Source organism: Marinococcus halotolerans DSM 16375 (assembly GCF_000420725.1).
GTDB classification, from domain to species: Bacteria; Bacillota; Bacilli; order Bacillales; family Marinococcaceae; genus Marinococcus; species Marinococcus halotolerans.
In genome coordinates, this window is record NZ_ATVM01000004.1 from 1 (window position 1) to 115,343 (window position 115,343).

The 115,343-nt window shown below is 47.8% G+C and carries 108 protein-coding genes, 2 tRNA genes, 1 rRNA gene, 1 other RNA gene and 1 other annotated feature (1 of these 113 running past the window's edge); of the genes, 16 read left to right on the forward strand and 96 right to left on the reverse strand.

All coding sequences use genetic code 11. The features are described from left to right. From G548_RS0103915 to metG, 36 genes are all read right to left on the reverse strand, one after another. Positions 1 to 306 (reverse strand): 16S ribosomal RNA (locus G548_RS0103915); the annotation flags it as partial. A 301-nt stretch (positions 307 to 607) separates the two neighbouring features. After that, a complete protein-coding gene (lysS, locus tag G548_RS0103920; protein ID WP_022792843.1) occupies positions 608 to 2,110 on the reverse strand; it encodes a lysine--tRNA ligase in 1,503 nt (500 codons plus the stop codon). A 124-nt stretch (positions 2,111 to 2,234) separates the two neighbouring features. Next, positions 2,235 to 3,224, reverse strand: coding sequence for a tRNA dihydrouridine synthase DusB (gene dusB, locus G548_RS0103925; protein WP_022792844.1), 990 nt, complete (start codon positions 3,222 to 3,224; stop codon positions 2,235 to 2,237). 33 nt (positions 3,225 to 3,257) lie between these two features. Continuing rightward, entirely contained in the window at positions 3,258 to 3,773 is a 516-nt protein-coding gene (gene folK / locus G548_RS0103930) for a 2-amino-4-hydroxy-6-hydroxymethyldihydropteridine diphosphokinase (RefSeq protein WP_022792845.1), read from the reverse strand. Further along, a complete protein-coding gene (gene folB / locus G548_RS0103935; protein ID WP_022792846.1) occupies positions 3,773 to 4,135 on the reverse strand; it encodes a dihydroneopterin aldolase in 363 nt (120 codons plus the stop codon). The genes folK and folB overlap by 1 nt, the downstream gene beginning before the upstream one ends. Then, entirely contained in the window at positions 4,128 to 4,970 is an 843-nt protein-coding gene (gene folP, locus G548_RS0103940) for a dihydropteroate synthase (RefSeq protein ID WP_022792847.1), read from the reverse strand. Before folP ends, folB begins: the two co-directional genes overlap by 8 nt. 27 nt (positions 4,971 to 4,997) lie before the next feature. Next, positions 4,998 to 5,828, reverse strand: coding sequence for an aminodeoxychorismate lyase (pabC, locus tag G548_RS17310; RefSeq protein ID WP_245558587.1), 831 nt, complete (start codon positions 5,826 to 5,828; stop codon positions 4,998 to 5,000). A gap of 8 nt (positions 5,829 to 5,836) precedes the next feature. Continuing rightward, positions 5,837 to 6,424 (reverse strand): aminodeoxychorismate/anthranilate synthase component II, encoded by a 588-nt coding sequence (gene pabA / locus G548_RS0103950; protein WP_022792849.1) that lies wholly within the window; start codon positions 6,422 to 6,424, stop codon positions 5,837 to 5,839. A gap of 27 nt (positions 6,425 to 6,451) precedes the next feature. Beyond that, positions 6,452 to 7,915, reverse strand: coding sequence for an anthranilate synthase component I family protein (locus G548_RS17315; RefSeq protein ID WP_022792850.1), 1,464 nt, complete (start codon positions 7,913 to 7,915; stop codon positions 6,452 to 6,454). A gap of 233 nt (positions 7,916 to 8,148) precedes the next feature. Further along, on the reverse strand, positions 8,149 to 9,081 hold the full coding sequence (gene cysK / locus G548_RS0103960; RefSeq protein WP_022792851.1) for a cysteine synthase A: 933 nt from the start codon (positions 9,079 to 9,081) through the stop codon (positions 8,149 to 8,151). A gap of 109 nt (positions 9,082 to 9,190) precedes the next feature. Beyond that, a complete protein-coding gene (gene hslO, locus G548_RS0103965) occupies positions 9,191 to 10,084 on the reverse strand; it encodes an Hsp33 family molecular chaperone HslO (RefSeq protein ID WP_022792852.1) in 894 nt (297 codons plus the stop codon). A gap of 214 nt (positions 10,085 to 10,298) precedes the next feature. Beyond that, positions 10,299 to 12,335, reverse strand: a complete 2,037-nt coding sequence (ftsH, locus tag G548_RS0103970; RefSeq protein WP_022792853.1) for an ATP-dependent zinc metalloprotease FtsH — start codon at positions 12,333 to 12,335, stop codon at positions 10,299 to 10,301. Between the two features lie 67 nt (positions 12,336 to 12,402). Next, complete coding sequence (gene hpt / locus G548_RS0103975) at positions 12,403 to 12,945, reverse strand: hypoxanthine phosphoribosyltransferase (RefSeq protein WP_027847186.1); 543 nt, start codon at positions 12,943 to 12,945, stop codon at positions 12,403 to 12,405. Positions 12,946 to 13,175: 230 nt separating this feature from the next. Continuing rightward, positions 13,176 to 14,534, reverse strand: coding sequence for a tRNA lysidine(34) synthetase TilS (gene tilS, locus G548_RS0103980; protein WP_022792855.1), 1,359 nt, complete (start codon positions 14,532 to 14,534; stop codon positions 13,176 to 13,178). Then, positions 14,518 to 14,970, reverse strand: coding sequence for a threonine/serine exporter family protein (locus G548_RS0103985; protein WP_022792856.1), 453 nt, complete (start codon positions 14,968 to 14,970; stop codon positions 14,518 to 14,520). The genes tilS and G548_RS0103985 overlap by 17 nt, the downstream gene beginning before the upstream one ends. A 24-nt stretch (positions 14,971 to 14,994) precedes the next feature. Continuing rightward, a complete protein-coding gene (locus tag G548_RS0103990; protein ID WP_022792857.1) occupies positions 14,995 to 15,756 on the reverse strand; it encodes a threonine/serine exporter family protein in 762 nt (253 codons plus the stop codon). Positions 15,757 to 15,922: 166 nt separating this feature from the next. After that, positions 15,923 to 15,999: transfer RNA gene (locus G548_RS0103995), tRNA-Met, on the reverse strand. A gap of 147 nt (positions 16,000 to 16,146) precedes the next feature. Further along, positions 16,147 to 16,584, reverse strand: coding sequence for a S1 domain-containing RNA-binding protein (locus tag G548_RS0104000; RefSeq protein ID WP_022792858.1), 438 nt, complete (start codon positions 16,582 to 16,584; stop codon positions 16,147 to 16,149). 129 nt (positions 16,585 to 16,713) lie between these two features. After that, the gene (locus tag G548_RS17320; RefSeq protein ID WP_022792859.1) at positions 16,714 to 17,106 is read right to left on the reverse strand and encodes an FtsB family cell division protein; all 393 of its coding nucleotides are present in this window, start codon (positions 17,104 to 17,106) and stop codon (positions 16,714 to 16,716) included. A 221-nt stretch (positions 17,107 to 17,327) separates the two neighbouring features. Further along, complete coding sequence (locus G548_RS0104010; protein WP_022792860.1) at positions 17,328 to 17,582, reverse strand: RNA-binding S4 domain-containing protein; 255 nt, start codon at positions 17,580 to 17,582, stop codon at positions 17,328 to 17,330. Between the two features lie 2 nt (positions 17,583 to 17,584). Further along, positions 17,585 to 19,066: a bifunctional methyltransferase/pyrophosphohydrolase YabN gene (gene yabN, locus G548_RS0104015; protein ID WP_022792861.1), complete on the reverse strand. Its 1,482-nt coding sequence runs from the start codon at positions 19,064 to 19,066 to the stop codon at positions 17,585 to 17,587. Next, positions 19,066 to 20,628: a polysaccharide biosynthesis protein gene (locus G548_RS17325; protein WP_022792862.1), complete on the reverse strand. Its 1,563-nt coding sequence runs from the start codon at positions 20,626 to 20,628 to the stop codon at positions 19,066 to 19,068. The genes yabN and G548_RS17325 overlap by 1 nt, the downstream gene beginning before the upstream one ends. Before the next feature lie 25 nt (positions 20,629 to 20,653). Beyond that, the gene (mfd, locus tag G548_RS0104025) at positions 20,654 to 24,193 is read right to left on the reverse strand and encodes a transcription-repair coupling factor (RefSeq protein ID WP_022792863.1); all 3,540 of its coding nucleotides are present in this window, start codon (positions 24,191 to 24,193) and stop codon (positions 20,654 to 20,656) included. Between the two features lie 84 nt (positions 24,194 to 24,277). Beyond that, complete coding sequence (gene pth, locus G548_RS0104030) at positions 24,278 to 24,832, reverse strand: aminoacyl-tRNA hydrolase (protein ID WP_022792864.1); 555 nt, start codon at positions 24,830 to 24,832, stop codon at positions 24,278 to 24,280. 233 nt (positions 24,833 to 25,065) lie between these two features. Next, entirely contained in the window at positions 25,066 to 25,731 is a 666-nt protein-coding gene (locus tag G548_RS0104035; protein WP_022792865.1) for a 50S ribosomal protein L25/general stress protein Ctc, read from the reverse strand. Positions 25,732 to 25,857: 126 nt separating this feature from the next. Further along, a complete protein-coding gene (locus tag G548_RS0104040; protein WP_022792866.1) occupies positions 25,858 to 26,808 on the reverse strand; it encodes a ribose-phosphate diphosphokinase in 951 nt (316 codons plus the stop codon). A gap of 16 nt (positions 26,809 to 26,824) precedes the next feature. After that, positions 26,825 to 28,213 carry a bifunctional UDP-N-acetylglucosamine diphosphorylase/glucosamine-1-phosphate N-acetyltransferase GlmU gene (gene glmU / locus G548_RS0104045; RefSeq protein WP_022792867.1) on the reverse strand — a complete coding sequence of 463 codons (1,389 nt, stop codon included), beginning with the start codon at positions 28,211 to 28,213 and terminating at the stop codon, positions 26,825 to 26,827. Positions 28,214 to 28,398: 185 nt separating this feature from the next. Continuing rightward, positions 28,399 to 28,695 carry a septation regulator SpoVG gene (spoVG, locus tag G548_RS0104050; RefSeq protein WP_022792868.1) on the reverse strand — a complete coding sequence of 99 codons (297 nt, stop codon included), beginning with the start codon at positions 28,693 to 28,695 and terminating at the stop codon, positions 28,399 to 28,401. A 342-nt stretch (positions 28,696 to 29,037) separates the two neighbouring features. Then, entirely contained in the window at positions 29,038 to 29,415 is a 378-nt protein-coding gene (locus G548_RS0104055) for a RidA family protein (RefSeq protein WP_022792869.1), read from the reverse strand. Beyond that, entirely contained in the window at positions 29,412 to 30,254 is an 843-nt protein-coding gene (gene purR, locus G548_RS0104060) for a pur operon repressor (protein ID WP_022792870.1), read from the reverse strand. The genes G548_RS0104055 and purR overlap by 4 nt, the downstream gene beginning before the upstream one ends. Positions 30,255 to 30,313: 59 nt before the next feature. Next, positions 30,314 to 31,177, reverse strand: a complete 864-nt coding sequence (ispE, locus tag G548_RS0104065; RefSeq protein WP_027847189.1) for a 4-(cytidine 5'-diphospho)-2-C-methyl-D-erythritol kinase — start codon at positions 31,175 to 31,177, stop codon at positions 30,314 to 30,316. Positions 31,178 to 31,428: 251 nt separating this feature from the next. Continuing rightward, positions 31,429 to 31,683, reverse strand: a complete 255-nt coding sequence (locus G548_RS0104070) for a Veg family protein (protein WP_022792872.1) — start codon at positions 31,681 to 31,683, stop codon at positions 31,429 to 31,431. Between the two features lie 120 nt (positions 31,684 to 31,803). Continuing rightward, positions 31,804 to 32,682 (reverse strand): 16S rRNA (adenine(1518)-N(6)/adenine(1519)-N(6))-dimethyltransferase RsmA, encoded by an 879-nt coding sequence (gene rsmA, locus G548_RS0104075; protein ID WP_022792873.1) that lies wholly within the window; start codon positions 32,680 to 32,682, stop codon positions 31,804 to 31,806. After that, the gene (gene rnmV, locus G548_RS0104080) at positions 32,679 to 33,245 is read right to left on the reverse strand and encodes a ribonuclease M5 (RefSeq protein ID WP_022792874.1); all 567 of its coding nucleotides are present in this window, start codon (positions 33,243 to 33,245) and stop codon (positions 32,679 to 32,681) included. Before rnmV ends, rsmA begins: the two co-directional genes overlap by 4 nt. An 88-nt stretch (positions 33,246 to 33,333) precedes the next feature. Beyond that, positions 33,334 to 34,098, reverse strand: a complete 765-nt coding sequence (locus G548_RS0104085; protein WP_022792875.1) for a TatD family hydrolase — start codon at positions 34,096 to 34,098, stop codon at positions 33,334 to 33,336. An 18-nt stretch (positions 34,099 to 34,116) separates the two neighbouring features. After that, positions 34,117 to 36,102 carry a methionine--tRNA ligase gene (metG, locus tag G548_RS0104090; RefSeq protein ID WP_027847190.1) on the reverse strand — a complete coding sequence of 662 codons (1,986 nt, stop codon included), beginning with the start codon at positions 36,100 to 36,102 and terminating at the stop codon, positions 34,117 to 34,119. 658 nt (positions 36,103 to 36,760) lie between these two features. On the opposite strand from metG, the gene G548_RS0104095 reads away from it, so the two are divergent. Further along, a complete protein-coding gene (locus tag G548_RS0104095; RefSeq protein WP_022792877.1) occupies positions 36,761 to 37,054 on the forward strand; it encodes a transition state genes transcriptional regulator AbrB in 294 nt (97 codons plus the stop codon). A gap of 40 nt (positions 37,055 to 37,094) precedes the next feature. Here the strand turns inward: G548_RS0104095 and rsmI are convergent, their stop codons facing one another. The 11 genes from rsmI to G548_RS0104150 all read right to left on the reverse strand — a co-directional run bounded on the left by rsmI (position 37,095) and on the right by G548_RS0104150 (position 46,743). Beyond that, positions 37,095 to 37,961: a 16S rRNA (cytidine(1402)-2'-O)-methyltransferase gene (gene rsmI / locus G548_RS0104100; protein WP_022792878.1), complete on the reverse strand. Its 867-nt coding sequence runs from the start codon at positions 37,959 to 37,961 to the stop codon at positions 37,095 to 37,097. Beyond that, positions 37,930 to 38,217 (reverse strand): GIY-YIG nuclease family protein, encoded by a 288-nt coding sequence (locus G548_RS0104105; protein WP_022792879.1) that lies wholly within the window; start codon positions 38,215 to 38,217, stop codon positions 37,930 to 37,932. Before G548_RS0104105 ends, rsmI begins: the two co-directional genes overlap by 32 nt. After that, positions 38,204 to 38,944, reverse strand: a complete 741-nt coding sequence (locus G548_RS0104110) for a tRNA1(Val) (adenine(37)-N6)-methyltransferase (protein ID WP_022792880.1) — start codon at positions 38,942 to 38,944, stop codon at positions 38,204 to 38,206. The genes G548_RS0104105 and G548_RS0104110 overlap by 14 nt, the downstream gene beginning before the upstream one ends. 37 nt (positions 38,945 to 38,981) lie before the next feature. Next, positions 38,982 to 40,814, reverse strand: a complete 1,833-nt coding sequence (locus tag G548_RS17330; protein WP_022792881.1) for an ABC transporter ATP-binding protein — start codon at positions 40,812 to 40,814, stop codon at positions 38,982 to 38,984. Next, complete coding sequence (locus tag G548_RS0104120; RefSeq protein ID WP_022792882.1) at positions 40,811 to 42,529, reverse strand: ABC transporter ATP-binding protein; 1,719 nt, start codon at positions 42,527 to 42,529, stop codon at positions 40,811 to 40,813. Before G548_RS0104120 ends, G548_RS17330 begins: the two co-directional genes overlap by 4 nt. Positions 42,530 to 42,655: 126 nt before the next feature. Next, entirely contained in the window at positions 42,656 to 43,537 is an 882-nt protein-coding gene (locus tag G548_RS0104125; protein ID WP_027847192.1) for an aldo/keto reductase, read from the reverse strand. A gap of 74 nt (positions 43,538 to 43,611) precedes the next feature. Further along, positions 43,612 to 44,088 (reverse strand): GNAT family N-acetyltransferase, encoded by a 477-nt coding sequence (locus tag G548_RS0104130; protein ID WP_022792884.1) that lies wholly within the window; start codon positions 44,086 to 44,088, stop codon positions 43,612 to 43,614. A gap of 103 nt (positions 44,089 to 44,191) precedes the next feature. Then, positions 44,192 to 44,560 (reverse strand): DNA replication initiation control protein YabA, encoded by a 369-nt coding sequence (gene yabA / locus G548_RS0104135; RefSeq protein ID WP_022792885.1) that lies wholly within the window; start codon positions 44,558 to 44,560, stop codon positions 44,192 to 44,194. 32 nt (positions 44,561 to 44,592) lie between these two features. Then, positions 44,593 to 45,408, reverse strand: a complete 816-nt coding sequence (locus tag G548_RS0104140) for a PSP1 domain-containing protein (protein WP_027847194.1) — start codon at positions 45,406 to 45,408, stop codon at positions 44,593 to 44,595. Positions 45,409 to 45,410: 2 nt separating this feature from the next. Beyond that, positions 45,411 to 46,397 (reverse strand): DNA polymerase III subunit delta', encoded by a 987-nt coding sequence (holB, locus tag G548_RS0104145; protein WP_022792887.1) that lies wholly within the window; start codon positions 46,395 to 46,397, stop codon positions 45,411 to 45,413. 16 nt (positions 46,398 to 46,413) lie between these two features. Beyond that, positions 46,414 to 46,743: a cyclic-di-AMP receptor gene (locus G548_RS0104150; protein ID WP_022792888.1), complete on the reverse strand. Its 330-nt coding sequence runs from the start codon at positions 46,741 to 46,743 to the stop codon at positions 46,414 to 46,416. 265 nt (positions 46,744 to 47,008) lie between these two features. Here G548_RS0104150 and G548_RS0104155 point away from each other — a divergent pair, with 265 nt between their 5' ends. Continuing rightward, on the forward strand, positions 47,009 to 48,343 hold the full coding sequence (locus tag G548_RS0104155; protein ID WP_022792889.1) for a TolB family protein: 1,335 nt from the start codon (positions 47,009 to 47,011) through the stop codon (positions 48,341 to 48,343). A gap of 38 nt (positions 48,344 to 48,381) precedes the next feature. On the opposite strand, the gene G548_RS0104160 is transcribed toward G548_RS0104155, so the two are convergent. The 3 genes from G548_RS0104160 to G548_RS0104170 form a co-directional block, all read right to left on the reverse strand. Next, a complete protein-coding gene (locus G548_RS0104160) occupies positions 48,382 to 48,807 on the reverse strand; it encodes a DUF948 domain-containing protein (protein ID WP_022792890.1) in 426 nt (141 codons plus the stop codon). An 87-nt stretch (positions 48,808 to 48,894) separates the two neighbouring features. Continuing rightward, a complete protein-coding gene (tmk, locus tag G548_RS0104165; RefSeq protein ID WP_022792891.1) occupies positions 48,895 to 49,542 on the reverse strand; it encodes a dTMP kinase in 648 nt (215 codons plus the stop codon). A gap of 6 nt (positions 49,543 to 49,548) precedes the next feature. Continuing rightward, on the reverse strand, positions 49,549 to 50,982 hold the full coding sequence (locus G548_RS0104170) for an aminotransferase class I/II-fold pyridoxal phosphate-dependent enzyme (protein ID WP_022792892.1): 1,434 nt from the start codon (positions 50,980 to 50,982) through the stop codon (positions 49,549 to 49,551). Between the two features lie 121 nt (positions 50,983 to 51,103). Between G548_RS0104170 and G548_RS0104175 the strand changes: the two genes are divergently transcribed. Both G548_RS0104175 and G548_RS0104180 read left to right on the forward strand, forming a co-directional pair. Beyond that, on the forward strand, positions 51,104 to 51,670 hold the full coding sequence (locus tag G548_RS0104175) for an LOG family protein (protein ID WP_022792893.1): 567 nt from the start codon (positions 51,104 to 51,106) through the stop codon (positions 51,668 to 51,670). Positions 51,671 to 51,794: 124 nt separating this feature from the next. Then, the gene (locus G548_RS0104180; RefSeq protein WP_022792894.1) at positions 51,795 to 52,703 is read left to right on the forward strand and encodes a sulfotransferase; all 909 of its coding nucleotides are present in this window, start codon (positions 51,795 to 51,797) and stop codon (positions 52,701 to 52,703) included. A gap of 22 nt (positions 52,704 to 52,725) precedes the next feature. On the opposite strand, the gene G548_RS0104185 is transcribed toward G548_RS0104180, so the two are convergent. After that, positions 52,726 to 52,998, reverse strand: coding sequence for a DUF3219 family protein (locus G548_RS0104185; protein ID WP_022792895.1), 273 nt, complete (start codon positions 52,996 to 52,998; stop codon positions 52,726 to 52,728). 170 nt (positions 52,999 to 53,168) lie between these two features. On the opposite strand from G548_RS0104185, the gene G548_RS0104195 reads away from it, so the two are divergent. Continuing rightward, positions 53,169 to 54,014, forward strand: coding sequence for a YihY/virulence factor BrkB family protein (locus tag G548_RS0104195; protein ID WP_022792896.1), 846 nt, complete (start codon positions 53,169 to 53,171; stop codon positions 54,012 to 54,014). Between the two features lie 117 nt (positions 54,015 to 54,131). Here the strand turns inward: G548_RS0104195 and G548_RS17335 are convergent, their stop codons facing one another. Together G548_RS17335 and G548_RS17340 are read right to left on the reverse strand one after the other, a co-directional pair. Further along, positions 54,132 to 56,399, reverse strand: a complete 2,268-nt coding sequence (locus G548_RS17335) for a glycosyltransferase (protein ID WP_022792897.1) — start codon at positions 56,397 to 56,399, stop codon at positions 54,132 to 54,134. A gap of 14 nt (positions 56,400 to 56,413) precedes the next feature. Continuing rightward, positions 56,414 to 57,472, reverse strand: a complete 1,059-nt coding sequence (locus G548_RS17340; protein WP_022792898.1) for a glycoside hydrolase family 10 protein — start codon at positions 57,470 to 57,472, stop codon at positions 56,414 to 56,416. A 333-nt stretch (positions 57,473 to 57,805) separates the two neighbouring features. Here G548_RS17340 and G548_RS0104210 point away from each other — a divergent pair, with 333 nt between their 5' ends. Next, positions 57,806 to 58,570, forward strand: a complete 765-nt coding sequence (locus G548_RS0104210) for a DeoR/GlpR family DNA-binding transcription regulator (protein ID WP_022792899.1) — start codon at positions 57,806 to 57,808, stop codon at positions 58,568 to 58,570. A 45-nt stretch (positions 58,571 to 58,615) separates the two neighbouring features. Here the strand turns inward: G548_RS0104210 and G548_RS0104215 are convergent, their stop codons facing one another. From G548_RS0104215 to G548_RS0104225, 3 genes are all read right to left on the reverse strand, one after another. Continuing rightward, positions 58,616 to 59,521, reverse strand: coding sequence for a Gfo/Idh/MocA family protein (locus tag G548_RS0104215; RefSeq protein ID WP_022792900.1), 906 nt, complete (start codon positions 59,519 to 59,521; stop codon positions 58,616 to 58,618). Positions 59,522 to 59,640: 119 nt separating this feature from the next. Continuing rightward, positions 59,641 to 59,823: a hypothetical protein gene (locus G548_RS0104220; protein WP_022792901.1), complete on the reverse strand. Its 183-nt coding sequence runs from the start codon at positions 59,821 to 59,823 to the stop codon at positions 59,641 to 59,643. Beyond that, positions 59,820 to 60,104, reverse strand: coding sequence for a YolD-like family protein (locus G548_RS0104225; protein ID WP_169435227.1), 285 nt, complete (start codon positions 60,102 to 60,104; stop codon positions 59,820 to 59,822). The genes G548_RS0104220 and G548_RS0104225 overlap by 4 nt, the downstream gene beginning before the upstream one ends. A gap of 185 nt (positions 60,105 to 60,289) precedes the next feature. Here G548_RS0104225 and G548_RS17345 point away from each other — a divergent pair, with 185 nt between their 5' ends. Continuing rightward, the gene (locus tag G548_RS17345) at positions 60,290 to 60,934 is read left to right on the forward strand and encodes a DsbA family oxidoreductase (RefSeq protein WP_040880646.1); all 645 of its coding nucleotides are present in this window, start codon (positions 60,290 to 60,292) and stop codon (positions 60,932 to 60,934) included. 120 nt (positions 60,935 to 61,054) lie between these two features. Continuing rightward, positions 61,055 to 61,324, forward strand: a complete 270-nt coding sequence (locus G548_RS0104235; protein ID WP_022792903.1) for a hypothetical protein — start codon at positions 61,055 to 61,057, stop codon at positions 61,322 to 61,324. Between the two features lie 133 nt (positions 61,325 to 61,457). On the opposite strand, the gene G548_RS17350 is transcribed toward G548_RS0104235, so the two are convergent. The 5 genes from G548_RS17350 to cudC all read right to left on the reverse strand — a co-directional run bounded on the left by G548_RS17350 (position 61,458) and on the right by cudC (position 68,893). Continuing rightward, complete coding sequence (locus tag G548_RS17350) at positions 61,458 to 62,258, reverse strand: carotenoid biosynthesis protein (RefSeq protein WP_022792904.1); 801 nt, start codon at positions 62,256 to 62,258, stop codon at positions 61,458 to 61,460. A 130-nt stretch (positions 62,259 to 62,388) separates the two neighbouring features. Continuing rightward, positions 62,389 to 64,359, reverse strand: coding sequence for a methyl-accepting chemotaxis protein (locus tag G548_RS0104245; protein ID WP_022792905.1), 1,971 nt, complete (start codon positions 64,357 to 64,359; stop codon positions 62,389 to 62,391). A 151-nt stretch (positions 64,360 to 64,510) separates the two neighbouring features. Continuing rightward, positions 64,511 to 66,229: an ABC transporter ATP-binding protein gene (locus tag G548_RS0104250; RefSeq protein ID WP_022792906.1), complete on the reverse strand. Its 1,719-nt coding sequence runs from the start codon at positions 66,227 to 66,229 to the stop codon at positions 64,511 to 64,513. A 384-nt stretch (positions 66,230 to 66,613) separates the two neighbouring features. Further along, the gene (locus tag G548_RS0104255; RefSeq protein ID WP_022792907.1) at positions 66,614 to 68,251 is read right to left on the reverse strand and encodes a high affinity choline transporter 1; all 1,638 of its coding nucleotides are present in this window, start codon (positions 68,249 to 68,251) and stop codon (positions 66,614 to 66,616) included. Positions 68,252 to 68,323: 72 nt separating this feature from the next. Beyond that, a complete protein-coding gene (cudC, locus tag G548_RS0104260; RefSeq protein ID WP_022792908.1) occupies positions 68,324 to 68,893 on the reverse strand; it encodes a choline uptake/conversion transcriptional regulator CudC in 570 nt (189 codons plus the stop codon). A 346-nt stretch (positions 68,894 to 69,239) separates the two neighbouring features. Here cudC and betB point away from each other — a divergent pair, with 346 nt between their 5' ends. The 3 genes from betB (at position 69,240) to gbsB (ending at position 73,865) form a co-directional block, all read left to right on the forward strand. Beyond that, a complete protein-coding gene (betB, locus tag G548_RS0104265) occupies positions 69,240 to 70,706 on the forward strand; it encodes a betaine-aldehyde dehydrogenase (RefSeq protein ID WP_022792909.1) in 1,467 nt (488 codons plus the stop codon). Between the two features lie 162 nt (positions 70,707 to 70,868). Further along, a complete protein-coding gene (betA, locus tag G548_RS0104270) occupies positions 70,869 to 72,554 on the forward strand; it encodes a choline dehydrogenase (RefSeq protein WP_022792910.1) in 1,686 nt (561 codons plus the stop codon). Between the two features lie 102 nt (positions 72,555 to 72,656). Continuing rightward, on the forward strand, positions 72,657 to 73,865 hold the full coding sequence (gene gbsB, locus G548_RS0104280) for a choline dehydrogenase (protein ID WP_022792912.1): 1,209 nt from the start codon (positions 72,657 to 72,659) through the stop codon (positions 73,863 to 73,865). A gap of 71 nt (positions 73,866 to 73,936) precedes the next feature. Here gbsB and G548_RS0104285 read toward each other — a convergent pair whose 3' ends face one another. The 21 genes from G548_RS0104285 to G548_RS0104380 form a co-directional block, all read right to left on the reverse strand. After that, positions 73,937 to 74,779 carry an aldo/keto reductase gene (locus tag G548_RS0104285; protein ID WP_022792913.1) on the reverse strand — a complete coding sequence of 281 codons (843 nt, stop codon included), beginning with the start codon at positions 74,777 to 74,779 and terminating at the stop codon, positions 73,937 to 73,939. A gap of 191 nt (positions 74,780 to 74,970) precedes the next feature. Beyond that, a complete protein-coding gene (locus G548_RS0104290; protein WP_022792914.1) occupies positions 74,971 to 75,861 on the reverse strand; it encodes an ROK family protein in 891 nt (296 codons plus the stop codon). Positions 75,862 to 75,877: 16 nt separating this feature from the next. Beyond that, entirely contained in the window at positions 75,878 to 77,314 is a 1,437-nt protein-coding gene (locus tag G548_RS0104295; RefSeq protein ID WP_022792915.1) for a glycoside hydrolase family 1 protein, read from the reverse strand. 26 nt (positions 77,315 to 77,340) lie between these two features. After that, positions 77,341 to 78,228 carry a carbohydrate ABC transporter permease gene (locus G548_RS0104300; protein WP_022792916.1) on the reverse strand — a complete coding sequence of 296 codons (888 nt, stop codon included), beginning with the start codon at positions 78,226 to 78,228 and terminating at the stop codon, positions 77,341 to 77,343. Between the two features lie 18 nt (positions 78,229 to 78,246). Further along, the gene (locus G548_RS0104305) at positions 78,247 to 79,119 is read right to left on the reverse strand and encodes a carbohydrate ABC transporter permease (RefSeq protein ID WP_022792917.1); all 873 of its coding nucleotides are present in this window, start codon (positions 79,117 to 79,119) and stop codon (positions 78,247 to 78,249) included. Positions 79,120 to 79,212: 93 nt separating this feature from the next. Further along, entirely contained in the window at positions 79,213 to 80,760 is a 1,548-nt protein-coding gene (locus G548_RS0104310; RefSeq protein WP_022792918.1) for a response regulator transcription factor, read from the reverse strand. Further along, on the reverse strand, positions 80,729 to 82,552 hold the full coding sequence (locus tag G548_RS17355; RefSeq protein ID WP_022792919.1) for a sensor histidine kinase: 1,824 nt from the start codon (positions 82,550 to 82,552) through the stop codon (positions 80,729 to 80,731). The genes G548_RS0104310 and G548_RS17355 overlap by 32 nt, the downstream gene beginning before the upstream one ends. 108 nt (positions 82,553 to 82,660) lie before the next feature. Further along, a complete protein-coding gene (locus G548_RS0104320) occupies positions 82,661 to 83,944 on the reverse strand; it encodes an extracellular solute-binding protein (RefSeq protein ID WP_022792920.1) in 1,284 nt (427 codons plus the stop codon). Positions 83,945 to 84,122: 178 nt separating this feature from the next. Further along, positions 84,123 to 84,353 (reverse strand): YaaL family protein, encoded by a 231-nt coding sequence (locus G548_RS0104325; protein WP_022792921.1) that lies wholly within the window; start codon positions 84,351 to 84,353, stop codon positions 84,123 to 84,125. A 10-nt stretch (positions 84,354 to 84,363) separates the two neighbouring features. Continuing rightward, positions 84,364 to 84,960 (reverse strand): recombination mediator RecR, encoded by a 597-nt coding sequence (gene recR, locus G548_RS0104330; RefSeq protein WP_022792922.1) that lies wholly within the window; start codon positions 84,958 to 84,960, stop codon positions 84,364 to 84,366. Between the two features lie 11 nt (positions 84,961 to 84,971). Next, entirely contained in the window at positions 84,972 to 85,283 is a 312-nt protein-coding gene (locus G548_RS0104335; protein WP_022792923.1) for a YbaB/EbfC family nucleoid-associated protein, read from the reverse strand. Positions 85,284 to 85,301: 18 nt separating this feature from the next. Further along, entirely contained in the window at positions 85,302 to 87,053 is a 1,752-nt protein-coding gene (dnaX, locus tag G548_RS0104340) for a DNA polymerase III subunit gamma/tau (RefSeq protein ID WP_022792924.1), read from the reverse strand. 152 nt (positions 87,054 to 87,205) lie between these two features. Then, positions 87,206 to 87,471: signal recognition particle sRNA large type (gene ffs, locus G548_RS18965), an RNA gene on the reverse strand. 87 nt (positions 87,472 to 87,558) lie between these two features. Next, on the reverse strand, positions 87,559 to 87,729 hold the full coding sequence (locus tag G548_RS18970) for a YycC family protein (protein ID WP_022792925.1): 171 nt from the start codon (positions 87,727 to 87,729) through the stop codon (positions 87,559 to 87,561). 86 nt (positions 87,730 to 87,815) lie between these two features. After that, positions 87,816 to 88,301: a tRNA adenosine(34) deaminase TadA gene (gene tadA / locus G548_RS0104350; RefSeq protein ID WP_022792926.1), complete on the reverse strand. Its 486-nt coding sequence runs from the start codon at positions 88,299 to 88,301 to the stop codon at positions 87,816 to 87,818. Positions 88,302 to 88,384: 83 nt separating this feature from the next. After that, positions 88,385 to 88,477, reverse strand: a tRNA-Ser gene (locus G548_RS0104355). 125 nt (positions 88,478 to 88,602) lie between these two features. Further along, positions 88,603 to 89,535 (reverse strand): ABC transporter ATP-binding protein, encoded by a 933-nt coding sequence (locus G548_RS0104360; RefSeq protein ID WP_027847200.1) that lies wholly within the window; start codon positions 89,533 to 89,535, stop codon positions 88,603 to 88,605. Between the two features lie 2 nt (positions 89,536 to 89,537). Continuing rightward, complete coding sequence (locus G548_RS0104365) at positions 89,538 to 90,590, reverse strand: ABC transporter ATP-binding protein (protein ID WP_022792928.1); 1,053 nt, start codon at positions 90,588 to 90,590, stop codon at positions 89,538 to 89,540. Between the two features lie 18 nt (positions 90,591 to 90,608). Continuing rightward, positions 90,609 to 91,766, reverse strand: a complete 1,158-nt coding sequence (gene opp3C / locus G548_RS0104370) for an oligopeptide ABC transporter permease (RefSeq protein WP_022792929.1) — start codon at positions 91,764 to 91,766, stop codon at positions 90,609 to 90,611. Between the two features lie 5 nt (positions 91,767 to 91,771). Then, complete coding sequence (gene opp3b / locus G548_RS0104375) at positions 91,772 to 92,698, reverse strand: oligopeptide ABC transporter permease (protein WP_022792930.1); 927 nt, start codon at positions 92,696 to 92,698, stop codon at positions 91,772 to 91,774. Positions 92,699 to 92,838: 140 nt separating this feature from the next. Continuing rightward, positions 92,839 to 94,539: a peptide ABC transporter substrate-binding protein gene (locus tag G548_RS0104380; RefSeq protein WP_022792931.1), complete on the reverse strand. Its 1,701-nt coding sequence runs from the start codon at positions 94,537 to 94,539 to the stop codon at positions 92,839 to 92,841. Positions 94,540 to 94,811: 272 nt separating this feature from the next. Between G548_RS0104380 and G548_RS0104385 the strand changes: the two genes are divergently transcribed. Then, a complete protein-coding gene (locus tag G548_RS0104385) occupies positions 94,812 to 95,183 on the forward strand; it encodes a DUF3899 domain-containing protein (protein WP_022792932.1) in 372 nt (123 codons plus the stop codon). A 52-nt stretch (positions 95,184 to 95,235) separates the two neighbouring features. On the opposite strand, the gene G548_RS0104390 is transcribed toward G548_RS0104385, so the two are convergent. From G548_RS0104390 to dnaA, 14 genes are all read right to left on the reverse strand, one after another. Further along, on the reverse strand, positions 95,236 to 95,694 hold the full coding sequence (locus G548_RS0104390) for an Lrp/AsnC family transcriptional regulator (RefSeq protein ID WP_022792933.1): 459 nt from the start codon (positions 95,692 to 95,694) through the stop codon (positions 95,236 to 95,238). 340 nt (positions 95,695 to 96,034) lie between these two features. Continuing rightward, entirely contained in the window at positions 96,035 to 97,315 is a 1,281-nt protein-coding gene (serS, locus tag G548_RS0104395; RefSeq protein WP_022792934.1) for a serine--tRNA ligase, read from the reverse strand. Between the two features lie 62 nt (positions 97,316 to 97,377). Continuing rightward, positions 97,378 to 97,598 (reverse strand) — a binding site (T-box leader). Between the two features lie 2 nt (positions 97,599 to 97,600). Further along, the gene (gene pdxT, locus G548_RS0104400) at positions 97,601 to 98,191 is read right to left on the reverse strand and encodes a pyridoxal 5'-phosphate synthase glutaminase subunit PdxT (protein WP_022792935.1); all 591 of its coding nucleotides are present in this window, start codon (positions 98,189 to 98,191) and stop codon (positions 97,601 to 97,603) included. A gap of 24 nt (positions 98,192 to 98,215) precedes the next feature. Then, positions 98,216 to 99,100 (reverse strand): pyridoxal 5'-phosphate synthase lyase subunit PdxS, encoded by an 885-nt coding sequence (pdxS, locus tag G548_RS0104405; RefSeq protein ID WP_022792936.1) that lies wholly within the window; start codon positions 99,098 to 99,100, stop codon positions 98,216 to 98,218. 164 nt (positions 99,101 to 99,264) lie between these two features. Continuing rightward, positions 99,265 to 100,503 (reverse strand): D-alanyl-D-alanine carboxypeptidase family protein, encoded by a 1,239-nt coding sequence (locus G548_RS17360; protein WP_022792937.1) that lies wholly within the window; start codon positions 100,501 to 100,503, stop codon positions 99,265 to 99,267. A gap of 187 nt (positions 100,504 to 100,690) precedes the next feature. After that, complete coding sequence (gene guaB, locus G548_RS0104415) at positions 100,691 to 102,148, reverse strand: IMP dehydrogenase (RefSeq protein WP_022792938.1); 1,458 nt, start codon at positions 102,146 to 102,148, stop codon at positions 100,691 to 100,693. Between the two features lie 193 nt (positions 102,149 to 102,341). Further along, positions 102,342 to 103,370 carry an HD-GYP domain-containing protein gene (locus G548_RS0104420; RefSeq protein ID WP_022792939.1) on the reverse strand — a complete coding sequence of 343 codons (1,029 nt, stop codon included), beginning with the start codon at positions 103,368 to 103,370 and terminating at the stop codon, positions 102,342 to 102,344. A gap of 155 nt (positions 103,371 to 103,525) precedes the next feature. Further along, positions 103,526 to 105,994, reverse strand: coding sequence for a DNA gyrase subunit A (gene gyrA, locus G548_RS0104425; protein ID WP_022792940.1), 2,469 nt, complete (start codon positions 105,992 to 105,994; stop codon positions 103,526 to 103,528). A 118-nt stretch (positions 105,995 to 106,112) separates the two neighbouring features. Next, on the reverse strand, positions 106,113 to 108,029 hold the full coding sequence (gene gyrB / locus G548_RS0104430; protein ID WP_027847201.1) for a DNA topoisomerase (ATP-hydrolyzing) subunit B: 1,917 nt from the start codon (positions 108,027 to 108,029) through the stop codon (positions 106,113 to 106,115). Positions 108,030 to 108,111: 82 nt separating this feature from the next. Continuing rightward, a complete protein-coding gene (gene remB, locus G548_RS0104435) occupies positions 108,112 to 108,396 on the reverse strand; it encodes an extracellular matrix regulator RemB (RefSeq protein ID WP_022792942.1) in 285 nt (94 codons plus the stop codon). A 13-nt stretch (positions 108,397 to 108,409) separates the two neighbouring features. Then, entirely contained in the window at positions 108,410 to 109,528 is a 1,119-nt protein-coding gene (recF, locus tag G548_RS0104440; RefSeq protein ID WP_022792943.1) for a DNA replication/repair protein RecF, read from the reverse strand. Positions 109,529 to 109,538: 10 nt separating this feature from the next. After that, positions 109,539 to 109,763 (reverse strand): S4 domain-containing protein YaaA, encoded by a 225-nt coding sequence (gene yaaA / locus G548_RS0104445; RefSeq protein ID WP_022792944.1) that lies wholly within the window; start codon positions 109,761 to 109,763, stop codon positions 109,539 to 109,541. A gap of 202 nt (positions 109,764 to 109,965) precedes the next feature. Then, positions 109,966 to 111,108, reverse strand: a complete 1,143-nt coding sequence (gene dnaN / locus G548_RS0104450; protein ID WP_022792945.1) for a DNA polymerase III subunit beta — start codon at positions 111,106 to 111,108, stop codon at positions 109,966 to 109,968. Between the two features lie 146 nt (positions 111,109 to 111,254). After that, positions 111,255 to 112,595: a chromosomal replication initiator protein DnaA gene (dnaA, locus tag G548_RS0104455; protein ID WP_022792946.1), complete on the reverse strand. Its 1,341-nt coding sequence runs from the start codon at positions 112,593 to 112,595 to the stop codon at positions 111,255 to 111,257. A gap of 624 nt (positions 112,596 to 113,219) precedes the next feature. Between dnaA and rpmH the strand changes: the two genes are divergently transcribed. From rpmH to mnmE, 4 genes are all read left to right on the forward strand, one after another. After that, complete coding sequence (gene rpmH, locus G548_RS18975) at positions 113,220 to 113,357, forward strand: 50S ribosomal protein L34 (protein WP_079474470.1); 138 nt, start codon at positions 113,220 to 113,222, stop codon at positions 113,355 to 113,357. Between the two features lie 99 nt (positions 113,358 to 113,456). Continuing rightward, a complete protein-coding gene (rnpA, locus tag G548_RS0104460; protein ID WP_022792947.1) occupies positions 113,457 to 113,819 on the forward strand; it encodes a ribonuclease P protein component in 363 nt (120 codons plus the stop codon). 217 nt (positions 113,820 to 114,036) lie between these two features. Then, a complete protein-coding gene (gene jag, locus G548_RS0104465; protein ID WP_022792948.1) occupies positions 114,037 to 114,672 on the forward strand; it encodes an RNA-binding cell elongation regulator Jag/EloR in 636 nt (211 codons plus the stop codon). A gap of 217 nt (positions 114,673 to 114,889) precedes the next feature. Continuing rightward, a protein-coding gene (mnmE, locus tag G548_RS0104470; protein ID WP_022792949.1) for a tRNA uridine-5-carboxymethylaminomethyl(34) synthesis GTPase MnmE crosses the window boundary here: on the forward strand, positions 114,890 to 115,343 show its 5' portion. Its footprint extends 923 nt past the window's final position; 454 of the gene's 1,377 nt are visible here — the first part of the coding sequence; its start codon is at positions 114,890 to 114,892; its stop codon lies off the right edge, out of view.

Genomic DNA, 115,343 nt, shown 5'->3' on the forward strand with positions numbered 1-115,343 from the left:
GTCGCCTTGGGGAGCCCTTACCTCTCCAACTAGCTAATGCGCCGCGGGCCCATCGGACTGTGCAAGGATCCGAAGATCCCTGCTTTACCGCTGACCTCAGGCGAGGTCAGGGCGTATTGGGCATTAGCCCCGGTTTCCCGGGGTTATTCCCATCAGTCCGGCAGGTTGCCCACGTGTTACTCACCCGTCCGCCGCTCGTTCCACCGGTTTCCTCCCGAAGGAGTCCGCCGGCTTCCCGCGCTCGACTTGCATGTATTAGGCACGCCGCCAGCGTTCGTCCTGAGCCAGGATCAAACTCTCCGTAAAAAGTTTGATGCTGTGGCATCAGTGATGCCCTAAAAAAGTGTTGCTTTTGATTGGGGCTCTGGCTTGTCTTTCCTTTTCAAAGAACAATCTGTCGTTATTTTTGCGACTTTTATATGTTAACACCGGAGTGTCAGTAAGTCAATAACTTTTTTCGGCTGCCTGAACAGCCCGCCGCTCTCTTTGCGGCGACAAAAAATAATATATCATCGTTTCTTATTTGTACGCAACCCATTTTTATATTTTCTTTTAAATTTTTTATATAAATGCCGGCTTCCGACAAAGAAAGCCGGCATAAAGCTGTCTACTCTTCGTGGGAAGCCTGGCTGCGCATTTGTGGAAACAACAGCACATCCCTGATAGAAGCAGAGTTCGTGAGCAGCATGACCAACCGGTCGATGCCTATACCGAGCCCTCCTGTTGGGGGAAGTCCATACTCCATTGCTTCAAGGTAATCATAGTCCATCATATGAGCTTCTTCATCTCCAGCTTCTCGCTCTTCCACCTGTTTTTCAAAGCGCTCCCGCTGGTCTACAGGATCGTTCAGCTCACTAAAGGCGTTCGCATGCTCACGTCCTACAATAAATAATTCAAAGCGGTCTGTAAATCTGGGATCATTTTCATTTTTCTTTGCAAGCGGAGAAATAGCGAGCGGATGCCCGTATACAAATGTAGGCTGAATTAGTTTTTCTTCAACAAAATGCTCAAAGAATTCGTTAACTACATGACCAAAGGACATTGTTTCCCGAATAGGTACATTGTGTTCTTTAGCCAGCGCTCTCGCTTCTTCATCACTCATTTCTTTCCAGAAATCCACGCCGGTTTCTTCTTTGACAGCATCTACAATATGCATTCTTTTCCACTGATTCCCAAGCTCAATCTGCTCTTCTCCGTATTGCAGGGTAGTGCTCCCCAGTACATCTTCAGCGATCTGTACGATCAAGCTTTCGGTCAGGTCCATAATATCTTCATAGTCTCCGAAAGCTTCATACAATTCCATCATGGTAAATTCGGGATTGTGGCGGGTGGATATACCTTCATTACGGAAGACACGGCCAATTTCATAGACCTTTTCCATGCCTCCAACAATCAGCCGCTTCAGGTGCAGTTCAATTGCAATACGAATATAAAGCTCCATGTCGAGGGCATTATGATGAGTAACAAATGGACGTGCAGAAGCTCCGCCCGGGATCGTATGAAGCATTGGTGTCTCCACTTCCAAAAAGCCCTGGCGGTTCAAATGATTTCTCATGGATTGGATAATCTTACTCCGCATGATAAACGTATCTTTCACTTCCGGGTTCGCAATAAGATCTAAATAACGCTGGCGGTAGCGCTGTTCAATATCCTGAAGCCCGTGGTATTTATCAGGCAGCGGGCGAAGAGCCTTTGTTAAGAGCGTTACTTCTGTAGCACGGACAGATAATTCCCCTACATTTGTTTTGAATGCGCGGCCACGCACCCCGACAATGTCTCCAATATCCATATCCTTAAAGCCTTCGTACGCTTCGTCGCCGACTTCGTCTTTCCGTACGTAAATCTGGATCTGCCCTTCAAGATCCTGTAAATGTGCAAATCCCGCTTTTCCTTTTCCCCGCTTAGTAACCATGCGTCCTGCGATCGTAATATCCGTATTTTTTTCACTTAGCTCCTCTTTCGAGAAAGCGTCGAACTCCCGGTGCATGGTTTTTGAATCATACGTACGCGCGAAGCGTTGACCAAAAGGGTTTTTCCCTTCATTAATCAGCGCTTCCCTTTTTTCCCTCCGTACACGGAACTGGTCGTTCAACTCTTGATCCTGGCTCATAGTAGTCTCCCCTTTAGATCGTTTTTAATTTTCCTTCTATATAAATACCTTTTGTTTCCAGCTTTAGTCCGGTAGTCATAAACAGAGCGGCTTCCCTGAAAGAAGCCGCTCTTAGTGCAAATACCTACGCCATACTGGGAGCTTCCGTAGAACCGACAAAATTATATAGTGTTTCCGCTACTTCATCGCGTGTATTCAGTTCATTTACTCTGCCCCGTACTTTAGAGCCGCCGTGCATGCCCTTCAGATACCAGGCCACGTGCTTGCGCATCTCCCTCACAGCCACGTCTTCGCCTTTCAACTCTATCAGACGGTCCATATGCACGATACATACGTCCATTTTTTCCTTCGGAGTCGGTTCCTCTTCCACAAGCTTTCCTGTCTCCAAATACTGGACTGTACGGTAAAACATCCACGGGTCCCCAAGGGCGGCACGTCCGATCATGACTCCGTCCACCCCGGTCGTATCGAGCATCGCCCGCGCGTCCTGAGGGGTAGCTACGTCTCCATTGCCAATTACCGGAATATTCACCGAGTCTTTTACTTCTTTAAGTATTTCCCAGTTTGCCACGCCTTCATACATCTGCACCCGGGTACGTCCGTGTACTGCTACGCCCTCACCGCCGGCTGCCTCAATGGCCTGGGCGTTCTCCACAGCCAGTATATGCTCATCATCCCAGCCCATCCGCATTTTCACCGTTACGGGCTTATCTACTGCGTTCACAGCTGCTTTTACCATTTGATAAATTTTGTCCGGATCAAGCAGCCATTTGGCCCCTGCGTCACACTTAGTGATTTTGGGTACAGGACAGCCCATATTTATATCAATAATATCTGCATTGGTATGCTGATCCACGACTTCAGCAGCCCCGGCCATTGTTTCTTTGTCTCCGCCGAAAATCTGAAGACTGAGCGGTTTTTCCCTTTCATCTACGTAGAGCATCCGCATCGATTTTTCATTTTCGTGCAGTATTGCTTTGTCGCTTACCATTTCTGCACATACCAGCCCTGCTCCAAATTCCTTCGCAATCAGCCGGAATGCAGGGTTGCTGACTCCTGCCATCGGAGCAAGCACCACCGGGTTATTCATTTCTATGTCACGAATTTTTAACACCACAGCAACCTCCTATATGTTCGCTTTATTATTTTACGTGTCGTCGTTTTCTATTAACAGTTCGCCCCAGTATACTACGTCGGCCCGTTCCTTCTCCGGCAGTTTTTTTACATACCAACGAACCGTCTTGTCCTCGTGAACAAAACGGCCCGGGGCAATATCAAAAAACGGCACCAGAACAAAGGCCCGCTCAGTTAACCGGGGATGCGGAATAATTAAATGCTCCTTGTTCATATTCTCTTCATCATAGATAAGAATGTCAAGGTCCACTGTCCTCGGCCCCCACCGTTCTTCACGTATGCGCTCAAGTTCATGCTCGATCCGGTGAAGCACCTCCAGCAGCTCCTCTGGTCCATAATCAGTACTCCATTCGGAAACCATGTTCAGAAAATATGGCTGATCGGTCACCCCTACCGGTGCGGTTTCATACACTGGTGAAAGCTTTGTCAGCTGCATCTGTTCTTCCTGCTGCATAGCCAGGACCGCCCGCTTTAAATACTCTTCCCGCTTCCCGAGGTTCGAACCCAGCGCGATAAAAACCTGGGGCATTATGGACGAACCCTGGTCATTTCGATGGCCACGTGATCGTAGTGTCCCGGGATTGGCGGGTCCGGTTTAATCACTTTCACGTGAAGCTGCTCCACAATATTAAAACGCTCAAATATTGTTTGGGCTATCTTTTCAGCAATCGTTTCCACCAGCCGGTACGTTTGGTTTTCCACGGCCTCTTTCACCGCTTCAAATGCTTCAGCGTAGTTAACGCTTTTTTCTACATCGTCCTCTGCTGCTGCCGGCTTTAAGTCCGCTTCAAGTACTAAATTGACGCGAAAGCGCTGGCCGAGCCTGTTTTCCTCTTCAAACACCCCGTGATAAGCGTAAAACTCCATCCCCTGCAAATGAATTTTATCCAACCGAATGCTCCTTTCTTACTCCAAGCATAGCGTCCATCATCCGGGCTACGCGCGTCATTTCTTTTACGTCATGCACACGGACGATATCGCATCCGCGTTCAATACCGAGGCTCACCGTTGCACCTGTACCTTCCACACGGTCATGAGCGGGAAGCTCAAGTGTTTTTGATATGAGTGATTTACGGGAACTGCCTAGGAGTACTGGGTACGAAAGCGACGTAAACTGATCCATCTTCCGCATCGCTTCGAGGTTCTGCTCATAGGTTTTTGCAAAGCCAATGCCTGGATCCAGAATAATGCGGTCTGCCTTGACCCCGGCCCGCTCGCAAATGGCTATGCTTTCATGAATATCCTGAATCATGTCAGGCATCAAATCCTCGTACTCTGTATTATCCCGGTTGTGCATCAAAATTATCGGCACATTGTATTCAGCCGCTACCCGGGCCATGTCGGGATCTGCTTTTGCTCCCCACACATCGTTAATAATATCCGCCCCGGCTTTGACAGCTGCCTCGGCAGTGGACGCTTTATAGGTGTCCACACTGATGGGCACGTCTATCCGGCTCCTCAGGGCTTCGAGTACTGGAACGATCCGCCGCTGCTCTTCTTCTGCCTCTACAAATGCTGCTCCGGGGCGTGTGGATTCCCCGCCTATATCTATAATATCCGCTCCGTCCTCCACCAGCTTTTCTGCCTGCGCGACAGCCTGTTCCACCTCGCTGTACCGGCCTCCGTCAGAAAAGGAATCGGGCGTCACATTTAAAATCCCCATGACAAACGTTTTTAAGGAAAAATCAAGCTCCCAATTCTTCCATAGCATTACCTGATTGCGCATTTTCTCTCCTTCCTGCCGTGCCAGCTGTTATTGTTTCTCTCTTTCTTTCTGGTAGCGGCTGTGCAGCAGCCGGGCCGCTGAATGACTGGGAAAACAATAATCCCCGAGGGCGCGCACTGCTGCGATTTCCTGAATAGAATTCGTGACAAACATTTCCTCTGCTGCTTTTATATCCTGCGGGAGGAAGTACCCTTCCTCCACGATGTAGTCATTTTCATGTGCTAACTGTATCACAAATTGACGTGTAATGCCGTTTAAAATACCTGTGTCCACTGCCGGCGTATACAAAGTATTTCCCCTGCGCCAAAAAATATTGGAGACAATACCTTCAGCAGCAAACCCTTTGTCATTAATAAAAATTCCTTCCGCCTCCGGCTGATCTTTTATTTCCTGCCTGGCAAGCCAGTTGTTCATATAATGATGGGATTTCATGCGCTCCCGGCCTTCCGGACTGTTCCTTCTCAGCTGAAGCCATAAGGCGTCCTTTTGTACAGGCTCTGTTCCCGCTGCCGGAAGCGGCTTCATATAAATAACAATAACCGGCTCAAGGTAGGGAGTCGTTTGAATCCCCAGATCCCCGGGCCCCGCGGATACGTTATATCGCACGTAGGCGTTCTGCAGTCCGTTGGCCCTGAGCAGCTGCCTGATTTCTGCTTCGACCGTTTTCCGTTCATAGTGAAAGACAATGCCAAGCTCCTCTGCACCGGCTTCAAGTCTTTCCATATGAGCATCCAGTAAAAACGGATGGCCATTATACACCCGAAACGTCTCAAATAGGCCGAGCCCATACATAAAACCGTGGTCAAATACAGAAAGACGAGCTTCGCCCGCCTTCTTTATCTCCCCGTCTATATGCACATACAATGCTACAGCACCTCTTCTGACTGCCGGTGCCGGTCTACAAAGCGCTTGAGCATCTGTTTTCCTTCACCGGTCATAATCGATTCGGGGTGAAACTGCACGCCCTCAACAGGCAGGGTGCGGTGGCGGATCCCCATAATCTCTCCGGCTTCCGTTTCAGAGGTAATGTCAAAGCAGTCCGGCAATGTTTCTCTTTTCACAATTAACGAGTGGTACCTTGTCGCCGTTAATGGATTGGGAAGATCGGCATAAATACTTACACCATCATGGTGGATAGCCGATGTTTTTCCGTGCATCAGCCGCTCCGCCCGTACAACATCGCCGCCGAAGGCCTGGGCAATCGCCTGGTGGCCAAGACAGACACCAAAAATCGGGATTTCTCCGGCAAAGCGGCGTATCGCTTCGACGCTGATCCCCGCCTCATCCGGACTGCAGGGCCCCGGGGAAATCATCAGAATATCCGGATTCAACTGGGCGATCTGCTCCACTGTAATCTGGTCGTTACGCCGTACTTCGAGTTCTTCTCCCATTTCTCCGAGGTATTGCACGAGATTGTACGTAAACGAATCATAGTTATCAATCATTAAAATCATGCGAAAATCTTCCTTTCTCTTCTAGTCTCAGCTCTGCTCGTGGATAATGCCAGCCTCTGCTTCACTCTGTTTTTTCGCTTCCCATAATGCTTTGGCTTTTTTGATTGATTCTTTGTATTCTGCTCTTGAATCAGAGTCGATGACGATCCCGGCCCCTGCCTGGACATGGGCGTACCCGTCCTTGGCAAGCATCGTGCGGATGGAAATGTTGAGCTCCGCATCCTTATTGTAGCCGATCCAGCCGAACGCTCCCGTATAGAAGCCCCGGCGCACAGGCTCGAGCTCTTCAATAATTTCCATCGTCCTTATTTTCGGAGCGCCGGTGATCGTCCCTCCAGGAAACACTGCCCTTATCATATCATATACCTGCTCTGTTTCAGCAAGTATCCCCCTTACATTGGAAACGATATGCATGACGTGGGAGTACCGCTCCACCGCCATTAATTCATCCACGTTCACCGAACCATAGCGGCAGACACGGCCGAGGTCATTTCTTTCAAGGTCGACGAGCATGACGTGCTCAGCCCGCTCTTTTTCCGTGCCCATCAACTCCTTTTCAAGCGCCATATCCTCCTGATCGTCTTTTCCTCTCGAACGGGTCCCGGCAATCGGGCGGGTGGACACCTCCGCTCCCCGTTTTTTGACCAGAAGCTCCGGGGAGGCACTGACCGTCTGCCAGTCCGGGGTGTGCATATAGCCCATATACGGGGAAGGATTCAGCTCCCTCAGCTTCTGATAAATATGAAAGGCAGAGGTATGCAGGAGCTGTGTCTGGCGGGTGGATAAATTCACCTGAAACACGTCCCCCGCAGCAATATATTCTTTAATCTGCTCCACCGCCCCGCCGAACAATTCCTCAGAAAAGGAAGGTACAGATTTTTCGGCTGCTACAGCCCCCTTCGCTTCTGAACGCTCCTGTCCGGAAGACTTTTCCACCGCCTCCTCCCATGTTTTTTTCCATTTCTCGACGAATTTAACGGCGTCTTCCTCTTTGGCATGTAAATGCCATACCCACGTTTCCCCCGTTTTTTTATCGTGAATAAAAAACAGGTCATACAGCAGAAAATACGCATCCGGCATCCTCAGATCATCCACCGCGAGCTCCGGCAGATGCTCAACATACCGTACATAGTCATAGCTTATCTGGCCCACTGCGCCTCCCTGAAACGAGGGAAGAGCAGAATCTGTTGGCAGATTGTACGGCTCCATCCATTCTGCCAAGGCTTCAAGCGGATCTCCCGCATACGTTTCAGTACTTCCATGTCTATGAAGGCTCGTCTCTCCATTTTTCCCTTCCACTACCGCAAAGGGGCAAAGGCCAGCAATATCGAGTTCACCCTGATGTCCGCTTTCAAGCAGCACATGGTAAGGTTCCTCCCTGGCAAGAAAGTCGAAAGCCTGAAAAAACTGATCATTCGTCTGAAAAAACGACGTCGTCGTCTGTGTATATGATTCTCCTGCTTGAGGCCCTCGGGCCAGTCGCTCATCCATTATGTGTATGCCCCCGGTTTCATCCAATTCTCTCTTTTTACAGAAAATTCTCTTTATATTTCCTCCAAGTCTACGAAATATTTTATAAAAAAACAATCAGAACGCTGCGTTTGCTTTATTACCCTTTTTCGTTACCATTCACTCCCAATAAGCTTAAGTTCGTCACTAAAGATATTTTCCCATAAAAAAAGACCGGCCCTTTTTCAGGGCACGGACTTTTCAAGGATTTTATGCTAGTCTGCAGTTTCTTCAAACTGGTAGAGAGGCGTACTCAGGTAACGCTCACCGTTACTAGGAATAACAGCAACGACCTTTTTGCCTTTGCCTAGCTTTTTCGCTTCCTGAAGAGCAACATAAATAGCCGATCCGGAAGAAATACCGCCTAAAATGCCTTCCTCGCGGGCAGCGCGGCGGGCATACTCAAACGACTGCTCCGTCGTTGCTACTGCTACTTCATCATAAATATCTGTGTTCAGCGTACCCGGTACAAAGCCGGCTCCGATCCCCTGAATTTTGTGAGGGCCTTTATTTCCGCCGTTTAGAATTGGGGAATCCGCTGGTTCAATACCTACAATACGCATCTCCGGATAGTGCTCCTTCAACAGGCCGCCTGCGCCGGAAATCGTACCGCCGGTGCCGATGCCGGAAACGAAGGAATCAATCGGTCCCTCAATCTGCTCCAGCAGTTCGCGACCGGTCGTTTCACGGTGGATTTTCGGATTCGCTTCGTTTTCAAACTGCTGCGGCATAAAGTAGCCTTTTTCCTCAGCAAGCTCATTTGCTTTAGAAATCGCGCCACCCATGCCGTCCGGTCCCGGTGTAAGCACCAGCTCCGCACCGTATGCACGAAGAAGATTGCGACGCTCCATGCTCATTGTCTCCGGCATTACTAATACCGCCGGGTAGCCTTTGGCAGCAGCTACCATTGCCAGGCCGATGCCTGTGTTACCGCTTGTCGGTTCAACGATTGTATCCCCTTCTTTTAAACGGCCATCCCGTTCAGCAGCTTCGATCATTGCAAGACCAATACGGTCTTTTACACTGCTTCCTGGATTCATATACTCGAGTTTCAAATAAACATCTGCATCATTTTCCCCGGTTAAACGGTTTAGTTTTACTACGGGAGTATTTCCAATGAGTTCTGTAACGTTATTTGCAGCCTTCATTCATGCTCCTCCTTCAAACACCAAGTAAATTTATTGGTTTTATTATAATTTAATCGTACCAATTTGGTCAACTTCTGTCAATCTGTAGATCAAAAGGCGCATAAATAACCTAGGAGCGGTTTTCAATTTCAGAGGTGCGCTCTTTCAAACGCTCCAGATCCTCTACGTCCAGATGATAGACCTCATTACAAAAATGACACGTTGTCTCGGCTCCCCCGTCCTTTTCAATCATATCCTGGAGCTCATCGGTGCCAAGAGAGATGATCGCGTTTTCTACGCGTTCCTTGGAGCACTGGCAGGAAAACTGGACCGGCTGCGTATCAAGCACGTTTACTTCTTCACCGAGTATAATATGAAGAATTTCCTCCGGGGTTTTGCCGTGTTCAATAAGCTTGGACACCGGTGGCATCTGCTGTATCTGCTGTTCAAGGTGCGCTACATATTCTTCCTCTGCATCCGGAAGAACCTGAATAATAAACCCGCCCGCTGCTTTTACAGAGTTATCCGGATTTACGAGCACCCCGAGGCCGACAGAGGACGGCAGCTGCTCGGAATTTGCAAAGTAATACGTAAAATCGTCTCCGAGTTCGCCGGATACAATCGGAACGTTGCCGGTAAACATATCCCGCATGCCTAAATCTTTAACGACCGAGAGTGTTCCTTCCGTACCGACGGCACGGGCCACGTCCAGTTTTCCGCTGTCGTTCAAATCGAAGTGAACCTGCAGGTTGTGGGCGTACCCCCGGGTATCACCCGAAGAGTTACTGTCGACAATAATCGGCCCCATCGGCCCGTGGCCTTCAATTTTAATGGTCAGTTTGTCATCACCTTTAAGCATTGCTCCCATCATGGAACCGGCTGTCATTGCCCGGCCTAAAGCCGCCGAAGCAGTCGGCCATGCCTGGTGGCGCCTGACTGCCTCATCTACCATTTCTGTTGTATGAACGGCATAAGCACGAACCTGATGATTAAACGCTGTTGCTTTTACTAAATAATCCTTCATTGATTTAATTCCTTCCTTTCCACTCTTGCTCTCTATATCATTATATTATCTTTGAAAACCTGATACATAGTATTGTACAAAACCAATTGAAAAACAACTAATTCGCTCGCACGCTTTCTGTTTATGCTATACCGCAGAATGTGCGAAGAAAAACGTCCGCTTTCTTTCCGCATACAAAAAAGGATGCCCGCTTAAAGGCATCCTTTCTTTTATATTAGTCGCGACGGTTTGTATCGTCACTGTCGGAGTTCGAATCCGAAGAAGTTGTCGTTTCTTCCGGGGAGCTCTCCTCCGAAGAAGATTCACCGTTGTCGCCTTTTAGGACGTGGTCAGCCTGTTCCTCTTCACGCTTTTGTTCTTCGCTTTTCGCAGCACCCATCTCTTCATCCGATTTATTCGAATAGTGATCTTCCGGGAGCTTGCCGTCTTCGACCAGGGAACGGATCTGCTCTGCATCCAGCGTTTCCAGCTCCAGAAGACTTTGGGCAACAAGCTCAAGCCGGTCTTTATACTGCGTAAGAATTTGTTTACAGCGTTCATACGACTCCATAATAATTCTTTGCATTTCATTATCAATTTCGTGAGCGATAGCGTCACTGTAATTTTGTTCATTCTGCATGTCACGGCCGAGAAAGACCTGGCCGCCTCCGCTTGAACCAAACTGCAGCGGGCCGAGCTTTTCACTCATACCGTACTCGGTAACCATGCGGCGGGCGATATCTGTCGCACGCTGGAAGTCATTATGAGCACCTGTACTCACTTCGTTAAACATGACTTCCTCTGCCACCCGGCCGCCCAGCAGGCCGACAATTTTGTCGAGAAGCTCCGGCTTGGTCATAAAGTAACGATCTTCCTTCGGAAGCATCATTGCATAACCGCCGGCCTGGCCACGCGGCACGATAGTCACCTTGTGCACCATATCCGCGTTTTCAAGCTTCATACCAACAACTGTGTGGCCAGCTTCGTGGTGAGCCACGATGTTACGTTCTTTTTCTGAAATAACGCGTGATTTTTTCGAAGGACCAGCAATAACGCGGTCAATTGCTTCTTCTACATGCGTCATTCTGATCTTCTGCATATCAGCACGGGCTGCCACAAGCGCTGCTTCGTTCAGAAGGTTTTCGAGGTCCGCGCCGGTAAAACCAGGCGTACGCTGGGCAATAGCCCGGAAGTTAACATCTTCTGCGAGCGGCTTGTTGCGCGCATGTACCTGAAGAATTTCCTCCCGGCCGTTTACATCCGGACGGCCGATAAGAATCTGACGGTCAAAACGTCCCGGACGCAGAAGTGCAGGGTCGAGTACGTCGGCACGGTTAGTAGCCGCAATGATAATAATACCTTCATTGCCGGCAAAGCCATCCATTTCCACCAGAAGCTGGTTCAGCGTCTGCTCACGTTCATCATGGCCGCCGCCGACACCGGCACCACGCTGGCGTCCTACTGCGTCAATCTCGTCAATGAAAATAATACACGGCGAATTTTTCTTCGCATTTTCAAAAAGGTCACGCACACGGGAAGCACCGACACCGACAAACATTTCCACAAAGTCTGAACCACTGATGGAAAAGAACGGTACGTCTGCTTCTCCGGCAACCGCCTGGGCGATCAGCGTCTTACCTGTACCCGGGGGACCGACAAGAAGTACGCCTTTTGGAATACGGGCGCCAATGTTGGAGAATTTACGGGCATCTTTCAGAAAGTCAACGACTTCCACAAGCTCCTGCTTTTCTTCCTCCGCACCAGCTACGTCTTTAAAACGCACCTTCTTTTTGTCTTCCTGGTACATCTTCGCCTTACTTTTACCAAAGTTCATCATCTTGCTGCCGCCGCCCTGGGACTGGCTGAGCAGGAAGAAGAATAGAAGGAAGATAATGATGAATGGAATCATCGTCGTAAGGAAAGTAACCCAGCCGCTTGTTTCTTCTTCCGGCTGTGTATCAAATTCGACAGCGTTTCCGTTTGGCCCCTGGGCTGTCTGCAGCTGCTGTGTTGATTCATCTGTCATCGGAATATACGATTCGTATGTTTCCGCGTTTTCAGTATCTTCACTTGTAGCAGCTGTTACATTATAAACGCCGCCCTCAGGCTGAAGCGTAATAGTAGCAAATTCGTTCTCGCTAAGACGTTCATTAAACTCTGTACTGCTGATTGTATTTGTATCTCCACCATCGTTTTGGGCAAAGCTGATAATCCCTATAATAACCAGGAATAAAAAAAGCCAAAACACAGTGTTACGAAAAATTCGGTTCATTCCTGACCTCCTCCTGCATACATCGAAAGCTGCAATAATAGTATCATATTCACTTGTCTGTTCCTAATCATCCGCCTTGATAAATCTCCGGCTTTAATACACCGATATACGGCAGATTCCGGTATCTTTCTGCGTAATCCAGACCGTAGCCGACGACAAATTCATCCGGCACAGTAAAACCAACAAGGTCTGCGGTAAGGTCTACCACCCGTCCCTCCGGCTTATCCAGAAGCGTTACAACCTTCAACGACTTTGCTCCCCGGGTCTGCAGGAGGCTGATTAAGTATTTAAGCGTACGCCCGCTGTCGATAATATCTTCAAGTATCACGATGTCTCTGTCGTAAACCGTGGTGTCCAGGTCTTTGATAATTTTAACTTCCCCAGTAGAAACCGTGCCCCCGGCGTAGCTGGAAACGTCCATAAAATCCATTTCAAGATGAATATTCATGCGCTTGACAATATCCGCCATAAAAGGAAGTGCTCCTTTTAAAACTCCGATTACTAAAGGAAAACGCCCGTCATATTCTTCCGTAAGCGTCGTGCCCAGTTCTTTGATTTTTGTCTGCAGTTCTTCTTCCGAGATCAATATATCCTGTATTTCGTCGTGCATCTGAATGTCTTTACCCTCCCAAGCGAATTTCATTCTCTCATCCGGGCTGTTATTTAACAGCCGCTGTTTTATTTTATAAAACTATAGTCACAAAACAGAAGCAGTACAACCGTGTTATAAGCTGCTATTGTTAAAAATGGTCCATTTTCAATCATAGCACGTATAAAGGGAATTTACTTCCCTGCACAAAAAATTTTCCGAAATTGTCACTTCTTATTTCACATGCCCATTTAGTCCTTTTTCCAAAAAAAGTAAGCCGTCTCTTTTTCATAGCGAAAGGAGGCCCTAAGGCCCGGAAGCCATAAAATGGTCCCCTTTTCATCTGTAAATACGGGCCGGCGCGCACGTTCATGCTTTGGAACTTTTTCGTCTATAAACAGACGATGAACTTTTTTCGCTTCCTTCATGCCTGGTATATGTATTCGGTCCCCTGCGCCCGGGGGTCTTACGTATATCGGGAACGAAAGAATGCTTTCCGGTACAGCAATCCAAAAATCTGCCTCCTCCGGCCGGTCACGACTTACTCCAGCGATGCCGGTGCCGTACTTGCAGCTACCGTAGTCAGAAATACGTATCGGTTCAGGAAATGAAGCACTGGCTTCCTCCCTGCGCAAAAATTCCAGACTGTCATAAGATTTGCGGACCAGTATACCACCAGGTAAATGAAGTTCTTTCGATGGGCCGCCGGCAGAAGCCAGACCAATACAGGAATCCACCAAAGAAGCAGAAATGCCTGTTTCTTCTGCAGAAAAATAATAATTTAATAGTAGCGAAACCGTTTCCCTTTGTAAAGCAAGAGGGGTTTCGTGAAAAAAATCCATCCTTACATCTGCATAGTTGAGCTCCAGCTTTTTCCCGTATAAACCGAGAGAGGCCCGGGCCTGACTGCGCATATAGTTTTGCTGCTCCTTCTGCCATTCATACTTTTCCTGCATGTGATGATGCACTAAAGGAAATTCCTCTGCCAGCTCCGGAATGACGTGGCGGCGCACCCGGTTGCGCCTGTAATCGTCCGTGGAATTACTTTCATCCTCCACATAAGGTATACCGTGCTTTCTGCAATAGATCACGACATCTGTTTTTTTTACGCCAAGCAGAGGACGCGCGACCTCAAAACCGTTCATTGTACGCTTCGGGGCGATGCCTTCTTCTCCGAGAAGTGAGCGGCCGGAAGCTGCCTGCATGATCATCGTTTCGAGCTGGTCATCCGCATGGTGACCAGTTATCAGCACGTTGTAGTCAAACCGTTTCATAGTGCGGAAAAAGAAATCATACCTTTTTTCCCGTGCAGCAGCCTGTGTCGCCTTTTTTTCAGGAGCTTCTTTCATAAACATTGCCGCAGAAAAAAAGGGGAGCTGCTGGCGCTCTGTCCATGCCCGCACCATCTGTGCCTCTGACCTCGATGTCTCCGGACGGAAGCCGTGGTTTACATGCACGACTCCTAAGGTGAATTCATATTTGTTCTGTAAGCTTTTTAGAAGGGACGCAGCTGCCATGGAGTCGGGACCGCCGGAAACCGCTGCGAGTACTTTTGCGCCCGGTGGTATCATTTCCCATCTGGTGATCCATTCTTCAACGATGCGTTTCATAACGCTGGCCCACTCCTTTGCCAACAGAAAATACCGAAAACGCGAATACGAGGCCAGCTGCAATGGCAATGGCCTGCAGTACTGTTTCCACGCCCTGCTCCAGTCCGTATAAATAACGTTCCTGCACGAAAGCAAGCATTGTTTCATACGCCCGGCTACCTGGAATCAGCGGAATAATGCCGGGGAGACTGAATGTTGTTACCGGCACCTTCATAAAACGGGCAAACCACTGGCTGACAAACGAAGCAAAAAAAGCAGCCACCGCTGCCGCAAAAACGAGCGACAATCCAAGCACCGGCATCAGTGAATAAATGGCCCACGTGCCTACACCGATAAACCCGCCCCACCAGACGAGACGGAGCGGAATATTAAAAATAATCGCAAAAGCAATCGTTGCGACAAAACAAAGGCCCAGCTCTAATGCAAACATCGCCATCGTTATTTCCCTCTTTTCTTCAGTCTATACGAAAAAAATTGTGAGTGCTACTGCCACGCCCCCTGCTATAGACATGCTTGAGACAGCTGCTTCGGCCCCCCTGGCCACTCCTGCCACCAGATCTCCCGACATTAAATCACGCACCGCGTTTGTCAGCGGTACGCCTGGCACAAGGGGAATAATTGTGCCGATAATGACCTGATTGGTATTCATCACAAGCCCCATCTGCACCATCAGCATGGCTAATAAAGCACCTGTAAATGATGCCAAAAACTCTGAGAAAAACTTCACTTTCAGCCTCATCTGGTAGCGTACGAGCGCTATCGCTGTCACAAGTCCGCCAAGCGCAGCCGGCAGCATATCCATCACACTCGAGCCGATTAAATATGAAAAAGCGCCCCCGCCGATACCGGAAGCCAAGTAAATGAACCATACAGGGTAATTCATCGGTGCTTCTTCAATTTCTTTTAACTGCTTCTTTACTTCTCTTGAAGTCAGGAGACCGCTCACGTATTCCCTCGACAGCTGGTTGACCGAGGTTACCTTGCTTAAATCCTGATAACGTTCCTCGATTCGGAGCATTTGTATATGATCACGCTGGTCTACAGGCGATTTAAACGATAAAAAGATAGCTGTTGTCGTCACAAATGTATTCACCTGCTCCATTCCGGCAGCCCGGCCCATTCTCCGCATTGTATCCTCTATCCGGAACGTTTCTGAGCCGTAACGAAGCATAAGCTGTCCAGCATGCAGACACATGGCCATAATGTCATCTGCTTTTTCCACGTGCCTCCCCGCCCTTCCTCAATTAATATGTAAATGTGCTTTCGGTTAAAGTATAGAATACTCGCCAGCGGAACAAAAGTAGTTTTCAAAAGTGAAACCGCTTTAATTAATTGGAACAAAATAAAACCACTGCCCGGTTAGCAGTGGAAGCATTCAAGTTATAATTTGGTAGCGGCGGAGGGGATCGAACCCCCGACCTTACGGGTATGAACCGTACGCTCTAGCCAGCTGAGCTACGCCGCCATTTATTGCGACATTCACGATTATAAATTGTTTTTATATTAAAAGTCAATATGCGATATGAAATTAATTTCAGCTGAAGCATTTCCCCAAACAAAGAGAGCCTGCCGTGCGCTGGCAGGCTCTCTCCAGGGTTGGAAGCTTTCGGCATTACTTGCGGGATTTTTTTCCTCGTTTTTCTGTATGCTTACGGATAGTGGCCAGGCGTTCTTCACTGTCTTTCATGAAGCTGCTCATTTTGTCTTCAAAGCTTGCCGGACGCTGCTGCGGAGGTTTCGATCCTCCGCGGGGCCGTTCTCCCCCGCTTTTTGGACGGCCGCTGCCGCTGCTTTTCGGGCGTTCTTCCTGAGGACGGTCCTGCGCCTTACGGATAGAGAGTCCGATTTTTCCATCATCCTCTACCTTCATCACCTTTACTGTCACTTCATCTCCGACCGACAGAAAATCACTGATGTTTTCCACATATTTATCCGCGACTTCACTAATGTGAACGAGACCTGTTTTTCCCGGCTCCACTTCTACAAAAGCGCCAAACTTCGTAATGCCGGTAACCTTGCCCTGTATCTTGCTGCCCACTTCAATTGCCATCTAAAAAATGCTCCTCCTTATGGATCCTATATGAAATATAAAAAGAGATTAGTGCAAAAGAAATAGAAACGCCTCACGTTTTCAATTTCTCTGTGTCCAAGTAATTATACTCGAAGCCAAAAAACAATGTCAATTAGATGAATTGCTTTCCGGAAGTTTATAAAGCGTTTCCCCTTCTTTAGTTAAATAATATTCTTCCCGGGCGACTTCCGCTATGTAATCAAGGTCGTTGTAATCCTCCACCTGCTGATTTAACTCTGCTTCTTTATCCTCGAGGTTCACCATCTGCTCTTCCATCTGCTGTTGCTCTTCATTGTTGGCTGCAATTGTCTGCCACTGTGAAAACAAAGTAATTCCCATCAATATGACGACAAAGGCAGTAACGACAGTCAAAGCAGTCATTCTTTTTTTCAATCCACGGCGCTGCTTTTGCACTGCGGCTTCTTTACGGGCGTCTGTCTGTGTCTGCTGGTAGGAATGCGGTCGATGAATGTTTGTTACTTTTTTCTTTTCTTCAATCAATCAAGAGCTCCTCCTTCGCTCGTCTCTGCAAGCTTTGTTGTAAAACACGCACTTTATAAACCGTTTACGTTTTTAGTTATGTTAATCATAACGGAGCAGCGAAAGAGTTTCAACACGGTTTTTCCGCTTTATTACAGTTTTCCGCTTTATTTTTTCCGTTTTCGCAGGTTTTCTTCCATACTAAACAATAAAGCCGTCCCAAAAAGGAACGGCCGTTCGCGTTATTTGCTTTCTTCTTCTATCAATGTATACATCGATTCTGCTTCATCTTTTTTCGTTGTATCTTTAATGGCTTCTACTCTTAACTTTAATGTCTTCGAAGCAAAACGTACGATGATTTCATCCCCAGGCTTTACTTCCGTTCCGGCCTTCGCCTGATTGCCGTTTACCGTAATGCGTCCCTGAGCAGCTACTTCCTTTGCAAGAGTTCTCCTTTTAATCAGCCGGGACACCTTTAAAAACTTATCTATTCTCACCGTTACTCCTCCTTCTTCGCTTCCTGCCACCAGAATTCCGCTGTCTGCAGAAAGTTCTCTTCCTTCCAGTGCCGGTTTTCATCCTGCATTCTCCGTTCAATGTAGGCAAAGCGACGGAAAAATTTCTGGTTCGTCTGTTCCAGCGCTTCCTCCGGATGCACCCGGAAAAACCGGGCGAGATTAACGAGCACAAATAAAATGTCCCCAAATTCTTTTGAGCTGTTTTGTTCGTTTCCTGCCCGAAGCTCTGCTTTCCATTCTTCTATTTCTTCGTGGAGCTTGTCCCACATCGGAGCGTCATCATCCCAGTCGAAACCGGCCTTCGCTGCCTTTTTCTGAATTTCGTAGGCTCTCATGAGCGCTGGCGCTGCCGGGGGAATATCCGCCAGTACAGAATCTTCTTTGCCATCTTTGCCTTTTTCAGCTTTTTTAATCTCTTCCCACTGGGTGTTCACTTCTTCCGGAGTAGCCGCGGCTGACTCCGCGAACACGTGCGGATGCCGGCGGATCATTTTTTCAGTTACTGATTCCACCACATCATCAATGGTAAAAAAGCCTTCTTCCTCACCAATTTGAGCATGAAGCATCACCTGAAGCAAGATGTCTCCCAGTTCCTCCTGCAGATTGTCGTCGTCTTCGGCATCGATCGCACTTAATACTTCATAGGTCTCCTCGAGCAGGTATTTTTTCAGTGACTGATGCGTCTGCTTCCTGTCCCATGGGCACCCGTCCGGTGCGCGGAGGGAGGCGATAATGCTGCGCAATTTCTCCCAGTCTCCGAACCGGGACGAAAACGGAAGCGGCGGCACATAGACTGACATTAGATTATCGACAAAGTCTTCGCGGTCAAGCTCATAGAGCGGAAGCTCCTGAAGCCATTCTCCCGCAGTACCCGCTCCGGAAATCATGTGCACCATATGTTCTTCCGGATAAAGCTCCATCAGCGTCAGCTTCACCTCTGAAGCTGCCATACGATCGTACACCTGGGTAAGCAGCAGGTGGGTGGAGACCTGCACCTCTTCTCTTTTCAGCGCTGTCGCGTCCAGCAGCTGAAAGCCTTCACTCGGATCCAGCCGGAGGGCTGCAAAGACGGGGTCTAAAAAGCTTTGGCCCCCTACTACATCCACCCGGCATTTTCCGGCATTTTCCGCTTCAAGCAGCTGCTGCACTACCATTTCTGCCACTAGCGGATGGCCCGGCACTGCATAACAAATGTCTCCGGAAGCTTTGGAAGCCATAAGCAGCTCTTCTGTCATGAATCCGTATGCTTCTTCAAACGAATCTGTCTGTTCGTAAATCCGGTCAAAGGTTTTATAATCCGGAAGCTCTTCCTGCAGCTCTCTGACTACCGGGTGCTCCCTGGTACGTAAATACAGAGGTGAAGCTGAGCGGAGACGACGGTAAACGTTCAGGGGGAGCTGCCCGGCATCCCCAGCCCCCAGCCCTAAAATGGTAATAACTGGCCGCATATCTGCATTATTCATTAGGAAGCCCCTCTCTTTTCATTCTTATTTCCGCCTGCGGAAAACATGTTCCATTCCTGGCGTTCGAAAAGTCTTAAGCCTTTGACAAGGGCAAGACAAAGCGCCACACCGGCACCAGCCAGGCCAAGGGCCCACACGCCAGCGGCCGTCCTTGCATCCACGCTGCCCACAGGCAGCTGCAGCACCCACAGGCCAGCTCCAAGCAGGGCTAAAAGAGTCATCCAGCAGGCGAACCATCTGCCAGAAGGCCAGGAAACCAGCCGGTGCCTCTGCAGAAGCTTTCCCTGCAGGAGGCTCGTAACCGCAAGACCGCCGATCGTCGCCGCAGCTGCGCCAATTGCACCAAAGGCCGGGATAAGCATTATATTTCCGACAAGCTTTATGATTCCTCCGGCCACTATCGAACCCGCAGCCATCCGGACACGGCCTGCTCCCTGGAGAATTGCGTTCGCGGTTACAATCCAGCCACTGAACAGAAGTGAAACAGCGAGCGCAGCCATAAGCTCTGTCCCTCTACTGTTTTCAAACAGCATCACATTCACAAACTCAGCTACTGTATACAGCCCTACAGCCGCTGCTCCGCCGATAACCAGACTGATCCGAAGAGCAAGCCCGCCAAGAAAAACTCCTTCTTTTCCGCGCAGCGAAGGGAGTACAGCCGCTGCGAGCGCCGTAGAGATTACCGTGCCGAACTGAAGAAGCGGCTGTGCCCGGTCCAGAACACCCTTCGTTTCTTTCGCCTCCCGTCCGGAAATACCATAAGCCTCAAGGCCGGGAATTACAGTAAACGCATCAATCCATTGATAAAATAAAAACACCATGGCACCGAGACAGGCGACCACTCCTGGTATAAGCAGTTTCTTCCCCATTGTTCTGTACTCGTCCCCGGACCCCCGGAAGCGAAAAGGCAGCGGTTTACGACGGTGCTGAAACCACCAGAGCAGCAGCAGAATCAAAGCTCCGACGCCGGCGCCTGCTATAGAAGCCCCTATAGCCCCAGCACCTGTGTCATATACTCCCAGGCCGGCCGACACTGCTGCCCAGGCAAATAACAAAATAAAGCTTACCCGGCACACCTGCTCCACTACATGTGATAAAGCTGTCGGCTCCATTCTCCCTATCCCCTGGTAATATCCGCGCCCAAGCGAAAGCACAGGCACGAGGAGAAACACGAATGAAGTCATGCGCAGCACCGGTGTAAGCTGCCCGTCTCCCATGGCATCCGCCACCACAGGCGCAAAAAGAAACAGAAGTACAAAAGCCGAAGCCGCCGCAGATACCAATACCATCCCAGCCGCTTTCATCGTTTCCAGCCGCTCGGATGCTTTTTTCTGCTGGACCATTTCCCCGGCCAGCACAGCCGGAAAGCCGTAAAGAGCGAGAATCATCGCTATACCGTAAAACGGGTACACCTGCTGATAAACATAATACCCAATATCTCCGGTCATATTCTGGTATGGAATCCGGTAAACAGCGCTGAATATCTTTCCTATCAGGGCAGCTGCTGTCAGCAGGGAAACGCTTTTTAGTAAACGGACGAAAGAGCTTCTGTCATTTGTCATCTTCGATCCCTTCTATCCGCCCGCTCTATTTCGGGGACGTTGTTTCTTCCGGCTCTTTTTTTGCTTCCTGCACGCCTTTGACGACCGCCTGCACAGAAGTGAGAATTTTCATTTCTTCGAGCCGCTGGTGCTGCACTGATATCTGAATCTTTTTCCCGCTGGTCCCGATACCGATATGACGTCCCAGGTCATTTACAAGTCCGAACAGCGAAGCGCCATCTGCTTCACTGCTTGCTGCTTCGCCTACCAGAATAATGGTTTTGTTTGCTTCCTGGGAAATAGACTCTACTCCCGAAGCTTCGGCGCGCAGACGAATATTACTGAGAATAAACAGCTTTTCCACTTCCACCGGATATTCTCCGAAGCGGTCCATCATTTCACTCTGCAGATCTTCCATATCCTCAAGCGTCTCAAGTCCCCGGAAGCGTTTATACATCTCTATTTTCTGCTTGGAGTCATCAATATAAAAGTCAGGGATGTAGGCGTCTGCTTTCATATTCATCTCCATCTCCGGCTCCTTCTGTTTCGGCTGACCTTCTTTACGTTCTTCAATAGCTTCTTTTAGCATCTGCGAGTACAAATCAAATCCCACGGATTCAATGTAGCCGTGCTGCTCTGCGCCGAGCAGATTACCCGTTCCGCGGATGGAAAGATCTCTCATGGCAATCTTAAAGCCCGAGCCAAGCTCCGTAAATTCCTTGATCGCCTGCAGACGCTTTTCCGCCACCTCAGAAAGCACCTTGTCGCGCTGGTACGTGAAATACGAATAAGCTACGCGGTTGGACCTGCCGACCCGGCCGCGGATCTGATACAGCTGGGAAAGCCCCATCCGGTCAGCGTTGTTAATAATAAGCGTATTCACATTCGGGATATCGACCCCGGTTTCTATAATCGTCGTCGTGACCAGCACATCCTTGTTGCCCTCTAAAAACTCCACCATAACCGATTCGAGCTCCTGCTCATTCATCTGCCCGTGAGCGTAAGCGACCTCTGCCTCCGGCACAAGCATCGAAATCTGGTCAGCCATCCGGCTGATATTATCCACCCGGTTATGCATAAAATACACCTGGCCGCCGCGGCTGATTTCGCGTTCTATAGCTTCTTTGACCAGCGTCGGATTGTATTCCATCACATACGTTTGTACTGGAAAACGGTTTTCCGGCGGGGTCTCGATGACAGAGAGATCCCGCACGCCGAGCATCGACATGTGCAGCGTTCTTGGAATAGGCGTTGCCGTCAGCGTTAATACGTCGATGTTTGCCTTGAGCCGTTTGATTTTCTCCTTATGAGTAACCCCAAACCGCTGCTCTTCATCGACAATCAGCAGCCCTAAATCATGAAACTGTACATCTTTGGAAAGCACACGGTGCGTGCCGATCACAATATCGACACTTCCTGCCTTCAGCCCCCGGGTTGTTTCATTCTGCTGTTTTTTTGTTCGGAAGCGGCTCATCAGGCCGATGTTGATCGGCTGGTCGGCAAAACGCTCTGTGAGCGTGTCGAAATGCTGCTGGGCCAAAATCGTTGTCGGCACCAAAATGGCCACCTGCTTGCCATCCATCACTGCTTTGAACGCCGCCCGTATCGCCACCTCTGTTTTTCCGTAGCCAACATCACCACATAAGAGGCGGTCCATTGGACGTTCGCGCTCCATGTCTTCGCGGATTTCTTCAATCGCTTTTATCTGATCCTCTGTCTCCTCGTAAGGGAAGGTGGCAGCAAACGCCTGCTCTTCCATCGCATACCGGTTGAAGGCGTGCCCCTTCGTAGCCTCCCGTTCCGCATATAGCTTGATCAGGTCGTCGGCGATGTCTTCAACAGAGGATTGTACCTTGCGCTTTACACGCTTCCAGTCGTTGCCGCCGAGTTTATAAATTTTAGGATCCTTTTCTTCTGACCCCACGTACTTTTGAACCTGATCAATCTGCTCGACCGGCACATACAGTTTGTCGTTGCCCGCATAGGACACGTTTAGGAAGTCCTGGTGTACTCCTCCAACGTCGAGGGTTTCCATGCCAAGGTATTTTCCGATGCCATGGTTCACGTGAACGACCAGGTCTCCCACCTGCAGCTCCGAATAGCTCTTGATGCGTTCAGCATTGTTCAGCTTTTCGCGGCGCCTGGAGCGGCGTACCTGCTTTGTAAACGTCTCCTGCTCCGTAATGACGGCAAGCTTCTCGAGTGGCAGTTCAAATCCGCTGTCTAGTCGTCCCTGAACAATAGCAGGACGTCCCGGCGTAAATGGCCCGTCCTTTTTTGCCCGTTCTGCTTCTACGCCGTAATCATCGAGAATTCTCTGCAGCCGTTCGAGCCGGTCCTCTGTCTCAGCGGCAAAAACGATACGAAATCCTCCGTTCTGCCAGCGTTCAATTTCATTTTTCAGCACCGGCAGCTGACCGTGAAACTGCTGCATTGCCTTGCTCGTGATGTTCGCCACCCGGCGCGGGTGAAACTCGGACAAACTACGGGTAAATAAAGAGAAAAGCACCTTCGGAAAGTCGATGTTTTTCATCAGCGTGTGGAACGGCACCGAAAGCTGCATTTCTACCGGCAGCTCTCCCTGCTCTACCATATTTGTCCGCCACTCTGCCTCTTCTTCATCCAGACGTTCTGCCGTTTCCTGGACCCGGCTTACTTCATCGATAAAAAAGATCGTGTCTGAGGAAAAATAACTGCTCAGAGTAGCCGGCTTTTCATAGAAAAACTGCATATATTTGTACAGACTTTGAAAGCGTACGTGCTGCAGCAGCTGCTCCCGCTCTTCCGACAGGCGCTCCTGCACCTTCTGTTTCACGGTCTCGTCTTTGACCGTTTTCAGCGTTTTGCTCAGTCCGTCCTCAAGGTGAGAGGCTGCCCGCTGAAATTGCTCCGGATAAAGAATGGTTTCCTGGGCAGGGCTGATATTGACCTTAGTAATCTGCTCAATTGTCCGCTGGTCCTCCGGATTAAATAAACGCAGAGAATCAACTTCTGTATCAAACAGCTCCAGCCGCACCGGATTGTCGGCCGTCAGCGAGTAGATGTCGATAATCCCACCGCGGATGCTGAATTCACCAGGAGCAGCCACCATATCAGCGCGCTGATAGCCGGAAGCATAGAGAAATTGCTGGAACGCATCCAGGTCAAGATCATCACCGGTATGCAGCGGCCACTGGGCTGCTTCCCAAACAGCAGGCGGAGGCAGCAGACGGCGCAGGCCGGCCACCGGGCTCACAATAATTCCGTCAAAGCCGCCGATCAGACGGTCGAGCACTTCAATTCGCTGCGATCTCATTTCCGGACTCGCTACCGCAATTTCAGCAGAAATAAGCTCATTGACCGGATATATTAACACTTCCTTCTCCGACCATTCCAACAAATCATCGTACAGCTTCTGCGCCTGATACAGCGTGTGCGTCACTACCAGCTGAGGCTGCTGCGTCTTCTCCTGGGCAAGCGTCATAAATAACGTTCTTGCCGATCCGCTGAGCCCTGAAATTAGCTGCTCCGGCACCCCGTTTTGGAGATCACTGATAACTTCACTGATCTCCGGGTTGGAGGCCAATATCGATGGTAAACCCTTCATGCTCGTTCCTCCCTATTTATAGTGCTCTCTTTTTTTATCACGCAAAAGGGGAGCGGAACTCTCCAGTCCCACCCCGTCCTTCTATTAATTAAACTCATTCATCACTTCATCAAATGATTTACTGCTCCAAGCTTCCGCCGAGGCTGCTGCCTTTTTAACGGCCTCATCCATCTGCTTTCTCTCTTCCGGGGGGAAGGTGCCAAGAACGTAGTCAATCACAGACGCCTTCTCCGGCTTTCCAATCCCAATGCGCAGCCGCTTAAACTCCTTTGTACCCAAATGTTCAATTAACGAGCGTATGCCGTTATGGCCTCCGTGGCCGCCTTTTTTACGCAGACGTACCGTGCCGGGAGCCAGATCCAGATCATCATACACAACTAAAACGTCTTCCGGGGACGCTTTATAGAAATCAAGCATCGGGCCTACTGCCTCTCCTGAAAGATTCATATAAGTCAAAGGCTTTACCAGTACCACTTTTTCGCCCCCTGCCATTGTTTCGGCAGTTTCGCTCCTCCACTTGCTCTTTTTCCATGACAGCTGCCACATAGAAGCGAGCTCTTCCACAGCTTCAAATCCAACGTTATGGCGTGTCTTGTTATATTTTTTCCCCGGGTTGCCTAACCCGACAATAAATTTCATGCTGGTCCCCCGCTCTGCCTCGTACGTATAATGTTCAGGCTGCTTCTTCATATTATACTAAAAAAAACTGATTTTTGACGTTTGAAACGATTACAGTGCCTGTTTATTTTAAGGTGTTTCAGCTTAAAAGCATAGCATAAATAAAGATCGCAGGGCGCCTGTCGAGCAGCGTTGCCTGCGATCTTTATTTATGACGGAAGGCATCATGCCCTCCGTCAGCTTTGGTACAGAAATTATGAATTGTTGTTGTCGTTGCTGCCTTCTTCAGAACCTTCTTCGGATTCGTCATCCGCATCTACAAGCTCAGGCTCTTCTGCTTCTTCTTCGCCTGGCTCTTCCGGCTCTTCTTCCGGTACAAGAACAGTAACAATCGTTTCCTCCGGCTCACTCGTAATCGTGTAGTTTAAGCCTTCTGGAAGGTCTGCTACCTGAATGGAATCACCGACATTCAATGTCGAAACGTCCACGCTGATGCTGTCAGGAATTTCAGCAGGCAGTGCGCTGACAGTAATATTGAACATCATGTGGGAGACAACGCCGCCGTCTTTTTCCCCTGGCGCTTCGCCTTCGAGGTGTACAGCAACGTCTGCTTCCATTTCGGAAGTCATGTCTACTTCAAAGAAGTCAACATGGATAAAGTAATCCTTGATGGAGTCAACCTGCATATCATGCACGATGACCTGGTGCTTTTTGTTTTCGCCTTCAATGGTCAGATCAATGATGCCGTTCTTTCCGGCCTCACGAATCGTTTTCAGGAATGTAACGTTGTCGACAGAGATAGGCTGGCTTTCCGTTTTCTTGCCATAAATAACGGCTGGAATTGTGCCCTCTCTGCGGAGTTTTTTCGTCACTGACTGTTTTGTTTCAGGACGACGAGCTGCAGTTAACTGCGTAGCCATGGTATTCACCTCATAATTAAATTTTATTTTCACGTGTTCGCGTAATTTTGCCCACTTGAGACAGAATTATACCAGAATCCACATCAAAAATCAATGGCTTATTCAAACCATTGATTTTCTTGTAGATTAATTAAACAAACGGCTGACCGAAGTCTGCTCAAAGACATTAATAATAGCTTTAGCCATAAGCGGGCCGACGGAAAGCTGTGTTATTTTATCAATATTTTTCTCTTCCGGAAGCACGATGGAATTTGTCACTACAAGCTCTTCAATCTTCGAATTCTCGATTCTTTCTATTGCCGGGCCGGAAAGCACCGGGTGGGTGCAGCATGCGTACACATGGTTTGCCCCCGAATCGATTAACGCATCCGCTGCGAGTGTGATCGTCCCGGCGGTATCAATAATATCATCAATAATGATGGCCGTTTTGCCTTTTACATCACCGACGATATTCATCACCTCTGAAACGTTCGGACGCGGCCGGCGTTTATCAATAATCGCAATAGGAGCCTTTAAGCGGTCTGCCATTCTGCGTGCGCGCACCACGCCTCCGTGGTCGGGCGATACAATGACGAGGTCCTCCAGGCCTTTTTCGTTGAAGTGACGGGACAAAATAGGTTCTCCCTGCAGCTGATCCACCGGGATATCGAAGAATCCTTGAATTTGCGTCGCGTGCAGGTCCAGGCTCAAAATCCTGGTCGCTCCAGCTGTTTCCAGCAGATTGGCAATCAGCTTGGCTGTAATAGGCTCTCTCGCCCGGGCCTTACGGTCCTGGCGGGCGTACCCGTAATAAGGGAGGACAACGCTGATCGTTTTTGCCGAAGCCCGCTTCATGGCATCGATCATAATCAAAAGCTCCATGAGATGCTCATTGGCCGGGTCTGAAGTCGACTGGACCAAAAAGACATCGCAGCCGCGGATACTTTCTTCAATGTTTATCTGCACTTCTCCGTCACTGAATCGTTTTACAGAGCTGAGTCCCATTGTTGTACCGATCTGTTCAACAATTTCCTCTGCCAGCCTTGGATTCGAGTTCAGGGTGAATACTTTCAAATTGGAGCGATCCATCGTGGACATTTTTTAATTCCCTCCGTCACTTGTTTTGCTTTTTATCTGCATTCAATTTTTCACTTACATAGTTTTCTTTATTCGTCTGTCTTGACCGTGCAATGGAGAGCGCATCCTCCGGAACATCCGAAGTAATAGTGGAACCTGCTGCTACGTAAGCGCCTTTTCCAACGTTTACCGGCGCTACGAGATTGGAGTTGCATCCAATAAACACGTTATCCTCGATCTTCGTTAAATGCTTGCCTGTGCCGTCGTAATTAACAGTAATGGAGCCACAGCCGATATTCACATTTTTTCCTACCTCTGCATCTCCGATGTAGCTGAGGTGGGACGTTTTGCTTCCCTGTCCGATGGAGGCTTTCTTAATTTCAACAAAATTGCCGATCTTGGCTTCATCACCGATCGACGAAGCCGGCCGGATATGGGCATAGGGGCCGATTTGTACGGAGTTTCCTACCTCGCTGTCTGTCACTGTCGACTGACGGACCACTGTTTCGCTGCCGATGACAGCATTACTGATTTCTGAGTGCGGGCCGAGCTGGCAGGAGGTTCCTACATGTACACTGCCGCGGAGAATAGTCCCGGGCTCAATGACTGTATCAGCGCCGATCACAGATTCTTTCGAGATATAAGTATTCTCCGGATCGATAATGGTTACTCCCTGCCGCATCCAATGTTCATTAATGCGGCGCTTCATGGCTTTTTCAGCCTGGGATAACGCCACCCGGTCGTTCACCCCGATTGTCTCAGAAAAGTCCGGAGTGGTCCAGGCAGATACGGTTTCCCCTTTCTCCTGAAGGATACCAATGACGTCAGGAAGGTAATATTCACCTTGAACATTATTGTTATCCACCTGGCTTAGGGCATGAAACAACGCTTCATTATCAAAGCAGTAGGTACCCGTATTAATTTCACGGATGCTTCTTTCCGTTTCGTCTGCATCCTTATGTTCAACGATCCTGACAACTTCTCCACTGCTGCCCCGGACGACCCGCCCGTAACCGGCAGGGTCGTCTGCTACGGCTGTCAAAATGCTTGCTTTTGCTTCCATTTGTTCGTGATGATCCATCAGCGCCTGCATCGTGCTCCCCTGGATCAATGGAGTATCTCCACACGCAACAATGGTCGTCCCCTTTTTGCCCTCAAGCATCTGTCTCGTCTGCATTACAGCATGAGCCGTGCCAAGCTGTTCTTCCTGAAGCACATAAGAAGTACGCTCTTTTAAATGCTCTTCGACAGCTTCTGCCCCGTGGCCGGTCACCGTCACTAATTGATCGACACCGGCGTCTTCGAGCTCGTCCACCACGTGCTCCACCATCGGTTTTCCGCAGACAGGGTGAAGTACTTTATAGAGACTGGATTTCATGCGGGTGCCTTTTCCGGCAGCTAAAATAACGGCATAGCGATTGTTCATGTAGGTTCCTCCATATGCGCATTTTTGTCCATTAAGAATAATATCTTAAAAGCTTTCGGTTTTCAAGAATACACTATTACCTATTCTACATAATGAACGGTTACCTATCCACCTGATTCCGTTTACAGTCAAAAATAAATAACGGTCCCCTCGAGACCGTTATCGCTGCCCTGGTGCATATGATGTTACGAAGCGCCGGCTTCGTTAAAGTTTTTTTCTGCGGGCTGGTGTTCCTGCTCGTCATATTCTGCCAATACAGCGGATTGGATCTTCTCTCTCGCTGCTGACGAAATAGGATGGGCAATATCACGGAATTCCCCATCAGGGGTGCGTTTACTCGGCATAGCAACAAAGAGACCGTTATTTCCATCAATGACCCGAATATCATGGACCACAAACTCTTCATCGAATGTAATCGAAGCAATTGCTCTCATTCGTCCATCAGTATTTACCCGGCGCAGCCTGACATCTGTTACCTGCATATTTTCACCACCTTTGATTTATTAACCCTCTCATCTATATGTATCTCCTCTGCCGCATAAAGCATAAAGAGGCTGATTATTGATTTCTACATTATTGCGCAGAGTCCTGCACGGACAAAAAATCGCCTGCAGATATTTTTACTTTTACAGTATATAAACATGTATCCAGTATAACGATGTTTTAGGTATGTTACCACATCTTTTTGCTCGAGCTAAAAGTCCTGTATTTAAAAATCTTTCCGTTATTCTTCTTATCGGCCTGTCACGTGCTCTTTTCTACCCGTATCGTAAAAAAACAGCACCCCGGCTGCCATTCGCGCAGGCAGCACAGAGCACTGTGATTTAGGAAGCCAATAAAGCAATGACTTCAATTTCCACTTTTACATCCTTAGGGAGACGGGCCACTTCGACACACGAACGGGCCGGCTGGTGTTCCTGAAAGTAAGACCCATACACTTCATTAATAACCGGAAATTCATCCATATCTTTAATGAATACTGTTGCCTTAATAACATGATTCAGCGAAGAACCGGCTTCAGCGAGTACTGCCTGCAGGTTTTGAAAAACCTGATGCGTCTGCTCTTCAACGCCGCCGCTTACAATTTCGCCTGCCGTCGTCAAAGGAATCTGGCCGGAGCTGTAAAATACATTATTTACCTTGATGCCCTGCGAATACGGGCCAATAGCCTCTGGTGCCTGCTTAGTAAATATTTCCTTCATCTTGATCTCTCCTTTTCCAGCTTTGTTAGAAAATTGCCGGGAACTACACGGATGTTTTTCGTCTTTTCATTTACCTCTTCCACTCTTGCAATGCTTACGTAATCATCCACCAGCCGCTCTCCGGCGCCTTCAGCTTCTACAAGCACTCCGATGCCTGCCACGTTTGCCCGGAACTCCTGCAGCAGCTCTATCATTCCGCTTACCGTACCGCCCGCTTTCATGAAATCGTCCACTACAAGCACATTGGACCCTTCCGGCAGGCTCCTCCGCGCTAAGGACATCGTCTGAATGCGTCTCGATGAACCTGATACGTAATTGATACTCACTGTCGACCCTTCCGTGACCCGGTGGTCTCTTCGCACAATGCTTACAGGCACGTCGAGGTATGTACCAATTGCGTGTCCAAGCGGGATGCCTTTCATAGCCACAGTGACAATGGCATCAATCTGCCGGTCCGCAAAAACAGAAGCAAACATTTTTCCCACTTCGTTCATTGTGCGCGGACGCCCAAGGATATCCATCATATATAAATACCCTCCAGGCAGCAGCCGTTCTTTGTTTTCGAGCTTTTCACACAGGCCACCGACAAACAGCTCCGCGGTGCTTTTTTCCACTTTCGGCACGTATCGCACGCCGCCGCTCGCGCCTGCCACCGTACGCAGTGCACCAACGCCCTGTGTTTCAAAAATTTCTTTAATGATAGTCAAATCTTCACTTACCGAGGACTTGGCGGAATCATACCTCTCCGTAAAATAACCAAGAGAGATAAGTTCATGTGGGTGCTGCAGCAAAAAATTGGTCATATCAACCAATCGACCGCTTCGTTTCAGTTTTTTCATGCTTACCTCCGTAAAATCCGAATATTTAGCAAGAATATACCATTTTCATACGGATTTTATCAAGCGTTTCGGTTGTTCAACAGACGAACCGCGTACACTTGGGAGCAGAAGCCACGCAGCGCATTATACACACGGCTTACTTTACTTTCCTTATCCACCAGCCCAAAAACAGTAGGTCCGCTTCCGCTCATCAGCGCAGCATCCACACCGGAATCGAGCATGCGGGCTTTAATCTGGCCCACCTCGGGATACAGAGGCAGGGTTACTTCTTCAAGAGTATTGGATAAAGAACGGCAAAGCTGTTCATAATTGTTATTCCGAATTGCTTCAACCATCGCAGGGGTCATCTCCTGGCGTTTTTTCGCCGCATCAATTCTGCGGTAAATCTCCCCGGTGGAAACGCCTGTAGGGGGTTTAGCCAGGATTACCCAGCAGGACGGGGGCGGGTCAATGTGTTCGATCTGCTCGCCACGGCCAGTAGCGATCGCCGTCCCTCCGTGTACACAAAAGGAGACGTCTGAGCCGATCAGTGCCCCAATTTCCGCCAGCTCCTCCATATCCGCACCGATTTCCCACAATTCATTCACTCCCCGCAGCGTAGCTGCGGCATCACTGCTGCCACCGGCGAGCCCGGCAGCGACAGGGATATTTTTATGTATGAAGATCGATACGCCGTATGCAATCCGGTATTTATCCTTTAACAGCTTTGCAGCCTGGTAAGCCAGGTTTCTATGGTCTTCCGGAAGAAAGCCTTCTGACATCTGCACGACAATTTTTCCATCTTTTCTTCGCTCAAACTCCAGACGATCAGCCAAATCCACCTGAGCCATCACCATTTTCACTTCGTGATAGCCATCTGCCCGTTTACCTAAAACGTCGAGCGTCAGATTTATTTTCGCCGGAGCCTTTTTTGATAACTTCACCATCATTCTCCTTCTCTCATCTTCCTCCACGTTTACCGTACTTTCAACCTTCTAACATTTTAGTTGAAAAACAGCAGCATGTACAGCAGGAAAAGCTTTCCTTACTGCTGCAGGCGCACGCAGATTCAGAAATCAGGCTTTCACGCGCCTTTTGGCGTCCATTATTCAATGCGGGTTTAAAAACGAAAAAAGCTTTCCGCTTAGCGCAGAAAGCCTGTATGCTGTCCGGGGACTGCATTCGTATGTGTTAGTTAAGCCTGAAGCTCTTCTTCTTCCGTTAGATACAGTTTGACTGTCTGGGTGAGTACATCTGTATAGCTGTAAGAAAGACGTTCGACAGGATGCTGGGCTCTGTCCAGTTTGACAATAAAGACGGAAGGATATGTTTCCTCTAAATATCCGGAACGTTCGACGGTTTTCTTGCGTCCGCCATTAGCAATTACCGTAACTCGTTTACCTACTTTTAAATCCAACGCTTCTTTAATCTCCACCAATGTTTTTCCCATTGTCTAACCCACCTCACTAAAAATTATGTTAACATAACCCGGGTTAGTTGTCAAAAATTTTTCATTATAACAATTCTTCAATTTGAATGTCAATTACTAAATCTTCTTTTTCGGAATGTCTTAAAATTCTTGATAAAAAGGAGCAAGTTCGTTGGCTAATAGAGCGAATTCTTCCATGGAAAGCGTTTCACCGCGTCTTCCGGAATCGATGCCGGTCTGCCAAAACGCATGCAGCAGTCTGTCTTTGCCCTCCGGCCCAGCGATCTGGTGAAACAAATTGTTCCACAGGGTTTTCCTGCGCTGCACAAACGATGCCCGCACCAGGCGGAAAAAGAATTCCTCGTTCACTACGTGCACCGGCGGAGCGGAGCGTTTTCTCAAACGGAGAATCAGTGAATCGACTCGCGGCTGCGGAATAAAAACGGTTTTAGGAACGGTCAAAACCCTTTCTGTTTCCGCAAAATACTGTACCGCTATCGATAAAGAGCCGTAGGCTTTTGTACCGGGAGCAGCCGCCATTCGCTCTGCCACTTCTTTTTGCAGCATAATCACTATGTTTTTAATCGGCAGCTTCTGTTCGAGCACTGCCATCAGGATGGGAGTGGTAACGTAGTACGGAAGATTTCCTACGACGGATATACTCCGGCATTCACTCATATGTTCATGAATAAACGCCCCGAGGTCCACCTGCAGAATATCGCGGTGGTGCACCCGGACATGCGGATAAGGAGCCATCGTTTCTTCAAGAATCGGAAGCAGGCGCTGGTCGATTTCAAACGCCTCCACCTGCCCGGCCTGCTTTGCGAGATGCTCCGTGAGAGCCCCGATGCCCGGCCCTACCTCTATGACCCCGTCCTCCGGCTCTATGCCCGCTGCTTCTGCAATGCGCGTTAAAATGTTTGCGTCGATTAAGAAGTTTTGTCCCAGGCTTTTTTTAAACGCAAATCCGTGTCTTTCCAATATATCTTTTGTCCGCCCGGGGGTTGCTATATCCTTCACGCCTTCTCCTCCTCTTCCAATAGTTGCTCATATGCCGCAGTGAATTCAGCCTGACTGATCTGAAACATTTCCAGCCTTTTCAAAAACTGCTTTCCATTGGCATAGCCAATGTTCAGTATTTCCCCCAGACGGGCACGTTTATCTCTTGAGCCGCTTCCGGCGAACAGGCCAAGCTCCAAAAGATCCTGTCTTGTTACTGCTGCGGTCACTTCGGGGTGCTCTTTTTCGCTGCGCACGTGACTTAAAGCTTCCCGGATCGTTTCTGCAGAAGCGTGCTCCACACCCAGACTCTGTCCCGGGCTTCCGTAAGCTTTTCCTTTTGTTAAAAAAGCATGCTTGCACCCCGGCACACGCCGGCTCACAATCCGGCGGATTCTCTCGCCCGGCACGTCCGGGTCAGTCAGAATAATGACCCCTCTTCGCTCCCTGGCCAGCTCAATCCGGCGGAGCGCTTCCTCACTCACTGCCGAGCCGTTTGTTTCAATGGTGTCTGCCTCCACGGCATTGCGGACGGCTGCAGTATCAGACTTGCCCTCCACTACGATACATTCATAAATACGCACGGTTACCTTCCTTCTAAGCTAATTTAGTCTTTTGCTATGATACAGCCCGCTTTTCCATTTTCATGGAAAGAGCGGGCCTGTTCATCGTTTACAGACGAAAAAGCTGTTTAGCGTTTTTGGTCGTCTGTGCAGCCAATTCCTCATACGGAATTTCTTTCAATTCTGCGATTTTTTCAGCCACCAGCTTTACGTACGCCGGCTCGTTGCGCTTGCCCCGGTAAGGGTGGGGCGCCAAAAACGGACAGTCGGTTTCCACCAGCAGCCGCTCCATTGGGATCTCCCTGCTTACTTCCTTAGGAAGCTTTGCGTTTTTAAACGTGACCGGACCACCAAAGGAAATATAAAAATTCATATCCATGCAGCGCTTCGCCGTCTCGGCAGTACCGCCAAAGCAGTGCATAATACCACCGACTTCTCCCGCGTTTTCTTCCTCAAGCAGATCGACAATATCATCATGGGCCTCGCGGTCATGAATAATGATCGGCATATTCACTTTCTTTGCCAGGTGTATCTGCCGGCGGAATACGTCTTTTTGTACATCCTTCGGAGATTTGTCCCAGTGGTAATCGAGCCCCATTTCTCCGAGGGCGACCACGCGGGGGTGGCCGGCGAGTTCTTCCAGCCAGTCCAGATCCTCATCGGTCATATCGACAGCGTCAACCGGGTGCCAGCCAACTGCTGCGTAAATAAAATTGTACGTTTCCGCCAGTCCTATCGCCTTGGGAATCGTCTCCCGGTCAAAGCCGACGACCGTCATGTATTCAACCCCGGCTTCTTTGGCCCGCTCGATCGTTTCTTCGACTTCTCCTTCAAATTGTTCTACGTTCAAATGAACATGCGTATCAAAAAGCATTACATTCTCGTCCCTTCTTTAATTCACGACCGATCCGTTTGGAAGAGCCTGATCGATAGTAGCAAGCGTAAGTTCTTTTCCTTTAGAGGCCGCCAGGATCATTCCTTCCGACCACTCTCCCCGGAGCTTCACCGCCTTCAGATTGGTCACACAGATCACCTTCCGGCCTTTCAGATCCTCCGGGGTGTAATGCTCTGCGATGCCGGAAACGACCTGACGCTTCTCATCCCCTACGTCCAACTGGATTTTAAGCAGTTTATTCGCCTTTTTGACTGGTTCTGCGTCGATGATTTCCGCTACCTTCAGCTCAACTTTACCAAAATCATCAATCGTAATTTCACCGTTTTCTTCCGTTTCCTCTTCCTCTTCTGCTTCCGCTTTTACCGTACCACCCATTGATTCAATAATATACTTCACTTCATCTTCCTGCTGAAGACGAGGGAAAACCGGTACGGCTTTTTCGGCTACTCTGGTGCCTTCTTTTATATGGGCGAAGGATTTCGTCGCCTCCCAGCCAGTAATTTCTTTCTCTATTCCAAGCTGCGACCAGATGCTCTTCGGCGTTTCTGTCATAAACGGCTGAATCAATATACTGATTACCCGCAGAGATTCTGCCAGATGGTACAGCACAGAGCCGAGCACTTCCCGCTCGCTTTCATCTCTTGCCAGAATCCACGGCTGGGTTTCATCAATATATTTGTTTGTCCGGCTGATAAGCTGCCATATCGCTGTCAAAGCCACTGAAAATTCCATTTCTTCGACCGCATTTTCTACCTTTGTGACGGTGGCATCTATCAGCTCAAGCAGCGAGGCGTCATAGGGACTCGCGTCCTTTACGTAGGCCGGGATGGAGCCGTCAAAATATTTATTAACCATCGCCACGGTACGGTTCAAAAGGTTGCCCAGGTCGTTTGCGAGATCGTAGTTCATCCGGTCCACAAACCCTTCCGGCGTGAACACCCCGTCGGAGCCAAACGGCACTTCCCGGAGCAGATAATAGCGGACAGCATCCAGGCCGTAGCGGTCGACAAGCGGAATCGGATCAACAACGTTGCCTTTGGATTTCGACATTTTTCCGTCCTTCATTAACAGCCATCCGTGGCCGAACACCTTCTTAGGCAGAGGCAGGTCAAGGGCCATCAGCATAATCGGCCAGTAAATAGTATGAAAACGCACGATTTCCTTGCCGACAATATGCACATCTGCCGGCCAGTATTTTTGGTATTCTTCATCGTGCTCGGTCGCGTAGCCGAGTGAAGTAATGTAGTTGCTAAGTGCGTCAATCCATACATACACCACGTGCTCCGGGTCGCTTTTAACAGGAATGCCCCATTCAAACGTTGTCCTTGAAATCGATAAATCACCGAGTCCCGGTTTGATAAAGTTATTAATCATTTCGTTTTTACGGGATTCCGGCTGGATAAATCCCGGGTTATCTTCATAAAACTGAAGCAGGCGGTCCGCATACTTGCTCATTTTGAAAAAATACGATTTTTCCCGCACCTTTTCCACCGGATGGCCGCTTTCCGGGCTGATGCCGGCGGTTACATTGCCTGCTTCGTCGTACTGTTTGTCCTCGAGCTGGGTTTCTGTATAAAAGGTCTCATCCGGCACCGAATACCAGCCTTCATATTCACTCAGATAGATATCCCCGTTTTCCTTCAGCTTTTCAAAAATGAGCTGTACAGCATCGCGGTGGCGGTCTTCAGTCGTGCGGATAAAATCATCGTAGGTAATATTTAATTTGTCCCACAGCTGCTTAATGTTCTGGGCGGCATCGTCGACAAACTGCTGCGGACTGACCCCGTTTTCTTCCGCTTTTCTTTCAATTTTCTGGCCGTGTTCATCTGTTCCGGTTAAGTACTTTACATCGTAGCCTCTCAGGCGCTTGTAACGGGCAAGAGCGTCTCCGGCCACTGTCGTATACGCATGTCCGATATGAAGCTTTCCACTCGGATAATAAATTGGTGTCGTTAAATAAAAAGTATTCTTTTCTTCTGGCATGTTTATGTCCTCCTTTAAAGGTGTATAAAACTCTCTTCCAATATAAAAAAGCCTCCGTCCGCCAAAGGGACGAAAGCTGCGCTCACGTGGTACCACCCAAATTTCCGTTATTTTTACAAACAACGGCTTATCTCCAGGTGCACCCGGCCCCCGGAAGTTCAGCGTTAACGCCGCCGACGGCCCGTCTTTACTATTACAGCTCACACGGACGCCCTCCCGGACCATCTTCTCTAGTTCTGCCGCACCGGTTTCCAGCATTCCCGGTTCTCTGTGCCGGCTTCTGTAGATACTCATCCATTCGTCGGGCCAATATTTTCTACACTAATATACTATGTGTTTTTTCCCTTTTCGTCAAAAATATTTTCATTCGACAATTCGACAAAATTAATTTTTAGCCAAGTAAATATTTTCCTATTATAAATTTTTATGGTTTTTTATGCACAATCGGGATGATTAAGTCTTTATTTTTTAAAAATAAGCATATAAATAGACGTATAAAATGATTTATTTGTGTATATGCGATTGAAATTTTTGTTAAATTTCACAGAAATCATGATTCAAATTCGTTGACGGTATTAGAAAACATTGGTATTGTTAGCGTACAGATAGAAAATGTCGAATTTTGACGAATAAAGCTAAATTTAAGGAGGACCTACCAATGAAATCAACAGGTATCGTACGTAAAGTTGACGAATTAGGGCGCGTAGTTATTCCGATTGAACTCCGCCGTACACTTGAAATTCAAGAGAAAGACGCTCTTGAAATTTATGTGGATCATGACCGCATTGTATTGAAAAAATACAAACCAAACATGACCTGCCAGGTAACCGGAGAAGTGTCGGATGACAACTTATCCCTTGCTGACGGTAAAATTATTCTTTCCCCTGAAGGCGCTGAAGCAATTATTAAAGATCTTCAGGATTATGTGCAAAACCATAAATCGAACGCTTAAGTTCACGAAAAAGCCTTTCCTTTCGGGGGAGGGCTCTTTTTTATGATTTATCCAGCCCGTGGTAAGCCGCATATACTTCCTGTTTTTTAACATTTCGGCGCTGGGCGGTTTTTTTAATAGCTTCCTTGCTTGAAGCGCCCGCTTCTACATACTTCCGGACCTCCTCTTCCATCGGCCCGTGGTCCTCTTCTACGGATTCATCCGACACAGGCTTTTCTACAATTAATACGCATTCCCCTTTAATGTCCCTGTCTTCAAAAGCAGCCGCTGCTTCAAGCAGGGTGCCACGGACAAACTCTTCATATTTCTTCGTTAATTCTCTTGCTACGACAGCCGGCACGTCCCCCCACTCTTCCTGCAGAAAATAGATCGTTCCGAGCAGGCGGTACGGCGATTCATACAAAACAATTGGCACGCCTGACGGAAGCTGGTGCAAAACCGTGCGTATGTCTTTTTTCTTTCGCGGAAGAAACCCATGAAAATAAAAGCCGCCGCCCCCGAGCCCCGAAGCCGTCAGAGCTGGCAGAAGAGCACTTGCACCTGGGAGCGGCACTACCGGTATTCCCTGCGCAATGCATTCCTGCACAAGTTCATCCCCCGGATCCGATACCAGCGGCGTGCCGGCATCACTCACCATCGCCACCTGTCTTCCCTCTGTGAGCCACTGCAGAATTTTCTCCTGTTTTTGGCGCTTGTTATGCTCGTGATAGCTTTCTAAAGGCGTGTCTATCTGGTAGTGCTGGGTAAGCTTTTTTGTCTGTCTCGTATCTTCGGCCAAAATATATTCTGCCTCCTGAAGTATACGGACAGCCCGAAAAGTAATATCCTCTAAATTTCCTATTGGTGTTGGCACTAAATAAAGCATGCCGGCATTTTCAGTAGCTTGAAAGCTGAACTGCTGGGTCATCGTGTGCCTCCTTCATTAACCGTTGTTTGTGACTGCGGGGCAGCTGCTTAATGCGGTATTCCTCCCGCATCGCTTCTGCTTTTGTAGGGAACCCCTGAAAATAAACGAGCGTCACAGGCCCCCTCCCCTTCGTATACTTCGCCCCCCGGCCAGCATTGTGGGCTTCGATCCGCTTTTGAAGATTGTTTGTATAGCCGGTGTAGAGGCTCCCGTCCCGGCATTGCAATATATAGACAACATGTTTATTTTGTTCCATAATACGCTCGAAATTCCTCTGTATACTGTCCATTCTCGTTATATACAATAATCGGGGGAAGACATTCCAGGCCGGGCCTGCCGGCTTTCATTCCCTCCACCATTACCATATTTGCTGCACGCTCGGCCTTTGGATGAACAAACTGCATCCGCTTCGGCTCGATCCCGTATTTCTGGTAATAGCTAAGCAGCTCTGCAAGCCTTTCCGGGCGAAGCACCATAGCCACCTTTCCCTTCTGTTTGGCTAAAAATGCGGCGGTCCGGACAAATTCCTCCAGGCTTCCGTGCTCCTCGTGGCGCGCGTTTGCCAGCTTTTCCTGCTTATTTTTCATTGCCATCCGGCCGGTATCAAAATAAGGAGGGTTGCACGTCACAAGCGACCACTGATCCCCGTGATATTTGGAACGAACCGTCCGTACATCTGCCTGCTGAACAGTAACCTGCCCCTCCGCTTCGTTCATGGCCATCGTCCGGGCTGCCATATCACACAGCTCCGGCTGTCTTTCTATACCTGTCACAGGAACACGGCTCCGCTCTGTTAATAACAGAGGGATGATCCCGTTTCCGGTCCCAAGATCGATAATCTTCCCAATGGTTTTCGGCACAGAGCAAAAATACGCAAGCAGCACCGAGTCAATGGAAAACGCAAAAGCATTTTTATGTTGAATAATCGGCTTCTTAGAAGGAGTGTGATCGACTCTCTCTCCTTCCTGTAATACCTCTTTCACTGCCCCCACCCCCGGTTTTGTGTTGATTCGCAGTTTTTCATATATCCACCTTCTGCTGATTGGCCTGCTGAAACGCTGCGTACCGTCCCTGCTTTCGAAGAAGCTCATGGTGCGTTCCCTGTTCTGCAATTTCTCCATCATTCATTACATAGATAATATCTGCTTTTTCAATAGTGTTTAAGCGATGCGCCACTACAAAGGAAGTACGTCCCTTCATTAAACGTCCCAGCGCCTCCTGGATTCTCATCTCTGTTACTGTATCCACACTTGATGTTGCTTCATCAAGAATCAGAATCTTCGGGTCGGCCAGCACTGCCTTGGCAATGGAAAGCAGCTGCCTCTGTCCATGGCTGAACCCGCTTCCTTCCTTTCCAAGCATCGTCTGGTACCCTTCCGGCAGCCGCTCGATAAACGCATGGGCGTTGGCCGCTTTTGCTGCTTCTATCACTTCTTCGTCCGCAGCCTCCAGATTACCGTAGCGTATGTTTTCCATTACCGTTTTTTCAAACAGAAAATCATCCTGCAAAACTACGCTCATCTGCTTCCGAAGATCCTTAATATTCCATTCAGAAAGAGGGGTCTGATCCACGTAGACCTCGCCGGCTTCCGCCGTATAAAAGCCGATGATTAAATTCATAACGGTTGTTTTTCCCGAACCGGTGGGACCTATAAAAGCAGCTGTCTCGCCGGCATTTACATGAAAATCAATGCCGCGGAGTACCTTTTCATTTTCGTAGCCAAACGAAACATCCTGAAACTCCACTTCTCCGGAAACATTTTTTGCTGTTCCTTCTTCCTCCCGGTATTCCTCCGCCTCTTCGTCCAAAAATGAAAAAATTCTCTCTGCTCCGGCAAGCGCCGCGAAAAGAGCATTAAATTGGTTTGCCAGGTCATTTAGCGGCCGGGTAAACTGACGGGAATATTCCACAAAAATCACGATTGTGCCAATGGTAACTGCGCCGACACCATAATAAGCCAAAATGCCCCCGGCTCCTGCAGTGATCGCGAAATTAATATTGTTTAAAAAATTCATCCATTTCGGGATAAAACCGGAATACGTCTGAGCCCAAAACCCGGCATGGCGAAGGGTGTCACTTTCCTGTTCAAAGTTCTTCATGACACGCGGCTCTTTAGAAAATACCTTCACGATCGACTGTCCGGAAATTGTTTCTTCGGCATACCCGTTCACTGCCCCAACCGCCTGCTGCTGCTTTTGAAACAGCAGTCTTGTGCGCCTTGTAATCCAACGCAGGCCAAAAAACATGACCGGCAGAAACAAAAGCGTAAAAAAGGTGAGAAGCGGGCTGATCACCAGCATGATAATAAGAATCCCGGTAAACGTTAACAGGCTGGTCATGATCTGTACGACCGAGGTGTTTAAAGTAGTTGAGATGTTATCCATATCGTTTGTCATTCTGCTCATAATGGATCCATGCTGCCGTTTGTCAAAAAACGAAAGCGGCAGTGTCTGCAGATGGGAAAAAAGATGGTAGCGAAGCTTAAAAACAGCCTGTTGGGCAAGAGAAATCATCACGTACGTCTGAACGGCGCTCATGACACCCCAACCAACGTATACAGCAAACAACAGGAAAAGTATCGTTCCAAGCCCTTCGAGCTGCTGCGGCACTAAATACTGGTCAACAATATGGCCGAGAAGCAGCGGTCCCGAAAGCATAAAGGCAGCAGTAAAAAGCACGCAGACAAAAACAGCTGTCAGCCGCCACTTCTGAACGGCCAGGTAAGACCAGAGCCGGGCTGTGGTACGCTTCCAGTTCTGTATCCGCTCGGTGTCCGGACGGCCGTCTGCCTGGGAGGGGTCAATGTCCGGGTGTTTGTATTGAAACGGCGAGGTAATCCAGTGCTTTTTCATGTCGCCGCCTCCTTCCCGTACTGTGATTGGTACAGCTGCCTGTAGAACGCAGACTCATTGTACAGCTCTTCATGAGTGCCGAGCCCGATGACTTCCCCGTGCTCAAGAAGCAGCATTTTATCCGCCTTTAGCGCCGTGGAAAGCTTTTGAGTCACTAAAATAGAGGTGCATGGATACGCTCTAAGTGCCTCCAGAAATTCAGCCTCCGTTTTTGCATCCAGCGCACTGGTGCTGTCATCCAGAAGCAGCAGACCCGGGTTCCGCAGCAGCGCCCGGGCAATCGTCACCCGCTGTTTCTGGCCACCCGAGAGGTTTACGCCATTCTGGCCGATCATCGTTTGCTCCTGCTCGGGCAGCGCCCGGATCGTTTCCTCAAGCTGAGACGCTTTCACCGCTTTGCTTATTTCCTCCGCTCCAGCTTCCTCCAGCCCCCACTGAATATTTTCCTGAATCGTCCCTGAAAACAATTTCGCCTCCTGGGGCACATAGCCAATCTGGGTTCTTAAAGAAGCAATATCGAGGTCCCTGACGTCCGAATTATCAATAAAAAGACGGCCACTGACCGGTTCGTATAAACGAAGCATTAACTGGAACAAAGAGGATTTACCGGCCCCGGTTGCCCCGAGAACCGCCATCTGCTCGCCGTGTTTCACGTGGAACGTCACATCATTCAGAGCCGGAACCCGGCTGTCGCTATAAGCAAAAGTTACATTCTCAAACTCAACATCTATACTTCCTTCTTCTTTCACTCCCTCCTGCCCGGAATTTTCTTTCTCGGTGCCTTCGAGCACTTCTTCAATCCGCGAGGCGGAAGTTCTGGCCCGGGCAAGCAGCGTAATCAGCATGCCGACAACGCCAAGCGCGCCAGTCATTCTTGTAGCGTAGTTAACTACCGCTACCACCTCACCTACCTGGGCCTCATTGTTCTGCACAGCAGAGCCCCCGATCCAAAGCATGAGCACAATCGCTGCATTCATTAAAAACAGCAGGATCGGCGAAGTAAGAGCTGTATAACGAAAAGCTTTAAGAGCGCTAGCCTGTAAAGCTTCATTCTGTACAAAAAAACGTTTAATTTCATGCTGCTCGCGGCCAAAAACCCGTACCAGCCTCAGGCCGCCAAGGTTTTCCTTCATCACCCTGTTCACGGCATCGATACGCTTTTGCAAACTGCCGAAATAAATCATCCCTTTTGTCATCAGCCAGGCGAGGATGAGCAGTAAAAAAGGAATAAAAATCACTAGTATGAGCGCCATTCGGGCATTTACAACAAAAGCCATGATAGTCGCGCCAATCAGCAAAAGCGGCGAACGAAGCATAAACCGGAGCATCATCACAATCATGTTTTGTACCTGGGTAATATCGTTAGTGAGCCTGGTGAGTAACGAGGACTGTGGGAAGTCCTGCAGATTTTCCAGGCTCGACTCCTGGATACGCTTATACATTTCATTACGCAGATCAAAGCCGGTGCTGTGCCCGACATGGTCAGCGAAAAAACAGTTCAGCACCCCAACACCAAAGCTGAGCAGGGCAAGACCCGCCATCGCAAGCCCAAGGCTCACCACCAGACCGAAATCATTGTTTGCCAAACCTTCATCGATCAGTCTTGCAAGAAGAAGAGGCTGAAATAGTTCCACTGATAATTCAATTAAAAGCAGAAAAAAAGACAACACCGCTGCTGCTTTATAAGGACGAACGTAGCGTAAAATAGTTTTCATCGAAAGACTCCTTGCACATTTCTGTCCGCGTAAAGAATTATTTATATTTTAGCACATGCCTGCAGCTTATTTCTTCTCGATCCGGCACAAAAACCGGCCTTCTCATACGAAAAGGCCGGTTGGCAGCTACACGATGTCGAGCGGTTGTTTTGTTTGTGGCTTTGGAAAAGCCTGATCAAGCATTTCAATTTCTTCATTCGTCAGTGTAAGACTTGCCGCTTCGGCATTCTCCCGCACATGCTCCGGATTGGAGGTCTTCGGAATGCTTAATACCATCCCCGAGTGAATGGTCCAGGCAAGAGCGATCTGCAGCGGAGTCATGCTCCGGCGCTCAGCGATCCTCTGCAGGGTACGGCTTTCTATAAGCGTACGCCCGCCTCCCTGGTCCAGCGGGCAGTAGGCCATTACCGGCATCTGCTGCTCCTTCAGCCACGGCATCAGGTCAAATTCAATACCCCGTGAAGCAAGGTGATATAATACTTGATTGCAGACGGCGTTATCCCCGTGCTCGAGTGAGAGCAGCTCTTTCATCTCCCGGGTATCCAGGTTGGAAACGCCCCACCGCTTGATTTTTCCATCTGCCTTTAATTTTTCCATGCCTTTCACTGTTTCCTTAAGAGGAACACTTCCGCGCCAGTGGAGTAAATACAAATCCAGCTGTTCCACGCCGAGACGGCTGAGCGAGCCCTCGCACGCTTTTTCAAGCTTTTCGCCGCCTGCGTTATTTGGAAGAACCTTGGAAACGAGAAAGGCTTCCTCTCTTCTTCCTTCCAACGCCTCTCCGGCCAGCTCCTCTGCTTTACCTCCTCCGTACATTTCGGCTGTATCAATAACCTTCATTCCGTAATCGAGTCCTGTCCGCAGCGCTTTTATTTCCTGGTCCCTAAGTCCGGCGTTGTCTCCCATATGCCAAGTCCCCTGGCCAAGTGACGGAAGCTCCGTGCCGTCCCGCAGGGTTACCGTGCGGGCCTGAACATGCTCTTTGATGGTTTTTGAAGTATCACTCATTGGGCAATTCAGTCCTTTCCTTGTGGTTTTACTGTAATGCCAGCCATTTCGGTAAAAAACCGGCAGGCTTTTCTTCACCTGTACAGCTTTCTCTCCATCTTTATTGTTTTTAACGGCGTTTCCATGAACATCTCTGTGAAGCGCTCCGTTTCCCGGAAGCCCTGCCTTTCGTAAAAAGCTTCGGCCCGGGTATTCCCCTCTTCTACATATACCGTCATCGTTTTCTTTTCAGCAGAAACATATCCTATCCCGGCGTCGAACAATTTTTGTCCCCAGCCGGCCCGCTGATACCCGGGCAGTACGTAAAGGGCTGCCAGCTCTGCCTTCTCCTGCTGCAGGACATTAATGTAGCCTACCAAAATACTGTCGGTAACCGCGGCTAAAAATATGGATTCTTCGCGCTTAACATCAAACATTTTTTTAGAATACGCAGCGTCAATGAAGGCCTTTCTTGTCCGGGCCGGTATTAAATTCCTGTACGTATGCTCCCAGGTGAGCTCAGCCACCCGGCGCACCGCTTCGTAGTCTTCCTCTTGTACAAGCCTGATCATCTTTGTCTGCCCTCCTCGTTGAGAACGCCCGCTGTGCGGATCCTGAAGATATATAAACGAAACCGCTTGTCCTTACAGACAGGCGGTTCCAAATAGCTGACTTTTATTTTTGATTTAAAAAGGAGAGGCAGAATAAACAGTCTCCATCCGTCCGCAGGCTGCCGTAATGCATATTACAAATGTGGAAGCCTTCATGGTACAGGCGGGCAAGGTTGTCATAGCCCTCTCCCATACTGCTCGTCTGAATGCGGCTCGGTCCGGGCTGGGAATTTCCTCCGGCTAATTCCTTTTCCTGAATCTCCTCACCGCTGTCTTCCACCCGCTGGCGCAGATGCTGATTTTCAAGTACGAGTGCCTGGTTCTCTTCAATCAGCATCGCCAGCTGTTCTTTGAGCTCTCCCAGTTCATCATGGAGCCTGCCGATCCGCTCTTCCATATGAATCACCTGGGAGAAGATTTCTTTTTTATCCACTCGCACCCCCACCTTCTCCGTCCGTTTAACTGTTATCCTGCGATGAATCCTTCATCAAGCAGCTCGTCCAGCGAGAATTCCAATACTCTCTCTTCTTCTGCATAATTCACCTGTACGAGACGTTCTAAAATATTGATACCGGCTACCTTCCCCTTGCCTTCCGGAGTATTGATATGCTCCCCTACGTCAGGCATTTCACGTTTGGCTGTTTCATAATGATCGTTTTCATATTTCAAACAGCACATAAGCCTGCCGCACAGGCCGGAAATCTTTGCCGGATTTAAGGAAAGATTCTGATCTTTTGCCATCTTAATGGAAACCGGCTCAAAATCCCCGAGAAACGTCGAACAGCACAGCATTCTTCCACACGGGCCTATCCCGCCGAGCATTTTGGCTTCATCCCGGACGCCGATCTGCCGGAGTTCAATCCTCGTACGAAACTGGGAAGCTAAATCCTTCACCAGCTGACGGAAATCCACCCGTCCTTCCGCCGTAAAATAAAATAAAATCTTATTCCGGTCAAAGGTATATTCCACGTTCACCAGATTCATGTCCAGCTGGTGCGTCGAAATTTTTTCGCAGCCGAGATCGTAGGCTTCCTGCTCAAGCTGTTTATTTTCTTTCACAGCAGCATGATCATCTTCATCGGCAAGCCTCATAACCTTTTTAAGCGGCAGTACAACATCGTCGCCGCTGACCTGCTTATTCTCAAGCACTACTTTGCCGTACTCAATTCCTCTGGCCGTTTCTACTATGACCCAGCTTTCTACCTGTGCGTCATGGCCGTTTGGGGAAAAGTAATAAATCTTTCCCGCCTTTTTAAACCGAACGCCTACTACATCATGCAATGTCATGATCCCTCCTGTAACTGGATCAGCAGATGTTCCATCAGAAGCTGCGCATTCGCGTTGGCCCGGAGCCGGCGCTTTGCTTCTAAAATTGCCTGCAGTCGGGCAACGACCTCCATTTCTGAAAAACGAAGGGCTACTCGTTCCAACGTCGCTTTTTGATCGAAGTATGTGATGTCATCCGAACCGTATGTGATCGACAGAAGGTCGCGATACCAAAAAAGCAGCATATCTAAGCCGATGTCCAGTTCTTCTCTATCTGAAAAATGTCCAAGCCATTTATCCTGTAGTGTCAATAATGCACTGTGAAGGCGCTGATGCACCTCTTCCGTCAATTGTATCACTAGATTTCGACCCTGTACAATCCACTCAGCCAGTGCTGCCTCGCTTTCACGCTCCGGCACATGAGGGAGCTTTGCAAGCAGGCCGGCGGCAATTTCCCCTGTGCCCTCCCTCTCCTGGAATAGACGGCGGCGCCGTTCAATAGACGGGGGAGAGAACGAAATCTTTTGGGCACGGGACTGGATAGTATCCAGGAGAAAATGCGCATTCTCTGTTAATAAAATGGCCAGTGTCGGGCTTTCCGGTTCTTCGAGAAACTTCAGCAGACTGTTGGCCGCACTGGCCGTCATACGGTCAGCGTCTTCAATAATATAAATTTTTAAACGGGCTTCCATTCCTTTATAGGTAAATTCTTTTTGAAGCATTTCCACCTGTGCTTTTTTGATTGAAGCGCCTTCCGGCTGTAAAAACATTACTTCTGAATGGTTCCCGTGCGTAATTCTTCGGCATTCCCGGCACTCCCCGCACGGCACAGCGCTGTTTTCTACGCAAAAAAAGCGCTGTGCCATTAGAAGCGCTGTTTCACGCTTGCCGGCACCCGCTTTTCCTTCAAATATATAAGCATGGGCCACGCGGTCTTTGTTCATGCTTCTTTCCAACAGTGACATTACTGTAGGCTGTTCTTCCAGCATGGCTTCCCAACTCATGTTAATCTCTCCGTCATTAATATTTTTCAAACTCTTCCACGTTTAATTGAAAAACAGTCGCTCCGCCGACCTGTACCTCGACAGGGTAAGGAACGTAGGAATCTGCATTTCCGCCCATAGGCGAAACAGGAGCGACGAGCTGTTCCCGGGTTTTGCAGTTTTCCTGGATGACCTTTTTTACTTCATCCACCTGCTCATCTTCCACACCGATTAAAAACGTAGTGCTTCCGGCTTTCAAAAACCCGCCAGTACTCGCGAGCCTGGTCGCCTGAAAGTTTTCCTCCACCAGCGCATTAGACAACCGGTTACTATCTTTATCCTGCACCACAGCTACTAGAAGCTTCATGCTCCGTACCTCCTATTTCGTCCAAATCCACTAGATTTATTAATTTTATTTTACTGTATATACAGCAAAAAGTGAAGCACACCAACGAAACAGCCGTTTTTTGAATATTTAATCCAATACTTAAGCCTAAGACCTTTTGATCAATATTCAGGAATAAACACTCTGGAATTGAAGCTAACAGCAAAATATGGAATACTTCAAGTAACAGTTTCCTATTTATGGTATTATCGGACCAACATATTAACGAAGAAAGGAAGTTGGACTCATGCGCTTTCCCCGTTGGCTGCTCCGGGCGATACTCATTACCGCCGTTTTATTAATAAGCGCTACAGCTGTCGGCTATTCCAAGGCCGAAGACCCCTACCGGTCCTTCGACGGGATGGGAAGCAGCGTATCTGTCGCTCCTTCTGATGATCAATTAGCATTCACATACATTACGAACGGACAGGAAAAAATATATACCTCAACCGCTGATGATAAAAATCCCGAGCCGCTCACTGATCTGGACCAGCCGCAGTTTTCTCCTTCTTTTCATCCGCACTCGCCGGAGAACATTCTATTTTTATCGGAACAAAATGATTCGATTCGCTCTCTTTATACAGCAGAGGCAGAAGGCAGCGGGCATGAACGGTTAACTGGCAGCGAGCTCCATGTACGTGATGCTTCCTACTCGCCGGATGGCACGCTCATTTACTTTTTAGGCATGCCTGCGGACGCCTGGAAATCCGCAGACCGGAGTACAGAGGAAGGCTTTAACATTTACTCCATGCCTGCCGGTGGAGGAGCTTACAAAAAAATCACCGGTGAAAGCAAATATTTAATGGGAAACATCTCCCCGGACGCTACGGGTAATATGCTTCTGTATACTTACACTGAAGGCCCTGATGATGAGATGCATGTAGGAATGAAAACGCTGAATAACAAAGTATATGAGGAGCACATCGAATTTGCGAACAACCTTCCCGGAGGGCTGTACAATCCGACAGCTTCGCCGTCAGAAAGCCGCTATGCCTATACCACCAATGTCGCTTCGAGCCAGGAGCCAAGCTATCAGTACGATTTATTTTTATATGACCTTGAAGAAATGCAGGCTAAAAGATTAACCGACCATGAAAACAACATTGATTCTCCTTCTTTTTTTCACCAGTCAGATGCTATTGCCTACATGCACCAGAAAAACTGGCCAAAGGAGCCTGCAGAGTATGAACTGCGTATTGTAAACAGTGATTCCGGGGTCGATGAAGTAGTGCCGGTTAACATGAATCAAGCCGGAGATTCGCTGCTCTCTGCAGGACTCGGAGCAGCCCAAAAAGCAGTCAACGTATATGTGATCGGTTTTCTCTATACGCTGTTTGGCGGTTGGTTTATCATTGCTGCGTATAAAAAATACCATCCGTTTCTGGTCGGAGCGGCAAGCACTGCTGTTGCCCTGGGGCTATGGGGATTCTGCCATTTTGGGGAGACCTCCTATCCATGGCTCGCTGCCATCTGCTCCGGACTTGTCGTTCCTCTCTTTATCTGCACAGGAGTTTTATTTCTACTCGCCGGTATTCAGTCATACCGGCTGAACTCACGCGAATATAAAGCTTCCTCCCAATAAAAAAAGCAGCAGGGAAACGTTCCCCTGACTGCTTTTATTTATGCTTGTTTACGATTTTTCCATTTAGCGTACAGATCGACGACCGTGTCCCCGATGTCACGTATCTGTGCCACCTGTTCATTTTCTTTTGTACGCTTTTGATTCTCATGAAGCGTTTCGGTAGCTACTGCACGTGTCGCTATATGATATTTCCCTACGGCTTCTTTGGAACCCTTCAGCGTATTCGTAAGCTCCTGGATTGTCTCCATATCCCGGTTAACGGAATCGTTAATAACCTCCAGGCGCTGGGTCAATGTTTCCGACTCATTAATCAGGCCGTCTGTTTTCTTTTGAATCCGCTCCATTGTTTCATTGATGGTCTTCATCTGGGAGGATGCTGCTTTAACAGCCTGCACAACACCGATAACTAACCAGACAAGTGCCAACACAATGATAGCGATACTTACATATAAAATAGCAATCATCTGTCCAGCTCCTTCCTTCTTGCGATATTTTCCTAAGTGCCTTTTCCCGTTTTTATTTTATTGTATGTACTTAATTTGTATTTTTCCTTAACTTTTTACATCCAAGTAGGCCTGTACCTTTTCCCTGCAGTCTTTAATTACTTCTTCAAGCGGCTTTTCGGCATCGATTTTTTTAATACGGGCCGGATGTTTCTCCGCGAGTGTCATATACGCTTCATGCACCCTTGTATGAAAGCGGGCAGCTTCATTATCCAGGCGGTTCCATTCCCTTTCTTCGGCACGCTGGATTCTTGCTATCCCTTCCTTCGGATCTACATCAAGCAACAGCGTGAGATCAGGCATGCGTCCTTCGATCGCAAATTCATTTACAGCTGCCACTTCTTCTATGCCAAGACCTCTGGCTGCCCCCTGGTAGACGAGGCTGCTGTCCACAAAACGATCGCAAAGCACAACAGCTCCTTCAGCGAGAGCCGGGAAGACCCTTTCCACCAAATGCTGTCGTCTTGCGGCAGCGTATAAAAGTGCTTCTGTGCGCGCATCCATCTCGGAATATTCCGGATCGAGCACCAGGCTCCGGATTTTTTCAGCAATTGGGATACCCCCGGGCTCCCGCGTTTTTAACACCTTGAATCCATCTTCCTGCAGCCACTTTTCAAGGGCTGTAATAACCGTAGACTTTCCCGACCCTTCTCCTCCCTCTAACGTAATGAACTTTCCTTTACTCGTGTCCTGCATATTTCTCTATCCTTTCTTCCTATGTTTCACTTTTACAAAAAAGCGGTTATCTTCTTTCCTGCCTCCCTGCAGACGTCCCCCGTTCTGCAGAAGGCCCCGGGCATAGCGAATTCTTCCGGCGTCCACACATTCTCCTTCAAGCCAGAGAGGGACCCCCGGAGGATAGGGCACCAGCGGCGCTGCTGCAGTTCTTCCCTCTGCGCTTTCAAGCAGGATCCACTCTTCACCGCCGGGCTCTTCTTCCCCGGTGCCTTCGGATAGCCGGGGAAACAATTCAGACATGGAAACGGCCGGGGCCCTGTCCCCGTCCCGGGGCTCAAGCCCTGCCCATACTCTCTTCACTGCCTCTAAGGGGATGTCGATGTGTTCACTGGTCAGGGGCAGAGTCCAAAGTACGTAGTTGCTGCCCGCAAGCTCTGAATAGATGTTTTCCTGTTCGAGAGCCTTTTGCACCTCCCATCCTGTATACCCTTCAGGCACCGGCACCATCCATTTTAACGGGTCCGCGGATATATGCTGCGGCGGCTGTACCAGCCTGCTGCCAATAACTGCTTCAAGCTGCTGCTTTTGGGCGCAGAGCTGTTCGGCGCTCCATCCCTTATGCTGTATTGTATGTACGTAATGACGGGCTGCATCAAGCGAAGCGAGCAGCAGATATGAAGGGCTGCTCGACTGCAGCATCTGCAGATAATAGGATAGACGTTCACGGGAAACCCGGGGGCCGGACACATGCAAATACGCACTCATTGTGAGAGCCGGCAGCATTTTATGAGCGGACTGGACGACTACATCCGCCCCCTGGGCGATCGCCTCTTTTGGAAGCTGCGGGCTTGCTGCAAAGTGGGCTCCGTGAGCTTCATCCACCAGTAATACTCCTTCTCGACTATGTACAAACTCTGCAAGGGAGGCAATATCACTGCTCCATCCTTCATACGACGGAGAGGTGATGATCACCCCTTTTAGTGATGGGTAACGGGCCCACGCATCCACCAGTATTTCCCGGGAAATACCGATTGAAAGCTGTGTCGTTTCGTCTATTTCCGGCCGTGCAAATACAGGCCGGACACCGGCAAGCTTTACCGCATTCATCACTGACTTGTGAGCGTCACGCTGTACAAGCACCTGATCTCCTGGAGAAAAGGCGGCCATTACCATCGCCAGGTTCCCTGCTGTAGAGCCGTTAATTAAAAACCACGTTTTCTCGGCCCCAAACACTTCTGCCGCTAAATGTTCGGCTTCTGCAATCCCTTCTTCAGGCTCATGAAGATCGTCGAGGCCGGTGATTTCTGTCAGGTCGTAAGGAAATATTTTTTCCCATTCCGTTAGCGACGCTGGAAAAACGGTGCCGTTTTTGTGCCCGGGCACGTGAAAGGATACCGGCCGGCTGGTTATATGCTGTTGCACCATGCGGACAATAGGCTGGTCCTGTTGGGAAGCCATGTCATTCACGCCCCCTTTTCAACTGTCTTATTTATCTTAACATGAAAATTTGGCTGTTCTTTCTCTTTTTTTACTCGTGCTATACTATTCAATGATTGAGATATTAAAGGAGAGATGCCTGATGAAAAGCATTGCTGTATTTTGCGGCTCCCGCCTCGGAAGCGACCCCGTATATAAAGATTCAGCAGCAGCTCTTGGCAGAGAGATAGCCTCCTCTGACCGCACACTGGTCTACGGCGGATCCAATGTAGGGACCATGGGCCGCCTCGCAGATGCTGCGCTCGAAGCTGGCGGCGAAGTTATAGGAGTTATACCGGATAAACTCGTTGAAAGAGAGATTGCCCATCCTTCCCTGAGTAAGCTTTATAAAGTATCTACGATGCACGAACGAAAAGCCAAAATGGCTGAACTGGCCGATGGCTTCATAGCGCTGCCGGGCGGCCCTGGAACCCTTGAAGAGTTTTTTGAAATGTTTACGTGGGCCCAGATCGGTGTGCACCAAAAGCCGTGCGCACTTTTAAATATCCACCATTATTATGACCACCTGCTGCAATTTTTCAATCATATGGAGCAGGAGCAGTTTCTCCCTGCCGACCACCGCGATAAAATTATCGTTTCTGACTCCCCGAAAGAGCTTCTTCGGCAGCTCAGCGAAAACCCCGAGCTCGAAAAGAAGTCATACGAGTAACAGGCGTAAAGTTGTGCCTGTACTCTTTTTTTATTCATTATTACTTCAGCCGGATAAACGCTTTGCGGAGCTTCTTATTTTTCGTTATGATAATAATAATTAAACAAACTATGCGGAGGAACCTATGCGAAAAAAAGTGTTTATACATATCGGTTTTCATAAGACAGCGACTACGTTTTTACAGCAGAATGTGTATCCCAAACTAAAACAGGAAATCAAATACATACGAAAAAAGCGCATCGATCAGGAGCTGTATGATTTACGGCTGAAACGGCTGAGCGATGAAAACATTCATACCATCCGCACGAACATTGAAGCGTTTATGGAGCCGGAGAAGCCGGTGCTTATTTCCTATGAAGGCCTCTCCGGCAGTCCATTTTCCCAAAAAAAATCAAAAAACAATCTAAAAGTACTTGAAGACCTCCGCCGCACCTTTCCCGAAGATACGTATGATACCCATATTATTGTCGGGGTACGGGATCAGATTGACCTGCTGACCTCCCTTTACGTTCAATATCTCCATCAGGGAGGATACAAGAGCGCTAAAGCTTTGTTTAAGGACTGGGAGGACCACGGTATTCTGGACCATTATCACTATTACCGCTATCTTCAAAAAATAAAAGAGCTTTTCGGGCCGGATAACTATTACCTGCTGCAGTACGAAAACTTTCGCAATGATGAATACGGCCAGATTCTGCAGCTGCTTCAGTATATGGGCATCGACCGTGTGCCAAAATACAACCGCTCAAAGCTAAACCGCAGCTACGGAGTCATGCAGGCGGTAATCGCCCGTAAGTTGAATTATTTTGTTAAAACACCGCTGAATCCAAACGGTAAAATCCCCGTCGTTGATATGCCGAAGATCGGCCCTGTGTCTCCGCGGCGCCTGCTTCAGAATAACGCGAGCTTTGCCCTTCATTATAAAAGGTACTCGCTCCCTGTGAATCTTCAAAAGGTACTGCAGCTGAAATACCAGAAGGATAATGAAAAGCTTGCCGAAGCCTACCACATTAAAGATTATTCCAAAAGCTAACCGAAGAGCCGCGGCTCTTCGGTTATTTTTCAATCAGTGCGAGCGTATAGCGGCTCGCGCTCCCAGGTTCATAAAGATTCACCATATCCGTGGAATACTGAAGAATTTCAGCCTGAAATGGCTCTGATTCCCCCGCCTGCACCTTAAAGTCATTTTCGTACAATAATACCGTTACCTCATGATACTCCTCATGCGTAACCTGAAACGTAAATTCGACGATCCGTTTTCCTTCTTCTGTGCGCCCGTCTCTTACCAATGCCTCTTCCTGAAACGCATGGGTATTAATATAAATCATTTATTTTCCTCCTTTTGTTCTCCGCTTTATTCTGCCCTATAAACCCTCCTGTTACAATAATTACGTCCATTCCTACGTCCGGCAGTTTAAGCCTGGCCTCCTGGTGGTACGGTAAGAGAAGGCTTTGTACAAGCTCGTATCGCTAAGTTGTAAAGAGAGGGGTAAGACATATGAACACTATCAAATCCTATGCCAAAGAGCTCATGGGAGAATTTAAAAAGGACGATGTGCCGTTACTGGCCGCCGCCCAATCCTACTATTACCTGCTTTCCATTTTTCCAATGATGATTTTAATACTTACTATTCTTCCCTTTCTGAATATTGATTCACAGGCCGTTGTCACGCTTGTGCAGAATACCGCCCCGAGCGGCATGACTTCAGTGCTCGAGGAAAATATTCTAAGCATCGTTGAAACACCGCGGGGCGGACTTTTCACCATCGGCCTGATCGGTGCATTATGGTCGGCTTCCAATGGGATCAACGCCTTTATTAACGCCTCGAACACTGCATACGATATCGAAGAAACGCGCTCCTTCATTAAAGTCCGGGGTATTTCCATTGCGCTGACGCTCGGCATGATTATTGCACTTGCTGCCGCCCTTATTCTTCCTATATTCGGCAACCTGATCATTGGTTTTATCAACTCTGTCGTCAGCCTCCCACCGCAGACCGAGCTGCTGTTTCAAATTCTCCGGTGGGTCGTCGCCCTGACCATAATGTCTGCTGTGCTTCTCGTACTGTATCGTTTTGCACCGAATAAAACATTAAAATGGAAGGAAATTCTGCCCGGCGCTGTCACAGCCGCGGTGCTGTGGCAGCTGATATCTCTCGCTTTTTCCTTTTATGTCAGCAACTTCGGCAACTATTCTGCCACCTACGGAAGCCTTGGTGGTATTATTATTCTGATGCTTTGGTTCTTTTTGACCGGTATGATTTTAATGATCGGCGCTGAACTGAACGTTATTTATCACCGCCGGCGCGGAAAGTCCTCCACCACCTCCACGGAAGAAACGTAAGCCGGCCTGCCTCAGGGCAATCCGTTTTTCCTGCAAAAGCTTATCACTTTATATTCGGGTCAAAATAACAATAAAAGGAAGGTTCCCTATCGCAGGAACCTTCCTTTTTTGCATGGCTCAGCTGATGCCTGAGGACCGGCTGCTGATACTTTCCTGTAAAAACTGCATCCCAACCCACGTTTTACGGCCACGCTGCTGGATCCACTGGGTGCGGGCGTAATTATCCGGAAAGTGCTCCTCTCTCCCGGAAATATAGACAATATCTCCCGGCTGAATACTTTTAACGTTTTTTACCTGCACCCGGCAGCCGCTCATGCTGTAATCCTTGACTACCGCTTCATAAATAACGTTATTCACTTTTACAGTTGCAGACATATTCACCTGTTCCCGGACAGCCATTCGTTTTGCCTGAGCCGGCTGTTTTTCCGTCCCCCTGAAAAACTTCAGAAAGGCCCTCCCGAGTGAAGAACGTTCGTAAATACGTTTCGTATAAATATCCGTCATTTCCAAAAACATAATTTGAATTAAACTGCGGTACTGTTTCAGAGTCACATCTTGGAATTTACCTCCAGCAGCAGCCACCAATTCTGCCTGACCTCCGACCCACAGCTTATGCACGTGGAGACCGTTAATCGGGCCGGCGCTTAGGATAAAGTGTTCTTCCTGGGAAAGCCAGGACTTTGCTTCCGGGTGTGCTACTTCAAAACGAACCCCGGTTTCACTCAGATCCAGCACTTTGCACGGAAGCGTTCTCCCCCCGGCTGATACGGTGCCTTCGAGATCCACCTTGTGCCGTTCAGCTCCGCGAAAACGCGGACGCTCCACTGAAACCATTAATGCCAGGACAAGAGCTACAGCGTTATAAAGGATCCAGAAAATATTAATGTACAGTACGTCTTCGTTTTGAAAAAGCGTTAGAGAGGTAGTGAAATGAAGCACTACTCTAGCCAGGGCAATAAAGGTGAGCGCAAGCAGTACCAGATACGGAATACTGACTCTCCATAGAAACTGGCGGCGGGCATTTTGGATGCCCTTGGCTGTGACATTAAACTTGATGTTTTTCCGCAAAAACGCTTCCGTAATTACCGAGACTGCCATATACGGAGCCATTGCTACTTCATAAACATGGCTCCAGAGCACCGTCCGTTTTTGGTCAGACATCAACCGGAAGGCGAGCTGCGATGAAAGAAAGGCCGGCAGCCAGTAAAGCACAAGCGTTTCAAAGTCTGCGTTCAGGCTGTAGATGGAAAAAATTAAAAACAACAGCGGCGCCAGCAGGAAAATCATTTTATAAACGCCGAAGAACCAGTAGTTGATGCCATCCATATACAGCAGCCGCTGCATAAAGGAAAGGCCTTTGATTTTCATCGGATTCCATTTCCGCATAACTTGAATATTGCCGCGGCACCAGCGGTCCCTCTGCTTTAAAAGATCGGCATATGTTTCCGGGGCAAGTCCGACAGCTAACGTTTCGTTCACAAACACCGTCTTTTGATCCCCGGTTTGAAGCAGCATGCCAGTCGCCATATCTTCAGTAATCACCCCAGTGGCAAACCCGCCGATATCCTCGAGCGATTTCCTGCGAAACAGGGCGTTGCTGCCTACGTACATGGTAGCGTTAAAGCGGTCTTTTCCTTCTTCCAGCCGGCGCATGAAAAAATCCTGCTCGTTGGTAATGTTATCTTCAAAAAACAGATTGTACTGAAAAGGATCCGCGTTATAAAACACCTGCGGCGCCTGGACGAACGACACTTTTTCGTCTGTGAACTGCCCGAGGGTGCGCTCGAGGAACTCGGCTTTTGGCACCATATCAGCATCCATCGTCACAACGATTTCCCCGTCGGTTTTCGTTAACGCGTCATTCAAATTGCCCGCTTTGGCGTGCTCGTTGCCGGGACGGGAAATGTAATCTACACCTAAGCTTTCTGCAAGGCGGCGCACAGACTCTCTTTTCCCATCATCGCAGACGTATACCTTCAACAAGTCTTCAGGATAGCGCATCATCGTGCATGCAGTCATGGTCCGCTTTAGAAGGTCTTCAGGTTCATTATATGTGGCGATAAATACATCGACTGTGGGTAGGCTTTCCAGCTCTGAGAGCGGAATATGTTTTCGTTTAAACGGTCTCCAGGATAAAATCGTAAACATAATTGCCTGGAAATAGCCCATTACTTCTGTGGCCAGTAACAGAATGCCCGCGATAAAGCTGATAATGCCAATGGTAGGGATCGTTTCGGCCGCTCTCCAAAAAAGATAAACGGCATTGACGATAAGAAAAAGAGAGAGCAGTATATGCCGGGACCAGGTCCATTTTTTTGCTGAAAAATAAAGCAGCATTAGTACAATTATCTCTGCTGCCAGGATGTACCAGAATGTGTCGTTCATGTCCTGCCCCCCTTTTACGGTATAGGATTAAAAATAAATGTTCGTTTCATACGGTCATATGCAGGTTTCTCTTCCCAGCTGCTGTCAAACAGCAGCGGCTCTCCGTTTTCTGACTCCTGTTCGGTGACCCAGCTTTCTGCATCACCGATGCCCCAGACGGTAAGGCCGCTGCAGGAGGACTCCACCATACAGACACTCGTCACATCTGCATAAATATCTGCCTGGGTATTTAGACGTTCCTGTCGGGGAGCATCCAGATTCTGCAGTTTTACATCCATTTCAGTTACAGCTGTCTCAAAACCAGCCTCCCCCCAGCGCTTAAGGTTTTCCTGCATTTTTTCTTTGGAAAACCTTGGATCAGCAGCATCAATGTGAGTCTGCATGCCAATACCGTCAATCGGCACCCCCTCGTTTTTCCAGCTGCTTAAGGCTTCAAACATAGCATCTGTTTTTTCATTTTTCATTTCATTGCCGTAGTCATTGTAGTAAAGCTTTGCTTCCGGAGCCGCTTCCCGTGCCCATTCGAAGGCCAGAGGAATATACTCTGGTCCAATATACTCAAACCATATTGTTTCTCTGTAGCTTCCGTCATCGTTCCAGGCTTCATTAACGACGTCCCATTCCTGTACACGCCCGCTGTAGTGCCCTGCCATTGTCTGCACATGATCCTTCAGTACTGCTTTAGCGCTTTGCTCATCTACTACCTCTTCATGCACCCACCCGGGCAGTGCTTCTCCCCACACAAGCGGATGACCGCGGACCTTCATATTATTTTGTTCCGCAGTCTGTACAATTTCATCTGCTTTTTGAAAGCTGTAATTTCCCGGTTCAGGCTGCACAGCCTCCATCTTCATCTCATTTTCTACAGTAAGGCTGCTGAATTCTTCAACGAGCAGATCTTTATATTGTTCATTATCTGCAAGCGGGTCCCAGCGCACCGAAGTACCTATATAATGTCCGGAAGCCTCCGCGTTTGTCCCAAGTGAAGCGTTTGATTTCATTACAAACCATCCTCCTGCCCCTGCCATAAGTAAGATCAGAAGCCCGGCTGTTACAAAAATGATCTTCTTCAAAACAGCATTTTCTCCTTTTGTGCATCACCTTTATAAAGGATTTCTTTTTAACTTTTATTTCCAATTAACTATGTATTTTTACTTAATGATACCATTATTTTGGTGCACTAAGAAGCTTTAGCCCACACTTTTCCATTTATAATTTCATTCTGTTTCTATAGCTTTAAATTAAAAAGGACACAAATTAGGCTTAACTATGAAGCTTTTATGTATAAAAACTCTTTGTTTTTAAAGATTTTTGCGTAAAAACCTGTATTCCTACCTGATTTATGCTTATAGTGTAACTAGTAAAATCAAGACTCAAAACCGCAGCTGTGATAAGGAGGACCATGTATGCTCGCTTTTGAACGAAGAGAAAAAATTCTATCCACTCTCTACAGTGATAAAAAAGTATTCGTCGCTCCCCTGGCTTCAACGTTTAACGTCACTGAGGAAACGATTCGCCGTGACCTTGAAAAGCTTGAACGTGAAGGGGTTGTTACCCGTAATTACGGCGGAGCCACGCTCAATGAACGAACGAGCGAAGACCTTCCCTACCAGACGAGAAATACGATCAATTTAGAAGAAAAAAGAATCATTGCCCAGTTTTTGCCACCGCTCATCAAGGACGGCTCTTCCATTATGGCTGACACGAGCTCCACGGTGTATGAAGCATTGCAGGTGCTTCAGCAGTCCAAGGATCATCTCACCATTATTACAAACAGCGTCTCTATTCTTCAGGACTTTGCATTTTCATCCTTTGACGTGTTTTCTACCGGGGGCAGCCTTCGGAAAAACTCGCGATCTCTCGTGGGACCCTCAGCCATCCGTTCAGTACAGCAGTACAACGTAGATGCAGCTGTCGTCAGCTGTAAGGGCATTTCCATGACGCAGGGCATTATGGATACAAATGAGCCGGAAGCTGATTTAAAGCAGTACATGCAGAATCAGGCCCGCCGGGTTATTCTGCTTGTCGACCATACAAAGTTCGGGGCTGTTTCTCTGGTCAAAACATTTCCCTTTGAACAGGTGGACTGCCTGCTGACCAACAAAAAACCAGCGGAGGAGTGGCTCGATTTTTTCGGGCAGCACGAGATCGATGTTATTTTTCCTTCATAATAAAGCTCTGTCTTTCTGCAGCTGCAGGGAAGACAGAGCTTTTATTCACGGACTCGTAAGGTGCCGGACAACATCTTCGGCCATTTGATGAGTTTCCCAGGCCTGTTCATACATGTATTCCGAAATAATGTCCTGTTCCACAAAGGCCAGAAAGGTTGTAATAATAGTTTCAAACCCGCGTTTTTTCAGCGTGGATTCCCAGTCGTTTTCTCCCTGGTGCCACACGTCTTTATCTTTATGCACGCTTACATCCCGGACATTGCTTACCGTTAAGGTCTGCTCCTGGTTCATCACGTCTACACGTTCCAGGGAGGTGCCAGCTTCGCGGTTCATAATACCAAGCGCTGTCACATTGGGTGACTCAAGCTGCAGCGTCACATGGTGCAAAAGATCATATTCCCCTTTACCGCTCACCGTCATGTTTTCAATTGTTTCCGGGAACAAATACAAAATTGTATCAATCACATGAATAAAGTCATCAAACACAAACGTGCGGGCGTCCGCTGCCTGATGACCCCGATGCTTTTGAACAATAATCATATTCGTGTCCTCTGCTTCCATCAGTTTTTGATAGGAAGGTGCATGCCGGCGGTTAAAGCCGGTCATCAGCAGCAGCCGCTTCTCCTTGGCTTTAGTAAGCAGCCGCTGGGCAGATTCGGCGTGGTACGTAATCGGCTTGTCCACGTACACGTGAATGCCCATGTCGAGCAGCGCATCTATAATAGGCTCATGCGCTACGGTGGCGGTATGAACAAATGCTGCTTTCATACCACAGCTCAGCCATTCGTCCATCTGCTGATACGTGTGAGGTATCGTATACGTATCAGCAATTTCTTTTAACGTATCCGGATTTCTTGTGTACACGTGCAGTTCTACATCCTTTAAATTACTTAAAATGGGGAGATACGCTTTTTTAGCAATGTCCCCGATGCCAATCATTCCTATTTTCATGGTGTCCCCTCCCGGGCCTGAGTTCATCAAGATAACGGTTACAAAGCCCACATAGTGGTTTTGAATACCTTCTTCCCTCAGAATACCATAAATTGTTTCTTCACCGTTTTTTCACCAGGTTATTTATAGTAATTTTCTTTCTGTTCTGCTATTTTCTGTACTTCAGCACGAATTTGCTGATACGCAAGCCGGCCGCCAAGACAGAGCAGATCGTCCTCTTTACTGTAGGGCGTGCGTCTGGTCAAATGATTAATCTGTTCCTCCAGATAAGCGGAGAGCACAGCGAGTTCTTCCTTTTTCACCACTCTTCACTCCCTTTTTGTACGGAAAGAATCCGGTCAAAGGAAATATTATAATAATTGCCCTCCTCGTCCTTCCAGTGAATAAGCCGCTTCATATGATCAATATACGTACATGTCCCTGTTGTATCTACATCATTTTCTTCGTTTTTCCAGCGCAGCTTCAATTCATGCTTTTCTGCCCAGGCTTTACGAAGAAGCCGTTCCTTCTGTTTCCAGTCCTCCGTTTCTTTTTCCCATTCCGCCGCTATCATGCGGGCCATTGTTTTTTGTTCTTCATTCATCAGCATCACGTCCCCTTCAAAGAGAAGTATATTACTTCCATTATACAAGAACGTACGTTCGAGAAAAGGATATTTTTTACTGATTTTTTTCTGAACAGAAAAAAACGCTCTCTGTAAGCATTTCTGTAGGCAGAAAAAAATTTTTTCTTCATACTGTACATAGCGTATTTTAAAGGAGGAAAAACATGCAGGTAGATATTTGGTTTGATGTAATGTGCCCGTTTTGCTATTTAGGAAAACGTCGCTTTGAGACCGCTTTGGAAAACATGACGTTCAAGCACCAGGTGCAGGTGATCTATCACAGCTTTCAGCTGAATCCGGAAATGCCAAAAAATCCGGCCTCGGACATTCATACCTTTCTCTCTGAACAAAAAGGCATGGACCGGGAGCAGGTGCTGTCGTTTCACCGGCAGCTCACCGAGCAGGCACGGGATATCGGTTTGGAATACAACATGGACGAAGCAGTGCCGGCTAATTCCTTTGACGCCCACCGGCTGCTGCAGTTCGCCACAGAACGCGGCAAAAACAACCGCATGACTGAGCGCCTCTTGCGTGCATATTTTACCGAATCCAAAAACATTGCAGATATCGACACCCTCGTCGGACTCGCGGGAGATGTCGGCCTTGTGGAGGATGAAACGAGGGAGCTGCTTGAGCTGGATGCCTACACACCGAGTGTGCAAAAAGATTTACAGGAAGCTTCCTATATAGGAATTGACGGCGTCCCTTTTTATGTATTCGACGAAACGTACACCCTCTCCGGCGCTCAGCCAGCAGAAACATTTGAACAGGCGCTCCAGCAGGTGTGGGATGAAAAGCAGCAGGCATAACAGGAGAAGCTCTTCCTTTCCGGGAGGGCTTTTCGCATAAAGATAGGTCGAAAGTAAAGCTTCATGCGCCTGTTCAAAGGGAAATCTATTTCCATAATTGTAAAATAGGAGGCCTGCGCCATGCTTGCTCTTAAAGTGAATCGCGCATTTCATAAATTAAACAAACACGCAGCCCCAGCTGCCGAAACGGCTCTGAGAAGAAACGAATCGATCGTGGTGCATTTAACCAGCACCCAGGAGCGGAAAGTACAGGACTCTCTTTATTTTCTTGAAGAGGAACAATTAATTTACTGCGCCAGGTGCGAAGAAGAAACCAGCACCGATCCCCGAATAAACACCATACTCGAGCTTATCCCTCTTCCAAGGCTGTTCAACGTTTTGGATGCATAAAAAAAGTCTCCCCGGGGGTACGGGGAGACGCATAGAGGGGTTCCCTGTCCAGTGAGATGAACCTGGGGGGATCAACACCTCCTATGTTAAGCCCTCAATGTAACGCTTGTATGAAGAAGCTGTTAATGTTTTGTTATTTTCTTTCAGCAGGCTGCTTTCTTCCCAGAAGCACCGCAGAACAAAAAATCATAATACCAATTCCAATCGTCCCGGCAAGCCAAAGGGCATTTAACAGCGCAAGCAGGGTAAACATAAAGGTAAGCAGCATATATAAAGCAGCGGTGCGCGGCTGCCAATAAGCCGACGCCTCAAACAGTCTTCCCTGAAAACGAAGAACTAAATACATAATCGTATGCAGAAGAAAGCCAATAATAAACCAGCCCTGGAAATTCGAAAACGGAATATCATAGTACCAGCCGCCCTCATTCCATATCCAGTACCCCTGCACCAGATAGTTCACAGGGTCGAGCACAAAATCAATTCCTGTGACCAAAATCGCCCCAAGCAGTACATAAAGAACAAATGACCCCCATCCGCGCAGGCGTGGAAACATGCCCAGAACATACAGCATTAACGCGTGTGAACCCGACACGATGGCGACCCAGGCTGCCCCGATCGTCAGCGGTACCCCGAGAATCATCGCCCCGAAATCAGAAGCGTATTCATAGCTCCCGAAAAAGAGATTCAGCTGTACACCGATCCCTTCAAGAAACATCGAAAGCAGAAAGATAACGGCAGTCAGTCCGCCCCCGGTTTTTCCTCCGTACGACCGGACCAGAAAAAAAGCTCCAATTACTCCGGTTAAATAAAGAAAAACAGCGTTTGCCCATTCGAGCCATACCGGGAGCAAATCGAACGTCAGCAGCACGAGACCGCATATGTACCAAAAGATAAAAAAACGAAATAATCCTATGTCGAACGGTAATTTTCTCATGGGCCCTCCTGAAGTTGCAGACTATTGATGGATGCCTCCTTCTATTTCCCGGGTAATACTTGTTTTAATTATATTTTGTAAAAAAAACAGAAAACCCCGGAGGATTTTCTGTTTACCATCAATATTTTCTCTAAATTTTAAAGTAGCTGACTTCCTGCTGAAGGTCCTCTGCCATGGAAGCGAGCGTTTCGGCCGCAGAGGAGATTTCCTGCATCGAGGCCAGCTGCTCCTGCGTGGACGCCGCCACCTCTTCAGACGAAGCTGCGTTTTCCTGCGCGATTGAAGAGATATCAGAAGCCGAATGTGAAATGCGTTCGACGCTTTTCGCCATGCTTCGGATTGTTCCGGTCACTTCTTCGATTTTTGGAGCCATATGCTCCATGCTGTCAAGAATATGCTGAAACTGTTTAGAGGTGTCCTCGGATACGGTCAGCCCCTGCTCCGCATTTTTAGACACGCCTTCCATTTGAATCACAGACTGCTCTGCATCATTTTGAATGCTTTTAATCAGCGTACCAATCTGCTCTGCCGAATTAGAGGACTGCTCTGCAAGCTTTCGGACCTCTTCTGCTACAACGGCAAAGCCCTTCCCCTGTTCGCCGGCTCTTGCTGCTTCAATAGCTGCATTTAAAGCAAGCAGGTTAGTCTGACTCGCAATGCCGGTAATAACCTCAAGAATGCCGCCGATTTCTTTGGAGCGGTCCGACAAAGCCTGAATCACCTGATTGGAGGCAGTAACAGATTGATGAATATCCTGCATCTGGGAGAGGTTGCTTTCTACATATCTGCTGCCTTCCCGGGCTCTCTCTGCTGTCTCAGCTGACAGCTGAAGCACATTGTCTGTGCGTTCTTCAATTTTTTTCACTCCGCCGGTCACTTCTTCAAGCGCGGCGCTGTTATGTTCAATTTTTTCCGTCTGTCTTTCTGCCCCACTTGCCACCTGTTCGGTAGCGACAGCTACTTCACTTGTCGCCTGCGAGGTCTGCTCCGAGCTTGCTTTCAGCTGCTCTGACGATGAACTCATATGCTCCACAGACGCAGAAACTTTGGTGAGAATACCCCGCAGAGATTCCACCATATGGTTAAAGCTTGCAGCAAGAGCTCCGATTTCATCGTTGCTGTTTATTTCCACCTGCCCGGTCAGGTCGCCGCCGCTGATTTTCTCAGCGGAAACCCGCAGACGCTGGATTGGTTTTAAAATATTTTTTACGATAAAGTAAACAAACAAAAGGCCTCCGAGGAGCGCGGCGGCAATGACGAACCCGGTTCTCCACAGAATCGGCGCCGCCGCCTCCTGAAACTCGCTCGTATACATCGTGCCGCCGACCGTCCATCCGGTCGCTTCATTCTGTATAAATTCCATTTCCTTTTCTTCCCCGTCCAGCGTGTACGAAAAATGGCCCTCGCCCTGGCCGTCTATTTGGCTGTAGACGTTTTCTTCCATTGGTTCTCCCGCTTCTGCGTTTGGATTCACCATATAATTGCCCTGGGTATCCGCCATTACAACGTATCCTTCGTCTCCAATGGCCGCTCCCGCTGCCAGGGACTCAAGGGAGGATAAATCGTAGTCAATGGCCATTACCCCCGAGCCGTCATCCAGCTGCTGGGTAATCGTTACAATCTGGGCTTTTGTTGCTGCGTCTACATAAACGTCGGTAAGTACCGGCTCGCCTCCGGCATCGACTGCTTCCTGAAACCACGGGCGTTCGGTTGGATCATAATCCACCGGCAGCTCCCCCTGATCCGAGGTAAACAGCGTTTTTCCTTCATTCGATCCCGTATAGATGGAAATAACCTTGCCATGCGTTTGAATATAGTCATTGAAGGTGTCGAGCATCCGTTCTTCGGCTTCAGTGTCCGTAAATGATTCTTCCGTAACAAGACTCGCGTAATGGCCGATATCAGCAATTCTTGCGTTCATTTCTTCTTCTACCTGTTGGTTAATCAGACCAACGCTTTCCCCGGCATTGCTGTTCATCTGGCTTCTGACTTCGTTTTTTGCAGACGTGTAGGAGCTGAAGCCGATAATAATACTTGGCACCAGCAGTACGAGCAGAAACGAGATGTATAATTTTTTTCGCAGCGTTAATGATTGCAGCATAGGCGTCCCCTTTTCTAAATAAATTTTTCTATGTAGTATCCCCTCTACTATTTTATATCGGTTCGTTTTTGCGATTCTTTGTTGCTGAAATCGTTCTCATTCATATTTGCATAAAAAATCCTCTCCTATAATGAAAGGAGAGGAAAATATTTTATTGATATTCAAGCTGCACACTGTTCAGCGAAGCAAAAACACCGTTTTTATGAATCAACTCTTCGTACGTTCCCTGCTCAGCAATGCGGCCGCCGGTCACCACCACAATATTATCGGCGTGCCGGATGGTTGCAAGCCGGTGGGCGATGACAATCGTCGTCCGGTTTTCCGCCAGGTGGGTCAGCGACTGCTGAATCAGTGCTTCGGTTTCCGTATCGAGCGCTGAGGTCGCTTCATCCAAAATTAAAATCGGCGGGTTTTTCAGAAAAGCCCGGGCAATTGCAATCCGCTGCTTCTGGCCGCCGGAAAGCTTTAACCCCCGCTGCCCTATTTCTGTTTCATATCCGTCCGGAAGCTCCTCCACGAAGCCGTCCAGATTCGCCAGACGGGCAGCTTCTTCAATCTCTTCTTCTTCAGCCGTTAAGCGTCCGTACGCAATGTTTTCCTTCAACGTGCCGTTAAACAAAAACACATCCTGCTGCACCATGCCGATCTGGGAACGAAGGGATTCCTTCGTCATCTTCCGGATATCTATACCGTTAATCGTCACGGCACCGGCGTCCACGTCGTAAAACCGCGGAATCAGCGAGCTGATGGTCGTCTTCCCGGCCCCCGAGGAGCCGACAAAGGCTACTGTTTTTCCGGCCTGTACTGTTACGTTCATGTCCCGGAGCACCGGCTGGCTTTTATGGTATCCAAATGTGACATCTTCAAGCTTAATGTCACCGGTAAGCACCGGAGCTTCTACTGCATCAGGGTGGTCGACAATATCCTTTTCTGCATCGGTCATCTGCACGAACCGTTTAAAGCCGGCCATGCCCTTCGGATACAGCTCTAAAATGGCGCTGATTTTTTCAATCGGCTTGAACAGTACGTTCACATACAAAATAAAGCCGACAAACTCCCCGTTTGTAATAGCGCCTGTGTAAACGAGCCATGCGCCGTAAACGAGCACAGCCAGAATCATGAGACGGGTCGTCAAGAAAATAGTTGCCGTAGTGTGGCCCATCGTCCGGTAGCCCGACAGCTTAGCCCGGCGGTAACGGTTGTTGTTTTTGGCAAACCGGTCAATTTCAAAGGCTTCATTTGTAAAGGACTGCACTACCCGCGCCCCGGAGACGCTGTCCTCCACCCGGGCATTCACGTCGCCGATTTCTGCGTACATTGTTGTCCACGCTTTGTTCATCTGAATGTTCGTATAGGTAATAAGCACGATCAAAAACGGCACAAAAACAAGAGCCACGAGCGCAAGCTGCGGGTTAATTGAAAACATAATCGTAAAAGCTCCCGCAAACGTCATAATAGCAATAAATAAATCCTCCGGCCCGTGGTGGGCAAGCTCGCCAATATCGAATAAGTCATTAGTGATACGACTGATAATGTGGCCGGTTTTTGTATTATCAAAAAAGCGGTACGACTGGCCCTGCACGCTCTTGAACAGCTCCCGCCGCATATCGGTTTCAATATTAATGCCAAGCTTGTGCCCGAGATAGTTGACGATATACTGCAGGTAGGCACTAAATAGATAGATAGCAAGCAGACCGGCAGACACCCACACGACCAGGTTCCAATCCTCCTGAGGCAGAAGGGAATCAATAAACCACTGGACCACAAGCGGGAAAACCAGATCCAGGGCCGCAACAGCGATTGCGCTGAAAAAATCAATGAAAAACAGCTGTTTATGAGGAAGGTAATAGGAATAAAAACGTTTAAGCATCAGGGTCTCCTCTTCTAATTAAATTCACGTGGAAATACTTCTTTTATTTTATAGAAATGCTGATGAAATTCAATCATTTTCTACCTTCTTATTTCCATATAATTCAAATAACCATGAAATAATATGAAAACAGGCGCTTATCGGCATGAAAAGCACATATTAGCTAAAAAACAGCATTAATTATAGCTATTCTTTTTTATGTTTAATGGACAAATAAAGTAAATATGTTAATATAGATGCACTGAACGCCGTTAGGTATGTTGACCTTCCCGAAAACTTCCTAAGCTTCAGTATACAGCTGTAGAAGCTGTTTTTCTCTGTATATGCGGCGCTGTACGCCAAAAAGCCTGAAAGCATTGCTGCTTCCAGGCTCTTTTTTTGGTTTTATTTAGACGGCTGTTTTTCCAAAGCTTCGTTGTCATCCCGTTCATGTGGCATGAGAAGCGGCTTTGGAACAGCCTTTTTCTTTGTAGCTTCCGAAACAATAAATATGAGTATAAACGCGATAATAACGATGACCGTACGGAATGGGAAAAGCACAATCCCGTCTTCAATCATGGGGTACGGAAGAAAGACCGGCAGGCCGATTGCCGGCTCCCCGCCGCCAAGGCGCAAAAAGACAGATACAATAAATGCTGTAAGGGAACCGTACACGTTCGCATTTTTATAAAACAGAGCCATGGTCAGCTGCGGGAATAAAATACAAAAAATCAAATCCGACGCCAGGTACCACAGGGTATATACACTTCCAACATTTAAAGCAATCAGGGTAGAAGCCGCCCCGATAATCACAATCGAGGTCTTGATCACTTTTTTCAGTTCATCGTTGGAGGCTTTCGGACGAACCAGCGGACGGTATATGTTCCATGAAGCCATCGAGGATGCGGACAGAATCGAGGAGTCCATGGAAGACATAACGGCTGCTGCAAGAGCCCCGAGGCCAATCGCCGCTACCCACCCCGGCGTCAGATGCTGGAGAACCTCCGGCAGTACCATGGCCGCTGTTTCCGGTGCTGACGTCCCAAAGGACGCCCAGTCAACGTTATAGCCGATGATACCAATAAGCACAGCCGGGACAGCCGCAATAATGCATACGACACCGGCAATGATCGAAAACCACATCGCCGTTTGTTCATCTTTAGCGGAGAGCACGCGCTGGAAATAGACCTGCCAGGCAATGCCGCCGAAAATCAACAGAAAGGCATAATCCCACCAGTTCCAGAAATAGTTCCCCCATTCCGGATGATTCCACCCGTCAAGCGGCGGAAAAAGGTTCGCATAGGTGCCAAGATCCGCCTGATAATCGTTCCAGTTGACGCTCAGGCTGCCGGTACTGCCAAAGGCAAACGGCAGCACCAGAAACAAACCGCCTAACAGCAGAATCATCTGTAAAAGGTCTGTGTAGGCCACCGCCCACATGCCGCCAAATACGGTGTAGGCGATCGCAATAACGGCTGAAATAACAATCGACGTCGTAAAATCGATCCCTAAAATCGTACCGAATGTCGTGCCTAGCGCTGTCAGAATAGCGCCGCTCCAGAACATTTCCCCCAGGAGCGCCGGAAGATACAGCAGACCGCCCATTTTCTTCCCAAACCGCTGTTCGAGCGGATCAATAATGGTTTTGAATTCATAGCGCCGCATTTTTCTCGCATAAAAAATACCACCAATAATAAGACTGAGGGCATAACCCCAGGGCGCCTGGGCCCACACGAGGCCGTCAACGTAGGTTGATTCGGCGGTGCCGTTAATATAACCGCCGCCTACCCAGGTGGCAGCCATAGTAAAAATCATGATAACAAGCGGCAGACTCCGTTTGGCCACCATCATGTCGTCGAGGGAATCAGACTTTTTAGCGGCAAAATAGGCGCCGACATAGTACATCAAAGCATAGAAAACAAGCATGGCAATAAAGCCGCTCCACATCACGTCGTCACCAGTAGCAATTATGTAAATCAGTACCGCTGCTACTAGAAGGACAAATCCCAGACTCTTTAATAAGTTTAAATTTTTCTCGATCACGAGCAACACCTCTATTTTTTATAAAATTCTAAATATTGCGAAAACGTTTTCCGGAGAGATAAAGTAAAGCTGTTATCTCTCTTTTTCATCGTCTTCTTCTATCGGAATATATTTAAATAATTCTCCTGTTTCCATAGACTCCACGAGACGACTCAGCCATTTGTAGTACTTGATCGACTGGCTGAGGATCCGCTGGATCTCCCGTGCTTCTTCTTTTATGGACTCTTCTGCTTCTTCCGACTGAATCAGCATGTCCAATTGTTCCCAGGCGCTTTCAATGGCGCTCAAATTCGTCCGCACTTCTCTCTCCCACTGCTGAGTAAAGAAGTTGGTGAAAAAACGGAAAAAATCCTTTTCGGCTACGTAGGTCTGCTTTCGCTTTCCGCGCCGGTGCGTTTTCTTTACAACATTGAACTCCTGAAGCTTTCGTACTCCGGTGCTCATACTCGGTTTACTCATTCCGAGTTTTTCTCTCATTTCATCCAGCGTCATATCGCCTTCCACATACATTGTCCCATACAAAGTGCCAACGCTTCTTGTGACACCGTACAAATCCATGGTTTCAGCCAGGGAATCAATGATAATGTCTTTGGCGCCTTCGAGTGACTCCCTCCATTCATCCTGGTGATGAGAATCCGTCATGGGCTCCTCCTTTTCTATTAAAAAAATTCAATTTGTTAAATATTTTCTTCACAGTTTCTAATCTTAACGTATAAAAATCTCTTGTCAAATGCTTGACTAAAAATATCAGCCGGCAGTTCTTATGTTTATTCCCCGGGAAATAAAAAGCCTTCGGATATATTCGCACGCGCGTGAAAAAGTCTTATAAATCTTTTTTAAAATTTATTTATATCGGGCTGATAACCTCGAGCGCCACTAAAAATTTTCCGGCAGGTCTTTGACAAGATGTTCGAAAGCTGATAAATTTAAGTTATTCAAAACGTTAAATATTTTTTTAACAAATTTAACAATTAGGAGGCATACACATATGGATATTCGCATGTACATTGACGGCGAATGGGTCGACGCTGCTGCAGGCAAAACCCGGGACATTATTAATCCGCTTGACCAAAGCGTTATCACGCAGGCAGCGGAAGGCTCCCGTGAGGACGCTGTAAAAGCCGTACAGGCTGCCCGCCGGGCATTTGACAAAGGGCCATGGGCCTCTACAACCGCTTCGGAGCGCGGAGCTTACGTATTAAAGGTAGCCCAGCTCATTGAGCGGGATAAGGAAGAACTCGCAGAGCTCGAGACGCTCGATACAGGTAAAACAATGGGAGAAAGCCGTGCCGATATGGACGATATCGCCGGAGTGTTCCACTATTTTGCCGGACTTGCGGATAAAGACGGCGGCGAATACATCGCTTCCCCGCTTCCGGACTCAGACAGCAAAGTCGTCCGTGAGCCTGTGGGCGTATGCGGCCAGATCACCCCTTGGAACTACCCGCTGCTGCAGGCATCCTGGAAGATCGCACCGGCTATTGCAACGGGAAACACCATTATCGTCAAACCAAGTGAAATTACGCCGCTTACGACCGTCAAGGTATTTCAGCTGATGGAAGAAGCCGGTATTCCGGCAGGGGTTGCCAACCTTGTGCTCGGAAAAGGCACCGACGTAGGTGCGGAGCTTTCTGAAAGCGTGGACGTGGACCTGATTTCCTTTACAGGCGGTATTGAAACCGGCCGTAAAATCATGCAGTCCGCCACTTCCAATATGAAGAAAATCGCACTTGAGCTCGGTGGCAAAAACCCTAACATTGTTTTCGCCGATGCGGATTTCGATCTTGCCGTGGACCAGGCGCTAAACGCCGCTTTCTTCCATGCCGGCCAGGTTTGTTCCGCCGGAGCACGGCTTTTGGTGGAGGAATCCATCCATGACGACTTCGTCAACGCCATCGTCGAACGGGTGAAAAACATTCGTCTCGGCAGCGGTCAGGATGAAGAAACACAGATGGGACCGCTTATTTCTGCGGAGCACATGAGCAAGGTCGAAAACTATATCGAAATCGGTAAACAGGAAGGAGCAACCGTTGCGGTCGGCGGCAAACGCCCGGACGACGAAACGCTCCAAAAGGGATTCTTTCTTCTGCCGACGATCTTTACCGACTGCCGCTCCGACATGAGAATTGTGCAGGAAGAAATCTTCGGACCGGTACTCACCGTCGAAAGCTTCACTTCGGAAGAAGAAGCCGTAGAAAAAGCGAACGACACGGTTTACGGCCTTGCCGGCGCTACATTTACCACAGACATCAGCAAAGCAGAGCGGGTGGCTTCCAGTCTCCGTCTTGGCACCGTCTGGATCAATGACTTCCATCCTTATTTTGCCCAGGCGCCTTGGGGCGGCTACAAGCAGTCCGGCATCGGCCGTGAGCTTGGCAAGGTCGGCATGGAGGAGTACACCGAAACCAAACACATCTTCCGTAACACGAATCCGGAAGCTCTGAATTTTTTCTAGATCGACAGCAACAAATAAATAGACACAAACTCTCTAAATAATCTCTCGTTTCTTTATGTTGAGTAAGTATCATTTTATTAATAATTGAAATAGTTGGAACAGAAGTTATTATATAGCTTCACACACATCGTTACATGAAGAAAGTCTTTGGGGGTGCACAATATGAGTGAAACATTTGACTATGTAATTATTGGTGGAGGAAGTGCAGGATCTATACTTGCGAACCGGTTAAGCGCCGATAAAAATAATAGCGTGCTTGTACTAGAAGCAGGGCGAAGTGACTATGCGTGGGACTTACTGATTCAGATGCCTGCGGCACTGCCGTTTCCAGCAGGAAAGAGCCTCTATGACTGGAAGTATCTGTCTGATCCGGAACCATACATGAACGGTCGCCGCATTAAGCATGCGCGAGGAAAAGTACTTGGCGGATCCAGCTCTATTAACGGAATGATTTATCAGCGCGGAAATCCTCTCGATTATGAACGATGGGGGGCAGACGAAGGTATGGAGGAGTGGAACTACGCGCACTGTCTTCCATACTTCAAGCGGTTGGAAAACACACTGGCGGCTGAAAAAGATGACGAGTTCCGCGGGCAAGAAGGTCCGCTAAAGCTGGAACGGGGGCCGGCAACGAGTCCGTTGTTCCAGGCGTTTTTTGAATCAGCCGTAGAAGCAGGCTATACGCGCACACCGGACGTGAACGGTTATCGTCAGGAAGGATTCGGACCGTTTGATAAGCATATCCATAAAGGCAGACGAATGTCTGCTTCCCGTGCATTTTTACACCCGGTTATGAATCGAAAAAATCTTACAGTAAGAACCCGTGCGTTTGTTGAAAGCATAGATTTTAACGGGACGAAGGCAGAAGGTGTAACATATCAACACAATGGCAAAACGCTGAAGGTGAACGCCGGAGAGATCATTCTTTCCGGCGGCGCCATCAATTCTCCGCAGCTGCTTCAGCTTTCCGGAGTCGGGGACGCTGAACACCTGCGTTCGCTTGGAATTGAGCCGGTAGCTGATCTGCCGGGTGTCGGTGAAAATCTGCAAGACCATTTGGAAGCATATATTCAGTATTCCTGCCCACAGCCGGTTTCCATGCAGCCAAGCTTGAATAAGTTAAAAATGCCTTGGATTGGTCTGCAGTGGCTGCTTGGCCGTAAAGGTCCCGCAGCGTCGAATCATTTTGAAGGAGGCGGCTTTGTCCGTTCTAACGAGACTGTTCCTTATCCGAATTTAATGTTCCACTTTCTCCCGGTAGCAGTACGCTATGACGGCAAGAAAGCAGATACGAAGCACGGATTCCAAGTGCACGTTGGGCCAATGTATTCTGATGCAAGAGGAAGCCTGAAGATCCGCTCCAGGGATCCAAGGGAGCATCCAAGCATGGTGTACAACTACCTTTCCACGGAGCAGGATAGACGCGAGTGGGTTGAAGCGATCCGCATTTCCCGTGAAATCATGGCACAACCAGCCATGAAACCATTCAATTCTGGTGAGATCGCTCCAGGGGACGCTGTACAAACAGACGAAGAAATTCTGGAATGGGTTGCGAATGATGCCGAAACGGCGTTGCACCCGAGCGGTACTGCGAAAATGGGACCTGCTTCAGACCCAATGGCCGTTGTTGATCCGAAGACGATGAAAGTGCATGGAGTCGAAAATCTTCGCGTAGTGGATGCATCCGTCATGCCCTATGTGACGAACGGAAACATTCATGCACCCGTACTCATGATCGCTGAAAAAGCAGCGGATCTGATCCTTGAGCATCAGCCGCTCGAACCGATGCATACAAAATTTTATCGTCACGGCGTTGATCCGTCGGATGCAGGGACAATTAAGTCCTAAAATAAAATATAAAAAGGATTCTTTTTATCCAGCGCAGCTTTTTGTAAAAGCCCTCGCTTTGGAAAAAAGGATCTTTTTTCATTCATTAAGGAGGATTTTCCCATGAGCATGAATATGAAAGTCGAAAGCATGTTAAGCTATCACACATTTGAAGTACCAACAGCAATCAAGCACGGCATCGGTGCCATTAAACATATTGGTGAAGAAATCAAAGCCCTCGGCTCTGACAAAGTGCTGCTCGTCACAGACCCGGGCATCCATAATGCAGGCGTAACAAAGCCCGTTATCGACAATCTTGAAGCTTCCGGTGTAGAGGTTGTTCTCTTCAATAAAGTAGAGCCAAACCCTCCCGTGCGCCTGATTGAAGAGGGATCCAAATTTTACACAGCAGAAAACTGCAACGGCCTGATCGCTGTCGGCGGCGGAAGCTCAATGGACACTGCAAAGGCCATCGGCGTTGAAGCTACCCACGAAGGCTCGATTCTCGATTATGAAGCTGCTGAGGGCAAAAAGCCGCTTGAGCGCCGCATCCCTCCATTCATCACCGTACCAACAACAGCAGGCACCGGCTCTGAAGTAACGCAGTGGGCGGTAATCACAGACGAAGACCGCGAATTTAAATTTAACACCGGCGGCCCGCTCATCCCGGCATACGTAACCATTATCGATCCGGAGCTGCACGTTTCCATGCCTCCGCACGTAACTGCAATGACCGGTATTGATGCGATCGCTCACGCGGTTGAATGCTATACAATGAAATTCGCCCAGCCTGTCACAGACGCAGTAGCGCTGCTTGCGATTGAATATGCCGCAAAATACATCCGCCGTGCCTATGCCGACGGTGAAGACCTTGAAGCCCGCTACGGCATGGCACAGGCAGCAATGCTTGCAGGCCTTTCCTACGGCAGCGAATCTGCCGGGGCTGCGCACGCTATGAGCCAGACACTCGGCGGTATCATTCCAGTAGCACACGGGCAGTGCGTGGCAGCTATGATGGGGCCGGTAATGGAATACAACTGGAAAGGGGCCCCGGAACGCTTTGCACGTGTCGCCCAGGCATTTGGCATCGACACCGCACGCATGAGCACTGAAGAAGCAGCAAAAGCTTCTGTGCAGTATATGTATGATCTCGCAGAAGAGCTCGACATCCCTTCTCTTGAGGAGCAGGGCGTAAATCCTGACATGACCGAGCGTCTTGCCAAAGAAGCAATGAATGACCCGCAGACAGAGGGCAACCCTCGCGACTTGAAAGTGGCCGACTACGAGTGGATCTACAAGCGCTGCTTCCATCAGGTACCAAAAACCGTTTAATATTATCCTTACGAAAAAGCCGGAAAGAGGCCTCTCCTCTTTCCGGCTTTTTTATATCATCCAGCGAAAATTTAAAACTCTTCATACACCGCCGGATCCTGATCGTTTATGCGACCGGCCGGATGGGTCAGTGAGGCAAGCATTTCCATCTCCCGTTCGTCGAGCGCAAAGGAAAAGATCGAAAGGTTTTCAATCTGCCTGCGGGGCGACATCGATTTTGGTATCGGTATCGTGCCCAGCTGATAATGCCAGCGAAGAATAATCTGGGATACCGTTTTATTGTGATTATTTGCTATTTTACGAAGCGTTTCGTCCTGCAGCACATCGCTCGCCTTTGCCAGCGGACTCCAGGATTCAGTCTGGATGTCATGCTTTTCGTGCCATTTTCTTGATTCTTCCTGGTTAAAATATGGATGCAGTTCAATTTGATTGATGCTCGGCTTCACGCCTGTCTCTTTTTCAAGATGCTCCAGGTGTTCCGGAAGAAAATTGCATACCCCGATGGAGCGGACCAGTCCCCATTTTTTCGCTTCGATCAATGCCTGCCAAGCTTCGACATAATGGCCCTGCTTCGGGTTCGGCCAATGAATCAGATACAGGTCATAGTAATCCAGCCCTGCTCGGTACAGCGATTCCTGTATCGCCGGCACGGCCTTGTCATATTGCTGATAGCGCCCCGGCAGCTTGGACGTAATCCGGAGCTCCTGCCTCGGGACAGAGCTGCGCCGCACAGCTTCTCCTACTGTGCCCTCGTTTTCATAATTGTACGCCGTATCGATCAGACGGTAGCCTGCATGAATTGCCCGGTCCACAGCATTGGCCCCTTCGTTTCCAATCACCGCCGCCGTCCCAAAACCGATGACCGGAAGCGTCAGACCGTCGTTCAGGCGGATTTCCGGAATGGAATTATTCATCAATGACTCACCCTTTCCCTGGAAGCTTAAAATATGGTCATGCTTTTATTCGGTAATTGTCTTCCCTTTTCGGGGTGTTTATTAACCTGGGTAAAGACAGAAATTTAGTATTGTTTAAAGATTTTAAAAAACAAACATTCCACCACAGCGTGTACATACTGTGGTGGAATATCTAAAGTCTTATACCTGTTTCAATGCTCTCCCTGCTCACGTATAGCATGATATACTGCTCCAAGCAGATTGGAATGCTGGCGGAATTTAAAAGCTGCGATCGATGGCTTGATTTTCCCCAATGGCAGAGCTTCCATGATCCTGTCCAATTGTTCATTCACCTTTGCAATAAGATCCTCACGCGCGCTCACTCCGCCGCCAATGGTGATTAGCTCCGGGTCATACATATATTGCAGGTTGTAAATGCCTGCCGCTACATAGTAATAAAATTGCTCTACAGCAGCGGCAGCTTCCTGATCGTGCTCATCGGCAAGCCGGAACACGTCTTCTCCCGTATAGTCTGCGGGGTCTCTATGCTTCGCATTGGCAAACCGGCGTACTAATGCCTGCGTCGATGCCAGCCCGCTCCACGTCTGGTTAAATCCTGGATGGTCTGTATTTAAAAGCATGTAGCCAAATTCACCGCCATGCAGATTATTTCCCCGGTGCAGCACTCCATCCTTAATAATCGCTCCCCCGATGCCTGTTCCAATAACGATCGACAGCATGTTCCGGACCTGGGTTCCTGCCCCTTTCCACACCTCCGCATATGCTGCACAATTCGCATCATTTTCTATATAAACCGGCAGCTGCGCTCGTTTCTGCAGCAGGTTTTTTATGTTCGGACCATGCAAATAGGGAAGAGCGCTCGAGCCTTTGATAATACCTTCTTCAGTTACTGCACCCGGTGAACTCACTGCGACTGCATGAACGGGAGAAAGTTTTTCACAAAGCTGCCCTACTGTCTCCACTAAGTCATCGACGCTGGCAGGGCTTTTGATTTTTTCTTTTAATGGCATCGTTCCCTCTTCGGTGACCAACGCATACTTCATAAAGGATCCGCCCAAGTCTATCGCTAAATACGTCTTCATTTCATCCCCCGCTCTTTTATTTATAAGGCTCTTCTTCCACCTTAAGTTTACGGGTTTTAATCACATCCTGGAACCAATAGGCAGACTTTTTCATGGTCCGGTCCCGATTGTTTTCCAGGTCGATGGAGACAAGCCCATACCGGTTCTTAAACGCATTCATCGGAGATACGTTGTCCGAAAAGGCCCACAGCATATACCCCCGGCAGTTCACACCTTCACGGACGGCTTCAAGCAGCCACGATAAATGCTCCGTAATAAACGCAATCCGGTAATCATCCTGAATGATTCCTTCCGCATTTTTAAACCGCTGTTCATTTTCCACTCCCATCCCATTTTCTGCAATGAACCATTCAATGTTTCCATACTCTTCCTTCATGCGGATCGCCATGTCATACATAATACGGGGGAAAATTTCCCATCCGCGGTAGGGATTCATTTTTTTCCCCGGAAGGTCGAAGGGGTCGTAATAGTATCTTGGGTGAAACGGAACCTGCTCGTTCCAGCCAGCCGTTCGTGCCTGTACACGATGCGGGAAATACAGATTCAGCCCGACGTAATCCACCGTATAGCTGCGGATGGTATCCAGGTCTTCATCGGTCGCTGTAAAGGCAATATCGTGCTTGTCCATCAGCTCATACAGCTCTTTTGGATACTCCCCCTTAATCGTTGGGTCCAGAAACATCCGGTTGAAAAACAGGTCATGCTTGTTCGCCGCCTCCTGATCATGGGGCGCTGTCGAACGGGCATATGTGACTTCCGGATTGAGGATGACACCGATCTTCGCTCCGGTCCGCTCCGCGAGCTGCTTTTCCCGGAACAGCTTCACGACACGGGCGGTCGCAAGCGTTTTATGAAAGTTCCACTGCATCCATTTTTGAGTGTTTTGTTCAAAAGGGTAGCGAATGGCATCCAAATATATGCGGGTCTGTGGCACGATAGGCTCGTTAAATGTCAGCCAATGCCTGACCCGGTCCCCGAGGCGGTCCATCACTTTTTCCGCGTATTTTTCAAACAAGTGAACAACATGCTTCGACTCCCATCCGCCGTACCGTTCAAACAGCTCGGCAGGAATTTCGTAATGCTCGAGGCAGACCATCGGCTCCACGCCCTGGGCAATTAATTCATCCACCATGCTTTCCACGTAGGAAGCATATTCTTCGTCGACAATCGCATTTTCATAGTCGGTTAAAAAACGGGACCAGTTCACGGAGGTGCGAAAATGCGTCAGGCCGATCGTTTTCATGTAGCTGATATCCTCTTTGTACCGATTTCTGAAATCGGTGGCTACGGCCGGCCCGTAGCCGTCATGCCAGACATGCCGATTGTTTTTATACCAAAGATCCATATAGGAATCCTGGCTTTCCTTCTTTCCGGACCAGCCCTCCGACTGCCAGGCTGAAAGTGCGGCTCCGAGCATAAAATTTTCTGGGATAGTTAATGTTTTAATAGACATATTTCGGCTCCTTCGTAGTAAAAATATCAGCCTTTTACAGCTCCCTGGGTCATGCCTTCAACGATTTGCTTTTCCATCAGCAGATAAAAAATGATTGTAGGAACCAGCACAAGGGTTAACCCCGCCATCTGAGCCGGATAATTTGTTGTATAGGCTCCAGCAAAGTTTGCCAGGCCGAGCGGCAGTGTTTGAAGCGCTTCGTCGCTGATGAGCACCAGTGCGAACGCAAATTCGTTCCAGTTATTGATGAAGTTGATAATGACTGCCGTAGCAATAGCCGGCCTTGTCATTGGCAGAATAATGGACCAAAAGATACGGAAGACCCCGCACCCATCCATAATCGCTGATTCTTCCATTTCCTTTGGAAAAGAACTCATAAAGCTGGTAAGCAAAAATACTGTGATAGGTAAATTGAATGCTACATACGGGAAAATTAATGCCCAGTATGTATTTAAAATCCCTAAATTCTGCATAAGTATATACATCGGCACAAGTGTGGCATGAATAGGGATCAAAAGGCCGATCACGAGAAAGCCATAAATGAATTTTTTACCCCGAAATTCAAACCTGGATAAAAAGTAAGCTGCCAGCGCACCGGAAAAAATAGAAATCAGCACAGCCACGGCTCCCACTAATACGCTGTTAAAGAAGAATGTACCAATATTTGCCGTCACCCAGGCATCCTGAAAGTTTTCAAACACCCAATTAGCCGGAAGGCCGAACGGGTTTAATGAAAAATCCTGGCTCGTTTTAAATGCGTTCATGATCATCCAGAAGATAGGGTATGCATTCACGATGGTGAATAAAATTAAAATAATGTATACAAGCGTCCGCCGGAGTTTTCTTTTTGTTTTCGCTACAGCATCCCGGTCTACGGTAGCCGCTTCTCTTGGTTCTGCTTTATTTCCCATCATATTTCTTTTCTCCCTTCTCTATGTTCTTTTAACACCCATTACCTTCGTCGTGATCAAAATCAGGATCAAGCTGAATACGAGAATTAAAATCGAAAGCGCGCTTCCATACCCGTAGCTCAGGCCTTCAAATGTTTCACTGTACATATAGGTGGCCATTACCTCTGTGGAATGCGCGGGCCCTCCCTGCGTCATAACATAAATCAAATCAAACGTTTTTAAGCTGCCGCTTATACACAGGACAATCGCGACTAAAATAACGTTTCGGATGGAAGGGAGCGTAATGTGAACGATCTTATGCCACTCCCCTGCCCCGTCAAGTTCTGCTGCTTCGAGCAGCTCCTTGGGAATGGTCTGGAGAGCAGAAAGAAATATAATGAAGTACAAACCAACAAACTGCCAGACTATCGTAATTAAAATAGCAAATATGGCGGAATCAGGGTCTCCGAGCCAGTTCTGCTGAAGAAAACCAAGTCCAGTAGTCTCCAGTAAATTATTAAGAAGACCCTGCTCTGAGTTGTATATCATTCTCCATGTAATAGAGATAACAACAGTCGAAATAACTACCGGAAGAAAGCCAATCGTACGGAAGAACTTCGCACCTTTAATTTTCCGGTTTAATAAAAGAGCCAGGCCCAGCCCAATTGGAATTTGTCCAAGTACAGAGGCAAGCACTACTAAAATGTTATTACGCAGTGACAGCCAGAACGTGGAATCCTGAAAGGCAGTAATGTAATTTTCTATTCCGACAAAGCTCATGGCAGAGAACCCGTCCCAGGCCATAAAAGAATAGTAGAAAGAAATAAAAATCGGAATAATGCCAAATACCATATAAATGATCAATGGCAGCACCAAACCTAAACCAATTTTCCATGGACTTCTGAGCAAGTGCATTTTGTCCCACTCCTTTTTAGAAAACGCTTACATTTTGATTATAAAAGGAGTGGCTGATATAAAAAATCGACTTTTTTAACATAATATCCACATTTATTGAGTGTTTGTTGTATTCATGGCACGATACTGTGTAGGAGTCGTTCCTTTATATTTCTTGAATACCTTCACAAAATATTTGTATTCGCTGTAGCCGACATATTCGGCAATCTCAAATACCCGGTTAGGAGTAGTAACCAACAACTCTGAAGCTTTTTCGATACGGAGCGTATTTAAATAATCCGAAAAGCTCAATCCTGTTTCCTGCTTGAATAATATACTAAAATAATTTGGAGTAATAAAATGATCTTCAGCAATCGTTTTTGCCTGCAGATCATGCTGATAATTATGCTTCATGTAATGCAGCACCTGATCAATGATCCAATTGGTTTCTTTTCTATTTGATAAAGCTCCGGCCATCCGAAGCATATCTTCCATGAAGAAGCTTTGAATATCTTTGACTGTATTATAAATACGAGTATCGATATCCTGCTGGAGCTTAAACTCGTTTATATCGAATGTCCGCTCCTGTATCTGGGAAAAAACCTTATTTTTTATTATTACTTCAAGCTCCCTCATCATACGGAAGGCTGGTTCAACAGCTATATCTCTTTCAATTAATTCGTCAAATACTTCCTGTACCAGTTCTTTTGCCTCTCCAGTTCGACCTTCCATAATAAAAACAGCCAACTGATCTTTAAACGCTTTCGTAACAGGCAGGGGCGGCACCTGTATTTTTTCGCTCAACCCAGAGGTAACGCTTTTAGAGGTGCCTCTGATGCTGGTTAAAAATGTATCGGCTTGTTCATAGAGCATTCGTATATCTTGAAAAGGACCTGAAGCGGAGACTGCTGTCTGGACATTTACCCCTTTCTCTTCGATTTGCTTTTGCAGTTTCGTTATTCGTTCCTTCTTTATTGAAGGAGCTGAGTCGTCCCCACAGCATATATATATCCATTCATTTTCGTGCCTCCATACGCGGATGAGTTGTTTAGTCCACACTGCCAGCTTGTCTTCAATCATCTGCATTAACTGCTCTTTCTGCTCTTCTTTTTCCATCTTTTCTTTCCCATGGGCGTAGCCTTTTATTTCTGCGACCACTACGTAATAGCTTTCGTACTGTTCTTCCCACCGATCCATTTCTTCATTTGCAATGTGATGGCGGAAAAGCTGTTTTTGCACCGCGAGCTTCAGCTTCTCCCCCGGATCATTATGGTCTTTACCAACATAATGTTTTTTGTGCTGAAGTCGTTTTACGATGGTTAACAGCTCTTCAATGTTAATCGGCTTTAGTAAAAAGTCATTCACTCCTAGTCGGAGAGCCTGTCTGGCGTATTCGAATTCGTCATATCCACTGAACATAATCACTTCTACTCCCGGATGAAGCGCGGTCAATTCTTCTGTTAAAGCAAGCCCATCCATATTAGGCATCGTAATATCCGTAAGAACAATGTCTATTGATTGCTCATTTAATATATCCAGCGCCTCGATACCGTCATAAGCTACACCTTCCACCTTCACACCGATGCTTTCCCAGTCAATCGTTTGAGAAAGTCCTTCACAGATCATAGGTTCATCGTCCACGATCAGTATTTTCGTTGTCATTTTCCTCCCCCTCCTCCTGGTTGAGATGCAATTCATTATTTTTTTCTTTTAAAACAGGAAAACGTATTTGAATATGTGTGCCTGTTTTTGCCGGCACTATGTTCAAACCAAATCCCTCTCCGTACGTGTTGGTAATACGCTTCTCAATATTTTGCAGCGCAAATCCCTGACGCGATTTAGGAGAGCTGCTTTTTAACTCTTTAATATTTAAGGCTCCAATGCCAAGACCGTTGTCTATAACGTCTATAATAAGCTTCTCCCCCATCCGGTAAGCCCGGACATCGATATGGATGGTCTGCTTATTTGCCCCCATCCCATGCTCAATGCTGTTTTCAATTAAGGGCTGCACAATCATTTTCATTACCGGCACTTTCTCCAATCCCGTTTCTACAAATAAAGAATAGTGAAGTTTTGCTCCCATCCTTCTTTTTTGAAGCTCCAAATAACTCTTCGTACTCATTAATTCATCTTCAAGGTCCACCCAGGTGTTGCCTTTGCTTAACGTATGCCGGAAAATCCGGGAAAGATCTTCAATGCTTTTACCAGTGTCAGGGGCTTTTTCCAGCCTCGCTGACCATCGGATCATGTCCAGGGTGTTGTATAGAAAATGCGGGTTGATCTGACTCTGCATCGCCTTCAGCTCTGATTCCTTCGTCTTAAGCTCCAATTTATATTTTGTATTAATCAGCGATTGAATTTCCTGCACCATTCGGTTGAAGCGTCTGCTTAATGTACCGATTTCATCTTTGGAAGCCACTTCCACACGGGCAGTAAAATCACCCTTTTCCACCCTTTTAATTTCTCGTGTTAAGGCTCCGATAGGCTTCAAAACAAACATGAAAAAGCCTATAATAACAAGGATACTTAAAAGAATGGTGCCAATAATAATACCGGCAGTAATGTGGCGTACGTTAGAAAGCTCCGTTGCTATATACGATTCCTTCACCATGGAGACAAGATATAAATCTTCGAGCTGCTTGGAAGAAACGTAATAATCTTCACCATTGTAGCTGTATTTAAAGGGCTCCTCCTGTTCGTTTTTTATCCGCCGCATAAGGGTTTGGTCGGAAAAAGAGCTTCCGGCGGTTTCTTTGTCTGCATGAAGCATCAATGTACCATCTTCTCTCAGTACAAATAAGTCGCTAGAGGCATTTTCCAAATCACTCATTAAATAATCATACAATTGCTGCTCATTTAGGTGGATTCGCACCTCCCCTATTGAATTCGTAAAATCATACCGGCTGTTAATCTGGCGAAACAGGCTGATCACTTTTTTCTCTTCTGCCGGAAAACCTGTCTGCACTTCATATGGATCTGTCCATAGCACCCGTCCCTCCAGTTCTCTCGAAGCCTTGATCCAATTTTTATTTTCGTTTTCAACATAGTCCCCCATCATAATGGAACGCCCATTTTCCCCTTCAATAAAAACTGACTGAAAATAACTTTTATTTGTTAAGTGAAAGGTGAAAAATGCGCGTAGATTTTCATTCATGTTGCTGAATTCTTCCACCGTGGCCTCCCCGTCTTCAAGGGTCAAATACTGATGGAATTCGTTATTATATATAATGTATTCTGAAATATCCTCAATCTCTCTCATCGTGTTACTCAAGTCAGCTTCAATGGAAGAAAGGTTTTGATTAGAAGTTTCAAGCGCCTGTTGACGAAGAATATTATTGGATTGATAAAAAAAGATAACACTTATTGCTAAGATAGGAAGCGTAGCCAGGCAAAGAAATATGATGGTTGATTTTGATTTGAGGCTCCAGTCCTTTACTTGAAGCTTTTTACGCACTGCCCTGCCCTCCTTTCTGTAAACAAAAAGGAGGATAAACCTGAAATTCGGTTATCCTCCTTTTACTTAGTATATACGAAATCATCTTTGACAGGCAGATAAGCTGAATTACTCTACTTCTTTTTGCAGAGCTTCACCGATTTCTTCTGGTGTCGCTTCTCCAAGTGTTAAAGCTTGGAGCTGGTTTTCCAATTCATCATTTAAACTCGGTGTAAGGGTTGCATCATACACTGGGGCATTTTCTGCCTCCTGTGTAAGCTCCATCATTTCTTTTATTAGTGGGTCCAGTTCATCATTTGGATTCTCTACGTTGGTCGGGACAATCCGCCCCACAGCCTGAAGTTCTTCAAATAATTCTTCATTATAAAGCCATTTCAAAAATTCTTTAGCTGCTTCCTTTTTCTCGTCCGATATATCGCTGTTAATTGCACTCGCGCTTCCCATAGTATTTGAAATACTGTTACGCTCACCTAAAGGAATCGTAGCAAGACCAATCTCCTGATCCTCCTGTTTATTTTCGATAATTTCAGTGGCAGCCCAGTTCCCGTCCATTACCATAGCAGACTCCTCCTGCAGAAACTGATCTATCATCTGCATGCTGTCAATCGTATTCAAATCAGTATTAAACGCTTCCATGTTATTTAACTCTTCAATGACTTCAAGACCCTGGATAAACTCTGGATCAGTAAATTTCCTATCTCCATTTTCCACGTCCTCCAAAAAGTCAGGACCTGTAAATCGATCCGCTATAGTTGAAATGTAGACTGACTGCAAAACCCATCCGCCTGAATTTCCAAGAGATATTGGAGTCACATCTTCATCCTTTAAATCTTCAATAAGCTGCAGGAACCCTTCATAATCTTCCGGAAAACTATCATGCCCCGCCTCGCTCAGCATTTCTTTGTTATAGTATATAAAATGTGTTGGGTTACTGTTTACCGGCACCGCATATGTGTTGTCTTCTATCGTAAATTCATCAAAAGACCCTTCTTCCAGTAAACCGCTATCAAGCCAGTGATCCTCTATGTCATCAATCGGCTCCACCGCACCCGCTTCTACAAGCGGCCGCAGTTCAGCTCCCGGCCATACTTGAAATACGTCCGGCAGGTCCCCGCCAGCGGCCCGAGTGTTTAACCTTGTACGATAATCATCGTTCGGTGTTGTATTTACATCCAGTTGAATATCCTCATGTTCATCATTAAATTTATTTACTATTTTCATGAATGCTTCAAAATCAGGACGTCCTGTATCAGCCGATTTCCAGTAGCTGAGCGTTATCACATCGTCATCTCCTCCGCCGCTACCGCTTTCATTTCCGCACGCAGCGAGCCCCCCAAGCGCCAGTGCACCAGCAAGTGAAGCCGCTACCGGCTTTTTCCATCTACTCCCCATTAATATATCCCCCTCATTAATGTAATCGCTTTCAAAAACAATCGTATCATGAGGCTTTTAAGGAAGTAATACAACAAAATTTGAATAATATCTACTTTCTTAATCTGAGTGTTTACTATTATGTAAAAAGCCGCTTCAGGTTCCGGGCGCACCAGAAGCCTAAAACGGCTTTATTGTATTAATCCAAAGCAAACGGACTTGTTTTTACTTCATACCTCTGATGCCTTGCTTCTTTGAGTAAAAAAACATATTTGGCCTGATGAATTTTGAACTGGATGGTAAGCTCTTCCGAAGGCTCCACGCTTTTATTCAACAGCTGCTGGTACTGCTCCATTTTTTCCTTTGCCGCGTAGATATGGTCCTTCAGCCGTTCGAGCTCCTGTTTTTTCAGCTTTTTTTTCAGTGGCATACAGATCCCCTTACAGTTCGCGACGTCCTTCAATGGCTTTTGACAATGTTACTTCATCAGCGTATTCCAGATCCCCGCCGATCGGCAGACCATGAGCAATTCTTGTCACCTTCATACCGGTCGGCTTCAAAAGCTTCGAAATATACATGGCTGTAGCTTCTCCCTCAATAGTCGGGTTCGTCGCAATGATCACTTCCTGGATCTGCTCATCCTGCAGCCGAGTTAACAGGTCCGGCACGTTAATGTCCTCAGGCCCAATGCCGTCCATGGGCGAAATCGCCCCGTGCAGCACGTGGTACAGCCCTGAGAACTCCCGCATTTTTTCCATCGCGATAACGTCTTTGACGTCCTGCACGACGCACACGATAGAGCGGTCGCGCTGCTTATCCTGACAGATATAGCATGGGTCCGTATCAGTAATGTGGTGGCAGACCGAACAATACGTAAGCTCCCGTTTTGCATTAACAAGCGCTTTGGCAAATTCGAGAACATCGTCTTCTTTCATATCTAATACATAAAAAGCCAGCCGACCGGCCGTTTTCGGGCCGATGCCGGGCAGCTTCATAAAGCTGTCGATTAATTGCGAAATAGGTGTCGGATACTGCACCTGATCTCCTCCTAGAACATTCCGGGAATGTTCATTCCTTTAGTAAATTTCCCCATGTCCTGCTCAACGAGCTCATCCACTTTTTTCAGTGCTTCATTCATTGCTGCAAGCATGAGATCCTGAAGCATCTCCACATCGTCCGGATCGACAACATCTTCGTCAATTTCAATGTCTAAAATCTGCTTGTCCCCGGAAGCTACTACTTTTACCGCTCCGCCGCCAGCTGTTGCTTCTACTGATTTTTCCTTCAGCTCTTCCTGAGCCTTCTGCATATCCTTCTGCATTTTCTGCATCTGCTTCATCATATTTGCCTGGTTTTTCATTATAAATTCCTCCTCATATTAGTGATCCACGACTTCGACAAACTCAGAGCCGAAGCGCTTCACTGCTTCATCCACCAGCGGATCCGGCGGCTCTTCCTGCGAGTCTTCCGGAGCTTCGGATTCTTCGCTTTCTGCTTCTTCTGTACCGTTTTCCTGCTGATGCTGCTTATACTCTTCCTTAATCCTTTCCCATTCATTCGAAAGGATCGTGTATGGCTCCAGTTCTTTCCCCGTGATTTCCCGAAGGGCGTCGATAACCTCCTGCTGGAACTTTGTTTCAATCATGTTGCGGTGCATTTCATTTTTGAAGGCTAAAAGCACAGCTGTCTCATTCACAATCACTGGTTTGGAGTTGTTCAGCCAGGCATGACCGGGCACGCTTCTCGCCCGCATCGCGTTCATCACGCTGTTCCACTGGTTGGCCAGATCCTGCAGGTCCTGCTTCGTCGCTGTTTTTAGAATCTCTTTGACTTTACCCTGGGACGGAGAAGAAGAAGCTCCTTTTTTGGGAGCGCGCCTGGCCGGCTCCGGATTAGGCTCTTCGGCTGCCGGCGCTTCCTGAACCGGAGCTGTCTGCTGTGCCGGTTTTTCTTTCAACGCTTTTTCAAGTGATGCAATACGGTTTTCCAGACGCGCCGTTCTGTCCTCCGAAACACTGCTTTCTGCCGCCGGGGCAGTACTATTGGCAGAGGTATGGCAGGACTGAATCAACGCCACCTCCAGAAAGATTTTAGGATGGCTCGACCAGCGCATGTCCTGATGAATTTTATTTAACTGATCAATCATCTGGTAAATCCATTCTGCCGGCACATCAGAAGACAGGGCTTCAAACTCCTGATCGAGCGTGGCCCGGTCCAACAGCTCCTGCATGCCCGGAGCCGCCTGATGCAGCAGCATATCCCGGAGGTAGTAGATAATGTCCTCCATAAAACGAACCGGGTCTTTGCCTTCCTTTACCAGGCGGTCGGCTGCCTGTACTGCTTCGGCTGTATTCTGTTCCTTCAGTGCACGCACAGTATCTGTCAAAAACTGCTGCGACACGGCGCCGGTGATCGCCAGCACGTCTTCTGCCCGGACTGCTTCCTCAGCAAACGACATGGCCTGGTCAAGCAGGCTGAGCGCATCTCTCATTCCACCTTCAGCCGCCCGGGCAATCAGGTAGAGCGCCTGTTCCTCCGCCGACTCCTGCTGCTCACCTAGTATATATTTCATGCGTTCGACCAGCGTCTCCGGCTGGATACGTTTAAAATCAAAACGCTGACAGCGGGAAACAATAGTAAGCGGAATTTTGTGCGGCTCCGTGGTCGCCAAAACAAAAACAGCATGCTTCGGAGGCTCTTCCAATGTTTTCAGCAGCGCATTGAAGGCCCCGGTCGACAGCATGTGCACCTCATCGATAATATACACTTTATAACGGATATCCCTCGGAGCGGCAATCACGTTTTCGCGGATATAACGAATCTCATCCACCCCGTTATTGGAGGCGGCGTCAATTTCTATCACGTCAACGACTGAACCGTCCATGATCCCTCTGCAGGCATCACATTCGTTACATGGTTCAGCTGTCGGAGCCTGCACACAGTTAATCGCTTTGGCGAAGATCTTAGCGGCACTCGTTTTTCCTGTTCCTCTTGGACCGCTGAATAAGTAAGCATGGGAGAATTTTTCCTGCACGAGGGCATTTTGAAGCGTTTTTGTAATATGTTCCTGGCCCACTACGTCTTCAAGCAGCTGTGGCCGCCACATCCGGTATAAAGCTTGATGGCCCAACCATGTTTCCCCCCTTCTTTTCCGTTTCTTCCTCTATTCATTATACCTATTTATAAAGGTATTTTCAAAACTCAAACAACCTGAGGAGGGATGCGAATATAAAAATAAAACGACCCCTGAGACGGAATCGTTTAGCTGATATGTTTATAGAGCCGTGCACCTTTCTTCGACAATATTTTCATAAGCGTTACCTGCGCAGTTTGCTCGGTCCAGGCAGCTCTGCGGCACACGGAAGAGTCCGCTTACTGCTGCTTCCTTCCGGACCTGACAGGGTTCGCGGGTTTCCGTTGCGCAGAACCTGGACGTCAACACCACTTACGCAGGGCAGACCCTACAAAAATAAAGCCTCGGAAAGGGATTCGGTCTTGCTATAGCGGATTGCAAGTACAGGGCACCGCTACCTCCCCACTTAGCACGGCAAATGGGTTCACTATATTTGGGCACTTCTTATCGAAGCGCATTAATAAGTATATCTATTTTTTCAGCATTATGCAACCGATGAGGTTCAATCAGCAGATATAAATTTACAGCCACTTTTACCGACTTCTTTTTCTTCCCACTCGGCAATTTTTTCTTTAATCAGATGAGGCGGTGTATGCATGATTTGCTCCGCCGGGACATTAAGCTTTTCAGACAGCTTCTGCGCCGTTTCCACGGTAAATTGATTTGAACGCACTGGAAAACCCCCTGTTTATTCAATAATTTTGTTAAATATAGCACGGTCTGCTTCTATATTCCAAATAGAATTAAACGGCTGTAGAGCTATTCCCCATTTTCTTTCCTACTATTCTTTTTCTTATCTCTCATTTGCCGGAAAAATGAAGTAAGAAGGTGTGCACAGGCGGCGCTTTCAACTTCGGGGACGACGTTACAGCGGTGATTAAAGCGTTCCTCCTGAAGCAGGTTCATCAGCGTCCCGGCGCAGCCTGCCTTGGGGTCATACGCTCCAAAAACGACAGAAGGCACCCGGGACTGCACAATAGCTCCCGCGCACATCGGACACGGCTCAAGCGTAACGTAAAGCGTACATTCCTCAAGCCGCCAGCTGTTTAAAAATGTACACGCCTCCTGAATGGCAATCATCTCAGCATGAGCACAGGCCTGCTGATCTTCCTCCCGCCTGTTCCGTCCCCATCCGATCACTTCATTTTGATAAACGATGACCGCACCAATTGGCACTTCTCCTGCTGCTTCTGCCTGCTCTGCTTCGCGGATGGCTTCCTGCATCCAATATGTATGTAGATCCATCACCGTCTGCCCTCTTTTCACTCGTAACGGATAGTGGCGTTAAAAAAAACTGCCGTCTGGGGCAGTTCTCACTGGTAAATTAATGGCGGAGGAGGAGGGATTCGAACCCCCGCGGGCCGCAAAGCCCCTGGCGGTTTTCAAGACCGCTCCCTTCAGCCAGACTTGGGTACTCCTCCGTGCTGAAAATATGTAGCTTGGTGACTGACAACGATAATCATAGCACAGGCCCAACCGTTGATCAACCCATACAGAAAGAAAATTTCCCCGTCCCTCTACGGCTTACGGAACGGGGAGATATAATTCATACCGGTGCCTGCTGGTGCATTTCTTCAAATTCTTTACTTGTGCACAGCACGTAGTGATCCTTCGTTACTTCCCGGAATTCAGGCTCTTCGCTCTGATCATGATCCTCCGGCTTATAAGCAAGCCGGCGTCTTGTGCGCTCGTGGACCGGATCCGGCTGTGGAATCGCGGATAAAAGTGATTTCGTGTACGGGTGCAGTGGATTTCTGTACAGCTCTTCACTCGAAGCAAGCTCTACCAGCCGGCCGAAATACATAACACCGATACGGTCGCTGATGTATTTTACCATGGACAAGTCGTGGGCAATAAACAAGTACGTTAAATCCTCTTCACGCTGAAGCTTTTTCATTAAGTTGACAACCTGCGCCTGAATCGACACATCGAGTGCCGAAATAGGTTCGTCGGCAATAATAAATTCCGGCTTCACAGCCAGTGCACGCGCAATCCCGATCCGCTGACGCTGGCCTCCGCTGAATTCGTGCGGGTAGCGCTCCGCGTGCTCCCGGCTCAGCCCCACCGTTTCGAGCAGCTCGTATACGCGCTGGCGGCGTTCTTCTTTATCCTTTGCCAGACCGTGAATGTCGATGCCTTCTGCGATAATGTCAATGACCTTCATCCGCGGGTTCAACGAGGAATACGGATCCTGGAAAATCATCTGCATCTGGCGGTTAAACTTTTTCAGCTCCGCCTTGGATTTTTTCCCCTGAACATTTTCTCCCTTGAACAAAACCTCGCCGCTTGTCGCTTCATACAGGCGGATGATTGAGCGCCCAGTCGTTGACTTTCCGCAGCCTGACTCTCCTACAAGGCCGAACGTTTCCCCTTTGTATATGTCAAAATTTAAGCCATCTACTGCCCGAACGAGACTCTTTCTGCCTGTTTTAAAGTGCTGACTCAGATTTTTGATTTCCAATAATTTCTCATCGCTCATATCTACTGTCCTGCCTCCCATTTCCCGTCCATCTCCTCAATGCGCTGCTGTACTGAGGCGGGTGGTTGTACGTCCGGTGAGTTTTCATGCAGCAGCCATGTTGCTGCATAATGCGTTTCTGAGACCTGAAACATCGGCGGCTGCTCTTCGTAATCAATTTTTAAAGCGTACCGGTTCCGGGGAGCAAAAGCATCTCCTTTGGGCGGATGAAGCAGATCCGGAGGCGTTCCCGGAATGGCAAACAATTCTTCCTCACGCTGATCCACCGTCGGCATGGAGCCAAGCAGCCCCCATGTATAAGGGTGCTTAGGATTATAAAAGAGTTCATCAACAGAGCCGATTTCTACAATTTTACCGGCATACATGACTGCCACCCGGTCTGCCACATTTGCGACAACACCCAGGTCGTGCGTAATGAAAATGATCGAGGTTTCAAACTCTTCCTGGATATCTTTCATAATATCGAGAATCTGCGCCTGAATCGTTACATCGAGTGCTGTGGTCGGCTCGTCGGCAATTAATACCTTCGGGTCGCAGGCAAGTGCAATAGCAATTACCACCCGCTGGCGCATACCGCCGGAAAACTGGTGCGGATACTGATCCATTCTTGCCTTCGCATCCGGGATCCGGACCAGCTCCAGCAGCCGCACCGCTTCCTTCTTTGCTTCCTCTTTGTTCATGCCCCGGTGCATCCGCAGTCCTTCCATCACCTGCGTTCCTACCTTCATCGTCGGGTTCAGGGAGGTCATTGGATCCTGGAAAATCATCGCAAAATCCTTGCCGCGGTATTTGGTCATCTGTTTATCGCTCAGCTTGGCAAAATCCTCATCCCCATACAGAATGTTGCCGTTCTTAATATACCCTTTTGGTGCCGGAAGCAGGCCCATCAGCGCCTTTGTCGTTACCGATTTGCCCGATCCGGACTCGCCCACGATCGCCAGAGTTTCCCCTTTTCCGACCGAAAAGCTGACATCTCTTACAGCCTGAACCTCGCCGTTCGGTGTTTTAAAGGAAACACTTAAATTTTTCACTTCTAAAATGGTTTCATTACTCATGTTCGTTCCTCCCACATTCTAATCGCGCATCTTCGGATCAAAAGCATCACGCATACCGTCAGCCAGAATGTTAAAGGCAATCATTAACACCGACAGCACGACGGCCGGGAATATTAATACGTGCGGCGTAGTCTGCAGAGCATCAAAGCCACTATCAATCAACACCCCGAGTGAAGCGTTCGGAGGCTGCAGCCCTAAGCCGATGAAACTTAGAAAAGCTTCAAAGAAAATCGCATTCGGAATCGTAAACATTGTGTTGATGATAATCAAGCCCATGGTATTAGGCACAAGGTGCTTGGTGATTACTTTGGAATTTGATAGCCCAAGTGTCTGGGAAGCGAGCACAAATTCTTCGTTTTTCAGCTTTAGGATTTCTCCCCGGACAATACGCGACATGCCGATCCAACCGGTAATCGCAATCGCAAGCGATATGGAGAGAATCCCCGGATCGAGAACGACAATCATAAGGATTAAAATGACAAGGTTCGGTATGCCGGAAAGTATCTCCAAAAGACGTTGTAAAATATTATCCGTCTTACCGCCAAAGAAACCAGAAATACCGCCATAAGCGACACCGATAAACAAATCAAGCAAAGTCGCAATAAGGGCAATAAAAAGAGAAACCCTTGTTCCGTCCCATGTTCTTGTCCATTGGTCTCTTCCTAACCGGTCCGTTCCGAACCAAAAATTGTTTTCTTCTACTCCGGCTTCCGCATAGCTGTCCACATTAACCTGCACCTGAGCCGAGCCTACAGAGCCATCACCTTCGCTTAATGTTTCGTATTGAACATAATCTTCGTTGCCAAACCGGCTCTCGGCATTTGTTTGAGCCTGCTCTGCTGTAATATTTTCAAAAACGTATGTCTCCTGGCCGTCCATGCCCAGCCAGCCGATATTTTCAAGCACAGGAACCTTCGGTGGTAAATTCGATCGTGACAAATCCTGTTCTCTTGGCGTATATTCATTCATCATTGGACCAAAGATAGCAAAAAATACGATGAGTAATAATGCTATTAAAGAAATCATCGCCGCTACGTTTTTACGCAGTGCCCGGAAAGCATCCTGCCAGAATGTCCGGCTCGGGCGGTTAATCTGCTCCATATCATCTTCCCGTACATCAGCTGGAGAGAATAGTTCTTTGTCATATTTTTTCTCTTTATCGTTTTCGTGCTGCATAACTTTTACTTCCCTCCATCCAGGCGGATTCTAGGATCTATGATGCCGTAAAGAATATCGATGATTAAAATAATAAGAACAAATAAGAAACTAAAAAATAGCGTTGTGCCCATAATCATTGGGTAATCGTTTGTCGTTACAGCCGTGACAAACTGTTCCCCAATACCCGGCACCGCAAAAATCTGCTCGATAACAAGCGTTCCTGTTAAAAGACTTACTGCAAGCGGCCCCAAAATCGTAATTAAAGGGATCAGGGCGTTACGCAGTCCGTGCTTGAAAATAACTGCTGACCAGCCAATACCTTTAGCTCTTGCCGTAGTAATATAATCTTTGTTTAGAACCTCCAGCATTTCTGTACGCATAAACCTCGCGCAGATGGCCATAGGAAATATCAGTAACGCGATCGTCGGCATAATTGTATGAGCGAATGTGCCCCACGTAGCGACCGGGAATAACTGCCATTGAACACCTAAAAAGTATTGAAGCAGCCCTGCAAAAATAAAGGAGGGAATAGACGTTCCGATAACGGCAAGCAGGGTAGAACCAAAGTCTAAAATACCGTTATGAAAAATAGCTGCCACTAGTCCTAAAAGAGCTCCTAAAACCGAACCAATGAAAAGCGCCTGAATACCCAGCTGCAAAGAAGGCCCGATACGGTTTCCAAGGATTTCGGTTACTTCCCGGTTGTCGAACTGAAAAGAGATACCTAAGTTCCCCTGCACAAGCCCGAGCATATAATCTACATATTGAAGCGGCACCGGCTTATCCAGCCCATACTGTTCCAGCACAATCTGCTGCTGGGATTCTGAAAGCCGGTCGGCCGAGCTTAATGGCGTTCCAGGCATCAATTTCATTAAAAAGAATGTAACACTCGCGATAATAAACAAAGTAATCGCCATGTATACGATTCTTGTGGCAATATAACGTGCCATACATTTTTCCTCCTTGTAAATGTCGTGATGTTTATTCGTGGGGTAACCCTTTTAGATTTATACACAAGGGAAAAGAGAGTATAAGCCAATTATTATGGATATACTCTCTTGCCCCCTGAAAATATTATTTTATTTAGTTTTTATTCTTCTGTAGCATCTTCGTTCATGTAAGCCCATTTATATTCAAAATCAGGACCGGCGGAGTTTACGATAACTCCCTGCAGTGCCGGATTCCAGAGATAAGCCTGAGCCTCCTGGTACATTGGAGCAATTACTGCATCTTCTTCAATTAGAAGCTTTTCTGCTTCAAGGAAATTGTCCCAACGCTCCTGCGGCTGATCAGCCAATTCATTGTTTGCTTCTTCGATCAAAGAATCATACTCTTCGCTAGAATACCCGGTATGGTTGTTGCCGCTGTCTGTAACAAACAGGTTCATGAATGTGTTCGGATCCACATAGTCAGGACCCCAGCCGGACATTAACAGGTCATAATCCATGTTCGTGTCACGGTCAAGACGCTCTTGGAACGGTACCTGCTGCACATTTACAGTAAGTCCATCAAGTGTACCCTCTAATTGTTCTTTGACGTAAGCGCTAATATTCTGAGCTGATTCCGTATCACCTGTGAGGTAGCCCAATTCTGCGCTATCGGCGCCAATTTCTTCAAGACCCTGCGCCCAGAGCTCCTGCGCCTGCTCTTTATCAGTCGCCGAGAGGTTGCCGTTTACTTCGCGGAAATCCTCTTCTCCTTCAGGGCTGAAGACGAAGTTACCCGGCATCAATCCGCCTAGCGGCATTGAGCCATTATTAAGAATAGTTTCTGTTAAGTCTTCTTTGTTCACGGCCATCTGGATGGCTTTACGCGTGTTCTCGTTCTCGAGAATTTCATTTTCCTGATTCATCTTAATATACCATGATGTTGGCTGTTCCACTGCCCGGTAGTCCTGTTCAGTGCTGTATTCATCCACGAATTCTGATGTGAGCTCAGTACGATCGAGTTCACCGGTTTCATACAGATTCGTTCCCGTAGATGGTTCTTTGACTACCTGTACATTGATTTCTTCCAACTGTACAGTGTCTGCATCCCAGTAATCTTCATTCTTTACATACTTCATACTATCGCCGGAATTCCATTCTTCCATTGTAAATGGACCGTTAGTAAGCATATTTTCAGGGTCAAGAGCATATTCATCGCCCTGCTCTTCAACAAACTCTTCATTCAAAGGATAAAAGGTCGGGAACGTAGTCAAAGATTCGAAATACGGTGTTTGTTTTTCAAGAGAAACTTCTAATGTATGTTCATCTACTGCTTCTACTCCAAGCTCACTCGGATCCATTTCGCCTTCGCTAATCGCAGTCGCATTTTCGATGACGCCCCCCATCATATAAGGGCCGTATTCAGAAGCTGTCTCGGGATCCACGGCACGCTGCCAGGAATAAACGAAATCCTCGGCTGTTACAGGGTCTCCATTTGTCCATGTAGAGTCTTCCCGAAGATTAAAAGTCCAAGTCGTACCATCTTCACTAATTTCGGGGTCTCCTGTAGCAACACCGTCAGTAATTTCTGCATTCTCTCCAAGGCGGTACAATCCTTCATAAGTTTCCCCTGTCCATTGAATGCCAAATTGGTCTGTAGTTAGTGAAGGATCCATAGAAGGAATATCACCCGACTGTGAGATATTGATAACCTGCTCGCCGCTTGCCTGGCCTTCACCGCCTCCATCACCACCGCCGTTGCCGCCGTCTCCGCCGGACTCTCCGCCCCCGCCGCCGGAACACGCTGCGAGCACTGTGCTTGCTGTTAGTGCAGAAGCTAATACTGTCATTTTTGTCTTTTTCATAAGATATGTTGACCTCCCCCAAAACTTTCGATATTTTATTGTGTAAAATTTCTGTTATCTCTGTATTTACAAAGTATACAAGATATTGCGAATATTTTCATTAATTTTTTAATTTTTTGCGAAAATGAAAATTTATTCGCTTTGTCTATACGAAAAGCATTAATGTTTTTGCCCACAGGGCAATTATTCGTAAATGAAGTATTTCGTTCAGCGACGGGCAGGAGTTGTGCTATAATAATGGGCGTTATAAATTTCCCGAAGGAGCCCCGTCTATGCATTGGAAGCTGAATTTCTCCGTATTTACCGCTAATTTAATAGCTGCCGGCCTGCTGTTGTTCATTTTTTCTCCGGCCTTTGGGCTGCTGAATATGATCAATTATGTGTTTTATGTAGGTCTGTTTTATCTAATCGTTTTCATTGCAGCGTTTGTAATGCGCGGAGGATTTTTTGATGCCATTACCCACAGCTTTCGAAAAGTGGCTCACCGCCTCGCCCCCTCCAGACCTTCAACTCAAGGCTGGGAACAACGGCTTGCACCGTCCGAGGTCGTTCAGACTTCTTTTTTCCGTGTGCTTTTCATTCAAACAACCTCACTGATTGGCCTGGATCTTCTGCTGCTTGCTGTATACTACGCAGTTAATTAAACTGTGCCAGATTTATCAGCGCCTGTGGTACCACCACCTTTAATGTTTATCTTCATTCAGGAGTTAAATAAGAGAATGAATCCTTATACTGCTTTAATTCCACATTCACATCAGCGTTCAAAATTCCGTCAATCTGTGCTAAATCTCTGTTAACAAAATTCACTAAATCCTCGTTATTTCTAAAATAAGCCTGTAAAATTAAATCGTGATTACCAGAGAAAGCACCGACAAACCTTACTTCGGAAAAACGCTGGAGCTTACTCGCAATTTCGTCCTGCATTCCGAGCTTTGTGCTGAGCCCGATAATCGTCTGCACATCGAGCCCGATTTTGTTCGGATTGGTATGTATGATAAATTCAAAGACATTATGCCGGAGCATTTTGTTAATTCTTGAACGAACAGTCCCCTCACTCACTCCCAGGCAGCGCGCAATTTCACTGTATGATTCTTTGCCGTTAGCCTGCAGATACCCGAGTATCGACATATCTACCTGATCTAATGAAACGCTCATTGGCATCCCTTCTCTTTTTCCCATTCTCACCTTGATGACCTTGCATCCTTTATTACGAATCACCGAAACAACCACAGTTCACATTAGTAATTTCGTAACAATTCCCCGGGTGGATTAACGTAATTATAAGTAATTGTTCTTATTATTGCAATATTCGTGAAAGAATTTTATGAATTTTTTTGTAAGATTATATAACGCTATATGATTCGAAAAACAGCTCGGAGCCACTTACCATATTACAATGTAATCGCTTTCATTACAATCGCTCCCTCGAAAGTATTTTGCATAACTATAAAAAACTCTGGCCGCCTAAAGCGCCCAGAGTTTTATCAAAGCCTGCTTATTTTGCTGTAATATATTCTTTGTTGCCCATATAACCACGCAGCACTTCAGGAATCTTAATGCTGCCGTCCTCCTGCTGATGGTTTTCCATGATCGCTGCCACTGTTCGTCCCAGTGCAAGCCCTGAACCGTTTAGCGTGTGCACAAATTCCGTCTTCGCGTCGCGGTCCCGCTTGAAGCGGATATTCGCGCGCCTGGCCTGGAAATCCTCGAAATTACTGCAGGACGAAATTTCTTTATAATCTTCATAACTCGGAAGCCATACTTCGATGTCGTATTTTTTCGCTGCTGTAAAGCCTAAATCTCCCGTGCACATATTCATGACACGATACGGAAGCTCAAGCAGCTGCAGTACTTTCTCCGCATGGCCGGTTAATGTTTCAAGCTCTTCATAGGAATCCTCCGGCGCTGTAAAGCGTACAAGCTCCACTTTATTAAACTGGTGTTGGCGGATTAAGCCGCGAGTGTCACGTCCTGCAGATCCTGCTTCAGAGCGGAAACACGCACTGAAAGCCGTATAGGCTTTTGGCAGTTCTTTTCCTGCGAGAATCTCTTCGCGGTGCATATTTGTGACAGGCACTTCTGCCGTTGGTACAAGAAAATAATCCTCTTCCCGGATTTGAAAAGCATCCTCCTCAAATTTTGGCAGCTGGCCGGTGCCGGTCATGCTGTCACGGTTTACCATATACGGAGGGATCAATTCTTCATAGCCGTGCTCATCGCTGTGCAGATCCATCATAAACTGGATCAGCGCCCGTTCAAGACGGGCCCCGGCTCCTTTATAAAACATGAACCGGCTTCCGGTTACTTTTGCAGCCCGCTCAGCATCAAGCATATTCAATTCCACACCAAGGTCCCAGTGCGGCTTTAGGGCAAAATCAAACACTGGTGTTTCTCCCCAGGCTCTTACCTCTTCGTTATCCGATTCATCTTCACCGACCGGAACTGTTTCATGTGGAACATTTGGAATGGAAAGCAGAATCTGCTGCAGACGCTCATCTTTTTCACGGATTTGCTCATCCAGTTTTTTGACCCTGCCTGATACTTCCCGCATTTCCGTAATCAGTTCATCTGCATCTTCTTTATTTTTCTTTTTAGCTGCGATTTCATCGGACACGGTGTTGCGCCGCTGTTTTAACTCCTCTGTCTCCTGGATCAGCTCCCTGCGTTCGCGGTCGAGTTCTTCAAAGGAATCCAGTTCGCTGATATCTTCGTTTCGTTTTGAAAGCTGCTCTTTTACTGCATCAAAATCATTTCGCAATCGTTTAGGGTCCAGCATAGGTGATGCCTCCTTCATAATAGTAGCTGTTTATATATTATAAAAAAGCCCCGCCCCTGTGAATCAGGGACGAGACTTTAATTTCCCGCGTTGCCACCCTTGTTGCAGTAAACGTTACTGCCGGCTTTTTCTCTCATCCATTAACGGGGACGAGCCGAAAACAGCTACTTAAGTTCACTGTTTTACTCCGGACGGGATTCCTTTCGCCTTTTCATCGGTTCACACCAGCCACCGACTCTCTGAAGAAAAATACAAAAGTACTATTGTCCATCAACGCGATTATCTTTACACATTTACTGCCGTCTGTGCTTCTCGTACCATCTGTACGAAATACTGATGAAATCTGCGGTCGTTCGTCAGCTCCGGATGAAAGGAGCAGGAAAGCAGATGATCCTGCCGTGCCACCACGATTTCATCTTTATATTCTGCAAGCACTTCGACATCCTGTCCAACTTCCGTAATCAACGGGGCCCGGATAAATACTGCTTCGACATCATCTGCGACTCCGCGAATGGAAAGCTCGGTTTCAAAGCTTTCACGCTGGCGTCCGAACGCATTACGCTGAACCGTCATGTCCATCAGTTCGAGATGGCCTTCCGGCTCGCCTACCACGTCGGTTGCCATTAAAATCAAACCGGCACATGTGCCAAATATGGGCTTTCCTGCTTTAGCAAATGCCTGCAGCGGTTCGAAAAATTGATATTTTTCCACCAGCCGCCGCATCGTCGTGCTTTCGCCGCCTGGAAAGACCAAACCATCGATTTCTTCAAGCTGTTCCGGCCGTTTTACGATAATAACTTCCGTATCAGGGGCCTCTAAACTTTTGGCATGTTCACGAACAGCGCCTTGAAGAGCTAAAACGCCGATTTTCATCATGAGTAAAAACCCCCTGTATTTATATTACTGGCTGCGGTCCTGCATTCGGTCGAAGCCTTCAAGCTGGGAAATATCCATACCAGTCATTGCAGTCCCCAGTCCTTTGGACAGCTTAGCGATCAGCTCATAATCTTCATAGTGAGTGGTAGCTTCTACGATGGCCCGGGCAAATTTATCCGGATATTCGGACTTAAATATGCCGGAGCCTACGAATACGCCGTCGGCGCCAAGCTGCATCATTAAAGCAGCGTCAGCTGGTGTTGCTATGCCGCCTGCTGCAAAGTTAACGACTGGAAGGCGGCCTCTGTCGCGAATTTGAAGCAGCAGTTCGTACGGCGCACCAAGATTTTTCGCTTCTGTCATTAATTCGTCCTTCGACAGGCCGATCACCTTGCGGATTTGAGACTGGATCAAACGCATATGGCGTACTGCTTCCACAATGTTGCCGGTGCCCGGCTCCCCTTTTGTACGCAGCATGGAAGCTCCTTCCCCAATCCGGCGGGTCGCTTCACCAAGATCGCGGGCTCCGCACACAAATGGCACTGTGTACTCTGATTTATCCATGTGATACACATCGTCCGCCGGTGTAAGCACTTCGCTTTCATCAATATAATCAGCGCCTAGCGATTCGAGCACCCGGGCTTCCACAATATGGCCGATACGGGCCTTTGCCATTACAGGAATCGATACAGCGTCCATCACTTCCTGAACAATGGTAGGATCTGCCATGCGGGCTACGCCGCCGGCAGCACGGATATCTGACGGCACCCGTTCCAGTGCCATAACAGCTACTGCTCCTGCCTCTTCGGCGATTTTCGCCTGTTCTCCGTTAACGACGTCCATAATAACGCCGCCCTTTTGCATTTCCGCCATGCCTCTTTTAACGCGGTCTGTTCCTCTCTCTGCCATACTTCAGCCCTCCAGCTCCATTATTCTATCTTTTGCCACCGATTTTTGCGGTGTAATAATAACAATCAGTAGCCCTATTGTAACACTATACTATGCCCGGATAAAGCATCTTGTTTGCAGATGAAAAAGCGTTTCTGCCGGATTTTATTTCCAGCCGCTGCGTGTCAGACCCTGCTGAAAAGGTTGCTGACGCTCTGCACAATATTTCCAAACCACCCGCGCTCCTCCACTGCTTCACCAGCTATCAAAGGTACTTCTGTGCGACTAGCCCCGTTCTGCACATACGAGGCTTCGCTGTTGGTAACAACCACTGTCCCGACTTCTTCCCCTTTTTCAATCGGAGCTTCATTTTTGGAGACAGCCAATTCATATTCCGGTTCTATTTCTTCCGACGAAATCAGCTCCAGCTCTTCTCCAGCTGTCACATCTATGCTTTCTTCCTGTCCGCCTTCGATTTCAATGGAGGACTCTCCATCGACTTCTGCTCCTTTTTCCACGAGGGCCCGGCTTTCAAGCTCACGTTCAGCGTAATCGTATAATTTAGCCGTTTCTGTAAAACGCGACATCTTCGTTTCTGCGTTCATCACTACCGATATATATCTGTTGCCGTTCTGTTCAATCGTCCCGGTAAAAGCATTTCCCGCCAGATCAGTGGTACCTGTCTTCAGGCCATCCACTCCTTCGTACTCCTGTTCGAACCCTGGAAGCATTTTATTCCAGTTAATCATATCGATTGGTTCTTCAGTGCCTTCCTTAAATGTTTTTTTCGGCATACCTGCCACATCCAGCACTTCAGGGTACTTATCCAAAAGATGATAAGCCAAAAGGGCAGTATCGTTTGCCGACATCATGTTTTCTGCATTTTCTTCGCTGCCCTCCGGAGCGTAGCCCATCATCGTGGAATTATTCAGCCCGGTCGCGTTCACGAATTCATAATTCTCCATGCCAAGCTCTCCGGCCTGCTGATTCATCCGGTCGGCAAAAGCTGCCTCACTGCCTTCAATATGTTCTGCCAAAGCTATTGTTGCACCATTCGCAGAGTAAATGGCCATAGCCTCGTAGAGCTCTTCGACGGTATAGGTTTCGTCCTGACGAAGAGGCACGTTTGATAAATTTGTCTGAAGAGAAAGTTCGCGGACTTTATCGCTGATTGCTACTTCATCACTCCAGCTGATGTCCCCGTCTTCAATTGCTTTGTTTACTATGTATTCTGTCATCATTTTGGACATGCTGGCTGCCGAAAGCAGTTCACCGGTATTGTCTTCATAAACTACCTGCCCTGTATCTGCATCTATCATAATAGAAGCGCTTGCTTCTATGTCAGGCTCTGCCGCTTGAGCCGGCGTGCTGCCGAACGTCCAGATAGCTGCAGCCGCCACGCAGGAAATACCTGCTGTTTTCAACTTATTTCTCCTCAATCTCTGCACCTCCGTGGTGTTTTGCTATCGCACATTTTACCACAGCCCCATTTTAAAACATACCTGCCATTGTTCCTTTTATAAAACTGCCCGCACCCGGCAACGTCCAGGGATATTTCCCGGGAAATATCTGTTGGCATAAAAAAGAAGGGAGCCGCCGGCCCCCGTCTTTTTAGGAAGAATAGTTTGGTGCTTCTTTTGTAATCTGCACGTCGTGAGGGTGGCTTTCCCGCAGCCCGGCGTTGGTAATCCGTACGAAGCGGGCATCTTCACGCAAGGATGAGATCGTCGGGGTACCGCAGTAGCCCATGCCGGCCCTCAAGCCGCCAAGCAGCTGATGAATCGTATCCTTTAGTGGACCTTTATAAGGAATACGGCCCTCAATGCCTTCTGGCACAAGCTTTTGGCTGTTTTCCTGGAAATAACGGTCCTTGCTTCCCTGCTCCATAGCGCTCATCGAGCCCATGCCGCGGTAGACTTTAAACTGACGGCCCTGATAAATTTCACGTTCTCCAGGGCTTTCTGTCACTCCTGCAAGCAGGCTGCCGAGCATGACCGCATGGGCACCGGAAGCCAAAGCTTTGGCGATATCGCCGGAATATTTGATGCCGCCGTCGGCAATAATCGGTACATTATGCTTATCCGCTTCTTCTGCACACTCGTATACAGCGGTGATTTGCGGAACCCCCACACCGGCTACTACACGGGTTGTACATATCGAGCCTGGACCGATGCCGACTTTTACAATATCGGCTCCTGCCTCGATTAAATCTCTTGTTCCTTCAGCTGTGGCTACGTTGCCAACTATCAGTACAACATCAGGATAATTGTTGCGGATTTCTGCAATTTTATCAAGTACGCCTTTGGAATGCCCGTGGGCCGTATCGATCACAATTGCATCGGCTTCTGCTTTAACGAGAGCTTCTACACGTTTATCCGTATCGGCACTGACTCCGACAGCCGCTCCGACGAGCAGTCTTCCCTGGCTGTCCTTTGCCGAATGAGGGAATTCGATTACCTTTTCGATATCTTTAATCGTAATAAGACCCTTCAGCGTGCCGTCCTTTTCTACAAGGGGAAGCTTTTCAATCCTGTGTTTCTGCAGTACATCCTCCGCTTCCTCAAGCGTGGTTCCCACCGGTGCTGTAACGAGGTTGTTGGCCGTCATCACTTCCTTGATCCCGATCGAATAATCTTCGATAAAGCGGAGGTCACGGTTCGTAATGATCCCCACCAGCTTTTGGTTCTCGTCCACGATCGGTACACCGGAAATGCGGTATTTCCCCATGAGATGTTCTGCATCGAACACCTGATGGTCCGGATGAAGAAAGAAAGGATTCGTAATAACTCCGCTTTCTGAACGCTTCACCTGGTCCACCATTTCTGCCTGAGCTTCAATAGACATATTTTTATGCACTATGCCAAGACCGCCGGCCCGTGCCATCGCAATCGCCATATCTGCTTCTGTCACTGTGTCCATTCCAGCACTTACAACAGGAATATTTAAAGGAAGCTTATCGGTTAACGATGTCCGTACTGATACATCCCTTGGATGAATATCAGATCTTGCCGGTAACAATAAAACGTCATCAAACGTTAGACCTTCTTGGGAAAACTTATCTGCTCGCACGAATCTTCCTCCTTCAAAATGGGTGATTTTACAGGATTTCTCACTGCCCTGCTGCCTGTAACTATATTTATTTCTAATATCTTATCACGTTTGGGCCAGTCTCAGAAGTAAAAGGAATATGTTTTATTTTTCCGAAAATTTATAAACAGACGCTAATAATTATGTAAAGGATTTCAAAAATGTATCCACCATGCTAGATCACATGGTGGATGGCTGACTTTTCATTTAGCTGGATGACCTGCCCGTCTTTATCAAGCTGGACCAGCGGATATTCTATATCACGGCGGTCCAGGTGCACAATAGAAGCAGAGCTGCCGTCGGCAAGCTGCACCTTCTTTCCGGTCATTACAGTAATGAACTGCTCTGTTAATGTTTCAACTACGGCGGGAGGAAGCTTTCCAAACGATTGCATTGTGAGCTCACGCATTGCATGAAAAGCAGATTTTCCCTCATTCTCCAATCGTTCGCCTGCCATGGAGTGATACATGTCCGCTGCTGCTACAATACTGCTCAGTACATATATTTTGCCGCCTTTCATCCCGAGTGGATAACCGCTTCCGTCTTCACGTTCATGGTGCTGCAAAATAGCCAGCAATACCTCATCGCTGAGCACCCCGGTAGCCTTTGCCATCTGGTAGCTCTGAATCGGATGCTTTTTTGCCTTCTGCCGCTCTGCGGCAGAAACTCTGGCGAGAGAAGCGTCACACAAGAGACCGGCAAGCGCCGCTCCAAGCCATTCCTTCTGGCTGCAGCCGTGCTTTTTAGCCAGCAGCGCAGCAAGCAGCGCCACTGATACCGCATGATGACTCTCATACTTTTCCTGCTCTGCAAACTGATAGCTTGTAAATATGAGAGAAGCGTTTCCTTCGATATCCTCGAGCAGGGGAGCAATAACCGCCCGTGCTTTTTTCATTTCGATGGGAGCTCCGGCTGTCCAGGAATGCCACATGGCTTCGTGAGCTTCCACCGCTGTATCATACACGTCTTCAAATACCGGCTGCCGACGCTCGGTGGCTGTCTCAGCCTCTTCAGCGGGAGAAAAGGGATCCCCGTTGACGAGCACCGGCTTTACTTCAATATACTCCACAAGAAACTGTTTGATGATATCGACTAAATGCTCTGTCAGCGCCGTTTGTTTTTTGACCACCGGCGTTTCATTCACGGCATAGATATCGTTCACCAACACGCATCCAGGTACTGCCTGATTAATATGTATTCGCATGGAGACTCCTCCATTCTTCCTGAGATAATAATTATATTTTACTATTTTCCTTAAAAAATACCACTACTTTCGCTGTTTTAATGGATAATTTTAGAATAAAATTCCATTTTCACACAAAAAAAGCCCGGCCGTTTAAAATACGGCCGGGACTTAAGCTATTCTTCATCTAATTCTGCTGGCACATTTTCTTCTTCGGTGGCTTCGTGTTCAATGACAGGGGCTACTGTGGACACGGCTTCGCCTTTATCAAGGCGGATAAGGCGCACGCCCTGAGCGTACCGGCCGAGTCTTGAAACGTCATCTACCTGCATGCGGATAACGACCCCGTGAATAGTCATCACCATCAGATCAATGTCCAACGGTACCGAACGCATCGCTGCAAGCTCTCCTGTGCGGCTTGTGAGTTTAATCGCCTTTAACCCTTTGCCGCCGCGGTTCTGCCTGCTGAATTCCTCGATGGAGGTAAGCTTTCCGTACCCTTTGTTTGTTACCATTAAAATCATTTCATTTTCTACCGCAATGTCCATACCTACTACTTCGTCATCAGCACGAAGCGAGATCGCCTTGACTCCTGAAGCAGTACGTCCCATCGAGCGTACGTCCTCTTCGCCGAAGTGAATGGACATTCCCTGCTTTGTGCCGATAATTAAGGAATCATTTCCGGAGGTAAGCCGCACGCCGTGAAGCTCATCGTCCTCCCGGACGTTAATAGCGAACAGGCCGCCTTTACGGATGTTCGAGAAGGCAGAGAGAACGGTTCTTTTCGAAATTCCTTTTTTCGTCAGGAAGAAAAGATAAGCGTTTTCCGAGAATTCCTCGATCGGAATGACGGTGCTGATATACTCCCCTTTATCGATCTGGAGCAGGTTGATTAATGGAATCCCCTTAGCCGTACGGCTTAATTCAGGAATTTCATAAGCCTTCAAACGGTATACTTTCCCTTTGTTGGTGAAGAAAAGGATTGTCTGGTGGGAATTGGTTGTCAGCAGATGCTCTACAAAGTCATCTTCATTTGTACCCATTCCCTGGACCCCGCGCCCACCGCGGCGCTGGCTCCGGTACGTATCAATCGGCATACGTTTAATGTAGCCCTGATGCGAGATAGTGACCACTACGTCCTGCCGCGGAATAAGGTCTTCATCTTCGATGGAATTCTCCCCGGCTTCAAGACGGGTCCTCCGGTCGTCACCGAATTTTTCCTTCACTTCGGTAAGCTCTTCCCGGATAATCTCGAGCACCCGTTCCTCGTTAGCTAAAATTTCTTTCAGCTCCCGGATGCGCTCCATCAGCTCCCGGTATTCCTGTTCAATCTTATCTCTTTCGAGTCCGGTTAAACGCTGCAGCCGCATGTCGAGAATAGCCTGGGCCTGATCTTCACTCAAATCATAGTTGTCCATCAAACCGTTTCTTGCGATGTCTGTGGTTTCCGATCCCCGGATCAGTTCAATCACCGCATCCAGATGATCAAGTGCCACCCGCAGACCTTCCACAATGTGGGCACGGGCCTCTGCTTTTCGAAGCTCGAAAGCAGTCCGGCGCTTAATAACTACTTTTTGATGCTCGAGATAGTGATACAGACATTCTTTAAGGTTCAACACTTTCGGCTGGCCGTTCACAAGAGCCAGCATGTTAATACCAAAGCTCGTCTGCAGTGCCGTCTGCTTGTATAGGTTATTTAAAATAACATTGGCGTTAGCATCTCTTCGTACTTCCACGACAACCCGCATGCCGTTACGGTCTGATTCGTCGCGCAGATCAGTAATACCATCGATTTTTTTATCGCGCACCAGTTCTGCAATTCGCTCCACCAGCCGGGCTTTGTTCACCTGATACGGCAGCTCGTCTACGATGATTGTTTCCTTGCCTTTTTTATCTTCTTCAATGTAGGCGTGCGAACGAATGATAATTGAACCTTTGCCCGTCTGATACGCCTTCCGGATACCGGAACGTCCTAAAATGGAAGCAGCCGTTGGAAAATCCGGCCCGGGAATATAGTCCATCAGCTCTTCTACCGTAATATCAGGATCTTCACTCAGGGCGAGCACCCCATCAATAACTTCTTCCAGACGGTGCGGTGGAATATTGGTAGCCATACCTACGGCAATGCCGGATGTGCCGTTGACCAGCAGGTTCGGGAAACGCGCCGGCAGAACCACGGGCTCGCGCTCGTTGCCGTCATAGTTTTCCTGATAATCAATGGTATCTTTGTTAATATCGCGGACCATTTCAAGCGATATTTTCGACATTTTTGCTTCGGTGTAACGCATTGCCGCTGCCCCGTCTCCGTCCACGGAACCAAAGTTCCCGTGTCCGTTAACGATTGGGTGGCGGTAGCTGAAATCCTGTGCCATCCGCACCATTGTTTCATAAACCGCGGAGTCGCCGTGCGGGTGGTACTTACCGATAACGTCACCAACGATACGCGCCGACTTCCGAAACGGTTTTTCAGGCGTCATGCCGAGTTCACTCATTGCAAATAAAATACGCCGGTGCACCGGCTTCATTCCGTCACGAACGTCCGGGAGGGCCCGGCTGACGATAACACTCATCGCGTAATCTAAAAACGAGGTGCGCATCTCCTCGCCAATACCAATCTCCGTGACTCTGGATTCGTTTTCTGCCATTGCAGTAACCTCCTACTTTCTATTCCAGCAGGCTTAAGTGCCTGTTTCTGCTATATTCGATAGAAACCCCCGCTTTAATCTTTCGCGGGGGTTTCTTTGTTTACCTTAGTGCCGGCTCTTACACGTCGAGGTTCTGTACGTAATGCGCGTTTTCCTGGATAAAGTCACGACGTGGCTCTACGTGATCTCCCATCAGTGTTTCAAACACTTCATCAGCCACCATTGCTTCTTCAAGCGTCACCTGCATCGTCGTTCTTGTCTCCGGATCCATGGTCGTTTCCCAAAGCTGGGTCGGATTCATCTCCCCGAGCCCTTTATAGCGCTGAAGGTTTGGTTTTGGCTGCGCCGGAAGCTCGGCCAGTGCCGGCTGAAGTTCACGCTCAAAAAAGAGATAGCGAACGTATTTGCCCTGCTGGACCTTGTACAAAGGCGGCTGGGCAATATAAATATATCCTCTTTCAAGCAGCGGCCGCATATAACGATAAAAGAAGGTTAGCAGAAGTGTCCGGATATGGGCTCCGTCCACATCGGCATCCGTCATAATAATAATGCGGTGATAGCGGGCCTTTTCGATATCAAATTCATTGCCGATGCCCGTTCCGAGAGCTGTAATAATAGTTCTGATCTCATTGTTGGCGAGGATTTTATCCAGACGCGCTTTTTCCACGTTCAGGATTTTTCCCCGCAGCGGCAGAATAGCCTGAAAATGCCGGTCCCGTCCCTGCTTGGCTGAACCGCCGGCAGAATCCCCTTCGACAATGTATACTTCACTGCTTGCCGCATCCTTTGAGGTGCAGTCGGCCAGTTTTCCCGGCAGCGAGCTGACTTCAAGGGCACTTTTACGGCGGGTTAATTCCCTGGCTTTTTTCGCAGCGTCCCGGGCTCTTGAGGCCATTAGTCCTTTTTCTACGATCGTCCTCGCCGTATCCGGATTTTCGCTCATAAACCTCGAAAAATGCTCCGAGAATAATGAATCTGTAATGGTACGGGCTTCCCCGTTTCCTAATTTTGTTTTTGTCTGCCCTTCAAACTGCGGATCGGGAATTTTTACGCTGACAATCGCAACGAGGCCTTCACGCACATCGTCTCCGATTAAGTTCGGATCGTTTTCCTTAAACAGGCTGTTTCTGCGGGCATAGTCGTTAATAACCCTTGTGAGTGCCGTCCGGAAGCCCGACTCGTGGGTGCCGCCTTCATGGGTATTAATATTATTTGCAAATGAGTATACATTGCTTGTATACCCGTTGTTGTACTGCATGGCTACTTCGACCTGAATATCGTTGCGGGTCGCTTCAAGAAAAATCGGTTCGTTGTGGAGTGTGTCCTTCTGACGATTCAGGTATTCCACAAAGGAAGCAATGCCGCCTTCGTAATGGTAGGTCTGCACCTGCTCTTCTTCCGTACGTTTATCAGTACACGTAATATGGAGTCCCCGGTTAAGAAACGCAAGCTCCCGCACACGCGTCGTAAGCGTTTCAAATTCAAACTCGGTCGTTTCTTCAAAAATCTCCGGATCCGGTTTGAAACGGATCTTTGTGCCCCGCTTATCTGTCTTGCCGACTGTTTCGAGGTCGTGCTGCGGGATACCACGGCGATAAGCCTGCTGATAGATTTCGCCTTCCCTGTGCACTTCGATATCAAGCGTCTCGGAAAGAGCGTTCACCACGCTTGCTCCCACACCGTGAAGACCGCCGGAAACCTTATAGCCGCCGCCGCCAAATTTACCGCCGGCGTGGAGCACGGTCATAATAACCTCTACGGCCGGACGTCCCATTTTTTCGTGCATACCAACAGGCACACCACGGCCGTTGTCTTCTACAGTAATACTGTTATCTTTTTCAATCGTAATATATATTTGGTCACAATAGCCGCCCATGGCTTCATCAATGCTGTTATCAACTATCTCCCACACTAGATGGTGAAGTCCTCTGGACGTTGTAGAGCCGATATACATGCCTGGACGTTTCCGGACTGCTTCGAGTCCTTCAAGTACCTGGATCTGATTTTCATCGTATGAATTTTGGTTCATCGACAATCTGTTCACCTTCGCTTCCTGCGGGATCAATTCTCGCGTGTAGTCCGTAAATACCTGCTGCCGTTTTCATCTCTTTGTACGCTCAGTCCTCTTTGGCTGACTGTATTTCTTCATGATATTCATCATATTCTGAAATAATCTGCGATCTGCGCTTCAGCGTTAACGAAGAAATAGGGGAGAAATAAACCTTCTCTTTTGTAACCACGACGGATTTTGCTTCGGAGTCTGCAATTTGTTCTTTATCGTCATTTTCCACTGCCTGCAGGAACTGTCTTGTGATGCTTGAAGAATCCTGGCTGTTGCTGTCTAAAATCGCTATGACGTCTTTTGAACGTATTACGGTGCCGTCGCCTAAATGTATAAACAATGTGATTCACCACCTACTGTTTTTCCAATTGTCCCTGGCGGGCAGTAAATACGGTTGCCCGCTCGATTGTCTCGTGCTTGATGCTTTCAATGCTTGTTGTTGTAACAAAGGTCTGTACTTTTCCCTGGATCGCATCCAGTAAATGAGACTGGCGGTGCTGATCGAGTTCCGAGAGTACGTCATCAAGCAACAGGATGGGATATTCTCCTACGTAAGCACGGATCAACTCTATCTCTGCCATTTTTAACGATAAGGCAGCGGTCCGCTGCTGGCCCTGGGAGCCGTATGTCTGTACGTCCCTTTCGTTGACCAGAAGCTTCATCTCATCCCGGTGCGGTCCTGCAAGTGACAGTCCCCGGCGGATTTCATTTTCTCTGCGGCGCTCAAGTTCTGCCCGAAGCTGTTCAGCGAGTGCTGAGGCTTCCATTTCCGCATGAATGTTTGCAGATGGGTCATACTGCAGCTCAAGCTGCTCCCGGCCCTGTGTGATCCGTGTATGGATTTCTGAAGCCCAGCCTTCAAGCTGCTGCAAAAATCCGTAACGCCGCTGGATTACTTTCACGGCTGCTTCGATGTATTGTTCATCGATCACCTCAAGTGTTAACTCCTGCTCCCGGCTCGGCACCGGAAACATGCCCTTTAGCAGCTGATTGCGCTGCTTTAGAATGCGCTGGTACTTGGAAAGATCGTGAAGATACACCGGGCTGATCTGCCCAATCTCCATATCAATAAAACGCCGCCTCATATTCGGCCCGCCTTTTACAAGATTTAAATCCTCCGGGGCAAACATGACGACGTTGCATGCGCCTATATATTCACTTAGCTTTTTTTGTTCGATGCCATTCTTTTTTACTTTTTTTCCTTTGGCCGAAAGAATAACTTCGAGATCAACGTGACGCTGCTCCCGCTCTACTGAAGCCTCAATGCGGGCAAATTCATGATTCCAGCCAATCAGCTCCTTGTCTTTGGAAGTCCGGTGGGATTTCGCAAAAGCAAGCATATGAATAGCTTCCATCAGGTTTGTTTTTCCCTGGGCATTTTCCCCGACAATAACATTTACAGTGTTCTCTATTTGCAAGGCAATATCGCTGTAGTTGCGATACTGCTTGAGCCGAATGTTTTTTACATACACAGGCCTGTGCTCATCCTTCGCCGGTACCGATAGTGAAGCTTCCGTTCTCTTCGACTTCCACTACGTCCCCTGGATACAGCTTTCTTCCCCTGCGGGCTTCTTCTTCTCCATTCACTTCTACAGCGAATTCAGAGAGAAACCACTTCGCCATACCACCTGTATCGATGATTCCAGCTTCTTTGAGGAACTGGCCGAGTGTTATATATTCGGTTGTGATATTAATCGCCTCTCCCATATCGATCCTCCCGACGCCGGATATTAAAGCATAATTATTACTTCTGCCTGTTTCCGAACATATTTCATTCATACTCTATATTTTACTAAAAATAAGCGGAAAATGCCAGTATATCGCACTATTCGTTTCATATTCCCTGTCAGCACAACATAAGAAAAACGGCCCCCTGTTTTATACAAAAGGCCGTATAATTGTTCAACTTTTAATACGTGCGTACCGGGGAGAATAAATGCAGCATCTGATCATGGTCTGTCGGCCGCACCACAAATGGGCTCATCGCCCCGGTAAATTGAATATGAATTTTTTCACTATCGATTACTTTCAGGGCATCTGTGATATTTTTTCCGTTAAACGAAATGCGAAGCTCTTCTCCGTCTATTTTATCACAATCGATGTTTTCCGTCACTTTCCCGATTTCAGAAGAAACGGAGTTGATTTCTACCCTTCCGTCTCCGAGTGTTTTTAAGTTGATCACATTGTTTTTTGTTTCTCTTGAAAGCAGCAGCGCCCGGTCAAGGGACTGCAGTAATTCCTTTGTAGACAGCTCCACGCCGGTTTTGGTTTCAGAAGGGATCATATTTTTTGTCACCGGATATTTCCCATCAAGAAGCCGGGAGTAAAACAGAAGATGTGGAAAACGAAACATTACCTGGGTTTCCGTAATAATAATTTCGACGGTGGAATCATCATCGCTCAGCAGTCGGCTTAATTCATTCAGGCTTTTGCCCGGAATGACGATGTTGGATAGGTCGGGAGCATCTGAACCTGCTTCAAGGTTTGCTTTCCGAAGAGCAAGCCGGTGGCTGTCTGTAGCAGTACAGATCAGCTCCCCGTTTTCACTTTCAAGGTTTACACCTGTTAACACCGGTCGTGTTTCCTGCGCTGAGACGGCAAAAACCGTCTGGCGGATCATGTCCTTGAGTAAGCTTTGCGGCAGATGGAACATATTTGTATCATCAAGCTTTGGAAGCCGCGGGTATTCTTCCGGATCCAGACCGTTCAGGTTAAATACAACGGAGCCGGAACGGATAGTAGTCGCGAACTGGTCCTGTACGACAACTTCGATTTCCTCTCCCGGAAGCTTTTTCACTATTTCGGCAAAAAAACGGGCCTGGAGCACAATGCTTCCCTGCTCCTGTACCTGCACATACTGGTTATCATTTTCCTCTGCTGGAATGAACGTTTCGATGGATATGTCAGAATCACTGCCTGTTAATGTTACGCCATCGGCGGCTGCAATGATTTTAATTCCGGTCAGTATTGGAATTGTCGTTCTGGAGGAGACAGCTTTATTTACGTTTTGTACATGTTGCACAAATTGCTCTCGATCGACGGTGAAATGCATAGGTCATCTCCCTTTATATATATTGTTTTTAAAGTAGTAATAGTAGTAGGGCTTGTTAGTACTGTGGATAAATAAGATTTGAACTGCTAATTCAGGCATTTAAACCTGTTAATAAGTTGTGCATAACTTCAGGTCGTTATCCACATCTATGTGCGTAACTGATCGATGATTCCCTGGACCGTTTTTTGCAGTTCTGTATCTGTAGACATTAGATTTGATATTTTTTCGTGGGCATGAATGACGGTCGTATGGTCTCTGCCGCCAAAAGCCTCGCCAATTTTTGGCAGAGAGGCATCGGTCATTTCCCGGGACAGATACATGGCGATCTGACGCGGAAAAGCGATGCTCTTCGTACGTTTTTTTGCCTTTAATTCGGGCACAGGCATCTGAAACTGAGTCGCTACCCTTTCCTGAATATGCTCAATAGTGACTGTCTTCGGCTGGGCAGTAGGAATGATGTCTTTTAAAGCTTCAGCCGCGAGGTCAGCGTTCATGTCCTGATTGATCAACGAAGAATAAGCGACGACACGGATAAGTGCCCCCTCGAGTTCACGGATGTTTGTATCAATTTGGTTGGCAATATAGAGCATGACCTCGTTTGGAATATCAAGCATTTCTGCTTTCGCTTTTTTACGCAGAATAGCGATTCTTGTTTCGAGATCCGGCGGCGTGATATCGGTGATTAACCCCCATTCAAACCGGGAACGGAGCCGGTCTTCAAGCGTTGGTATTTCCTTTGGCGGCCGATCGCTTGAGATGACAATTTGTTTGCTTTCTTCATGAAGAGCGTTAAAGGTGTGGAAAAACTCTTCCTGTGTCTGCTCTTTTCCCGCTAAAAACTGAATATCGTCGATAAGCAGTACATCGACGTTTCGATATTTGTTCCGGAAATGCACGGCTTTGTTGTCCCGGATAGCATTGATAAATTCATTGGTGAACTTTTCGGAGGACAGGTACATAACTTTGGCATTGGGGTTATGATCAATAACATAATGGCCGATGGCATGCATCAGGTGGGTTTTTCCAAGGCCGACACCGCCGTAAATAAATAATGGATTGTATGCTTTGGCCGGCGCTTCAGCTACTGCAAGCGATGCGGCATGGGCAAAACGATTCCCGGAGCCGATCACAAAAGTATTAAATGAGTATTTATCATTCAGCATGCTCTTTGGAGGGTCCTGGCTGGAACCGGACGGAGCCGTTTTTGGAGGCGCTGGTTCATTTTCAACCGGAGCTTCAGCCTGCGGTATCACAAATTTCACCTGCAGCGCGGATCCGGTAATATCTTCTAAAGCGTCAGTAATCAGGTTTGTATAACGGCTCTCAAGCCAGTCGCGGGCAAACTCGTTCGGTGCTTCAATAATGACGGTATCTCCTTGAAGATCCGAGGCCTCAGTCGCTTTCAACCACGTTTCATAGCTTGGTTTACTTACTTTTTCCTGCATTAGTTCCAATGTCTGGTTCCATAAATCAGTAATATTTTCCAATAAGGACGCACTCCTCTCGTACAGGTTTAGCAGTATACAATGGTTTGGCTGGAGACTCAAATCGCTGGAAAGACAGAAAAGGCTTCTATCTTATCATGGTGAAAGAAAGAAACCCAATAAGTGAATATGCGGGAGATGCATATTGTATGCGGTATAAAATTATTGTGCAATAATAATAAAATTATGTAAAAAAAGAAATACACATAATGCACAGGGCTGTGAATAACATTGTCCAATGGCTGTGGAAAATTATCCACAAAGTTATCAACAGCTGTGGATAAGGTTGCATTGTATGGAATGTTATTAACAGAAACTTAATCCATGATAGCAAATAAAAAGATGAATAACAACGGGAACATATTTGTTTATCCACAAACTCAAGAACTTGTGTATAGAAACTATCCACAGCACAAGATTATGTGTACAAGTTGTTTATAACGCTGTGGGCATTTTTTATGTTCGCTTTTGACTATCCACATAGTAAAGAAGAATCGCTGTGTACAAACGCAGTAAAAACAGCTGCCGGTATCGCCCAGGGGGTGGTTGACAGTTTTTCTTATTCTCTATATAATTTACGGGAATGTTTTCGAACGTTTATTACTCCTTGAGGAGGTGCGATACACTATGGGAAAACCAACATTTACCCCTAACAACCGGAAGCGTAAAAAAGTACACGGTTTCCGTGCGAGAATGGGAACAAAGAACGGTCGTCAGGTTTTGAAAAATCGTCGTCGTAAAGGTAGAAAAGTATTATCTGCATAAGAAGGCCACGGATTCTATCCAGTGGTCTTTTTTTCTGTCTTCAGCCGGAAAGAAAAATAAAATTGCCGGCAGTTATTATAGGAAAAAGGGGGCCGGGTAATGAAAAAGCACAATCGTTTAAAAAAGAATCACGAGTTCAGCTATATTTTTGCGCACGGAACTTCCGTTGCCAACCGGCAGTTTGTGCTTTATACCTTAAAAAGAGAGGAGCAGGTTCATTACCGGGCAGGCCTCACTGTCAGTAAGCGAATGGGAAATGCCGTCATGCGCAACCGGATCAAGCGCTATCTGCGCGAAGCTGTATCGGAACTCGAGCCCCGGATCCCGGGAGGCTACGACCTGGTAGTCATAGCGAGGAAACCGGTAGCGGATATGGATTACCATGAAACGAAAAAAAGTCTGACCCATGTATTTAAAAAAGCCGGTTTGTTAAACTCAGGTAAAGCAAAGCCCAAAAGGTAAACAAGAAGCTGTTTTCGCTTCTGAATCGGCAGCGGCCGGGAGCGAAGATACTTTTAAAATAGAGGGATTTCCGCCGGCACTGAAGAAATTATTTACAGGGCCCATGGGAAATTAACATCAGAATTATTTTGCCCCTGCACGTACGTGCAGCATATGCATATAGATGTCCGCAATGAACGAAAAGCAGGTACTAAGAAACAAGGAGGGCGGGGTAACGGTGGACCAATCAATGAAGGTTTCCGGGAAAACAGTAGAAGAAGCTTTAGACACAGCTGTGCGGGAGTGGGAAACAACAATAGGCCGTATTGAATATCATGTGCTTGAACAGCCAAGAAAAGGGTTTCTCGGTATTGGAGCGAAGCAGGCTTCCATAGAAGTATTCCTTCGAATCGATCCTGTGGAGGAAGCGGCTGCATACTTAAAAGATCTGGTACAGGCTATGAATATAGAAGCAGAGGTGGAAGTAAAGATCTCAAGAAAGCATACTATGATGGAGATCAAAGGCTCTTCTCTGGGCCTTCTGATTGGAAAACGAGGAAAGACCCTCGATGCGCTCCAGCATCTTACGAACACCGCCGCCAATAAGTACGCTGACGCCAAGCAGCATATTATAATTGACGCTGAAAATTACCGAGGGAAACGAAAAGAATCGCTGCAGCGGTTTGCCGAGCGCATGGCGGGGAAAGCTATCCGGGAAAATGGGACAATTAAACTTGAGCCCATGGACGCAGCGGAACGAAAAATTATTCATCAGACCCTGCACCAGCATAAAAATGTTGAAACAACGTCGTCTGGAAAAGAACCAAGACGCCACGTAGTAATCACACCTGCTGCAAAAGAAAAGCAAAAATAGAACGAGCTGCCGTCTGGAGTACCAGGCGGTTTTTTAAACAGAAGGCATCTGTACACAGGTTATCCACATGTGGATAAAAACCTTTTGCGAACTTGCTTTCATATGATATTCTATTTAGTTAGAAGCATATAAGGAAACGACGAAAACGATGCCGAAAAAAGGTGTCGTCCTTTTCGTATGTCTAATAGATGAAGAAAAACCCAGGGAGGGTTGATGAATGGAAACAGATACAATTGCCGCGATTTCCACTCCGAGCGGGGAAGGGGCTATTGCGATTGTCCGCCTGAGCGGAGACGAAGCGCTTGCTATTGCGGATCATGTGTATAAGGGCAAAAAATCTCTTCATGATGTGGAAACGCATACGATCCATTATGGGCATATTATCGACCCGGCGGACGGCTCCGTAATTGAAGAATCCATGATTTCTGTGCTCAGGGCCCCAAAAACATTTACAAGAGAAGATATCGTGGAAATTAACTGCCACGGAGGGCTGGTCTCGGTTAATCGTGTTCTTGATAACGTATTAAGTCAGGGAGCGCGGCTGGCGGAGCCTGGAGAGTTTACGAAACGTGCATTTTTAAATGGGCGTATTGATCTGACGCAGGCAGAAGGCGTCATGGACCTGATCAGAGCCAAAACTGACCGGGCCATGCAGAGTGCTTTAAAGCAGG

Coding starts and splice junctions, on each gene's coding strand:
- cudC (WP_022792908.1), bottom strand. CDS start 68,893: ATGACGGATTCTCATCACCAGGATGAATGGAGGGAGTCACTCGAAGGC.
- tilS (WP_022792855.1), bottom strand. CDS start 14,534: ATGAAACGCATCGTTGAAGAATGGATCACCAGATGGGAAATGATACCA.
- G548_RS17315 (WP_022792850.1), bottom strand. CDS start 7,915: ATGGATGAGCGACTGGCCCGAGGGCCTCAAGCAGGAGAATCATATACA.
- ftsH (WP_022792853.1), bottom strand. CDS start 12,335: ATGAACCGAATTTTTCGTAACACTGTGTTTTGGCTTTTTTTATTCCTG.
- G548_RS17335 (WP_022792897.1), bottom strand. CDS start 56,399: ATGAACGACACATTCTGGTACATCCTGGCAGCAGAGATAATTGTACTA.
- folP (WP_022792847.1), bottom strand. CDS start 4,970: ATGCGCAATCAGGTAATGCTATGGAAGAATTGGGAGCTTGATTTTTCC.
- G548_RS17345 (WP_040880646.1), top strand. CDS start 60,290: ATGCAGGTAGATATTTGGTTTGATGTAATGTGCCCGTTTTGCTATTTA.
- cysK (WP_022792851.1), bottom strand. CDS start 9,081: ATGAAGGCTGCAAATAACGTTACAGAACTCATTGGAAATACTCCCGTA.
- G548_RS17350 (WP_022792904.1), bottom strand. CDS start 62,258: ATGAGAAAATTACCGTTCGACATAGGATTATTTCGTTTTTTTATCTTT.
- G548_RS0104040 (WP_022792866.1), bottom strand. CDS start 26,808: ATGTCCACGATGGATCGCTCCAATTTGAAAGTATTCACCCTGAACTCG.
- G548_RS0104335 (WP_022792923.1), bottom strand. CDS start 85,283: ATGAAAAACCAGGCAAATATGATGAAGCAGATGCAGAAAATGCAGAAG.
- G548_RS0104085 (WP_022792875.1), bottom strand. CDS start 34,098: ATGCTTTTTGATACGCATGTTCATTTGAACGTAGAACAATTTGAAGGA.
- G548_RS17325 (WP_022792862.1), bottom strand. CDS start 20,628: ATGACAAATGACAGAAGCTCTTTCGTCCGTTTACTAAAAAGCGTTTCC.
- yabN (WP_022792861.1), bottom strand. CDS start 19,066: ATGAATAATGCAGATATGCGGCCAGTTATTACCATTTTAGGGCTGGGG.
- serS (WP_022792934.1), bottom strand. CDS start 97,315: ATGCTGGACCCTAAACGATTGCGAAATGATTTTGATGCAGTAAAAGAG.
- G548_RS0104125 (WP_027847192.1), bottom strand. CDS start 43,537: ATGAGTGATACTTCAAAAACCATCAAAGAGCATGTTCAGGCCCGCACG.
- rpmH (WP_079474470.1), top strand. CDS start 113,220: ATGGGAAAACCAACATTTACCCCTAACAACCGGAAGCGTAAAAAAGTA.
- G548_RS0104225 (WP_169435227.1), bottom strand. CDS start 60,104: ATGAATGAAGAACAAAAAACAATGGCCCGCATGATAGCGGCGGAATGG.
- G548_RS0104215 (WP_022792900.1), bottom strand. CDS start 59,521: ATGAAAATAGGAATGATTGGCATCGGGGACATTGCTAAAAAAGCGTAT.
- G548_RS0104180 (WP_022792894.1), top strand. CDS start 51,795: ATGCGAAAAAAAGTGTTTATACATATCGGTTTTCATAAGACAGCGACT.
- gyrA (WP_022792940.1), bottom strand. CDS start 105,994: ATGGCAGAAAACGAATCCAGAGTCACGGAGATTGGTATTGGCGAGGAG.
- G548_RS0104290 (WP_022792914.1), bottom strand. CDS start 75,861: ATGAAGACGTATTTAGCGATAGACTTGGGCGGATCCTTTATGAAGTAT.
- purR (WP_022792870.1), bottom strand. CDS start 30,254: ATGAAAAAACTGAAACGAAGCGGTCGATTGGTTGATATGACCAATTTT.
- yaaA (WP_022792944.1), bottom strand. CDS start 109,763: ATGGGAGAGGCGATTAATATCACAACCGAATATATAACACTCGGCCAG.
- opp3C (WP_022792929.1), bottom strand. CDS start 91,766: ATGCAGCACGAAAACGATAAAGAGAAAAAATATGACAAAGAACTATTC.
- G548_RS0104155 (WP_022792889.1), top strand. CDS start 47,009: ATGCGCTTTCCCCGTTGGCTGCTCCGGGCGATACTCATTACCGCCGTT.
- betA (WP_022792910.1), top strand. CDS start 70,869: ATGAGTGAAACATTTGACTATGTAATTATTGGTGGAGGAAGTGCAGGA.
- pdxS (WP_022792936.1), bottom strand. CDS start 99,100: ATGGCAGAGAGAGGAACAGACCGCGTTAAAAGAGGCATGGCGGAAATG.
- G548_RS0104320 (WP_022792920.1), bottom strand. CDS start 83,944: ATGGGGAGTAGATGGAAAAAGCCGGTAGCGGCTTCACTTGCTGGTGCA.
- rsmI (WP_022792878.1), bottom strand. CDS start 37,961: ATGACCCAGCAGTTCAGCTTTCAAGCTACTGAAAATGCCGGCATGCTT.
- G548_RS0104300 (WP_022792916.1), bottom strand. CDS start 78,228: ATGATGGGAAATAAAGCAGAACCAAGAGAAGCGGCTACCGTAGACCGG.
- G548_RS0104000 (WP_022792858.1), bottom strand. CDS start 16,584: ATGGCAATTGAAGTGGGCAGCAAGATACAGGGCAAGGTTACCGGCATT.
- G548_RS0104055 (WP_022792869.1), bottom strand. CDS start 29,415: ATGAAGGAAATATTTACTAAGCAGGCACCAGAGGCTATTGGCCCGTAT.
- folK (WP_022792845.1), bottom strand. CDS start 3,773: ATGCCCCAGGTTTTTATCGCGCTGGGTTCGAACCTCGGGAAGCGGGAA.
- pth (WP_022792864.1), bottom strand. CDS start 24,832: ATGAAATTTATTGTCGGGTTAGGCAACCCGGGGAAAAAATATAACAAG.
- gbsB (WP_022792912.1), top strand. CDS start 72,657: ATGAGCATGAATATGAAAGTCGAAAGCATGTTAAGCTATCACACATTT.
- G548_RS0104070 (WP_022792872.1), bottom strand. CDS start 31,683: ATGGGAAAAACATTGGTGGAGATTAAAGAAGCGTTGGATTTAAAAGTA.
- G548_RS0104365 (WP_022792928.1), bottom strand. CDS start 90,590: ATGAGTAATGAAACCATTTTAGAAGTGAAAAATTTAAGTGTTTCCTTT.
- holB (WP_022792887.1), bottom strand. CDS start 46,397: ATGAGTTGGGAAGCCATGCTGGAAGAACAGCCTACAGTAATGTCACTG.
- lysS (WP_022792843.1), bottom strand. CDS start 2,110: ATGAGCCAGGATCAAGAGTTGAACGACCAGTTCCGTGTACGGAGGGAA.
- G548_RS0104185 (WP_022792895.1), bottom strand. CDS start 52,998: ATGATTTATATTAATACCCATGCGTTTCAGGAAGAGGCATTGGTAAGA.
- glmU (WP_022792867.1), bottom strand. CDS start 28,213: ATGAACAATCGCTATGCCGTTATTTTAGCTGCCGGAAAAGGCACCCGC.
- G548_RS0104250 (WP_022792906.1), bottom strand. CDS start 66,229: ATGCTTAAACGTTTTTATTCCTATTACCTTCCTCATAAACAGCTGTTT.
- G548_RS0104285 (WP_022792913.1), bottom strand. CDS start 74,779: ATGAATAATTCCATTCCGGAAATCCGCCTGAACGACGGTCTGACGCTT.
- G548_RS0104295 (WP_022792915.1), bottom strand. CDS start 77,314: ATGTCTATTAAAACATTAACTATCCCAGAAAATTTTATGCTCGGAGCC.
- betB (WP_022792909.1), top strand. CDS start 69,240: ATGGATATTCGCATGTACATTGACGGCGAATGGGTCGACGCTGCTGCA.
- pdxT (WP_022792935.1), bottom strand. CDS start 98,191: ATGATGAAAATCGGCGTTTTAGCTCTTCAAGGCGCTGTTCGTGAACAT.
- G548_RS0104360 (WP_027847200.1), bottom strand. CDS start 89,535: ATGAGCGATGAGAAATTATTGGAAATCAAAAATCTGAGTCAGCACTTT.
- G548_RS0104380 (WP_022792931.1), bottom strand. CDS start 94,539: ATGAAAAAGACAAAAATGACAGTATTAGCTTCTGCACTAACAGCAAGC.
- G548_RS0104210 (WP_022792899.1), top strand. CDS start 57,806: ATGCTCGCTTTTGAACGAAGAGAAAAAATTCTATCCACTCTCTACAGT.
- G548_RS0104120 (WP_022792882.1), bottom strand. CDS start 42,529: ATGAAAACTATTTTACGCTACGTTCGTCCTTATAAAGCAGCAGCGGTG.
- G548_RS0104325 (WP_022792921.1), bottom strand. CDS start 84,353: ATGCCACTGAAAAAAAAGCTGAAAAAACAGGAGCTCGAACGGCTGAAG.
- G548_RS0104035 (WP_022792865.1), bottom strand. CDS start 25,731: ATGGCTACGCAGTTAACTGCAGCTCGTCGTCCTGAAACAAAACAGTCA.
- rnpA (WP_022792947.1), top strand. CDS start 113,457: ATGAAAAAGCACAATCGTTTAAAAAAGAATCACGAGTTCAGCTATATT.
- hslO (WP_022792852.1), bottom strand. CDS start 10,084: ATGAAGGATTATTTAGTAAAAGCAACAGCGTTTAATCATCAGGTTCGT.
- G548_RS0104195 (WP_022792896.1), top strand. CDS start 53,169: ATGAACACTATCAAATCCTATGCCAAAGAGCTCATGGGAGAATTTAAA.
- G548_RS17330 (WP_022792881.1), bottom strand. CDS start 40,814: ATGAAAAAGCACTGGATTACCTCGCCGTTTCAATACAAACACCCGGAC.
- G548_RS0104160 (WP_022792890.1), bottom strand. CDS start 48,807: ATGATTGCTATTTTATATGTAAGTATCGCTATCATTGTGTTGGCACTT.
- metG (WP_027847190.1), bottom strand. CDS start 36,102: ATGCCAGAAGAAAAGAATACTTTTTATTTAACGACACCAATTTATTAT.
- G548_RS0103985 (WP_022792856.1), bottom strand. CDS start 14,970: ATGGCGATGTTTGCATTAGAGCTGGGCCTTTGTTTTGTCGCAACGATT.
- mfd (WP_022792863.1), bottom strand. CDS start 24,193: ATGAAGGGTTTACCATCGATATTGGCCTCCAACCCGGAGATCAGTGAA.
- dnaN (WP_022792945.1), bottom strand. CDS start 111,108: ATGCATTTCACCGTCGATCGAGAGCAATTTGTGCAACATGTACAAAAC.
- G548_RS0104105 (WP_022792879.1), bottom strand. CDS start 38,217: ATGGAACAAAATAAACATGTTGTCTATATATTGCAATGCCGGGACGGG.
- G548_RS0104150 (WP_022792888.1), bottom strand. CDS start 46,743: ATGAAGCTTCTAGTAGCTGTGGTGCAGGATAAAGATAGTAACCGGTTG.
- tadA (WP_022792926.1), bottom strand. CDS start 88,301: ATGGATCTACATACATATTGGATGCAGGAAGCCATCCGCGAAGCAGAG.
- G548_RS0104175 (WP_022792893.1), top strand. CDS start 51,104: ATGAAAAGCATTGCTGTATTTTGCGGCTCCCGCCTCGGAAGCGACCCC.
- G548_RS0104305 (WP_022792917.1), bottom strand. CDS start 79,119: ATGCACTTGCTCAGAAGTCCATGGAAAATTGGTTTAGGTTTGGTGCTG.
- G548_RS0104310 (WP_022792918.1), bottom strand. CDS start 80,760: ATGACAACGAAAATACTGATCGTGGACGATGAACCTATGATCTGTGAA.
- hpt (WP_027847186.1), bottom strand. CDS start 12,945: ATGCACGACGAAATACAGGATATATTGATCTCGGAAGAAGAACTGCAG.
- G548_RS0104235 (WP_022792903.1), top strand. CDS start 61,055: ATGCTTGCTCTTAAAGTGAATCGCGCATTTCATAAATTAAACAAACAC.
- opp3b (WP_022792930.1), bottom strand. CDS start 92,698: ATGGCACGTTATATTGCCACAAGAATCGTATACATGGCGATTACTTTG.
- G548_RS0104420 (WP_022792939.1), bottom strand. CDS start 103,370: ATGCGAATACATATTAATCAGGCAGTACCTGGATGCGTGTTGGTGAAC.
- G548_RS0104095 (WP_022792877.1), top strand. CDS start 36,761: ATGAAATCAACAGGTATCGTACGTAAAGTTGACGAATTAGGGCGCGTA.
- spoVG (WP_022792868.1), bottom strand. CDS start 28,695: ATGCAGGTAACAGATGTCAGGCTGCGCCGGGTAAATACTGATGGACGA.
- pabA (WP_022792849.1), bottom strand. CDS start 6,424: ATGATTTTAATGATTGATAACTATGATTCGTTTACGTACAATCTCGTG.
- tmk (WP_022792891.1), bottom strand. CDS start 49,542: ATGCAGGACACGAGTAAAGGAAAGTTCATTACGTTAGAGGGAGGAGAA.
- G548_RS0104170 (WP_022792892.1), bottom strand. CDS start 50,982: ATGGCTTCCCAACAGGACCAGCCTATTGTCCGCATGGTGCAACAGCAT.
- G548_RS0104130 (WP_022792884.1), bottom strand. CDS start 44,088: ATGATCAGGCTTGTACAAGAGGAAGACTACGAAGCGGTGCGCCGGGTG.
- G548_RS0104390 (WP_022792933.1), bottom strand. CDS start 95,694: ATGAGCGTTTCATTAGATCAGGTAGATATGTCGATACTCGGGTATCTG.
- G548_RS0104385 (WP_022792932.1), top strand. CDS start 94,812: ATGCATTGGAAGCTGAATTTCTCCGTATTTACCGCTAATTTAATAGCT.
- G548_RS0104245 (WP_022792905.1), bottom strand. CDS start 64,359: ATGCTGCAATCATTAACGCTGCGAAAAAAATTATACATCTCGTTTCTG.